The organism is Vibrio antiquarius (assembly GCF_000024825.1).
Classification (GTDB): Bacteria; Pseudomonadota; Gammaproteobacteria; order Enterobacterales; family Vibrionaceae; genus Vibrio; species Vibrio diabolicus.
In genome coordinates this window covers 344,368-459,710 of sequence record NC_013456.1, presented here as the reverse complement: position 1 = coordinate 459,710, position 115,343 = coordinate 344,368, and the positions used below count along the sequence as shown (strand labels likewise).

The following is a 115,343-nucleotide window of genomic DNA, read 5'->3' as shown; positions in this document are numbered from 1 at the left end:
TGTTGTCGATCGCTTGTTCAGTGGCACCACCATAAACATGGATAGACACATCCACACTTTGACCAGGATATAGCACGTCTTGATTTAGGATTGAGTCGACCTTAGCACTCCCAATCCCAAAACTGGCAAGTGTCTTCTTCAAAAATGACATAGGCACCTCCTTCGTCGAGATCTCATACTACTACTGCTGATCGAGGGATCAAACAAAAATTGCCTCGATCATCGCGACAAAATGACAAAATCTAAACAATTCAATTGCTCAACTATCGACCAATTATTACAAGGATGCTAATCTTATACGTGATATGCATGCATATCGGTATTCCTGATTCATTAACTGGATTGGCGAGAGCCAGAAGAGTGATTCTTCAATCTTGTTGGAGCCTAGCTCATAATGATTCAGGCCATTACATCGGCAATGGATATGCCTGACAGTTAGGTAAATTAATGCGCCCAACAACAGTCAGGTTCGCACACACTAATACTAGTGCAATGCGCCGCCGCAGTGGCTTTACTACTGCACCAAAGGCAAAGCAAGTTGCGCCAGCAATGACATTGGTTGAGAAGACAGCAATGATGTCGAGTGTTCCGGCCAAAGTTATCAAAGCAGCTTAATCAAAAGCGCGGCGCCAGCTGCGCTTTTTTCTTTGCACGCGACTCAAACCACCTCAACGACTTAGAACAAAACACAGTGAAATAGATAGTTTTTCCTATTTGGTCTTCGCAAAGCAATTTGGTACCTTTACAGCTAATTACACCTATAAATTCTGTGGAGAAAGAAATGAAGTGTCATCGCATTGAAGAGCTGCTTGAGCTACTAGAGCCTGAATGGCATAAAGACCAAGAAATGAACCTAATACAGTTCATCGTGAAGCTAGCGAAAGAAGCAGGCTACGAAGGCAAGCTAGAAGATCTGACCGACGACGTGCTGATCTACCACCTTAAAATGCGTAACAGCAGCAAAGACGAAATGATCCCAGGTCTTAAGAAAGACCAAGAAGATGATTTTAAAACTGCGATTCTGCGCGCTCGTGGCATCATCAAATAACCGGCTCAACAACCCAGTATTCTTTAAGCGACTCCCTCAAGTGAGTCGCTTTTTTATAACTAAAATTTTTAGTCCCACAATTGGTTATAACTGTTCAGCCAATTATCAGGTTAACTGTACTGACTTTTGTTGTTAAACGTTGACTGCGTTAAAGAAAAGGAATTGTTATTGATTGTATAATCGCCGTTCATCAGTATTTACTAAAATAATTATGTCCGGTCATGATTTATGATAAGGACGAAGTAGCAATGTCATCGAGCGACATCAATAGAAATGACGCCGTACATTATAAAAGCCTAAGAAGGATGAGTGCATGAGTCAGGATAAGATCGATATCAAAGATGTGACTCCTAAAACCTACAACCCCAAGACTCATAAAGGGAATGGGGATCGATTCAACCCAAGTAATCGCATCTATGTACGCGAAAGCAAAGGGACTTACCAGAAACTGCGTCGTTACGGTGGTTGGTTCTTACTGCTTCTCTTCGCTTTAATACCGTGGATCCCTTACGGTGAACGTCAAGCGATCTTGCTCGATATTGGCAACCAGCAGTTCAACTTTTTCGGTACCACGTTGTATCCGCAAGATCTTACCCTACTCGCCTTGCTATTTGTGATCGCGGCATTTGGGTTGTTCTTTATTACCACCTTCTTAGGTCGAGTTTGGTGTGGCTATCTCTGCCCACAAACCGTCTGGACCTTCATGTATATCTGGTTTGAAGAGAAGCTAGAGGGCAGCGCCAATAAGCGTCGTAAGCAGGACTCCAATAAGCTAACGGCGAATTTAGCGATGCGCAAAACCATCAAACATATCGCTTGGTTTGCCATTGCGCTCGCCACTGGTTTTACTTTTGTTGGCTACTTCGTTCCAATGAAGCAATTGGTTATCGACTTTTTCACCTTTAACGCCAACTTCTGGCCCGTCTTTTGGGTAATGTTCTTTGCCATTTGTACTTATGGTAATGCTGGTTGGATGCGTTCCATCATGTGTATTCACATGTGTCCTTACGCGCGCTTCCAGTCTGCCATGTTTGATAAAGACACCTTCATCGTTGGCTACGATGCAAAACGTGGGGAAAAGCGTGGCCCACGTCCGCGCAAAGCCGATCCAAAGCAGCTTGGTTTGGGGGATTGTATTGATTGTGACTTGTGTGTGCAGGTGTGCCCAACAGGTATCGATATTCGTGACGGCTTACAATATGAATGTATTAACTGTGGCGCCTGTATTGATGCGTGTGACAACACCATGGATCGCATGGGTTACGAGAAAGGACTAATCAGCTACACCACCGAGCACCGCTTATCGGGTAAGAGTACCAAAGTCATGCGTCCGAAGCTTCTGGGCTATGGAGCTGTGCTACTGGTCATGATTGGTCTGTTCTTTGCCCAAATCGCAGCGGTAGACCCAGCAGGCATGAGTGTTATTCGCGACCGTAACCAACTGTTCCGCGTAAATAGCTCAGGCGAAGTAGAAAACACCTACACCCTCAAAGTAATCAACAAAACCCAGCAAGTGCAAGAGTACTCGTTGGATGTTGAAGGGCTATCCGATGTAAGCTGGTATGGTAAGCAGACAATTCAGGTACAGCCAGGTGAGGTATTGAACTTACCAATGAGTCTTGGCGCCGATCCTGACAAGCTAAACTCTGCGATTACGACAATTCAGTTTATACTCACCGATAAGAGCAACGAATTCACCATTGAAGTAGAAAGCCGTTTTATTAAAAAACTATAGCGCTACTTCAGTGACTAACGGAAAAAGGCTCAGTAATGAGCCTTTTTGTTTATATGTCCCAAAGTATGTTTAACTTTGACGCCCTTACCCCAGATTTTATGTGGTACGCGTTAGAAAGCATCGGCGTTCGCGCAGAATCAGGTTTTCTTCCCCTCAATAGCTACGAAAACCGTGTTTATCAATTCACTGACGAAGAGCGTCGTCGTTATGTCGTCAAGTTTTACCGTCCTGAACGTTGGAGCAATGAACAGATCCAAGAGGAGCACGACTTCACTTTAGAACTAATTGGAAACGAAATCCCCGTCGCACCACCTGTGCGCATCAACGGTGAAACCCTGCATCACTATCAAGGCTATGCCTTTGCGCTGTTTGAGAGCGTGGGTGGTCGCCAGTACGAGGTTGACAACTTAGATCAGCTCGAAGGTGTAGGGCGTTTCCTTGGGCGCATCCACAAAGTGGGTAGCCGCCAAGCCTTCCAACATCGACCAACGATTGGCTTGCAAGAATACCTGTATCAACCAAGAGAGATTCTGCAAAACGCCAACATGATTCCAATGCACTTGGAGAACAGCTTCTTCAATGACTTGGATATGCTGATCAAATCAATTGAAAGCCACTGGCAAGAAGGCTTCAATATCATTCGTTTGCATGGCGATTGCCACCCAGGCAATATTTTGTGGCGAGATGGCCCTATGTTTGTTGATTTGGATGACGCTCGTAACGGCCCTGCAGTACAAGACTTATGGATGCTACTGAACGGTGAACGCCAAGACAAACTGATGCAGCTGGATATTGTTTTAGAAGCTTATCAAGAGTTTTGCGACTTTAACCCCGCAGAATTGAAACTAATTGAGCCACTTCGCGGTCTACGAATGGTGCACTATATGGCATGGCTAGCAAAACGTTGGCATGACCCTGCGTTTCCTCTCGCTTTTCCATGGTTTAATGAGCCAAAATACTGGGAAGGTCAGGTCCTTGCATTTAAAGAGCAGATCGCCGCTTTAGAAGAAGCACCGCTGTCTTTAATGCCTCAATGGTAAGTCAGGCCACAAATTCAAAAATGGAGATATTTCGATGAAAAAACTGTTCGCACTGTTTTCTATGCTGATGCTAAGCCTGTCGGCACATGCAGCGCAATTCAAAGAAGGTGAACATTACAAAGTATTGGATCTTGAGGCATCAAAAAAACCTCTTGTGACGGAGTTTTTCTCTTTCTACTGCCCGCACTGTAATAGCTTTGAACCTGTTATCCAGCAACTGAAAAAGCAGTTGCCAGAAGGTACTAAGCTATTAAAAAACCACGTTTCTTTCATGGGTGGCAACATGGGCCCATCAATGAGCAAAGCCTACGCGACCATGGTTGCACTAAAAGTGGAAGACAAAATGGTGCCAGTGATGTTTAACCGCATCCACAATCTAAAGAAGGCGCCACGTAACGATGAAGAGCTTCGCCAAATCTTCCTTGATGAAGGTGTAGACGCGAAAAAATTCGACTCAGCATTCAAAGGCTTTGCGGTTGATTCCATGGTTCGCCGTATGGACAAGCAATTTGAAAACAGCGGTCTAACCGGCGTTCCTGCGGTTATCGTTAACAACAAATACCTAGTTCAAGCACAAAGCATCAAAACAATGGATGAGTACTTCTCTCTGGTGAACTACTTGCTGACACTAAAATAAGCACATCGATATCAATCAAAAGGGGAGCACATCGCTCCCCTTTTGTTTATTTGTAAATCTCTTGTAGTAACCGATCTTTTTCTTGCCACACATCACCCAACCACTGCTGAAATTGTCGCTTATAGGGCTTATCGTTAAAGTAATCACCAAGCACTCGTTCATCGACGGGCAACACATTCACACGCACAACAACCTTGCCCATTCGGCCCATTAATAAATCCTTGAATGGCTTATTTGTATTTTCTGGGTACGCCAGCGTCACATCGATAATGTTCTCGAACTGCTCCCCCATTGCCGCTAACGTGTATGCGATCCCGCCCGATTTTGGTTGCAGCAAATATTGGTAGCTCGTCTTGCTCTTACGCTGTTTTTCTTCGGTAAATCGAGTGCCTTCGACATAATTAACCACTGTGGTTGGGGCATGTTTGAACTTGGCGCACGAGCGACGTGTCGTCTCTAAATCTTGACCTCGTTTGTGCGGGTTGCGGATCAGATACTCTCGCGAATAACGACGCATAAATGGCATGTCGAGCGCCCAACACGCCATCCCAATGAAAGGCACATACAACAGTTGTTGTTTGAGGAAAAACTTCGGCATAGGTATGCGGTCTTTAAACACGCAGCAAAGCACCACAATATCGGTCCAACTGAGATGATTACTGATCAGCAGATACCACCCGTCTTTTTTCAGCGCCTCACCGCCCTGAACATCCCAGTCAACACGGTTAGAAACAGCCAGAATGCCCGCATTAACGGTAGCCCATAACCACATCACCTTGTTGGCACAAGCGGTCGCTTTCGCTTTTAGCTCCACACTTGGAAGCAATACTTTAAACACAGCGATAATACAAATTGCGATTGAACACAGCGCAGAATTGAGAATCACAAAAGAAGCGTTAAAAAAAAATAACAAATATGCCAACATGATAGTCAAACAACAGTGATAATGTGTGAAGAATAAAACAGCGTGTAATTATACTGCGCCTTTGCCACATTGGAATATGCGTGGGAATGGTCAGATTTGTTACCTCAACCAATATTTGCACCACTCATTCGACAATAAGGAGATAACGAATGAAACCAAGGCTAATTCTCTTGCCTTTGGCCTTTGTCGTCAGTTCTGCTCAGGCTCAACTCGCTGAAACCGCAGGTTTTGGCGGTGAAATTTCGCTGAATGCCGGATTTGTATCATCAGAATCCAACTTCAATACGGAAAATAGTAACACCATCGATTCTCTCGATAAGCGCGCCGATAGTGACAGCTCCGTTATCGCTGCGCCGCTAGGAAGCATTACTTACACTTTTGGTAACCGACTCAATCACCAAGTGTACGCGGGTACCACACGTTCCGATGTCGCGGTTGGTACACTCGCTTTTCAGCTGGGCTATCAACACGAGTTGCCGTCCGGCACCGTGCTCGATATTTCCTATCTACCGACCGTGCTCAAAAGCGAAACTTGGCGTAACCCATATCAAGTCGGAACCGCCCGTAAAGAAACGGATGTGGACGGCAATGCCTATCGCTTTCAAATCAAAGGATTGATTGATAAAAACTTCAACCTTGATCTCGCTTATGCTGATAAAGACATTGAGCAAGAAGAAGTAACGGACCGTTCACTCGCTCGCGATGCGAGCCTTTACTACGTTAAAGGTGACTATCGGGTTTCACTTAATCAAACATCCATGTTGCAACCGGCGTTTACCTACATTAATCAAGATGCCGACGGTAATGCGGAATCATTTGATTCGTACGGGTTTGACATCAGTTGGTTTAAATTTATCAATCGCCATCGGTTGGCCCTCACCGCAGGTTATGCATGGAAAGACTATCAAGCCACTAGCCAAACTTTTGCTAAAACACGAAATGACGACACCGTCAGCCTATTTGCAGCCTATGAATATCAAAACGTATTTGACTGGCAAAACTGGTCGTTCATCTCTTTAGCCGGCTACAGCCAAACGGACTCAAATATCACGTTCTATGATGAGAAAGAGTACCTATTGTCGCTTGGTCTCAACTACACCTTCTAACGTCCTTCATCGCAACAAGGCACTTACAACACTTGTTGCGGTGATATTTGCACGTCTCTATACCGCTTGCGCCGTGAGCTGTTTCAGTAAGCGATCCATCGCTCGATACCCAAGCGCCTCGGCTAAGTGCGCTCGTTCAATCTGCTCCGCCCCATCAAGATCCGCTATCGTTCGTGCTACTTTGATAATGCGATGATACGCGCGAATCGAAAGCCCCAAACGATGCAAAGCGGTTTCAAGAAACTCCGCATCACTTTTGTGTAAGGGGCAAAACGCCTCGATTTCTCGACTACCTAATAGTGCATTTACCTTACCGCTGCGGTTCAACATATTGGTACGCGCATGATTCACACGTTCTTTAACGATAGCGGTCGGCTCACCGCGATCACCACCTTCTGCTAATGTTCCTTTGGGCAAAGCTGGGATTTCTAAAGACATATCAAAGCGATCTAACAGTGGTCCAGATAATCGACCAAGGTAACGCAAAATAGCTTGTGGATTGGTGCGAGCTTGATTGCCTTCGTAATATCCTGTCGGGCTTGGGTTCAATGCTCCAACTAATTGGAAGCGAGCCGGAAAACGTGTTTTACCTTGCGCCCGAGAGATAATGATCTCACCAGATTCGAGCGGTTCGCGTAACGAGTCCAGCACCTTTCGGTCAAATTCGGGCATTTCGTCGAGAAACAACAAGCCGTTGTGGGCTAAAGAAATCTCCCCGGGTCTGGGTACCGAGCCACCGCCAACTAATGCCGCCATTGAACTTGAATGATGCGGAGAACGAAACGGACGCGACTTCCAATTGTGCTCATTAATTTCACTCTGAGTCAACGATGCCACCGAAGCGGTTTCCATTGCTTCTTCGTCACTCATCTCCGGTAGTAAGTCACACAAACGCGAAGCCAACATGGTTTTTCCAGTACCTGGCGGGCCAAGGAAAAGTAAGTTGTGGTTTCCAGCGGCAGCTATCTCCAATGCGCGTTTACCTTGTTGTTGGCCAATAATATCTTGTAAGTCTCGACCATGTTTTTCGACTATTTTGCGCTTAGGCGTTTGAAAAAGATTCAGTCTATGTTGACCACAAAGCTCGGCACATACTTCCAGTAATGATTGGGCCGATTTATGTTGTTCCTTCCCCACCAGCGCCGCCTGATCGCCATTGACATGTGGGACGACCAAATGACGTTGAATCTTACTGGCTTCCAGCGCAGCAGGTAACACACCTTTTACTGGCCTCAGACCACCAGATAGCGCTAACTCGCCAACAAATTCGTAGTTTTTAAGCTTATCTGTCGCGATTTGCTCCGAAGCGGCCAAAATGCCCAATGCGATAGGAAGATCAAAACGCCCTCCCTCTTTGGGCAAATCTGCTGGAGCTAAATTAACGGTGATCCGCTTAGCTGGAAACTGAAAATTAGAATTAATGATCGCGCTACGAACGCGATCTTTGGACTCTTTTACCGTCGTCTCTGGCAGCCCTACCAAGGTAAACCCGGGCATACCATTGCTAATATGAACTTCTACACTAACCGATGGCGCTTGCACCCCGACGCTTGCTCGACTATGAATGATTGCCAGCCCCATACGTTCCTCAATTTATTGAACACTCTGTAAACAAATGTTTTATCTAGTTGGTTATGTTATATACCGCGTCCCAATTGAGAGTTAATGTGAAAAAAGAATGACTTTTTGCTTGTCATGCAGCGGAATTGTGTGATACCACTAATGACGCAAACAATTTCGTAGAACATTACACAACATTTTTTAACGAAAAAAGAACGACAGACAGATGAACCTTTTCGCTCATATCAACGCACTGCTAGCCCTGATTATCGTGGTCATTATTGGCACCGCGCGGGGTATTGTGGGCGAAAGGTAACCACAAATTACAAAAAACCCCCGCACTGAAAAGTCCGGGGGTTTTTTTACAACTACAAGTTGTCATCTGTCTAACCCTCGGACAGTTTAACGGGAAGAATGGGAGTGCACATGAAGTGCAATAAATATGGCAATCGCTACGAGCCACAACGTAGCAAAGGAGGTTTACGATGACTGGTGCACAACTTGTCGTAGCCGCTTTAAGACAGCAAGGCATCGAAACCGTTTTTGGCTACCCTGGCGGGGCCATCATGCCAATCTACGATGCTTTGTATGACGGAGGGGTGGAGCACATCCTATGCCGTCATGAGCAAGGGGCCGCCATGGCCGCCATCGGTATGGCTCGTTCCACACAAGACGTTGCCGTATGCATGGCAACTTCCGGCCCTGGGGCCACTAACCTTGTTACCGGCCTTGCCGACGCTTTCCTTGACTCCGTACCTCTAGTTGCCATCACAGGCCAGGTTGCTAGCTCTCATATCGGTACCGATGCATTCCAAGAAATGGATGTGATCGGAATGTCCCTAGCCTGTACTAAGCACAGCTATCTCGTGACCGAAATTGAAGACCTAGCGCCAACGCTAGCCGAAGCGTTTGAAGTGGCCAAAACGGGTCGTCCGGGTCCAGTCATTGTCGATATCGCCAAAGACGTTCAACTGGCTCAAACCCCAACAGATCTACTGCCTCCATACGTAGCGCCTGCAATCGAAGATGTCAGCGCTGAAGACATTAAGCGCGCACAAGATGTACTGGCAGCCTCAACTCGCCCAGTGTTGTATGTTGGTGGTGGCGTGCAACTCGCTAAAGCAACCGATGCAGTACGCGAATTCCTTCGCTTAAACCCAATGCCAGCAGTTAGCACACTAAAAGGCCTCGGTACCATTGAACGCCATGACCCTCACTATCTTGGTATGTTGGGCATGCACGGCACCAAAGCCGCTAACCTAGTGGTTCAAGAAGCCGATCTATTGATCGTGGTTGGCGCACGCTTTGATGACCGTGTGACGGGTAAGCTCGACACGTTTGCACCAAATGCGAAAGTGATTCACATCGACATTGATGCTGCGGAGATTCATAAACTGCGCCACGCCAACGCACCATTGCGTGGCGACATCAACACCATTCTTCCTCAGCTAGAGCTGACTCAAGATATCTCACCGTGGGTACATCACAGTGAAAGTCTGCGTAGCGGCTTTAAGTGGCGTTACGACCACCCGGGCGAGTTAATCTACGCACCGCTATTGCTTAAACAACTGTCAGACATGATGCCAGACAGCTCAATTGTCTCGACTGATGTAGGTCAGCACCAGATGTGGGCAGCGCAACATATCCAGCCACGCGAACCACAAAATTTCATCACTTCTGCTGGCCTTGGCACCATGGGCTTTGGCTTGCCAGCAGCGATGGGTGCAGCAGTCGCACGTCCTGATGATCAGTCTATCCTTATTACAGGTGACGGTTCATTTATGATGAACGTGCAGGAATTGGGCACGCTGAAGCGTCGTCAGATTCCAGTGAAGATTGTCCTTCTTAATAACCAACGTCTTGGCATGGTTCGCCAATGGCAGTCATTGTTCTTTGACGGCCGCCACAGCGAAACCATTCTTGATGACAACCCAGACTTCGTGATGCTTGCCAAAGCGTTCGATATCCCGGGCAAAACCATCACCAAGAAAGAAGAAGTCGAACCTGCTCTCAAAGAGATGCTAGCGAGTGAAACTTCTTACATGCTTCACGTTTTGATTGATGAAGAAGAAAACGTGTGGCCATTGGTGCCACCTGGCGCATCAAACAGTGATATGTTGGAAAATACATAGGAGACAATCGCATGGACAGATATTTACTCGACATCAAAGCCGATGACAAACCGGTACTGTTGGAGCGCGTTCTACGTGTGATTCGTCACCGAGGCTTCGTGATCAAACAAGTCGCTGCTACGCAAAACCATGAAAGTAAAGTAGCCAGCGTCGAGATCATCGTCGACAGCGATCGACCAATCTCGTTTTTGATCAATCAAATAGAGAAGTTGTGGGACGTTCGTAAGGTTGAGGTGCTAAAAATCCGCAACGATGAACTGCCAAATCACAACTTACAACAACACGTAAGTGCATAAGGAAGGCAACAAATGGCAACGAAAACTGCAGATTTCATTTGGTTTAATGGTGAGATGGTTCCATGGGCAGAGGCGAACGTTCACGTTCTGACTCACGCAATGCACTATGGTACATCCGTGTTTGAAGGCGTGCGCTGTTACAACACACCAAAAGGCCCAATTGTCTTCCGTCACCGTGAGCATGCACAACGTCTAAAAGATTCCGCCAAGATTTACCGCTTTCCGATACCTTTCTCTGTAGAAGAAATCATGGAAGCGACCCGCGAAACACTGCGCCAAAACAAACTCGACAGCGCTTACATTCGTCCATTGGGTTTTGTCGGTAATGTTGGCTTAGGCGTATGTCCACCAGTTGGCACTGAGATGGATCTAATCATTGCAGCATTTCCTTGGGGCTCTTACTTAGGCGAAGAAGCGCTAGAAAAAGGTGTCGATGCGATGATTTCAAGCTGGAACCGCGCTGCGCCAAACACCATCCCAACTGCGGCTAAAGCAGGCGGTAACTACCTATCTTCACTACTGGTTGGTGGTGAAGCGCGTCGTCACGGTTACGACGAAGGTATCGCACTGAGCGTTGATGGTTACCTATCAGAAGGGGCTGGCGAAAACATCTTCGTTATCAAAGATGGCGTGATCACCACACCACCAGCAACCAGCGCGATTCTGCCGGGCATTACTCGTGATTCGATAATGACGATTGCACGCGATAAAGGTTATGAAGTGCGTGAAGCCAATATTGCACGTGAAGCGCTTTACCTTGCCGATGAAGTCTTCATGACAGGTACTGCAGCTGAAATTGTGCCAGTGGCAACCATCGACAAAATTGAAGTGGGCACAGGTAAACGCGGCCCAATCACTAAAGAACTACAAGCAGCCTACTTTGGCCTATTTGACGGCACCACGGAAGATAAGTGGGGCTGGTTAGACTATGTGTACCCAGAACAGAAGTAAGAAGGATTTAAGAAATGCCAAAATATAGATCAGCAACCACAACACATGGTCGTAACATGGCGGGTGCACGAGCACTATGGCGTGCAACGGGTGTGAAAGAAGAAGACTTCGGTAAACCAATCATTGCCGTCGTAAACTCGTTTACTCAATTTGTTCCGGGTCACGTACACCTAAAAGACATGGGTCAGCTTGTCGCACGTGAAATCGAAAAAGCCGGCGGCATCGCAAAAGAATTCAACACCATCGCGGTTGATGATGGTATTGCAATGGGTCACGGCGGCATGCTGTACTCACTGCCTTCACGCGAACTAATCGCAGACTCAGTAGAATACATGGTCAACGCGCACTGTGCCGATGCCATGGTATGTATCTCTAACTGTGACAAAATCACTCCGGGAATGTTGATGGCATCGATGCGTCTTAACATCCCTGTTATCTTTGTTTCTGGTGGCCCAATGGAAGCGGGTAAAACCAAGCTTTCTGATCAGATCATCAAACTAGACCTTGTTGATGCAATGATCCAAGGCGCGGATCCAAAAGTATCTGATGAGCAAAGCGAGCAGATCGAACGCAGCGCATGTCCAACCTGTGGATCGTGTTCAGGCATGTTCACGGCAAACTCGATGAACTGTCTAACGGAAGCGCTGGGTCTTTCTCAGCCGGGCAACGGTTCTATGCTGGCGACGCACGCAGACCGTGAACAACTGTTTCTTAATGCAGGTCGTCGCATCGTTGAACTGACTCGTCGTTACTACGAGCAAGATGACGAATCCGCGTTGCCACGCAACATCGCAACTTATGATGCCTTCGAAAATGCAATGGCACTGGATATCGCCATGGGCGGCTCGACCAACACCATTTTGCACCTATTGGCTGCAGCGCAAGAAGGTGAAGTGGATTTCGATATGGAAGATATCGATCGCCTGTCTCGCCAAGTACCGCACCTATGTAAAGTTGCACCATCTACTCAGAAATATCATATGGAAGACGTACACCGCGCTGGTGGCGTAATGGCGATTCTTGGTGAATTGGATCGTGCTGGTCTACTGCACAATGATGCTCGCACCGTACTGGGTCTTTCAATGAAAGAGCAGTTGGCAAAATACGACATCATCCAAACTGAAGACGAAGAGGTACTTAAGTTCTACCGCGCAGGCCCTGCGGGTATTCGTACCACCCAAGCGTTCTCGCAAGATTGTCGTTGGGATCGCCTTGATGACGACCGTGCAGAAGGTTGTATTCGCGCGAAAGACAACGCCTTCAGCCAAGAAGGTGGCCTAGCCGTTCTATCAGGCAACATCGCATTGGATGGCTGTATCGTTAAGACAGCCGGTGTTGATGAAAGCATTCTTAAGTTCACTGGTCCGGCTGTGGTATTTGAAAGCCAAGAAGATGCGGTGGAAGGCATCTTAGGAGGTAAAGTGAAAGCCGGTGATGTGGTTGTTATCCGTTATGAAGGTCCAAAAGGTGGCCCAGGCATGCAAGAAATGCTTTACCCAACCACTTACCTAAAATCGATGGGCCTTGGTAAAGAATGTGCACTGCTGACTGACGGTCGTTTCTCTGGTGGTACATCAGGACTCTCTATCGGCCATGCTTCTCCTGAAGCCGCTAACGGCGGTGCTATTGGACTGGTGAAACCGGGCGATATGATCGCGATTGATATTCCGAACCGTTCAATTTCACTCGAAGTGTCTGAACAAGAACTTGCAGAGCGCCGTGCAAAACAAGATGAACTTGGCTGGAAACCTGTTGATCGTCAAAGAGAAGTTTCCTTTGCACTTAAAGCGTACGCGAGCATGGCCACCAGTGCTGACAAGGGTGCAGTACGAGACAAGTCGAAGCTAGAGGGCTAGCAATGATGGAATCTCAACCCGAAAAGAAAGTAAATCAAACTGGCGCAGACTATCTGCGCCAAATCCTTCGCGCACCTGTTTATGAAGTAGCAACAGTGACGCCACTGCAAGAAATGCCTCGTTTATCAGCACGTATCGGGAATAACGTACAGATCAAGCGCGAAGATCGCCAACCCGTGCACTCATTTAAATTACGCGGTGCGTACAACATGGTGGCAAGTTTATCTGAAGCGCAGAAAGCCGCTGGTGTCATCGCTGCATCGGCAGGTAACCACGCTCAAGGCATGGCACTGTCTGGCACTAAGCTGGGAATCAAAACCACTATCGTGATGCCAAAGACCACGCCGGATATCAAAGTCGACGCAGTACGCAGCTTTGGTGGCAATGTGGTACTACACGGCAGCAACTTTGATGAAGCAAAAGCAGAAGCCGAACGTTTGTCAGAGCAATATGGCTATACTTTTGTGCCCCCCTTTGATCACCCACTGGTGATCGCAGGTCAAGGCACCATCGGTATGGAAATGCTGCAACAAAATGGTCACCTTGATTACATCTTTGTTCCTGTCGGTGGCGGCGGTTTGGCCGCTGGTATTGCGGTACTAGTGAAGCAGTTAATGCCAGAAATCAAAGTCATTGCCGTAGAGCCGGAAGACTCATCTTGTCTTAAAGCCGCGCTGGATGCTGGTGAACCAGTGGTACTAGACCAAGTCAGCATGTTTGCCGATGGCGTCGCAGTAAAACGCATTGGTGAAGAGACTTTCCGCCTGTGCCAGAAGTACATTGATGGCCATATTGCGGTCTCTAGTGATGAAATCTGCGCAGCCGTAAAAGACATCTTTGAAGATACCCGTGCGATTGCTGAGCCTTCGGGTGCGCTTGCTCTGGCGGGGCTGAAGAAATTTGCTGAACAGAACAAGCTGAAAGACAAAAACCTAGGCACGGTACTGTCTGGCGCAAACACCAACTTCCACGGGTTACGTTATGTGTCAGAACGTTGCGAGCTAGGTGAAAAACGTGAAGGTTTATTGGCAGTGACGATCCCTGAACGCCAAGGAGCGTTCTTTGAGTTCTGTAACTTGATTGGCGGCCGTGCAGTTACGGAGTTTAACTATCGTTATAACGATGACGAACTCGCTAATATCTTTGTCGGTGTTCGTCTGCAAGGCGGTCAAGAAGAGTTGGAAAACATCATTCACGATCTACGTGAAGGTGGCTATCCGGTGGTTGACCTTTCTGATGATGAAATGGCGAAGCTACACGTTCGCTACATGATCGGCGGGAAGCCATCGAAGCAACTCAAAGAGCGACTCTACAGCTTTGAATTTCCAGAGTACCCAGGTGCCTTGCTGAAATTCTTAAGCACTCTTGGTACCCATTGGAATATTAGCTTGTTCAACTACCGTAACCACGGCGCAGACTACGGACGCGTTTTATGTGGTTTCGAGTTAGATGAAGGAGATTTAGCTCAGTTTTCTGCGCATTTACGCGAACTTGGCTATCAATGCAAAGACGAAACAGACAACCCGTCTTACAAGTTCTTCCTGTCATAAAACGCCACATTCCAAACATATCAAATAAAACACCTCGCTATTGCGAGGTGTTTTTTTATGACTGTAACCAATCTTGATATAGCTGATTAGGCGATCCTAGGTAATCCACCATCCATTGGATCAATTTATGATTATCATCTTTGCGCCAGACCAAGCAACAATGACTGAGCGGCTTATCATCTGGCATCACCTTCTCCACCAGCACACCATCATTGATCAGTGGCGTTGCAATATGACGTGGCATGTAACCCACGCCAACTCCATTTTTCAAACATTCAATTGCACTGTACCAGTTGGGTAGTAACAATCGGCGTTGTTGCGGGTAATGGCCAGTATGGCGCTTTGGCAGCACGTTTGAAGTATCATCAAGGCAGATCGCCGGAAATTGACTCACAAACTCTTCAGTAAGCACTTGTTGGCGAACACAGGGATGAGCGGGAGACATCACAAATGCCCAATCCAATACGCCCATATCTTTGACTTCAAAATCCCCACCAACGGGAACCGCAGATGTCGCGCCAACGACAATGTCGGCTCTACCTTGTGCTATGGCTTCCCAAGAGCCATTAAATACTTCCATATTGATCTGCAATTCAGCAAATTCAAACTCGCGATAAAAATCTTCCACCAAAGGTTTGAGCTTCTCTAACTTCACCACGTTATCTAAGGTCAGCTTTAACGTGCTCTTCCATCCTTGAGCTGCTCGGCGTGTTTGTGCTTTCACCTCTTCCATTTGACGCAGCAAAGAGCGAGCCTCAGCCATAAAAAGTTCACCTGCTGGAGTTAACTCCACTTTCCTCGGTAAGCGTCGAAACAGCACCACATCTAAATCTTGCTCGACCTGCCTTACTCCATAACTGATGGCTGAAGGGACTTTATGCAGCACCTCAGCCGCAGCGGTGAAACTGCCTAAACGGGCAACCGTATCCAGCATTTCCAGAGACGCTTTAGAGAACATGATTTAACCTTTCAAAAAATTTGATTGATAACCAACAATTTTAGCGTTTTATTTTCTTAAAATCGAAAAATAGAATAATAAGGTAAATAAATCAGGGTTGGCGCCAACTGATGTTGATTAAAAAATGATTAAATAATTTGACTGGTTGAATCATGAAAATATCAAAACTACAGCTCATTTATCTGGCAGCATTATCGATGCTTGGCTTCGTTGCTACCGATATGTATCTGCCAGCATTCAAAGCGATGGAAATCGACTTTGCAACAGGCCCTGAGCAAATAGCGCTCTCTTTAACGGTATTCCTAGTTGGTATGGCGGTTGGCCAGCTAATGTGGGGATTGGCATCCGATAAATTTGGCCACCGCAATACACTCGCAGCCGGGTTAGTGCTGTTTACTATCGCGTCATTCGGTTTGGCTTTCTGTGACCAAGTATGGCAACTACTGACACTGCGCTTTATCCAAGCTATCGGTGTATGTGCACCAGCCGTGATCTGGCAAGCCATGGTCATTAAACGCTACTCAAGCAGCAGTCAGCAAATTTTCGCAACGATCATGCCGTTAGTCGCGCTATCACCAGCACTAGCACCTCAATTAGGGGTAGTGTTGGCAGATAACTTCGGCTGGCACAGTATCTTTATTACGCTGACACTAGTTGGTGTCTTCTTGGTCTTTGCGACAATGGCCCAAAAAGACGAGAAAGCAGAAATCAAACAAACCAGTATGTCTGCCGACATCAAAGCGCTGCTGAGTTCTAAAAAATACCTTGGCAACGTGTTTATGTTTGCGACGGCTTCGGCTGCATTCTTTGCTTACCTAACTGGTATGCCAGAAATCATGGCGCAACTAGGCTATGAAGCAAAAGATATTGGTTTGAGCTTTATCCCACAAACTATCGCGTTTATGGCTGGTGGTTACTTGGGTAAAGTCGGCGTTCGTAAATTTGGTGATGAAAAAGTTCTACGTCAATTGATTGGACTATTTAGTGTCGCGGCAATAATGATATTCATTGCCTCACAATGGGAACTGTCTTCTATCTGGCCAATTCTAGCGCCTTTCTGTTTAATTGCGGTAGCCAATGGTGCGCTATACCCAATCGTAGTAAACCACGCGTTGGCAAGTGCTAAGCAAAGCCCTGCAACAGCTGCAGGCTTGCAAAACAGCTTACAAATTACTGTGAGCAGTCTATCAAGCGCATTAGTTGCTGCAATGGCAAGCCAAGCTCAAATGGTAACGGGCGTTGCAATCATCATCTGTATGGGTGGTCTTTGGATGGGTTACATCTTATCTAACCGTGAATTGTCTCAGCACTTCACGACTCCAGACAATGCTCGTGTAGTGAGTGAAGACGAACTTTAATTGTTCAGATAATAAAAAAGAGCCGCGTAATGCGGCTCTTTTTGTTTATAAGCTTTTCAACCCCCACTTCTTGGCAGTCAGCTTGAAAAAGCCTTGGGTCTTTTTCAGCTCAACCCAATGGTTGATGTAATTAATCCATACTTGATCGTCTTGCGGCAACAGCATCGCAATTGGTGTCGGTTTACGCGGAGCGGTCACTGGTACTATCGCCAGTTGTTTAAACTTGTCCACCAACGTCGCTGCTTCCACATTGGACGTCACCGATACATCGGCCCTGCGAGCTAGTAATTCTTGGAAGTCGCGCGCTGGCGCTTCAATCACAATGTGTTGAGCCAGCGGGAAAAACTCTTTCACCATTTTTTCTTGCACCGTTCCTAGTGTCGCCGCGACTTTCACATCAGGCGTATTAAAATCTGCCCAATCAGAGAATTTGGCGAGATCTTTCTTTTGCACAACGGGTACAAAGGCAAGGTAGAAATACGGTTGGCTGTATCCAGCGACTTTCGCGCGCGACATATTCAGGGACGCGCTGCCAGTAATATCGTATTTGTTGGCGGTAATGCCATTGACTAGTGTCTTCCAATCCGTGGCTACATACTCTACTTTTACACCGAGATCTTTAGCAAGCTCTGTCGTTACGTCGATATCAAAGCCACGATAACTGTTGGTTGCAGGGTCTTTCATCGTCATCGGATTCCAATCTCCCGTCGTTCCAACACGGAGTACACCACTGTCTAAAATGGATTGAAGACGGCTTTCAGCATGAGCAATTTGAGTTGCAGCAAGTAAACACATTCCTAGCGCTAGTAAAATCTTTTTCATTTTTATTCCCTTAAAAATAATGACCTTATACGGTTTAATGATTAACCTTTATTAAAGCTCTATTGATAACATAGCAGCAACAATGGAAGTTTTTTAGTTAATTCAGGGAGTAAATGTGACCTTTCGAACTCTATGGCTGATTTCGCTGCTGTTGCTCACAGGTTGCTCAGATTATCAATGGGGCTGGTATGTACTCGATCCCTCTACGGAGCAAGGACTCACCAATCTGAAGTTTTTAATCGCCGGATTTAGTGACACCATCCAAGTATCACTCCTCAGTATGTTATTTGCGATGACATTAGGTTTAATCATCGCCCTACCGGCTCTGTCGAACTCTCCCTACTTGAAGTGGATCAACCGCATTTATGTCGAGGTAGTCCGCTCAGTGCCTGTTTTAGTCTTACTACTTTGGGTGTATTACGGCATGCCAACGCTGTTGGATGTCTCACTCAATCACTTTTGGGCGGGTGTTATTGCCCTGACCATTGCTGAGAGTGCGTTTATGGCGGAGGTGTTTCGCGGCGGAATCCAAGCCATCAGTCGTGGCCAGCATGAAGCGGCTGAATCTTTGGGCTTAAGCTATTGGCAAAAGATGCACTTGGTAATTCTTCCCCAAGCGTTTCGACAAATTCTCCCACCATTGGGAAATCAATTTGTGTATATCCTGAAGATGAGTTCTTTGGTTAGTGTGATTGGTTTGAGCGATCTCACTCGCCGTGCCAATGAGCTGGTGGTGAATGAGTACTTACCCCTAGAGATTTATACCTTCCTCGTTTTGGAGTACTTGTTGCTCATTCTATTCGTATCCCAAGCTGTTCGTTGGCTCGAAAAACGCATCGCCATTCCCAGTTACTAACGATGAAGCCTTTAGCTAGAAACAACAAAGCCGCTCTTGTTGAGCGGCTTTGACAATATAGCGACAGAGTGCAGGTACTGCTTATTTCTGTTTTACAGGGCGTTGCCAGCCATTAATTTTGCGCTCTTTGACGCGAGTAATCACTAACTCGCCTTCTTCAACATCTTTTGTCAGCGTCGTGCCTGCACCGATGGTTGCGCCATCAGCGATAGTGACAGGCGCCACCAACTGGCTATCAGAACCAACAAAGACATCATTACCGATGATGGTTTTAAACTTGTTCGCACCATCGTAGTTACAAGTAATCGTACCGGCACCGATGTTCGTACGTTGACCGATTTCAGCATCACCAAGGTAAGTTAGATGGTTCGCTTTTGAGCCTTCTCCGATACGCGCATTTTTCACTTCTACGAAGTTACCCACATGGGAATCGTTACGCATCTCAGCACCAGGACGAAGACGAGTAAATGGACCAACGGTACATTCTTCACCAACCGTTGCACCTTCAATCACACTGTAAGGGCGAACGATGGTGTTGTCGTCGATTTCACAATCTTTCAGTACACAACCCGCACCGATAACCACGTTATCACCGAGTGATACTTTACCTTCGATGATAACATTCACGTCAATTTCACAGTCCATACCGCACTGCAACTCACCACGCAAATCAAAGCGTGCTGGATCGCGTAGCATCACACCTTGCTCTAGTAGCTTCTGAGCTTGCATTGATTGGAAAGCACGCTCTAAACGAGCAAGCTGTGCGCGGTCGTTGACCCCTTCCACCTCAATGGCATTGACTGGGTGTACTGCTTCAACGGCGCGACCTTCATCGTGTGCGGCTGCAATAACGTCAGTTAGGTAGTACTCGCCTTGCGCGTTGTTATTGTTTAAGCCAGACAACCAACGCTTAAGATCCCCACCAGTCGCAACCATCACGCCAGTGTTGATCTCTTTAATTTGCTTTTGTTCTTCCGTTGCGTCTTTTTGCTCAACAATCGCAACAACAGGACCATTTTTACGAATAATACGACCATAACCTGTAGGGTTATCAAGCATCACTGTAAGCAGTGCAATACCACCAGTTGGTTGAGCATCCAACAAGTTCTCGATGGTTTCGGCTGAGATTAATGGCACATCACCATAAAGCACGAGGATTTTCTCATCATCTTCAAAGCGAGGAGATGCTTGGTCAACCGCATGGCCAGTTCCCAACTGATCCGCTTGCAGCACCCAGTTTACTGGCTCTTCAGCAAGAGTGGTTTGCATTTGATCACCACCGTGACCAAATACTAAGTGAATATTTTGTGCACCAAGACCAGTACATGTATCAATCACATGTTTTGCCATTGGCTTCCCTGCCAAAGTGTGTAGCACTTTAGGCATGTTCGAATGCATACGGGTACCTTTACCCGCAGCAAGAATCACAGCACTGAATTTCATTGAGAACCTATTGACGTTTTATGTTAATTGGCCGTTATTTTAAACAGCTCTTTTAAAATAGTTAATGGAGTAAGGTAAATTTCCAACTAAAATTAATCAAAAAGGCGACCATTTGGCCGCCTTTTGTCATGCAACGTTGCTAATTGAGCTTAGCGACGCTTTTTTGTCAGCTCGATAACTCGTAGCTGAGCAATGGCTTTAGCCAGTTCACTGGCCGCTTGTGCGAAGTCCATGTCACCATGCTGATTCTGGATTTGCTCCTCAGCTCGGCGCTTGGCTTCTTCTGCCTTCGCTGCGTCTAGCTCTTCACCACGGATAGCGGTATCAGCCAGTACAGTCGCTGTACCAGGCTGAATCTCTACCATACCACCAGAAACATAAATGATTTCTTCGTGGCCGTGCTGTTTCACAATACGCACCATACCAGGCTTGATAGCGGTCAGCAGCGGTGTGTGACCATGGAAAATACCAAGTTCACCTTCGCTACCGGTCACCTGAAACGTTTCAACACGACCAGAGAAGATTTTCTTCTCAGCGCTTACTACGTCTAGGTGAAAGGTTATTGCTGCCATATCGCCTCCTAGTTAGCCTTATAGCTTCTTCGCATTCTCAATAGCATCGTCGATGCTACCGCAGTACATGAATGCCTGCTCAGGAATGTCGTCGTATTCACCAGCTAGTAGACCTTTAAAACCACGTAGAGTCTCTTTTAGAGGTACGTAAATACCAGGGTCACCTGTAAATACTTCTGCTACGTGGTAAGGCTGAGTTAGGAAACGCTCAATCTTACGTGCACGAGATACAACTTGCTTATCTTCTTCAGATAGCTCGTCCATACCTAGGATAGCAATGATGTCTTTCAGCTCTTTGTAGCGCTGAAGTGTCTGCTGAACGCCACGAGCAACTTCGTAGTGATCTTGACCAACTACTAGTGGATCAAGCATACGAGATGTTGAATCTAGTGGGTCGATCGCAGGGTATAGACCCATTGCCGCGATGTTACGGTTAAGTACAACCGTTGCATCCAAGTGCGCGAACGTTGTTGCTGGAGACGGGTCAGTCAAGTCATCCGCAGGTACGTATACCGCCTGTACAGACGTGATAGAACCTGATTTCGTTGACGTGATACGCTCCTGAAGTACACCCATCTCTTCTGCAAGAGTTGGCTGGTAACCTACCGCAGAAGGCATACGACCTAGCAGTGCCGATACCTCTGTACCTGCAAGTGTGTAACGGTAGATGTTATCAATGAACAGTAGTACGTCACGACCTTCGTCACGGAAACGTTCTGCCATTGTTAGACCAGTCAGTGCAACACGTAGACGGTTACCTGGAGGCTCGTTCATCTGACCGTAAACCATTGCTACTTTAGATTCTTCAGGCTTCTCAACGTTTACAACGCCCGCTTCCTGCATCTCGTAGTAGAAATCGTTACCTTCACGAGTACGCTCACCAACACCCGCAAATACGGATAGACCTGAGTGCTGTAGTGCGATGTTGTTGATAAGTTCCATCATGTTAACGGTCTTACCTACACCAGCACCACCGAATAGACCGATTTTACCACCCTTAGCGAATGGACAAATTAGGTCGATTACTTTAACGCCCGTTTCTAGAAGTGCGATCTCGTTTGATTGTTCTTCGTAGCTTGGTGCGCTGCGGTGGATAGAGTAAACCTCTTCCGCGCCCACTTCACCACGCTCATCAATCGCGTCACCTAGGACGTTCATGATACGACCTAGAGTTTTAGTACCGACTGGTACTGAAATTGGAGCGCCAGTGTTAACCACTTCAACTCCACGACGTAAACCATCAGAGCTACCCATTACGATACAACGAACTACGCCACCGCCTAGCTGTTGTTGAACTTCAAGAACTAGACGCTCTTTTGAGTCCGTTACGTTTAGAGCGTCATATACACTAGGTACATTGCTCTGTGGGAACTCTACGTCGACTACCGCACCGATGATCTGTACGATCTTACCTGTAGCCATCGTTAATCCTCTAAACTATTTCGTTTTACCTAAGCTTAAACCGCAGCTGCACCACCAACGATTTCCGATAGTTCTTGTGTGATCGCAGCCTGACGGGCTTTGTTGTACACAAGTTCCAAATCGTCAATCAAGTTGGTTGCGTTATCCGTTGCAGCCTTCATCGCAATCATTCGAGCCGCTTGTTCACAAGCAAGGTTCTCAACCACACCTTGGTATACCTGAGACTCTACGTAACGCACTAGTAGCGTATCCAGTAGAGGTTTTGGCTCAGGCTCATAGATGTAGTCCCATGAGTGCTCACGCTGCATCTCTTCGCTGTCCGATTTAGGCAAAGGTAGCAATTGATCGATCGTTGGTTGCTGAACCATAGTATTCACAAACTTGTTGAATACTACGTATAGACGGTCCAGTTCACCTTCATCGTATTTCTTCAGCATTACGCCAACAGAACCGATTAGGTCTTCTAAGCTTGGGTTATCACCCAGGCCAGAAACCTGTGCCGCAACTTTTGCGCCACCATGTTTAAAGAAAGCTGTTGCTTTTGAGCCAACAACGGCAAGCTCAATCTCAGCACCTTTCTCTCTCCATGCTTGCATGTCTGTAACGGCTTTTTTGAACACGTTAATGTTCAAACCACCACACAGACCACGGTCTGTCGAAACGATGATGTAACCAACACGTTTAGCTTCACGCTCTTCTAGGTACGGATGACGGTACTCTAGGTTTGCGTTAGCCACATGACCGATCACTTTACGCATTGTTTCAGCGTATGGACGAGAAGCTTCCATTGCATCTTGAGAACGACGCATTTTTGAAGCTGCTACCATTTCCATCGCTTTCGTAATTTTCTGCGTGCTTTTAACACTACCGATTTTATTACGTATCTCTTTTGCGCCGGCCATCGTTACTCTCCGTTAGTTGGTGGCAGAAACTGCCACCGACCTAATTACCAAGTTTGGGTTGCTTTGAAGTCGTCAGTCAGTTTCTTCAACTGAGCTTCGATTTCATCGTTGTAAGCGCCAGACTTGTCGATCTCAGCTGCTAGTTCAGCGTATTGACCGCGAGCGTACGATAGTAGAGCCGCCTCGAAATCTAGAACTTTGTTAAGTTCTACATCATCAAGGTAACCGCGCTCTGCCGCGAAGATAGTTAGAGCTTGGTCAAATACAGACATTGGAGCGTACTGCTTCTGCTTCATTAGTTCTGTTACTTTTTGACCATGGTCTAGCTGTTTCTTCGTTGCTTCATCAAGGTCAGAAGAGAACTGAGCAAATGCAGCTAGTTCGCGGTACGCAGCTAGTGCTGTACGGATACCACCTGATAGTTTCTTGATGATTTTCGTCTGAGCTGAACCACCTACACGAGATACTGAGATACCTGGGTCAACCGCTGGACGAACACCAGCGTTGAATAGCTCAGTTTGTAGGAAGATCTGACCATCGGTAATCGAGATTACGTTAGTCGGTACGAATGCTGAAACGTCACCGGCTTGAGTTTCGATGATAGGAAGAGCAGTCAATGAACCAGTCTTACCTTTCACTTCACCGTTAGTGAAACGTTCTACGTACTCTTCGTTTACACGAGCTGCACGCTCTAGTAGACGCGAGTGTAAGTAGAATACGTCACCTGGGAATGCCTCACGGCCTGGTGGACGTTTAAGTAGTAGAGAGATCTGACGGTAAGCTACCGCTTGCTTAGATAGATCATCGTAAACAATCAGTGCGTCTTCACCGCGATCGCGGAAGTATTCACCCATCGCACAACCTGCGTATGGCGCTAGGTATTGCAGCGCTGCAGATTCAGAAGCTGATGCAACTACAACGATCGTGTTTTGTAGTGCGCCGTGCTCTTCTAGTTTGCGAACTACGTTAGCGATAGTCGATGCTTTCTGACCAATTGCTACGTAGATAGAGAAAATACCAGAGTCTTTCTGGTTGATGATCGCGTCGATCGCCAGTGCTGTTTTACCAATCTGACGGTCACCGATAATAAGCTCACGCTGACCACGACCGATTGGGATCATTGAGTCAACTGACTTATAACCAGTTTGCACAGGTTGGTCTACCGATTTACGGTCGATTACACCTGGTGCGATCACTTCTACAGGCGAAGTCATTTTCGCTTCGATTGGACCTTTACCATCGATAGGCTCACCCAGCGTGTTTACTACGCGGCCTAGTAGTTCTGGACCAACTGGCACTTCAAGAATGCGGCCAGTACCTGTAACTTTCATGCCTTCCTTAAGGTCAGCATATGGGCCCATTACAACCGCACCAACCGAGTCACGCTCAAGGTTAAGTGCCAGTGCATAACGGCCACCCGGTAATTCAATCATTTCACCTTGCATCACGTCCGCTAGGCCGTGGATGCGGATGATACCATCGCTTACCGATACGATAGTACCCTCGTTGCGAGCTTCACTAACAACTTCGAAAGATTCGATACGTTGTTTGATTAGATCGCTAATTTCCGTGGAATTAAGTTGCATGCTCCAATCCCCATTAAGACTGCAATGCATCGCTCAGGCGGTTCAAACGACCACGCGCTGAGTCATCGATGACTAGGTCTCCGGCTCGAATAATAACCCCACCAAGTAGGGTCTCATCTACACTGCAATTCAGCTTCACTTTGCGTTCAAGACGCTTTTCAAGTTTGCTGCCAATGTTTGCAAGTTGCTCATCAGAAAGTTCTGTTGCTGAAATGACTTCAACATCAATTTCTTTCTCATGCTCTTTCTTCAGAGTGTAAAACTCTGTGCAAACATCAGGAAGGGCCGCTAAACGACCATTCTCAGCCATCACCTTCAAAAGGTTTTGACCGTGCGTATCAACTTGTTCGCCGCAAACTGCAACAAAAATCTCTGCCATTTTATCAGCAGAAACCGAACCGGTTAGAAGTTCGTTCATTTGTTCGTTTTTGGCCACTTCAGCAGCAAAAGATAACATTTGGCCCCATTGGTCCAACTGGTCTTTCTCTAAAGCAAAGTCGAAGGCTGCTTTAGCATAGGGGCGTGCGATAGTAGTCAAATCAGACATATGCGCCCCCAGACTTAAAGTTTTGCAGTAATGTTGTCGAGAATATCTTTTTGCGCATCTTTATCGATAGAACGCTCAAGGATTTTCTCAGCACCAGCTACAGCCAGAGTAGCAACTTGTTTGCGCAGGTCATCGCGCGCACGATTGCGTTCAGCTTCAAGTTCTGCTTCTGCTTGCGCTAGGATTTTCTGGCGTTCTGCCTGAGCTTCCTCGCGAGCTTCATCAAGAATTTGAGACTTGCGCTTGTTCGCTTGTTCGATGATCTCAGTTGCTGTGCGCTTCGCTTCTTTCAATTGATCAGAAGCGTTGGCTTGTGCTAGATCCAAGTCTTTCGCAGCACGTTCTGCTGCTTGAAGGCCATCAGCAATTTTCTTCTGACGCTCTTCGATCGCTTTCATCAATGGTGGCCATACATACTTCATGCAGAACCACACAAATAGTGCAAACGAGATTGCTTGACCTAGCAGAGTTGCGTTTATGTTCACAACAGCTACCCCTCTATTTGGACTTAGTGTTAATCAGTGACAAGCGCTAATCGCTCGTCCCGAGTTAAAGGTGATTAACCTAGTTGACCAACGAATGGGTTTGCGAAAGTGAATAGTAGCGCGATTACGATACCGATCATTGGAACCGCATCAAGTAGACCCGCGATGATGAACATCTTAACTTGTAGCATAGGAGCCATTTCTGGTTGACGTGCAGCACCTTCTAGGAATTTACCACCTAGCAGTGCGAAACCAATCGCTGTACCAAGAGAAGCAAGACCGACGATAATACCTACGGCGATTGCAGAAAAGCTCAGTAAAGTTTCCATTACTATCTCCAATTTATAGTTGTTGGCTTAGTGCCCAAATAAAAAGCTTTAAAAAAATTAATGATCAGGATCTTCGTGTGCCATTGACAGATAAACAATTGTCAACATCATGAATACGAAGGCTTGAATCGTAATAACCAAGATATGGAAGATTGCCCACGGTAGTGAACCCATCCATTGTAAGTACCATGGTAGCATTGCCGCACAAAGAATGAATACAACCTCACCCGCGAACATGTTACCGAATAGACGCATACCAAGTGATAGAGGTTTCGCCAATAGCGATACCACTTCAATCAGTAGGTTAAACGGAATCATAAGTGGGTGATTGAATGGATGTAGTGCAAGTTCTTTTGCGAATCCACCTAGACCTTTCACTTTGATGCTGTAGTAAATCATCAATGCAAAAACGCCTAGAGCCATAGCCATGGTGATATTCACATCAGCAGACGGTACAACCTTAAGGTAAGGGATACCTAGCCAATGTTCTGCTGGGTACGGTAAGAAGTCGATAGGAACTAAGTCCATCACGTTCATCAAAAATACCCAACAAAAGATAGTCAGTGCTAAAGGCGCGATCAGTGGGTTGCGTCCATGGAACGTGTCTTTGACGTTATCGGCGACAAATTCAACGATCATTTCTACAGCACACTGAAGCTTACCCGGTACACCCGCTGTTGTTCTCTTCGCTACTTTGTAAAAAATTCCGAGGAAGATTAAACCAGTAAACCAAGAAAAAAACAGGCTATCGATATGTACGTTCCAGAAACTTGTCTCCGACCCTACTAAACCCAACTTATACAGCGATAGGTTAGAAAGGTGGTGGGCAATGTAACCGGACGATGTTAGCGCTTCACCTGGCGCAGCCATAACTCATCCTATTTTTTGTTGTTAATGAATAGCACTGGTGCACAGATATTAATACCTAGTACCAGCAAATAGGTTAGTTTGAGGGGAACAAGTTCCACCTGCATATACATGTAGGCAACATAGAACAGTGCAACCGTGATGAGAATTTTCAGTACTTCACCCGTATAGAAGGAAGCCGCGATGCGCTTGGCAGCGCGAGCCCCACTAAACATGAAAGCACACAGCGCGAATACTGCATTGGCAACAACAAAAATGCCTCCGCCAATCAGCGCTGAAAATCCCCAGTCAGGATTTATGGCTACCGCCATTCCTGCTGCCACAAAAATAACCGCGCCAGACTGGATCATTAACAATTGCCTTGCGAGCTCTCGTCCTGGTCTAGCTAACGCAGCTACCATGTATTCGTACCTCTAGTAATATCCACTTCGCACTAAACTCTCTGTGCTGGGAAATTGGCGAAAATTATACGTTCAGTTCAACGTAAAGCAATTCGATTGCATCAAAAACTTACAGTTTTGTTTACAAAACGACAACTTTCGCACAAAATTCGATTAATTAGATTAATTGACCTAAATCAATTATCTCATCTAGGCCTCAAGCTTGGCAATTAGTTGGTCCAATTTGTGAGGCTCATCAAGACTTATCGTCAATTTCGCTTTTCCGTTTGCAGAACGGGTCAAAGAAACTTTTGCATCAAGCAGCTGACTCAATTTATGCGACATTTGCTCAGCTTCGGTATCTTCTTGTTGCCCTTTTTGCTCATTTTGTGGGGCTAAGCACTTTTTTACTAACTGTTCGGTTTGGCGAACAGTCATTTGCTTTTTCGCGACTTGTTGAGCAACCTCAACCTGCTTCTCACCCTGCAAGGCCAATAGCGCTCGCGCATGACCCATTTCTAGCAATTTATCCGCAACCAAGCTTTTCACATCGGACTCAAGCTGGTTTAAACGTAACAAGTTACTGACTGTCGTTCTCGACTTACCAATCACTTCTGCGACTTGTTGATGCGTAAGCGTAAATTCGTCTTGTAAGCGCTCAAGCGCTTGTGCTTCTTCAATCACATTCAAGTCTTCACGTTGAATGTTCTCAATCAGCGCCATCGCAATTGCAGCGCGGTCTTCGACTTTCTTCACCAAACACGGCACGCGTTTTAAACCAGCCTGCCTTGCCGCACGCCAGCGGCGCTCACCTGCGATGATCTCAAACTGACCACTTTCAACCTGGCGAACCACGATTGGCTGAATAATGCCTTGTGACTGAATCGAAGCCGCTAATTCTTCTAGCGCTTCAGGCGCCATATCTTTACGCGGTTGGTATACGCCCGGTTGCAATTGACCAATCGCTAAGTCGGTTAACTCACCGTCTGCCGATAATTCTTGGCTATGCGATGCAATATGCTGTTTTTCACGAGCAAACGAACTGGTCGACAATAACGCATCCAGTCCTTTTCCGAGACCACGCTTAGACATGGGGTTGAATTCCTTAGGTTAGAGTTAAACTGGGATTTCTTCGCGGCGGAGCATTTCGCCCGCTAGAGCAAGATACGCTTTGGCCCCTGCAGAGTACTTATCGTAGTACATCGCTGGTTTACCGTGACTTGGCGCTTCGGCCAAACGCACATTACGCGGAATGACGGTACGGTAAACTTTATTGCCAAAGTGTTTTTTAAGTTGATCGGACACTTCATTCGATAGGCGATTGCGCGGGTCGTACATAGTACGCAGTAAACCTTCGATTTTGAGGTTTTCATTAACCACAGCCGCTAACTTGCTGATTGTGTCCATAAGAGCAGTTAAACCTTCTAACGCAAAGTATTCACATTGCATCGGCACCAGCACAGAATCAGCTGCCGCCATCGCATTGATTGTAAGAAGGTTTAGAGAAGGAGGACAATCAATAAAGATGAAATCATAGTTATCGCGAACTGACGACAATGCATTTTTTAAACGCACTTCGCGAGCGAACACTTCCATCAATTTGATCTCTGCCGCGGTTACGTCACCGTTCGCCGCGATCAAATCATACTTCCCTGTGGTTTGGGTACAAACGACTTGATCGAACGGTGTATCTTCGACCAAAAGATCGTATGCGGTGGCATCGACCATATACTTATCCACGCCACTGGCCATCGTAGCATTGCCTTGCGGGTCGAGATCGATCACCAAAACCTTGCGCTTTGTTGCCGCCATCGAAGCCGCTAAGTTAATGCACGTTGTTGTTTTGCCGACCCCACCTTTCTGGTTGGCGATTGCTACAATTTTACCCACGATTACCTCGCTAATTTTCCTTGCGCGATAAGATTACTAGATGACGATCACCTTCCAACTCAGGAACAGCTAAAGATATGATCTCTGTCACACTGCACCATTCAGGAAGCTGATCCATTTCATCTTTAGGGTGCTGTCCTTTCAGCGCTAGAAACACCCCATGCTCTTGTTTCGGCAAATGGTGGCACCATTCCACCATGTCTGTCATTGAAGCAAAAGCTCGACTCAAAACGCCATCAAATTTTTCTTCAGGTTGGAATTCTTCGACGCGACTTTGAATTGGTGTCACGTTTTTCAGCCCTAATGTGTGCACGACTTGCTTGATAAAACGGATGCGTTTGCCAAGACTGTCGAGCAAGAAGAAGGTCTTCTCAGGGTTCATGATTGCCAAAGGTATGCCCGGTAAGCCCGGACCAGTACCAACATCAATAAAGCGCTCACCGGGCAGGTGTGTGCTCACCACGATGCTATCAAGAATATGTTTCACTAACATATCAAGCGGATCGCGCACCGACGTTAAGTTGTACGCTTTGTTCCACTTATCGAGCAGTTCGACGTAACCGACCAATTGCTCTCTTTGTTGCTCTGACACTTCTAAATCGGTTTTCGCGATCAGTGAATCCAGCTTTGTTCGCAATGCGCTCATTATTCTTCCTCACCTTTCTTCAGCAAACCATGCTTTTTCAAGTGAACAAGTAGAATAGAAATTGCAGCAGGCGTAATACCAGAAATGCGCGATGCAATACCGATGCTCTCTGGTTTGGCTTCACTCAGTTTAGCAACGACTTCGTTTGATAAACCTTTTACATCGCGGTAATCCAAATCTGCGGGTAGCTTGGTATTTTCGTGACGCAATGATTTTTCGATCTCTTCCTGCTGACGCTTGATGTAACCATCGTATTTTACTTGAATTTCAACTTGCTCCGCCGCTTGCTGATCTTCAAGTGCAGGAGCAAACGCTTCAAGTTGCGTCAGTTGCGAATAAGTGATCTCTGGACGACGCAGAAGATCCTCACCACTCGCTTCACGTGCCATTGGGGTTTTCAGCAGCTTGTTCAGCTCATCAACGCCTTCTGATTTCGGATTCATCCACGTTGATTTCAAACGCTGACGTTCCGTTTCCATGTTATTGAGTTTCTCGTTAAAGCGAGCCCAACGAACATTGTCAATCAAGCCTAACTCGCGTGCTTTTTCCGTTAAACGTAAATCGGCGTTATCTTCACGTAGCAACAAGCGGTATTCCGCACGAGAAGTGAACATGCGGTACGGTTCTTTGGTACCCATGGTCGATAAATCATCAATCAATACGCCCATGTAAGCTTGGTCACGACGTGGGCTCCAGCCTTCTTTGTCTTGGCTGTACAAGCTTGCGTTTAGACCGGCCATCAAGCCTTGCGCTGCGGCTTCTTCGTAGCCAGTCGTACCATTAATCTGACCAGCAAAGAACAGACCATGAATAAACTTGGTTTCGTACGTTTGCTTCAAATCACGTGGATCGAAGAAATCGTATTCAATCGCATAACCAGGACGAACGATATGCGCATTTTCAAAACCTTTCATTGAGCGAACGATTTGTACTTGCACATCAAATGGCAAGCTAGTCGAGATACCGTTAGGGTATAGCTCGTGCGTCGTTAATCCTTCTGGCTCAATGAAGATTTGGTGGCTATTTTTATCCGCAAAACGCATCACTTTGTCTTCAATCGACGGGCAGTAACGCGGACCAATGCCTTCAATCACACCCGCGTACATCGGACTGCGATCCAAGTTGCTACGGATCACGTCGTGCGTTTGCTCATTGGTGTGCGTAATAAAACATGGGATCTGACGCGGGTGTTGTTCGCGTTTACCCATGAATGAAAATACAGGGGTAGGGTTATCACCGTGCTGAGCTTCAAGCACTGAAAAATCAACAGTGCGAGCATCAATGCGCGGTGGGGTACCCGTTTTTAAACGATCCACACGGAATGGCAGCTCACGTAATCGATCCGCTAATGCGATCGACGGTGGATCCCCTGCACGTCCGCCTGAAGAGCTCTCCATGCCAATGTGGATCTTACCACCAAGGAACGTACCTACCGTTAGTACGACGGCTTTCGCATGGAAGCGAAGTCCCATTTGAGTCACCACGCCAACCGCGCGGTCTTGCTCAACAATCAGATCATCCACTGACTGCTGGAACAGCGTTAAGTTAGGTGCATTTTCTAATGCGTTACGGACGTACGCTTTGTACAGAGCACGATCCGCTTGAGCTCGAGTCGCCCGAACTGCAGGACCTTTGGAGGCATTTAGTGTACGGAATTGAATACCTGCATGGTCGATGGCTTCAGCCATCAAACCGCCCATAGCATCCACTTCTTTTACTAGGTGACCTTTACCAATACCACCAATCGCCGGGTTACAAGACATCTGGCCTAATGTATCGATGTTATGGGTAAGGAGAAGCGTTTTTTGTCCTGTGCGTGCAGATGCGAGCGCGGCTTCCGTTCCTGCGTGTCCGCCACCGACAACAATGACGTCAAAGTTTTCGTGATAAAGCATGAACTGACCTCAGGTATTCAAAGGGATTTAATGGACAGATAAAGGAGCCGTATTTTACCTGCTTTATGCCACAGAGAAAAACGTTTTCTCGTTTTATCCGTTTTAAGCTTCAAGATAAATATATATAAGATCTATATATATGATCTTTTATTAGATCTACTATTAGGATCGACCGTTTCTGTGGATAACCTAAAAATGATCAACAAGATCATGGATCTTCTTTGGATCATATCTTGTGATCATGATTGGATCAGATCGAGGATTACCTGGGATCAAAAGTGGTAGTTATACACAGAGGGTAAAATTGATCAAAGTTGTTATTGGGATAACTAAAGGAAAATCACTGGATCTTATCGTAGTTATCCACAGCTCGTTTGGTTGGTTTTTGAGCAGTTAAACAAAATAATTTGACGGGAGTTATTCACATTGGGGAAAACAGAGCCGAATTTCGACTCTGTTGAAGGGAAAGCGGGGAGCTTAAAAGCGTTCGATATTCTCTTTTAACCATGCCTCAGCGGCGTCTTCGGGTACTGCATGGCTCAGTACATCAATCTTAAGACAATCAGCGAGCGGTGTGGCACCAATGTCCTCTAGTAAATCATAAGCGTGTTGACCAGCGGCGCAGAACGTATCATAGCTTGAATCACCAATCGCAATCACTGCGAACTTTACGTCGGTCATTTTCGGCGGGGTATTTTGTAATGCCGCGATAAAAGGTTGAATATTATCAGGGTACTCACCAGCCCCATGGGTTGAGGTGATCACCAACCACGTTCCTTGATTTTCGATCTCATCAAGGGATGGCTGGTTGTGGATCGTTGTTTCAAATCCATTCTCGTTGAGTAGATCACTCAGGTGATCCCCTACGTATTCTGCGCCACCTAGCGTGCTGCCTGTAATAATGTGGATCATACTTCTTCCTTATTGAATGCGACGGCTAAAGCTCATGGATGGCTTGCCGTACAAAAAGAAACGCGGTGTGAGTTAAGCTCAGCACCGCGCGTTCGATTATTTACTTCCCGATACAGAATGAAGAGAAGATTCGGCCCAGTAAGTCGTCAGAACTGAACTCGCCGGTAATCTCGTTGAGATGCTGTTGGGTGATGCGCAGCTCTTCTGCCAGTATCTCACCAGCCATATAGCCTTCAAGCTGTTCTTGGCCTATTTGAAGGTGCTGTGCGGCGCGCTCCAACGCATCGAGGTGACGGCGACGAGCCATAAAGCCACCTTCACTGTTGCCTGAGAATCCCATGCATTCTTTGAGGTGTTCACGCAGAGCTTCAACCCCTGCACCAGTTTTCGCTGACAAGCGGATGAGGGTAGGGTTATTGACGTGGCAGATCCCCATCTCTTCACCCGTTTGATCCGCTTTGTTTCGGATCACGGTTATGCCGATGTTGTCTGGTAGGCGATCCACAAAGTCTGGCCAGATATCTTTCGGATCGGTGGCATCGGTTGTGGTGCCATCCACCATGAACAAGACGCGGTCTGCTTGAGCGATTTCATCCCACGCGCGCTCGATACCGATTTTCTCGACTTCGTCGGAGGCATCACGCAGACCTGCTGTATCAATGATGTGCAGTGGCATACCATCAATGTGGATATGCTCACGCAGGACGTCACGCGTGGTACCTGCGATGTCGGTTACGATTGCAGACTCTTTGCCTGATAACGCGTTCAGTAGGCTTGATTTGCCCGCATTTGGACGACCAGCAATCACGACTTTCATCCCTTCACGCATGATTGCGCCTTGGTTGGCTTCTTTGCGCACCGCATCTAGGTTGTCGATGATGGCTTGTAGGTCACCAGCCACTTTGCCGTCGGCCAGAAAGTCGATCTCTTCTTCTGGGAAGTCGATGGCTGCCTCAACATAGATACGCAAATGAATCAGCGACTCAACTAAGGTATTAATGCGCCCTGAAAAGGCGCCCTGTAAGGATTGCAGCGCCGATTTTGCTGCTTCTTCAGAACTTGCATCAATGAGGTCTGCAATTGCTTCTGCTTGAGCGAGGTCGAGTTTATCGTTCAGGAACGCGCGTTCAGAGAACTCACCAGGGCGAGCTGCTCGAATACCATCAATACCTAGAATGCGTTTTATCAGCATATCCATCACGACGGGGCCGCCATGGCCTTGCAGCTCAAGTACGTCTTCACCTGTAAATGAGTGCGGGTTAGGGAAGTACAGAGCGATGCCCTGATCAAGCACAGTGCCATCTTCTGACTTAAACGGCAGGTACTCTGCATAGCGGGGCTTTAGTGTCTTACCCGTGACTTCTAACGCCACTTGGTTGGCTTTAGGGCCTGATACTCGAATAATACCGACACCGCCACGACCAGGCGCGGTCGCTTGAGCGACAATCGTATCTGTAGTCATAATTTTGCCTTTTGAGCTGGGCTCAAATTGAGCCATAACTTTAGTTAGCTGAATTGTAATCAGCCAAAAACAAAAAGGCGACCTTTTGGCCGCCTTTCTCAATCATTTCCTAAAAGGTTACTTGCTGTGTAAGCCTTTTTTCTCTAACCCTTTGTAGATCAGAGTTTGCTGGATAAGCGTTACGATGTTCGACACCAACCAGTACAGAACGAGACCTGATGGGAAGAACAAGAAGAAGAAGGTAAACATAACCGGCATAAAGGTCATGATCTTCTGCTGCATTGGATCCGTTACCGTTGTCGGGCTCATCTTCTGGATTAGGAACATAGACGCACCCATCAATAGCGGCAGGATGTAGTAAGGGTCCTGCGCTGACAAGTCGTGAATCCAACCAAAGAATGGTGAGTGACGAAGCTCTACCGATTCCATTAGCGCCCAGTATAGTGCGATGAAGATAGGCATCTGTAGGATAAGAGGTAAACAGCCACCTAGTGGGTTCACTTTCTCTTTCTTGTACAGTTCCATCATTTCTTGGCTCATGCGCTGACGGTCATCACCGATGCGCTCACGCATAGCTTGCAGCTTAGGCTGAAGCATACGCATTTTCGCCATAGACGTGTATTGCGCTTTTGTTAGTGGGTACATTGCACCACGAACGATGAAGGTCAGACAGATGATTGCCACACCCCAGTTACCAACAAAGCTCTGGATGAATGAAAGCAACATATGAAGAGGCTTCGCAATGAACCATAACCAGCCGTAGTCCACTACTAGGTCTAGGTTAGGTGCCACTTCTGCCATTTCATCTTGCAGTTTTGGACCAACCCAAAGTGTTGCTTCAAACTTAGCCTGATCGCCTGTTGCGATAGTTTTGTTCGGCATACGAACGCCGATGTCGCCTAGGTTGCCAATTACACGAGTGTATAGGTTAGTACCTGGTTCGTTACGTGGGATCCAAGCTGCGGCAAAGTAATGCTGAATCATTGCTGCCCAACCTTGGCCATCGGCTAGGTTTAGAGACAGGTTGCGATCCTGCATATCATCAAAGCTGTACTTCTTGTAACGCGTATCTTCTGTTGAGTATGCGCCACCACGGTAAGTAGGCATTGTGATGCTACCACCATCGTCCATTAGGTTTTGACGTAGGTGTGCGTACATACCAAATGTTGCGTTGTTGCCTGAGTTGTTCACTACATCGTATTCAACATTAAGCGCGTAGCTGCCGCGTTTAAAGATGTAAGTTTTGGTGTATTCGATGCCGTTTGTAGTGAATGTCATCGGAACGCGAAGTTCATCTTGACCGTCAGCCATTGTGAAGCTGTCTGCACTTACGTTGTAGTGAGGGCGATTTGTGCTGCTCAAGTCGATACCTTGAGGACCCACTAGACCGCTTTGAGCGATAAATTGGTGACCTTGATCGTCTTTAAGCAGAACAAAGGAATCTGATGAATCTAACTCAGCAGAGTATTCGTTAAGGTTGGCATGTACCACATCGCCACCAACGGTGTCGATCGACAGAGTTAAAACATCAGTCGTTACTGTGATAGTTTTTGCAGAAGCTTGCTGTTGACCAGGAACTGGGTCAAGTTCATCAGCAAAAGATGGTGCAGGTAGAGTGCTGCTTGATTGAGCCTGTTCAACTGCTTGAGGTTCTGGATTCTTTGCAACTTGCCATTGTTGAAACAGCAAAAAAGAAACCAGGGCCAAACCGATGAGCAGGATATTACGTTGAGAATCCATCGTTAGTTATCTCTGTCTTGTTTTTGGACTGGTGGAACGGGGTCGTACCCCCCTTCATTCAAAGGGTGGCATTTTAATAGACGTTTGCCTGATAACCAACATCCTTTTACAAAACCGTGAGCTCTCAAAGCTTCTAGCGCGTAAGTGGAACAAGTTGGTGTGAACCGGCAACGAGGACCAATCAAAGGGCTGATAAACCAGCGATACAGATAAACGAGCCCAATGGCTATCCACGTGAAGGGCGAGACAGGCGTTGCCATAGCTTATCAAACAACTTAAAAATTTCCTCATTGCTTAAATCTTGCGCGCTTTTCTTCGCAATCACAACAAAATCTTTGTTTGGAAGCTGATGTTGATTGTTACGAAAGCTTTCACGAGCCAAACGCTTAAATCGGTTACGACCGACAGCCGTTTTGATTTGCTTTTTTGGAACCGCTAAACCTAATCGTGGATGAGAAAGTTTGTTCTTGCGAGCAATGATGGTGAAATGAGGCGAGCCAGCTCGATGAGCTTGCTGGAAGACGTTTTGATAATGCTCGGGAGTTAACAAACGTAACTCCCGATTAAACGCGTACGTGTTCAAAATAAACTAGCGATTATTTTGATAGGCGCGCACGGCCTTTTGCACGACGTGCGTTGATAACTTTACGACCGTTCTTAGTTGCCATGCGAGCACGGAAGCCGTGAGTACGCTTGCGCTTTAGAACTGTAGGTTGAAAAGTGCGTTTCATGATAATTACCTTTACTGATCAGTAGTTTTAGGTTCTTGTTAAACCCGGCGTGGGTATTTGCTTTCTTATATAAAGAAGCTCTTTATATAGAGAAGGACAACCGACGCCTCTCAACAAAGAGGCGGAATTGTAATCACACTCACATAATGTGTCAATGACTCAATGAGTACGAAATTCCGGCCGGGCGATTATACGTAGTGTGAGTAAAATCTCAAGGATCAATCGATCCTGATGCTTGATCGTTACTCTATTCCTACTTGGTTAAGGAATTTTTTCAAACGAGGATCTTGTGGATTATCGAAGATATCCTGTGGAGAACCTTGCTCTACGATATTGCCTTCCGCCATGAAGATCACTCTATCAGCGACTTCTTTCGCGAATTGCATCTCGTGCGTCACCACCAGCATGGTTTGATGCTGATTAGCTAACTTCTTCATTAATGAGAGAACTTCTCCAACCCATTCCGGATCCAACGCAGAAGTTGGTTCGTCAAATAACAGCAGTTCTGGTTGCAGCGCCATCGCTCGGCCGATACCCACACGTTGTTGTTGGCCGCCAGACAATGCCGCTGGATAACTATCGCCTTTATCCCCAAGGCCTATGTCATCCAGAATTTGTTGCGCTCGTTTGAGAGCATCGGCTTTTTTCCATCCTCGAACGGTCACTAGACCTTCGGCAATATTCTGGCGCGCATTCATATGGGCAAACAGGGCATAGTTTTGGAACACAAAGCCAGTTCGACGACGCAGCGCTAATACTTCGGCTTTTGTGTGTTTTTGAGTATCAACAGAGACGTCATCTATCGTGATACGACCTTCATCTGCTTGTTCTAGAAAGTTCACCGTACGCAGCAAGGTTGATTTACCCGTACCACTTGAGCCGATAATCACGATGATCTCACCTTGCTTAATATCGAGGTCGATGCCTTTCAGCACTTCAGTCTCACCAAAACGTTTGTGAATATTTTCTAACTTAATCATCGTACGTACGCCTTATTCAGTTTTGCTTCTGCCCAGATTTGTACGCGAGTCAGAATCACCACCACGCCCCAGTAAATAAGAGCAACCGCAAGGAAAGCTTCAAAGAAACGGAAACTTGATGAGGCTTCCATCTGTGCTTTCGCCATGATTTCGGCCACACCAAGCGTGAAGGCGAGAGACGTTGACTTGATCATATCGATGAAATAGTTCATCAATGAAGGCAGTGCGACACGCGTTGCTTGAGGTAAAATGACGCGGCGCATCGCCTGAGATGTTGTCATGCCCACCGACAAGCTCGCTTCCATCTGGCTACGATCAATACCAATAATGGCGGCACGAATACTTTCCGCCATATAAGCGGCAAAGTGCAGCGTTAAACCGATCACCGCTGCTGAGAAGGCATCAATACCCACCATCAATGGGAAAATTTGTGGTAAGCCGTAATAAAGCAGGAAAAGCTGAACTAAGAGAGGGGTGCCACGGAAGAAGCTGATGTACAGTTGGCTTAATTGATCCAGAACTGGCAGTTTAAATACGCGAATATTGGCTAAAATGACGGATAAAATCAGTGAAAACACCAATCCCCATGTCGCCATTTCCATGGTAGTGCCAAGATATTTCAGCAATATCGGCAGCAGTTCCAACATGTAATTAAAGTCAAATCCCATACGGCTTACCTAAAGGCTAGAGAAAAGAAAAGGTGGAAAACAAGTTCCACCTTTACGTAAGTTTATTTTAGTCCGAGAGTGATACCACTTTGCGGCCTAAAGTACAAAGAGTTCTTATTTCGTGATGTCAGCGCCAAACCACTTCACGGAAATTTTCTCTACTGTACCATCTGCGCGCATCTCAGCCAGTGCTTTGTTTACTTCTTCTTGCAGCTTACGACCTTTCTCGTTGTCCACGAAAGGCCATGCGTTTTGAATTGTTTCAAACGGTTCGCCCGCCAATTCCAAAGGAAGACCGGTTTTCTTAATCAGCTCTAACGCAGAAAGACGATCCATTACAAATGCATCTGCACGACCGAGCGCCACGTCATGTTCGATACCTGTGTCGTACGTTTTAATGTTGATCTTGCCGTCTTTGTCGTACTGACGAAGCAGTTGCTCGAAGTTAGATCCTAGATTCACAGCAACGGTTTTGCCCGCAAGATCGTCAACACCTTTGATGCTGTCGTTGCCTTTACGCACGGTAATTTGTGCGCCATCTACAACGTAAGGGTCAGCAAATAGGTATTTGGCTTTACGCTCATCAGTCATGGTGATTTGGTTGGAGATCGTATCGATGCGACCGGTTTCTAGCAGACCAAATAAACCAGAGAAGTTAGCGGTTACGTATTCGATTTTGTAATCGTTGCGTTTGCCGATTTCTTCCCACATGTCGACTTCAAAGCCTTGTAGCTTATCTTGCTTTACAAAAGTAAACGGGAAGTAGCGACCTGACATACCAACTTTGACTTCAGTAGCGGCTTGTACGGTTGCTGCCGACAGTGCAATGGCTGCAACGGCAACCTTAATCCAGTTTTTCATAATACATCTCCATAATTTTATGGTTGGAAATACTACTGTTAGTTAGCTCAATTAAATAAATAACCAAGAGCAATAACCTAGACCTGTGAGTTATTAGATAATAGAAGAAGAATGTTAAATGTGACGAAAATGCGAACTGAACCAGGGGAAATGATCGACAAAATCAGCATTGGGAATAAAATAATACACAGACTTATCACCAATCACTCGATCTTGTGAATTTTGCCCAATTGTGGATCGTTGTGTGGGCAAATTTGGGGCAAGGTGTGTTGATCTCATCAAGTTTGCAGAAATAATTGTGAATAACTTGGATCTTATTCACTGGATCGTCGATCAATCGCTGGCGATCTTGGTTATCAACAGGTAAAATTGCCAGTCTTTTCCGATAATTCAATTACTCAGTGGGGGCACCGTGTCATCTTCGCTTTGGCTGCAATGTTTGCAGCAGCTTCAAGAAGAGCTACCAGCTACAGAATTCAGCATGTGGGTTCGTCCGCTACAAGCGGAGCTCAATGACAATACTCTCACTCTATTCGCGCCAAACCGCTTTGTGTTGGACTGGGTGCGTGATAAGTATCTGAACAATATTACTCGCTTACTGCAGGAATACTGTGGTGGCGACATTCCTAACTTACGCTTTGAAGTGGGGAGTCGACCTGTCTCTGCTCCAAAACCAGCGCCGACACGTACGCCTGCAGATGTGGCTGCGGAGTCATCTGCACCTGCGCAATTACAGGCGCGTAAGCCAGTACACAAAACCTGGGATGACGACGCTCAAGCGATTGCGGCGATCAATCACCGCTCAAACATGAACCCAAAACACAAGTTTGACAACTTTGTTGAAGGTAAGTCGAACCAACTGGGTTTGGCTGCGGCGCGTCAGGTATCGGATAACCCAGGTGCAGCTTACAACCCACTATTCCTATACGGCGGCACGGGTTTGGGTAAAACCCACTTATTGCATGCGGTGGGTAACGCGATTGTGGATAACAACCCGAACGCGAAAGTGGTCTACATGCACTCAGAACGTTTTGTGCAAGACATGGTGAAAGCGCTGCAAAACAATGCGATTGAAGAATTCAAACGCTACTACCGCAGTGTGGATGCACTCCTTATCGATGACATCCAATTCTTTGCTAATAAAGAACGTTCGCAAGAAGAATTCTTCCATACCTTCAACGCACTATTGGAAGGTAACCAGCAGATCATCTTAACGTCTGACCGTTATCCTAAAGAGATTAATGGCGTTGAAGATCGTCTTAAATCTCGCTTTGGTTGGGGTCTTACTGTTGCGATCGAGCCGCCTGAGCTTGAAACGCGTGTGGCGATCTTGATGAAAAAAGCCGAAGATCACCAAATCCACCTTGCTGATGAAGTGGCATTCTTTATTGCCAAGCGTCTGCGTTCGAACGTTCGTGAGCTAGAAGGTGCACTGAACCGCGTTATCGCTAACGCGAACTTTACTGGCCGCCCAATTACGATTGATTTTGTTCGTGAAGCGCTGCGCGATCTGCTTGCTCTACAAGAGAAGCTGGTGACGATCGATAACATTCAAAAGACCGTGGCGGAATACTACAAGATTAAAGTGGCGGACTTGCTGTCTAAACGTCGCTCTCGTTCTGTAGCGCGTCCTCGTCAGCTGGCCATGGCGTTAGCAAAAGAGCTAACCAACCACAGCTTGCCTGAAATTGGCGATGCGTTTGGGGGCCGCGATCATACGACCGTACTTCATGCGTGTCGCAAGATTGAGCAGCTGCGTGAAGAGAGCCACGATATTAAAGAAGATTACTCTAACTTGATTCGCACCCTGTCCTCGTAATCGGTTAGAATAACGGTATTCTAAGCAAATCATTTATTGAGCTGACAGCGTAAAGAGCCAAGCATGAAATTTACCATTGAACGTAGTCATTTAATCAAACCGCTACAGCAGGTTTCGGGCGCTTTAGGTGGCCGACCAACTCTGCCAATCCTGGGTAACCTACTTCTTAAAGTAGAAGAGAACGTATTGTCGATGACGGCGACCGATCTTGAAGTAGAGTTAGTAAGCAAAGTGACGCTAGAAGGTGATTTTGAAGCGGGCAGCATTACCGTTCCTTCGCGTAAGTTTCTCGATATCTGCCGTGGTTTACCAGACGATGCGATCATCACATTTGTATTAGAAGGTGATCGCGTACAAGTTCGCTCTGGTCGCAGCCGTTTCTCATTGGCAACGCTTCCTGCGAACGATTTCCCTAATATTGAAGACTGGCAAAGCGAAGTGGAAGTATCACTGAGCCAAGCCGATCTACGTACGCTGATCGACAAAACTCAGTTCTCGATGGCGAATCAAGACGTTCGTTACTACCTCAACGGTATGTTGTTTGAAATTGACGGTACCACGCTACGCAGCGTGGCGACGGACGGCCACCGTATGGCGGTATCGCAAACTCAGCTGGGTGCGGATTTTGCGCAGAAGCAAATCATCGTGCCACGTAAAGGTGTGCAAGAATTAGTGAAGTTGATGGACGCGCCAGAGCAACCTGTAGTACTTCAGATCGGTAGCTCCAATGTTCGTGCTGAGGTGAATAACTTTACTTTTACCTCTAAGTTGGTTGATGGTCGTTTCCCTGACTACCGCCGCGTATTGCCTCAGAGCACCAATAAGACCCTAATAGCAAGTTGTGACGAGTTGCGCCAAGCCTTCTCTCGTGCTGCGATTCTTTCCAACGAAAAATTCCGTGGCGTGCGTGTGAATCTGGCTGATACTGAAATGCGCATAACCGCGAATAACCCAGAACAAGAAGAAGCGGAAGAGATGCTAGATGTGACCTTTGAAGGTGACGCCATCGAAATCGGCTTTAACGTAAGCTATGTGCTTGATGTTCTGAACACGTTGCGTTGTGAAAATGTACGTGTGTCGATGTCGGATGCTAACGCTAGCGCATTGATTGAAAATGCCGACGATGACAGTGCCATGTACGTGGTGATGCCAATTCGTCTATAAGCCAACTGAATGCCTCTTTCTCGTCTCATCATTCAGCAGTTTCGAAACATTAAAGCCTGTGATATTGAGTTATCAGCAGGCTTTAACTTTCTTATCGGGCCGAACGGCAGCGGTAAAACCAGTGTCTTAGAAGCGGTTTACCTGCTCGGGCATGGCCGCTCATTCAAGAGTTCTCTCACCGGACGAGTGATACAAAATGAGTGTGACGAACTGTTTGTTCATGGTCGTTTTTTGAACTCGGATCAATTTGAGCTACCTATCGGCATTAATAAGCAGCGTGATGGCTCAACAGAGGTTAAAATAGGCGGTCAATCTGGACAAAAATTAGCGCAGTTGGCACAAGTTCTGCCTCTGCAGTTGATACACCCAGAAGGGTTTGATTTACTGACAGATGGCCCTAAACATCGTCGTGCGTTTATTGACTGGGGCGTGTTTCATACCGAGCCCGCTTTTTATCAAGCATGGGGAAGGTTCAAGCGCCTGAACAAGCAGCGCAACGCGTTGTTGAAAACCGCCAATAGTTATCGTGAACTCAGTTATTGGGATCAGGAAATGGCAGGGTTGGCTGAAAACATCAGCCAATGGCGAGCAAGTTACATCGAACAGATGAAAACCGTCGCAGAAACTATCTGTCAGACATTTTTGCCAGAATTTGAGATCCAATTGAAGTATTATCGTGGCTGGGATAAAGACACCCCATACCACGAGATACTAGAAAAGAATTTTGAGCGTGATCAGGCATTGGGATACACCTTTAGTGGCCCAAACAAAGCTGATTTGCGCATTAAAGTGAACGGAACGCCCGTTGAAGATGTTCTGTCACGCGGTCAATTAAAACTCATGGTGTGTGCATTGCGTGTCGCGCAAGGGCAACACCTGACAGAGATGACCGGTAAACAATGCATTTACCTAATTGACGACTTTGCGTCGGAATTAGATAGCCAACGTCGCAAGCGTCTTGCTGACTGCTTAAAAGAGACGGGCGCACAAGTATTTGTAAGCTCTATCACTGAAAGCCAAATCGCCGATATGTTGGACGATAACGGTAAATTGTTTCATGTGGAACATGGCAGGATAGAGTCAAACTAGAAGAGAGAAACTCATGTCTGAAAATTACGATTCATCGAGTATTAAGGTACTGAAGGGTCTGGATGCGGTACGTAAGCGTCCAGGAATGTACATCGGCGATACGGACGACGGCACCGGCCTTCACCACATGGTTTTCGAGGTGGTGGATAACTCAATTGATGAAGCGTTGGCAGGTCACTGTAAAGACATCGTTGTGACAATTCATGAGGATAACTCGGTTTCCGTTAGCGATGATGGTCGTGGCATTCCAACAGAAATCCACTCAGAGGAAAATGTCTCTGCAGCAGAAGTAATCATGACGGTACTTCACGCGGGTGGTAAGTTCGACGATAACTCATACAAAGTATCGGGTGGTCTTCACGGGGTAGGTGTTTCAGTGGTAAACGCTCTATCTGAGAAAGTTGAGCTGACGATTCATCGTGGTGGCCATATCCATACGCAAACCTACCGCCATGGTGAGCCTCAAGCGCCACTAGCCGTTGTGGGTGATACGGATAAAACCGGTACACAAATTCGTTTCTGGCCAAGTGCCGAGACGTTCTCTAACACTGAGTTTCACTATGACATTCTGGCGAAACGCCTGCGTGAACTGTCATTCCTGAACTCTGGTGTGTCGATCAAATTGGTTGATGAACGTGAAGCGGACAAACATGATCACTTCATGTATGAAGGTGGTATTCAAGCGTTCGTTGATCACCTAAACACCAACAAAACGCCAATCATCGAAAAAATCTTCCACTTTAACTCTGAGCGTGAAGACGGCATTTCAGTTGAAGTGGCGATGCAATGGAACGATGGTTTCCAAGAGAATATCTTCTGTTTTACCAACAATATCCCACAGCGTGATGGTGGTACTCACCTTGCTGGTTTCCGTGCTGCGTTAACACGTACATTGAACAGCTTTATGGATAAAGAAGGTTTCTCTAAGAAAGCAAAAACAGCGACTTCAGGCGACGATGCGCGTGAAGGTCTAACTGCGGTTGTTTCGGTGAAAGTGCCTGATCCTAAGTTCTCAAGCCAAACAAAAGACAAACTGGTTTCTTCTGAAGTGAAATCAGCTGTTGAGTCTGCAATGGGTGAAAAACTGTCTGAGTTCCTGATTGAGAACCCGACAGAAGCGAAGATGGTTTGTTCGAAAATCATCGATGCAGCACGTGCTCGTGAAGCAGCGCGTAAAGCTCGTGAAATGACGCGCCGTAAAGGTGCACTAGACCTAGCTGGCCTTCCAGGTAAACTTGCAGACTGTCAGGAAAAAGATCCGGCACTCTCTGAACTATACATAGTGGAGGGTGATTCGGCAGGCGGCTCCGCAAAACAAGGCCGTAATCGTAAGAACCAAGCAATCCTACCGCTAAAAGGTAAGATTCTTAACGTAGAAAAAGCACGTTTCGACAAGATGCTATCTTCCCAAGAAGTAGCAACACTGATCACCGCACTAGGTTGTGGTATCGGTCGTGACGAGTACAACCCGGACAAGCTTCGTTACCACAACATCATCATCATGACCGATGCCGATGTCGATGGTTCGCACATCCGTACGCTACTATTGACCTTCTTCTACCGTCAAATGCCAGAGCTTATCGAGCGTGGTTACGTGTACATCGCTCAGCCACCACTTTACAAAGTGAAAAAAGGCAAACAAGAGCAGTACATCAAAGACGAAGAAGCGATGAACCAATACCAAGTATCATTGGCTCTGGATAATGCATCGCTACACGTAAACGCAGAAGCACCAGCATTGGCAGGTGAAGCACTAGAGAAGCTTGTTCAACAGTACAATGCGGGTATTAAACTGGCGGAACGTATGAGCCGTCGTTACCCAAGTGCTTTGGTAAACGAGTTGATCTACACTCCTCGTCTAACGCCTGAGCAATGCCATGACGCATCAGTTGTTGAAGCGTGGACGAAGCAGCTTATTGAGCAGCTGAATGCGAAAGAAGTGGGCGCTAGCCAATACAGCTACGAAGTTGAACAGCACGAAGAACTAGGCTTAAACTTGCCTAAGATCGTGGTTCGTACTCACGGCGTGACGCACGAACATGCAATTAGCATCGATTTCCTAAACTCGAAAGAGTACGGCAAATTGGCTGATCTATCAGAAGCACTGGATGGGCTTCTGGAAGAAGGCGCGTACATCAAACGTGGTGAGCGTACGATGCCAGTAGCAAGCTTTGCAGAAGCGCTTGATTGGTTGGTTAAAGAGTCAATGCGTGGTCTGAGCCGTCAGCGTTACAAAGGTCTAGGTGAGATGAACCCAGATCAGCTGTGGGAAACGACTATGGACCCAGAAACGCGTCGCATGATGCAAGTAACGATTGAGGATGCGGTAGGCGCAGACCAATTGTTCACAACACTGATGGGTGACCAAGTAGAACCTCGTCGTAACTTCATCGAAGAGAACGCACTGAAAGTAGCGAACCTAGACGTATAACGACACTGTTCGTGATAGTAAAAAGCAGCGAGAAATCGCTGCTTTTTTTGTTTTAACCACCAATGAAAATCGCCACTTTCTGCCAAGACTTTGGTTTTTCTGGTGCTAACTGCCAATAACTTGATCAAGCTTGCCATTTTATTTCTGTTTTCTTTTTTTCTCGCCATTTTGTTCGCTTGGGCGCTTTTGCTTTCTTTTTTCTGCTCGCTATAGTGCTGAAGAGCTGATGAATAAGGAGGTTGAGAAAATGGTGATGACTTTCCTGAACTAAGCCGGAGGTGATGCACTTCCGGTTCAATGCACTGAATTTATTTGTAAGACAAGGCATTAAGAAGGAAATAATCATGTTTGAACGCTGGTTCTCGGCGTACTGTTTGGCGCTGCGAACTTGGTGGTTAACCAGTCGCTTTTTAACCTATCAATCACCACTAAGGTTGTTGTCACTCTTTGAAACTTACGAGCAACAAGCCCATTGCCGTAACCGAGCTCGTATTGCGGTTGGGGATACGGTTCGCTTAGTGGATGTTGAGCGTGCTTATCAATATCGCATGACGTTAGTCAACTCGCACAAGAGCCAACCGATGACAGGTATGCTCGCGGTCGATTCTTATTTGGGATCCCGTTTATTAGGGCGAGCTAAAAATGATGCGTTCGAAATAGAAATTTTTAATCAGCGACGCTGCTTTGTGATTACTGAAATTGTTCATCAATCGCAGCCACCAGCGCAGAAAATGCTGTGTGGCTGTCTGTTGTGTCAATAAATAGAGGTGAAGTCATGAGTAAGAAAGACAAGAAACAACCACAGTTGAGTCTGAAAGAAAAGCGTAAGTTAAAACAGGAAAAAGCGGCAGAAAAGAGCGTTGTAAAAGCGCGTAAATCCTCCCGCAAGTAGAGTGCAGATTGAGCCCACCAGAAAGGTGGGCTTTTTAATACCGATTGCAAAGCGAGGGTAAACTGACCTTTCTGGGGAGATAGCGAGCGCACTTAAAATTTTTTATTTTTTCCCTTGAAAGTCATTTTTGACGACCTTATATCTAGTTGTGAAGAGGATGACTGGCTTGCTAGAGACTAGAAGACCGTCCCTCTGGAATCGCTAAAACGAGATCGCTCAGAAGAGGATCTGGCGTTTTAGCACACAACCTAAACCTTTAGATTCAATATCATGTCTCCGAGCCAAACCAAGGCCAGTGGAATGATAAGAATCTCTTAGTTCGGCGTCGGTTTTTGCATAAACACGCCAGTAGGATGAAGTTCATCCGAACTAAGACTATTGCTTAATTAAGAGGATAGATTTATGCGTAACGTAGATTTCTCACCACTATACCGTAATGCAATTGGCTTTGATCGTCTGCTAAACCTGATGGAAGCGAATACAGCGAAAAATACTTCTGGCGGTTACCCTCCGTACAACATTGAGCAAAAAGACGAGCATAACTACCGTATTACTATGGCAGTTGCTGGCTTCTCTGAAGACCAACTCGATCTGACTCAAAACGAAAACATGTTAATTGTGAAGGGCGAACGCAAAGCAGAAGAAGGCAAAAACTACGTGTACCAAGGCATTGCTGAGCGCGATTTTGAACGTAAGTTCCAACTAGCGGATTACGTCAAAGTGACTGGCGCATCAATGGAAAACGGCTTATTACATATTGATTTGGTTCGTGAAATCCCAGAAGCAATGCAACCACGTAAAATTGCTATCGGTGGCAACAACCTGCTAGAAAGCAACTAATCAGCAAGTTATTTGCCTTATAGAGTGAGAAAGAGCGCCAGTTGGCGCTCTTTTTAATTTGTGTCTTTGATGTGGGAGTTTGCTTTACTGACCTTGTTGGTAAGCCTTTTCAACTTCTTCCGCGATAATCGCAATGCCTTTTTGCATCATCTCATCGTCTTGAACGTAGTTCATACGCAGGCATTGGTGCGCGTGATCCCACTCGTCTTGCTGACCAATAAAGAAATATTCACCAGGGACAATCAATACGCCACGCGCTTTCAAGCGTTGGTACAGTTCCATTGTTGTTATTGGCAGTTCATCAAACCACAACCACAAGAAGATAGCGCCTTCCGGTTTGTGAATACGGAAGCGCTCATCGGTAATCGCTTCTTGCAGCAGTTCAACCGCACGTTGCGACTTCTGCTTGTAAAACGGCTTAATCACCTCTGAACTCAGTTTAAGCAGGTCGCCTTTAGCGATGATGTGGTTTGCCAGCGCTGGCCCCACACTGCCTGGTGCTAGGCTGATGATGCCGTTCATATTGGTTAACGCTTGAGTGATTTCTTCACTCGCAATCACAATGCCACAACGCACACCCGGTAAGCCAAGTTTAGATAAGCTCATGCATAGGATGGTGTTTTCATTCCAGAATGGTTCGACATCTTCAAAGATGATGTTCGGGAACGGCAAGCCGTAGGCGTTATCGATGATCAGTGGGATGTTGTTTTCACGTGCGAGTTTGTCCAGTTTACGCACTTCTTCGTCTGTCAGTACGTTACCCGTTGGGTTGGTTGGGCGAGATGCGCAGATTGCCGTAACAGAATCGTCGACGGTTAGCTGTTCAAAATCGACATGGTATTTAAACAATCCGTTATCTAACAGCTCGATTTCTGGGTGGTAAGAGACAAAGATATCTTCATCAATGCCAGCATCACCATAGCCGATGTACTCAGGCGCGATAGGCAGTAGCACCTTCTTATGCGAACCGTCTGGCTGTTTACCTGCGAGTAAGTTGAACAAGTAGAAGAAGCCACTTTGGCTGCCGTTAGTTAGGCTGATGTTCTTCTCTGAAATGTCCCAACCGTAAGTTTCACGGAATAACTGAGCCAGCGCTTTCACGAACGCGTCTTTACCCTGTGGCCCATCGTAGTTGGCTAGGGCGGCGACGAGCTCTCCACTGGCGAGCATTTCCTCACTGGCTTGGTGAAAATAATCGAGCATGGCAGGAATGGCGGCTGGGTTACCTCCACCGAGCATGATGGCACCTGGTGTGCGTAGACCATCATTCAAATCGTCCATTAACTGCGTGATACCTGAATACTGATTAAATTTTTCACCAAACTTTGAGAACTGCATGCTGACTGATACCTAATTCATTGTGATTGCTTATGTGTATTGAATGCTGATGAAACATCAGCTTATAGAGTAATACTTGACCTTACCCTAATGTTATTACGACGCAAAGTGTGAATTTACTCGAAGAAGAAAAAAGTTTGTCATCAGACCAGATGATGGGGATATGAGCAGTGAACAGAAAAGGGAAGCGAAATGCTTCCCTTGCTGGTGGAGTGAATCGGCTATTCGCCAGTGTAGACGATCAGCACTTTGTCGTCGTGGTATTGGCGTTCGAATGCGTAATACCCTTCTTGATTGCGAGTGATATGTTTGCCTTGCGCAACCGCTGGGTGGCGTTGACGGAACTCGCCGAGTTTTTGCCAATGTTGCAGCAAGTCTTCACGTTCGCCATGAATCTTATCCCATGGCATATCAGAGCGAGTACCTTGAGTAGGATCGGAGCCAGTCACGCCAAAGTCACGAGCAATCTCATCGCCGTAGTAGATTTGCACTGCACCCGGAGCCAGCATCAGTGCATTTGCGGCACGTGCTTGGTCATCGAAGCTGCGGCTGCGCGCTGACCAAAACAGTTGAGTATCGTGCGAAGACAGGTAACTCAACACGTTGAACTCAGGATCGGAGTTAATACGTTCCGCGTAGCGGCGATAATCGCTATCGAGTTGAGCGAAGCATTTCAGCGCTTTTGGTGCTACGTCAGATTGGAACTCGAAGTTGATGATGGAATCGAAGCCGTTATCGAAATACGGGCTCTTCACCACGCTGTGTGCCCACACTTCACCTGTCATCCAGAAAGGTAAATCATCCAAGGCTTTGTCTGGGTTGTTTTGCTTCCACTGGGCAAGCGCTTGGGTGGTGCTGGCTTTCAACTCTGCCCACGCTTCCATTTCAACGTGTTTGGCCGTGTCGACGCGGAAGCCATCAATGCCGTAGTCGCGCACCCAATCGGATAACCAGGTAATCAGGTGTTCACGTGGGGTTTGCAGCTCATCTTGCGCATTGGTGTCTTTATTGCGGAAGAAGTTTGGTAATCCGGTTTTCTGAGTCGATTCGGTTTTGAGATCCGGTAGGTAGTTCAAAGACATGGTGATGTCGTTGTAGCCTGGTGCATCATAGTCACCAATGTCGGTGCGGATCCAACCTTTGCCCCACCATTTATCCCACGCTTCGCTATCACTGTATTTGATGTAGTCGTTGAAGCTGTGCCAGCTTTGTCCTGATTTTGGCTGCCAGTCGGTCCATTTTTCACCAAGGACTTCTTTGGCTTCTTGGTCATCAAGGTAAAGCTGACCAAATCCGAATTCCTGCATGTCTGCTAATGTTGCGTAGCCAGTGTGGTTCATGACCACATCCCAAATCACGCGGATGCCTTTCTTGTGGGCAGTATCGACGAAGGTTCTGAGTTCATCTTCGGAACCCATGTTGGCATCAAGCTTGGTCCAATCTTGATGGTAGTAGCCGTGGTAGCCGTAGTGTTTAAAGTCACCTTTGTCACCGCCGCCAACCCAGCCATGGATTTGTTCCAGTGGTGAGGTTATCCAGATAGCATTCACACCAAGCGATTCGATGTAATCGAGTTTTTTCGTCAGACCCGCTAAGTCACCACCATGGAAGGTACCAATCTCGTATTTCCCGTCTTTGCTGCGACCGTAGCTGTTGTCGTTGTCTGGGTTGCCGTTATAGAAGCGGTCAGTCATGACGAAGTACACCGTCGCGTTGTCCCAACTGAAAGGTTTTTCTGCTTGTTGCTCAACCTCTTCTAGTAACAACAGACCTTGGCTCATTGGGCCCGGCTGCATGGTTACGCTGCCATTGGCGACTGTAGCTTGTTGTCCGGTTAAGGCATCGCGAACGACAGTGCCATCATTAAAGGTTTGCTCAACGTTGATGGTTTTTGGCGCGTCAGTTGCGACAGGGCAAGAGTAGGTGATGTCTTGGTTCTGTTTGGGTTTGAGCCTAACAGTTAGCTCGTTAGTGGTTGGGTTGAGCGTAAACTGATAGGTGTTGGCTTTGAAGATGCGCAGCGGCATTTGGGCATCTGTGGCGCAATTATCCATTTTTAATGGACGATTGAATTTGATGCGATCTTCTTCTGCTAGAGCAAAGCTGCTGCCGCAGGTTTGGTTGCTGTCGGCAATGGTAAAGGTGTAGCTGCCTTTTTCGAGTTTTTGCTCGGCGACAAGTAAGCCGTTAGAGTTTGCTTCGAAGACGGCTGTATCGTCTCCGACGCTCAGTACGATAGCATTTTCTGGAATCTGGCTGCAGGCGCTCAGTAGTCCAATAGAGAGTGCGAGAATTGTTTTTTTCATTGTGTCCTTCCCCCGAATAAACAACCCAGTTATAGCAAAACTGTGCCTCTACAATCCGAGCTCTGCACCAACAAGTTCAACGCGTCTCACCCTACAAATTTTTGCCTTGTTCACAAAATGAATAATAAGAACCGATTATCTCCGTTTAAAGACAACAAAAAAGGGAAGCCGACGCTTCCCTTTACTTATTTCTTAATCACTTCGAAGAGTAATGAATTACTTTTGAAGGACAGAGATATCTGCGACCTGTAAGAACAGGTTACGCAGGTTGTTCAGCAATGTCAGACGGTTCTTCTTAAGTGCTTCGTCGTCTGCCATTACCATTACGTTATCGAAGAACGCATCCACTGGCTCACGTAGATCTGCTAGCTTGCTTAGGGCTTCTTGGTAGTTACCGGTCGCAAATGCAGGCTCTAGTGCTTCCGTCATTACTTCAACGCTTTCTGCTAGTGCTTTCTCTGCGTCTTCTTGTAGAAGTGCTAGGTCGATGTCTGCTGCTAATTCGCCGTCGAATTTCGCTAGGATGTTACCTACACGTTTGTTCGCTGCTGCTAGAGACTCTGCTGCTTCTAGTTCACGGAAGTGAGAAACCGCTTTAACTCGTTGGTCGAAGTCTGCTGGTTTCGTCGGGCGACGCGCTAGAACTGCTTGAATGATGTCTACGCTGAAGCCTTCGTCTTGGTACCAAGCACGGAAACGACCAAGCATGAACTCGATAACGTCTTGTTCAACGTTGTCGTTGGTTAGGCGGTCGACAAACAGTGACTTCGCTTTCGCTACTAGGTCAACAAGATCTAGGTTGTAGCCGTATTCAACGATGATACGTAGTACACCTAGAGATGCGCGGCGTAGTGCGAATGGATCGCTGCCTTTAGGCGCTTGACCAATACCGAAGATACCTACGATAGTGTCTAGCTTGTCTGCCATTGCAACTGCTGTTGAAACGCCGTTTGATGGCAGTTCATCACCTGCGAAACGAGGCATGTATTGCTCATTCAGTGCTACTGCAACTTCTTCTGCTTCACCGTCGTGGCGAGCGTAGTGCATACCCATAACACCTTGAGTATCCGTGAATTCGAATACCATTGAGGTCATTAGATCACATTTTGCTAGTAGACCAGCACGCTTTGATTTCTCAACGTCAGCACCGATTTGCTCTGCAATGTAGCCAGCAAGTTCTGTGATGCGGTCTGTTTTGTCTTTGATCGTACCCAGTTGCTTTTGGAAGATCGCTTGCTCTAGTTCAGGCAGACGGTCGATAAGCGGACGCTTACGGTCTGTGTTGAAGAAGAACTCTGCGTCAGCAAGACGAGGACGAACCACTTTCTCGTTACCTTCGATTACGTAACGAGGTTCTTTTGATTCGATGTTCGATACGAAGATGAAGTTAGGTAGTAGTTTCTTGTTTTCGTCATAAACAGGGAAGTACTTCTGGTCACCTTTCATGGTGTAAACCAACGCTTCAGAAGGCACTTTTAGGAACTCTTCTTCGAACTTCGCTGTAAGTACTACTGGCCATTCAACCAGAGACGTGACTTCTTCTACTAGGTCATCTTCTAGGTCAGCGATACCGCCAACCGCTGCTGCCGCTTTTTGTGCGTCAGCTAGGATGATTGCTTTACGCGCTTCGTAATCTGCCATTACTTTACCGCGCTCTTCTAGGATCGCAGGGTATTGCTCAGCAGAATCGATAGTGAACTCTTGTTCACCCATGAAGCGGTGACCACGGATAGTGCGGTCAGAAGCGACACCAAGGATCTCGCCTTCGATTAGGTCGCTGCCCATCAGCATGGTTAGCGTCTTAACTGGACGGATGAACTGAGTTGTTTTGTTACCCCAGCGCATTGGTTTTGCGATAGGTAGGTTTGCTAGTGCTTTCGCTGCAAGTTCAACAACGATCTCAGACGTTGGCTGACCTTTCACTTCTTGTTTGAACAGTAGCCATTCACCTTTATCTGTAACCATGCGCTCTGCTTGGTCAACAGAAATACCACAACCGCGTGCCCAGCCTTGAGCCGCTTTGGTTGGGTTGCCTTCCGCGTCAAACGCTGCAGAAACCGCAGGGCCACGTTTTTCAACGATTTTGTCTGATTGGCTTTCTGCTAGTGCCGCGACTTTAAGTGCAAGACGACGAGGAGCCGCAAACCATTTCACGCCTTCGTGAGCAAGCTCAGCGCTTTTTAGTTCTGCTTCGAAGTTTGCTGCGAATGCTTCAGCTAGCGTACGAAGTTGCGTTGGTGGTAGCTCTTCTGTACCTAGCTCGATTAGAAATTCTTTTGCCATGTTCTCTACCCCTTACGCTTGTTCTTTCTTACACATTGGGAAGCCAAGAGCTTCACGCGATGCGTAGTATGCTTCTGCTACTGACTTAGTCAGATCGCGAATGCGCAGGATGTAACGCTGACGCTCAGTTACTGAGATCGCTTTACGCGCGTCTAGTAGGTTGAATGCGTGACCTGCTTTTAGGATGCGCTCGTAAGCAGGTAATGGCAGCGGCTTTTCAAGCTCAAGCAACTCTTTACACTCTTTCTCACACTGCTCGAAGAAACCAAATAGGAATTCAACGTCTGCGTGCTCGAAGTTGTAAGTCGATTGCTCTACTTCGTTTTGGTGGAAGATATCACCGTAAGTCACTTTGCTGCCGTCTGGCGCGATGTTCCAAGTTAGGTCGTAAACCGAGTCTACTTCTTGGATGTACATTGCTAGACGTTCGATACCGTAAGTGATCTCACCAGTGACTGGTTTACACTCAAGGCCGCCAACTTGTTGGAAGTAAGTAAACTGAGTCACTTCCATGCCGTTTAGCCAAACTTCCCAGCCTAGACCCCATGCGCCTAGTGTTGGGTTTTCCCAGTTGTCTTCTACGAAACGGATGTCGTGTACAAGAGGGTCAATACCAAGAACTTCAAGGGAGCCAAGGTACAACTCTTGAATATTGTCAGGCGATGGTTTTAGCGCTACTTGGAATTGGTAGTAGTGCTGAAGACGGTTAGGGTTTTCACCGTAACGGCCATCAGTAGGACGACGTGAAGGTTGTACGTAAGCTGTCGACATTGGCTCTGGGCCAAGCGCTCGTAGACAGGTCATTGGGTGAGAGGTACCCGCACCCACTTCCATATCTAGCGGTTGAACAATGGTACAACCATTTTGAGCCCAATAATCCTGCAGCGCGAGGATCATTCCCTGGAAGGTTTTGATATCGTATTTTTGCATAAGTCAGGTTCGCGCGATTCTCTTGTTACTCGTTAATTCGTCATCTATGCCGAGTTTTTCAACTCTAACAACGGCGATAAAGAGTAATTACGGTTGAATAAATTAACAATCTAGTATAACCAGATATTGAGCATGGGAGTAGAGCTAATCTTGATTAATTCGTGGGCGATTTTCTCCTTTAATGAATTTTTACCGCGTTATCTGCTGTATTTTTCTTAAAAGGGAGTTTTTGCCTGCTTTGGCTCTTGAGAAGCGCAACAAAGGTGGCTAGAATTGCGCCTGTCTTTGGGGAGTAGCTTACCTGATGAAGTTTCTGTTTCATCTGGTTCGTCCGTCAACATAATTGGTGCAAAATCACCATGGCGTTCGAGACTTGAAGCCTTTCAAGTTTAGCAAGACCTTAGACAAATCATCACGAACCGGGGTAGGGGCGTGAGGTTTGTCTTCGGTTAAAAATAATAATCCCTGCCCCAATGAGCATGTCGTGAGCGTTTTAGCTATTTCAATTACTACTGTAGCGTTAGCAGAAATTGGCGATAAGACCCAATTGCTATCTCTATTACTCGCAAGTCGTTACCGCAAACCAATACCAATTATTGCAGCAATCTTTTTGGCAACCATTGCCAACCACGCTTTGGCTGCATGGTTAGGTGTGGTTGTCGCTGACTATTTATCACCTGATATTTTAAAGTGGGTGCTGGTGGTCAGTTTTGTCGCGATGGCGGCTTGGGTGTTGATTCCTGATAAGTTGGATGATGACGAACAGATTTCAAACCGAGGTCCTTTCATTGCCAGCTTTATTGCTTTCTTTGTGGCTGAGATTGGTGATAAAACTCAGATCGCCACTTCTATCCTAGGCGCGCAATACGCGGATGCGCTGAGTTGGGTCATACTTGGCACGACCATTGGTATGTTGTTGGCTAACGTGCCTGTGGTGTTAATTGGTAAGCTTTCAGCAGACAAGATGCCCCTGGGGTTGATTCGTAAAGTCACCGCTATTTTGTTCGTGTTGTTGGCGATTGGTGCGGCCTTCTTTTAATGTTTTTAGGCGGATAACGCAGCCTGAAAATGGAAAATGTTATCCGCGAACAATCGTTAAAATGATGCAAATAATCAATAACTAGCGAATTAGTGGCGTAGCTCAAACTCTGACTTAAAATCGCTCCGTAGCGTGACGGATGACATATTAGTGTCATACTTGTCATGGTAGTTTAATGGTGTGAATGATAGCGAGAGGGCAAGTTTATGCTTACACGTTACATGGGGATGACCCCAAAGAGTCAGAGTTATTTATTCACCTTTGGTTTGGCGCTGTGCTTGTTAGCGATGGTACTGACTGATATGTGGTTGCCGATTGTGGCAGGATCGTTCGTTCTTACTGGATTAACAGTAGAGGCGTGGATTCGCGTAGCCCACATCATTCCTATGCATGAAGAGATGCGGGCAATGAAAAAACAACTCAACAAGCTCCAATCAGAAGTTCGCACACTCGAATACGATGAATAAACAAACGGCAGCCAATCGGCTGCCGTTTTTAATTCGACCAGATTACTCCAATCCTTTCTTGATCAGGTACTGATACGGAACTTGCTCCGTTTGTGCTGCAATTAATTGGTGATCCATAAAACGGCAGAAACTCGGAATGTCTCGAGTCGTGGATGGGTCATCTGCTTTGACCAGCAAAATCTCACCATCTTGCATGTTGCGAATTGTCTTCCTGACCATCATCACTGGCTCTGGGCAGCGCAGTCCTTCCGCCTCTAATGTCTTTGTTGCCAGTTCAGGATTAAAGCTCATAGTGTGATTCTCGTAACTAACTTAGCGGTGAATTCTACGTTCGTTGAAAAAATATTCAATAACCACTTGGCAAACGGAATTTTTTGTTTTACCTTAAATTAACAATTTGGTAACAACTGGCAAGGGAGAGGCAATGTTAACAGCGTTAGACAGACTTACGATTTACTCCGTACTTTGTTTTATCTCGTTTTGTGCTTTGGTACTCAGAACGCCAGCTGACACCTCTTTGATGCCTCTTGTAGGCATGGTTGCCACTATTATTGGGATTTGGATCGAGATGCGCAAATGGTCAGGTGCATCTGAGCAAGAAAATTAGCGCTTTTTGCTTCGATCAGAATACTTTAATAACGCTCACCTATTTTTACCGACACTTCATTCCGACACTATCCCCATTTTTCTTGGGCTTCCCCGCTGAAAGGCGGGATTTTTTTTGCCTGAAGAGTACAATTTACCCAAACACATACAAAATAAGTGGCTAACTCGTGGAACTGGAAGACATCTATCGCCGAGATTTAAATTTACTGGTTGCGTTGCGAGTACTGATAGAAGAAAACAGTGTCAGTAAGGCGGCAACACGTCTGAATTTGAGTCAATCGGCAATGAGTCGTGTGCTTGGTCGTCTGCGTGACTTATTGGGAGACCCGCTGTTTACTCGTCAGGGGCAGCATTTGATCCCAACTCAGAAAGCGTTAGAGATCGATCGCTCATTAGGCGAGCCATTAGAGTCTTTACGTCAGTTGTTATCTCCGGTTGAGTTTGACCCATTGCAATGCGTACAGACTTTCAACATCGTGACCACCGACTATGCCATGCAAACCATTCTGCCGTTTGCTTTGCCGAGAATTTACCAAGAAGCGCCAAACGTGTCTTTTAACTTCTTACCACTGCAACACGACCGTTTATCAGATCAGCTCACTTATGAAGGTGCAGACTTAGCGATTTGTCGCCCGACAGGTCCGGTGGAGCCGCTACGCAGTGAAGTGTTGGGGCGAGTGGGGGTGCTGTGTATGCTTTCAAAACAGCATCCATTAGCGGATAAAGAAATGAGCTTGGATGATTATCTGAGTCATCCACATGCCATGATCGCCATCAGTGATGGTGTTAAGGCACTGATCGAACAAGCTTTGATGGAGAAACCTAAGCGTAAAATGGTTCTGCGGGCTTATCATTTAGAAGCCGCATTGGCGATCATGGATACCTTGCCAATTATCATCACAGTGCCAGCGGACTTGGCGTATCTGGTTGCCGAGCGTTATGACTTGGTGGTGAAACCATTACCATTCCAATTTACTCCATTTGAATACTCGATGATTTGGCATGTGCGTTGCGAGCATTCTCCTGCTCAAGAATGGTTAAGAACGATTGTGCGTGAAGAATGTAGCCGTCTAATAGCTAAGCGTATCGAAGATATGGGACTAAACTGCTAACAAAAAGAGCCAGCAATGCCGGCTCTTCGTCTGTTTACGCTGAGTCAGTGTTTATAGCTTGATAACCACACGACCCGTTACTTGACCGTTGGTGATGTCTTCTGCGTATTTTGGTGCTTCTGCTAGTTCTACTTCAGTACACGCTTGCTCGAAATAGCTGTCTGGTAGTAGTTCAACCAGTTTTTCCCATGCTGCGATGCGTTTCTCTGTTGGACACATTACTGAGTCCACACCTTGTAGACGAACGTTACGTAGGATGAACGGCATCACTGTAGTTGGTAGTTCAAAACCACCTGCAAGACCACAAGCGGCGACCGCACTGTTGTAATCCATTTGCGCCAATACTTTTGCTAGTACTTTGCTGCCGACGGTATCTACCGCACCTGCCCATACTTGCTTTTCAAGTGGACGTGCTGGTTCTTCAAATTCAGTGCGGTCGATGATGCGGCTAGCACCTAGTTTTTCAAGTAGCGGGCCGTTTGTCTCTACACGACCTGTCACTGCAGCAACTTTGTAGCCAAGCTGTGCTAGGAGCGTTACGGCTACCGAGCCTACGCCGCCACTTGCGCCCGTTACTAGGATTTCACCAGCTTCAGGTTTGATGCCTGCATCAAGCAGTGCTTGAACACATAGCATACCAGTGAAGCCAGCAGTACCAACCATCATTGCTTTCTTGCTGTCTAGACCTTTTGGTAGTGGCACGAGCCAATCCGCTTTTAGACGAGCACGTTGAGCCATGCCACCCCAATGGTTTTCACCCACGCCCCAGCCAGTTAAGACCACTTTATCACCAGCTTGATAACGCGAATCTTCAGAACTTACAACCGTACCTGCTAGATCAATGCCAGGTACCATCGGGAAGTTACGGATGATTTTACCTTTACCTGTGATCGCCAAACCATCTTTGTAATTCAACGATGAGTAATCGACCTCAACCAGAACGTCGCCTTCCGGCAGTTGTGTTTCATCGATTTGCTCGATACTAGCGATAGTGCGTTTGTCTTCTTGGTTTAGAACTAGAGCATTAAACATAAGGTTCTCCGAAATTGCGTTAGCGTGACTCAGTTGCCACATACAGCAAGATATTAACTGTCTATAAGTCTATGTCTTCTCTATCTATGAATAAAATGAAAGTTACTCATTTCATGTATGCTTCGTATGCATATTTACTGTGTTTGGCGTAAAACAAAGGGCGACATCTGATGTCGCCCTTAAGTGTAATACTAAATTATTTTAGTATTTATTCATTTCATGCTGGTTGTTGAGTAGATCACTACGACCATCGTCGTTTTGAGCCTACTTCACCCCAAGCGTTAAGGCCTCTCAAATACGGTCGCTATACCCTGACCCAAACCGATACACATAGTGGCTAGACCATATTTCGCATCTTTCGCTTCCATTAGGTTGATCAACGTTGTTGAGATGCGTGAACCAGAACAGCCTAGTGGATGACCCAATGCTATCGCACCACCGTTAAGGTTGACCTTCTCATCCATCACATCAAGCAGGCCTAAGTCTTTAGCACACGGCAGAGACTGCGCTGCAAATGCTTCGTTTAGCTCAACCACATCCATGTCTTCAATTGAAAGACCGGCACGCTTGAGCGCTTTTTTCGTCGCCGGTACAGGACCGTAACCCATAATAGAAGGATCGCAGCCCGCAATGGCCATGCCTTTAATACGTGCACGAATCTTCAAGCCAAGCTCATTGGCTTTCTCTTCACTCATGATCAACATCGCTGATGCACCATCGGACAGCGCCGATGAAGTACCGGCTGTTACTGTACCGTTTGCAGGGTCGAACACTGGGCGAAGTTGAGATAGACCTTCAACGGATGTTTCAGGGCGAATCACTTCATCATAGTCGAGAGTAAACAGTGTACCGTCAGCCGCATGGCCTTCAATTGGTAGGATTTCGTTTTTAAAGCGACCCTCTACGGTTGCTGCGTGCGCACGAGCGTGAGAGCGCGCGGCAAACTCGTCTTGTTGCTCACGGCTAATGCCATGTAATTTACCAAGCATTTCAGCCGTTAAGCCCATCATGCCCGCAGCTTTTGCTACGTTCTTTGACATACCTGGGTGGAAGTCCACGCCGTGGTTCATTGGTACGTGTCCCATGTGTTCAACACCACCAATTAGGCAGATTTCAGCATCGCCAGTCATGATGGCACGTGTACCGTCATGCAGCGCTTGCATGGATGAGCCACACAAACGGTTAACCGTCACAGCGCCAATTTCAATCGGCAGGCCCGCGAGTAGCGCGGCATTACGTGCAACGTTAAAGCCTTGCTCTAGTGTTTGCTGTACACAGCCCCAGTAGATGTCTTCAATCTCGCTTGGGTTCACTTGTGGGTTACGTGCAAGAATGCCTTTCATTAGACGCGCAGATAGATCTTCTGCTCGTGTATGACGGAAAGCACCACCTTTAGAGCGACCCATTGGAGTACGTAGACAATCGACTACGACAACATTTCTTGTTTGATTAGTCATTTTAGAATCCCTCCTTAGATAGAACCTTGCTGTTGTGCACCGTAAAAGCTTTCTCCTTTCGCCGCCATATCAATCAGCATTTGCGGTACTTGGTACATCGCACCTAGCTCGGCGTGTTGTTTTGCCATTTCAACGTATTCAGCAATACCCACGCTGTCTAGATAGCGGAATACGCCACCGCGGAATGGAGGGAAACCAAGACCATAAACCAATGCCATGTCTGCTTCCTGCGGAGTAGCGATGATGCCTTCTTGAAGGCACAGCACAACTTCGTTGATCATTGGAATCATCATACGTTGAATGATGGTCTCATCGTCAAAGTCATGCTTATCAGCACAAACGTCGGCAAGTACTGGTAAGATCGCTTCTGAGAAGGTTTTCTTCGGCTTACCTTTTTTATCTATGGTGTAGCTGTAGAAGCCATTACCATTTTTCTGACCATATTTGTCTGCTTCGAATAGTGCATCAATCGCATCACGACCTTGTTTACCCATACGCTCAGGGAAACCCTCTGCCATCACAGCTTGTGCGTGGTGCGCGGTATCAATGCCGACTACATCAAGCAAGTACGCCGGTCCCATCGGCCAGCCAAACTTACGCTCCATGACTTTGTCGATTTTCGTAAAGTCAGCACCATCACGAAGTAGCATGCTGAAGCCGCCAAAGTATGGGAACAATACGCGGTTAACGAAGAACCCCGGGCAGTCATTAACGACAATTGGTGATTTGCCCATTTTCGCAGCATACGCCACAACACGATTGATGGTTTCATCAGAGGTGTGCTCACCACGGATGATCTCAACAAGAGGCATACGATGCACTGGGTTGAAGAAGTGCATACCACAGAAGTTTTCTGGGCGTTTTAGTGATTTTGCCAATAGGTTGATAGGAATCGTCGAGGTGTTTGAGGTGATAACGGTGTCGTCACCGACATGGGACTCAACTTCACTCAAAACTGCTGCTTTTACTTTCGGGTTTTCAACGACAGCTTCAACAATCACATCAGAGTTTTCAATACCTGCGTAATGTAGGCTCGGTGTGATTGACGCTAAAATACCTGCCATCTTAAAGCCGTCAATGCGACCGCGAGATAAGCGTTTATTCAGCAGCTTAGATGCTTCAGTCATGCCTAGGTCGAGCGACGCTTGTGCGATGTCTTTCATCAAGACTGGCACACCTTTTAGCGCTGATTGGTAAGCAATGCCGCCACCCATGATACCTGCACCTAATACGGCTGCACGTTGCGTGTCTTTACTTGCTGACTTCGCTGCTTTTTTCGCAATGCCTTTGATGTATTGATCATTAAGGAATAGGCCAACCAGTGATTTTGCTTCTTCCGATTTAGCCAATTTCACGAAGTGCTTACGTTCAATGTCTAACGCTTCATTACGTGCAAAGCGAGCACCTTCTTCAATCGTGATAACGGCTGTCATTGGGGCAGGGTAATGAGGACCTGCTTTTTGTGCCACCAGACCCTTCGCCATGGTGAAGCTCATCATTGATTCAAGCTTACTCAGCGTTAGCGGAGATGTTTTCTGTGCTCGGCGTGCTTGCCAGTCAAGTTTCTCGTTAATTGCAGAGTTCAGCGTTTGTAGTGCCGATTCGTATAAAGCATCAGTCTCTACAACAGCATCGAGTAAGCCAATTTTCAATGCTTCATCAGCTCGGCATGCTTTACCTTGGGTGATGATTTCCATTGCGCTGTCTGCGCCAATAACGCGAGGTAAGCGTACACAACCACCAAAGCCTGGCATGATTCCCAGTTTCGTTTCTGGTAGGCCGATGCTGGTGGTTTTGTCACCAATACGCATGTCTGTTGCTAGTACACATTCACAACCGCCACCAAGAGCGTGGCCTTTGATCACTGAGATGGTCGGAACGGGTAAGTCTTCTAATTTGTTAAAGATGCTATTAGCAAATTGCAGCCATTGGTCGAGCTCGGCATCCGTTTTAGCAAACAGACCTAAAAACTCGGTAATGTCTGCGCCTACAATGAATGCGTCTTTATCTGAAGTGAGCAACAACCCCTTGAGGCCTTGATGGGCAATGAGCGCATCAAGAGCTTTATCTAGCGATTCCAATGTCGCTAGGTCGAGTTTGTTGACGGATTTTGGAGAGCAGAAGCTTAGCTCTGCAATACCATCTTGTATTTCCTTTACCTGTAGGGTTTCGGCTTGGTAAATCATTGTCTATCTCCATGACATACAATCGTGGATTGTCTGTATACCTATTTCAACGACGCCGTGTACCTCGGCAAATAGGTATCGAGGAAGTCGTTTTATTTTTGTTCTGGTTTGACCAGTAAAGTTAGTTTGGATCGTGGATTGTCTAATTTCAATACATTTTTTAAACAAGTGTTTAACATTGTGCGCTGTGGCAGATCTTATGCGACGGGTAAATCACACTCGTGATAGACTTCAGGCAAATAGACCTGAATCCATAATCCTATGAATGACAAGCCTTATCTGATTCCAGCAGAGCCCGCTCAATTTGAAGAAGAAATTAAAAAGAGCGTCTTCATTACTTATTTGGCACACACGCCAAGTATCGAAGCAGCAAAAGCATTTGTTGATCAAATCAAAGCTAAACACGCTGATGCCAGACATAACTGTTGGGGCTTTGTTGCTGGCCACCCGGAAGATTCAATGAAATGGGGCTTTAGTGATGATGGGGAGCCATCCGGAACTGCAGGCAAACCGATCCTTGCTCAGCTGTCTGGATCTGGTGTGGGGGAGATCACGGCTGTGGTCACGCGATACTCTGGTGGAATCAAGTTAGGTACAGGCGGCTTGGTTAAAGCGTATGGGGGTGGGGTACAACAAGCGCTCAAGCTGCTTCAAACTATTGAGAAAAAAATAACCACAAAGCTCAGACTAACGTTAGACTATGGGTTTATGCCGATCGCACAGTCAATCATGCCGCAATTTGGTGCGATAGAAGTCGAGGCTGAATACAGCGATCAGGTCGTATTAGTGGTGGAAATTGAGCTTCGAGAAGTGAGCGCGTTTACCCAAGCAATCATCAATAAAAGCGGGGCAAAGGCAATTGTCACTCCGCTAGACGGACAATAATGAAAAACAGGAAGCAACAGGGACAGCTTCGCTAGTCAATTTATCCATGCAATTTCGTTCAATTATTCGAATCGTCGGGCTACTGCTCGCACTCTTTAGTGTCACTATGCTTGCGCCAGCACTCGTTGCGCTGATCTATCGAGATGGTGCAGGTGTGCCTTTTGTTACGACATTTTTTGTTCTGCTGTTTTGTGGGGCCGTTTGTTGGTACCCAAACCGCAGGTATAAGCACGAGCTTAAAGCTCGAGATGGCTTTCTTATTGTCGTTCTGTTCTGGACAGTACTTGGCAGCGCAGGCTCGATCCCCTTTCTAATAGCTGACAACCCGAACGTCTCAGTCACGGATGCGTTTTTTGAATCGTTTTCTGCTCTCACTACGACTGGGGCGACCGTTATTGTTGGTTTGGATGAGTTACCTAAAGCGATTCTATTCTATCGACAGTTACTGCAGTGGTTCGGCGGTATGGGAATCATCGTATTAGCGGTGGCGATTTTGCCAGTACTTGGCATTGGTGGTATGCAGCTTTACCGCGCCGAGATCCCTGGTCCAGTCAAGGACACTAAAGTGACGCCGCGCATAGCAGAAACTGCTAAGGCGCTTTGGTACATCTATTTGAGCCTGACTATCGCCTGTGCTTCGGCTTTTTGGTTAGCTGGTATGACGCCATTTGACGCCATCAGTCACAGCTTTTCCACCATTGCCATTGGTGGCTTCTCTACCCACGATGCCAGCATTGGATACTTTGATAGTTACGCGATTAACCTAATTACCGTGGTTTTTCTGCTTATATCTGCATGTAACTACACGCTGCACTTTGCTGCATTTGCATCAGGTGGTGTACATCCCAAGTATTACTGGAAAGATCCTGAGTTTCGCGCCTTCTTGTTTATTCAAGTGCTGCTATTTGTCATTTGCTTTCTATTATTACTGAAACATCACTCTTACACATCGACATACGATGCTTTCGATCAGGCTCTGTTCCAAACCGTATCAATATCCACAACAGCGGGCTTTACGACAACAGGTTTTGCGGATTGGCCGCTCTTCTTACCTGTGCTGTTATTGTTCTCTTCCTTTATAGGTGGTTGTGCTGGTTCAACAGGCGGCGGCATGAAAGTGATCCGTATCCTGCTTCTTACCTTACAAGGTGCGCGTGAACTAAAACGTTTAGTCCATCCACGCGCGGTTTACACCATCAAAGTAGGTGGCAGTGCCCTACCGCAACGTGTTGTTGATGCGGTTTGGGGCTTCTTCTCCGCATACGCATTGGTATTTGTGGTTTGTATGTTGGGCTTGATTGCTACAGGGATGGACGAGTTAAGTGCGTTCTCGGCGGTGGCTGCGACTCTGAACAACCTCGGTCCTGGCTTGGGAGAAGTGGCGCTTCACTTTGGTGATGTTAACGACAAAGCAAAATGGGTATTGATTGTTTCTATGTTGTTTGGTCGTTTGGAAATCTTTACCTTACTTATTCTACTTACGCCGACGTTTTGGCGTAGCTAAGGGGAAATCGTGGCAAAAGCATTATTTCTATACTCTTCCCGCGAAGGGCAGACTAAAAAAATTCTCCACTATATAGATGAACAACTTCCAGACTTCGAGTGTGAGCTGGTGGATTTACATAATGTCGAGACGATTGACTTCAGTCAATACGACAGAGTATTGATAGGCGCCTCTATTCGTTATGGTCATCTTAATAAAAAGCTATACCAGTTTATTGAGCGAAATCTCAATCAATTGGAGCAAAATAAAGTGGCATTTTTCTGCGTAAACCTAACCGCTCGTAAAGAGGACCAAGGAAAGGATACACCTGAAGGTAGTGCTTACATTCGCAAGTTTCTAATTAAGTCGCCTTGGAAACCAACGCTAATCGGTGTTTTTGCTGGTGCACTTTATTACCCACGTTACAGCTGGTTCGACAGAACTATGATTAGGTTCATTATGTCGATGACAGGTGGCGAAACCGATACAACCAAAGAAGTGGAATACACCAATTGGGAAAAAGTGGCTCTTTTCGCAGATAAATTCAGAGAACTGTAGAAATAACGTGCTCTTTTGACCGCTTTTGATGCAAATTTATCCGAACGATAAAAAAATCAAAAAAAATGTTAAAAAGGGCTTGCCAATGTGATCGCAATCTCTATAATGCCACCTCGCTGACACGGCAACGCTTCGAAAAAAACGAAGTCGAGGTTAGCAAGCCAAATTAGCCAAGCGGAAACGCTTGAAGAAAGTTTGAAAAAGTGATTGACACTAAACTTTAACTCGCTAAAATGGCCGTCCTGTTTTGAGCAAAGCTCAACAGGAAAAGCTCTTTAACAATATAGACCTATCAATCTGTGTGGGCACTCGTTGATGATAATCCAATTAGAAACTTCGGTTTCAAATTAGGTTTCAATGATACGAAGTGACCATTGAATCTTCGGATTCAGCACAGTCAATTCAAACATTACTTTATGTAATGTTCAGTATTCATTGAGCCGAACAAAATCTTAAATTGAAGAGTTTGATCATGGCTCAGATTGAACGCTGGCGGCAGGCCTAACACATGCAAGTCGAGCGGAAACGAGTTATCTGAACCTTCGGGGAAGGATAACGGCGTCGAGCGGCGGACGGGTGAGTAATGCCTAGGAAATTGCCCTGATGTGGGGGATAACCATTGGAAACGATGGCTAATACCGCATGATGCCTACGGGCCAAAGAGGGGGACCTTCGGGCCTCTCGCGTCAGGATATGCCTAGGTGGGATTAGCTAGTTGGTGAGGTAAGGGCTCACCAAGGCGACGATCCCTAGCTGGTCTGAGAGGATGATCAGCCACACTGGAACTGAGACACGGTCCAGACTCCTACGGGAGGCAGCAGTGGGGAATATTGCACAATGGGCGCAAGCCTGATGCAGCCATGCCGCGTGTATGAAGAAGGCCTTCGGGTTGTAAAGTACTTTCAGCAGTGAGGAAGGCGGGTACGTTAATAGCGTGCTCGTTTGACGTTAGCTGCAGAAGAAGCACCGGCTAACTCCGTGCCAGCAGCCGCGGTAATACGGAGGGTGCGAGCGTTAATCGGAATTACTGGGCGTAAAGCGCATGCAGGTGGTTTGTTAAGTCAGATGTGAAAGCCCGGGGCTCAACCTCGGAATAGCATTTGAAACTGGCAGACTAGAGTACTGTAGAGGGGGGTAGAATTTCAGGTGTAGCGGTGAAATGCGTAGAGATCTGAAGGAATACCGGTGGCGAAGGCGGCCCCCTGGACAGATACTGACACTCAGATGCGAAAGCGTGGGGAGCAAACAGGATTAGATACCCTGGTAGTCCACGCCGTAAACGATGTCTACTTGGAGGTTGTGGCCTTGAGCCGTGGCTTTCGGAGCTAACGCGTTAAGTAGACCGCCTGGGGAGTACGGTCGCAAGATTAAAACTCAAATGAATTGACGGGGGCCCGCACAAGCGGTGGAGCATGTGGTTTAATTCGATGCAACGCGAAGAACCTTACCTACTCTTGACATCCAGAGAACTTTCCAGAGATGGATTGGTGCCTTCGGGAACTCTGAGACAGGTGCTGCATGGCTGTCGTCAGCTCGTGTTGTGAAATGTTGGGTTAAGTCCCGCAACGAGCGCAACCCTTATCCTTGTTTGCCAGCGAGTAATGTCGGGAACTCCAGGGAGACTGCCGGTGATAAACCGGAGGAAGGTGGGGACGACGTCAAGTCATCATGGCCCTTACGAGTAGGGCTACACACGTGCTACAATGGCGCATACAGAGGGCAGCCAACTTGCGAAAGTGAGCGAATCCCAAAAAGTGCGTCGTAGTCCGGATTGGAGTCTGCAACTCGACTCCATGAAGTCGGAATCGCTAGTAATCGTGGATCAGAATGCCACGGTGAATACGTTCCCGGGCCTTGTACACACCGCCCGTCACACCATGGGAGTGGGCTGCAAAAGAAGTAGGTAGTTTAACCTTCGGGGGGACGCTTACCACTTTGTGGTTCATGACTGGGGTGAAGTCGTAACAAGGTAGCGCTAGGGGAACCTGGCGCTGGATCACCTCCTTATACGATGATTATTGCGATGAGTGTTCACACAGATTGATACGGTTTATGAAGTTTAAGAGATAGAACATCCCCCAAGATGTTCAACTTAGTGTCCCGTTCGTCTAGAGGCCTAGGACACCGCCCTTTCACGGCGGTAACAGGGGTTCGACTCCCCTACGGGATACCATTGGGTCGTTAGCTCAGTTGGTAGAGCAGTTGACTTTTAATCAATTGGTCGCAGGTTCGAATCCTGCACGACCCACCATTTCCTTCCACGGAAATCAAAATAATGTGGGCGATTAGCTCAGTTGGGAGAGCACCTGCCTTACAAGCAGGGGGTCACTGGTTCGAGCCCGGTATCGCCCACCATTCTCTAAGTATTTTTGGAATAAAACGTCCAAACCAGAACAAGAAATTGATACTGGTTGGCATTTTTGACTCTGAAAGTCTTTAGAAAATGTAACTTCCTTGTGAAGAAACATAGCTCTTTAACAATTTGGAAAGCTGACAAAACAATCTTTAAGATTGTTTGTAAAGTTCTCAATGTTTATCGAAAGATAAACACCAAAAAACACATTCAAGTGTTCTTGGAATTTGAGTCCGGCAAAATCGATATGTCTCTCGCTCATTCAAATAATGAGAGACAACTTTGGTTGTTTAACATCAATTCGAAACTCCTTCGGGTTGTATGGTTAAGTGACTAAGCGTACACGGTGGATGCCTTGGCAGTCAGAGGCGATGAAGGACGTATTAACTTGCGATAAGCCCAGATTAGGTAGTAAAAACCACTTGAGTCTGGGATTTCCGAATGGGGAAACCCACTTACATAAGTAAGTATCGTTATGTGAATACATAGCATAACGAGGCGAACCGGGGGAACTGAAACATCTAAGTACCCCGAGGAAAAGAAATCAACCGAGATTCCGAAAGTAGCGGCGAGCGAAATTGGACTAGCCCTTAAGCTTTATAGGCGTTAGGTGAACAAGCTGGAAAGCTTGGCGATACAGGGTGATAGCCCCGTAACTGACGACGCATATTCAGTGAAATCGAGTAGGGCGGGACACGTGATATCCTGTCTGAATATGGGGGGACCATCCTCCAAGGCTAAATACTACTGACTGACCGATAGTGAACCAGTACCGTGAGGGAAAGGCGAAAAGAACCCCTGTGAGGGGAGTGAAATAGAACCTGAAACCGTGTACGTACAAGCAGTAGGAGCAGGCTTTGTCCTGTGACTGCGTACCTTTTGTATAATGGGTCAGCGACTTATATTCAGTGGCAAGGTTAACCATCTAGGGGAGCCGTAGGGAAACCGAGTCTTAACTGGGCGTTCAGTCTCTGGATATAGACCCGAAACCAGGTGATCTAGCCATGGGCAGGTTGAAGGTTGAGTAACATCAACTGGAGGACCGAACCGACTAATGTTGAAAAATTAGCGGATGACTTGTGGCTAGGGGTGAAAGGCCAATCAAACCTGGAGATAGCTGGTTCTCCCCGAAAGCTATTTAGGTAGCGCCTCGGACGAATACTACTGGGGGTAGAGCACTGTTAAGGCTAGGGGGTCATCCCGACTTACCAACCCTTTGCAAACTCCGAATACCAGTAAGTACTATCCGGGAGACACACGGCGGGTGCTAACGTCCGTCGTGGAGAGGGAAACAACCCAGACCGCCAGCTAAGGTCCCAAATTACTACTAAGTGGGAAACGATGTGGGAAGGCTCAGACAGCCAGGATGTTGGCTTAGAAGCAGCCATCATTTAAAGAAAGCGTAATAGCTCACTGGTCGAGTCGGCCTGCGCGGAAGATGTAACGGGGCTAAGTAGTAAACCGAAGCTGCGGCAATACTCTTTGAGTATTGGGTAGGGGAGCGTTCTGTAAGCGGTTGAAGGTGTGTGGTAACGCATGCTGGACGTATCAGAAGTGCGAATGCTGACATGAGTAACGATAAAGGGGGTGAAAAACCTCCTCGCCGGAAGACCAAGGGTTCCTGTCCAACGTTAATCGGGGCAGGGTAAGTCGACCCCTAAGGCGAGGCCGAAAGGCGTAGTCGATGGGAAACGGGTTAATATTCCCGTACTTCTTACAATTGCGATGGGGGGACGGAGAAGGCTAGGTGGGCCTGGCGACGGTTGTCCAGGTTCAAGTGCGTAGGCTGAAGAGTTAGGTAAATCCGGCTCTTTCTAAGGCTGAGACACGACGTCGAGCATCTACGGATGTGAAGTCATTGATGCCATGCTTCCAGGAAAAGCCTCTAAGCTTCAGATTGTAAGGAATCGTACCCCAAACCGACACAGGTGGTCGGGTAGAGAATACCAAGGCGCTTGAGAGAACTCGGGTGAAGGAACTAGGCAAAATGGTACCGTAACTTCGGGAGAAGGTACGCTCTCGACGGTGAAGTCCCTCGCGGATGGAGCTATTGAGAGTCGCAGATACCAGGTGGCTGCAACTGTTTATTAAAAACACAGCACTGTGCAAAATCGCAAGATGACGTATACGGTGTGACGCCTGCCCGGTGCCGGAAGGTTAATTGATGGGGTTAGACTTCGGTCGAAGCTCTTGATCGAAGCCCCGGTAAACGGCGGCCGTAACTATAACGGTCCTAAGGTAGCGAAATTCCTTGTCGGGTAAGTTCCGACCTGCACGAATGGCGTAATGATGGCCACGCTGTCTCCACCCGAGACTCAGTGAAATTGAAATCGCTGTGAAGATGCAGTGTACCCGCGGCTAGACGGAAAGACCCCGTGAACCTTTACTACAGCTTGGCACTGAACATTGACCCTACATGTGTAGGATAGGTGGGAGGCTTTGAAGCGCAGTCGCTAGATTGCGTGGAGCCGTCCTTGAAATACCACCCTTGTAGTGTTGATGTTCTAACGTCGACCCCTTATCGGGGTTGCGGACAGTGCCTGGTGGGTAGTTTGACTGGGGCGGTCTCCTCCCAAAGCGTAACGGAGGAGCACGAAGGTGGGCTAATCACGGTTGGACATCGTGAGGTTAGTGCAATGGCATAAGCCCGCTTGACTGCGAGAATGACAATTCGAGCAGGTGCGAAAGCAGGTCATAGTGATCCGGTGGTTCTGAATGGAAGGGCCATCGCTCAACGGATAAAAGGTACTCCGGGGATAACAGGCTGATACCGCCCAAGAGTTCATATCGACGGCGGTGTTTGGCACCTCGATGTCGGCTCATCACATCCTGGGGCTGAAGTCGGTCCCAAGGGTATGGCTGTTCGCCATTTAAAGTGGTACGCGAGCTGGGTTTAGAACGTCGTGAGACAGTTCGGTCCCTATCTGCCGTGGGCGTTGGAGAATTGAAAGGGGCTGCTCCTAGTACGAGAGGACCGGAGTGGACGAACCTCTGGTGTTCGGGTTGTGTCGCCAGACGCATTGCCCGGTAGCTAAGTTCGGGATCGATAACCGCTGAAAGCATCTAAGCGGGAAGCGAGCCTTGAGATGAGTTCTCCCTGATACTTTAAGTATCCTAAAGGGTTGTCGTAGACTACGACGTTGATAGGCAGGGTGTGTAAGCGTTGTGAGGCGTTGAGCTAACCTGTACTAATTGCCCGTGAGGCTTAACCATACAACACCCAAGGGGTTTTGATGGACTCAACTAAGAACGTTGAATGTGTAAGAACGAGAATTAAAAACAGCTTTCCGAATTAAAGAATTTGCTTGGCGACCATAGCGTTTTGGACCCACCTGATTTCCATGCCGAACTCAGAAGTGAAACGAAATAGCGCCGATGGTAGTGTGGGGCTTCCCCATGTGAGAGTAGGACATCGCCAGGCTTTAAATTTAAGAAGCCCGCTCGAAAGAGCGGGCTTTTTTGCATCTATAGAGTTTTAAAATTAGCTCACTTTATACCTAAAAAGTGTTCATCTAAGGTGCGATATACTTGCTCTCTGCAACCTTCCAAAAGGCTTTAACAAGCGGATTTTCCAGCTGAGTTTTGTTGCAGCAAACACCAAGTTTAAAAGGTTTAATTGGTAAGACTTTTAAACGATTTATCTTTTCTCTTACCGGACTGTTGTTGATTACAACATCAGGTGCGATACCTACTCCACATCCCAATGCAACCATACTTACGATGGCTTCATGTCCGGAGGTTTGTGCGTAGATCTTTGGCTTTATTTTCATTTGTTTGAGCCAAGTATTGGCCCTGTCCCTTGCCGTTCCTGCTTCTGGGAGTATGAATGGAATGACCGACCAGTCTGGTTTTTCTTTTTGTAGCTCTTCAGCAAACGCACTAACCCCAACAGGTACGATGACAGAAAGTGGGATTTCACTGATCGTTTCAAATGCGATTTTATTTGGCATCTGTTCTGACTTGGCTGATATGGCAATATCGGCTTCATCTGCTAGTATTTTGTCGATCGCTTGAGCTGGATCGCCGGTTGATAGTTTGAACTCAATGAAAGGGTTCTGAATACGAAAGTCAGAGATTAGCTCCGGAAGATGGCTGTAGCTTGCAGTAACAGAACAAAAGAGACGGATTTCTCCTTTCAATTCATCCTCGGTTCCCTTCAGGTGACTCTGATACTGCTGCCATTCGCCAAGAATCTTTAAGGCAACTGGGACTAGCTTTTTACCTTGGATAGTTAAATCAACGCTACGGTTGTCGCGTAAAAACAATTGTTGGCTGGTTTCCTCCTCTAATTTTTGTATCTGTCGGCTTAAGGCTGAAGGGCTAATATGCATTGCCGCTGCGGTCTTGGCGAAACTTTTACTCTCACAGAGATGAATGAAAAGTTGCAGGCTTTTGATATTCATTAAATTTTCATTTCCATGTTGCATAAATTGCAATAACTAATTGTGAATATATCACTTTAAGCAATCTCATGTCTGTTTTAGTATGAAGTTATTCGGTAAGGCAATTACTGACCTCAATGGAAGAATCTCAAAGGAGCACCCAGATGGCTAATTATTTCAATACCCTAAACTTGCGCGAGCAGTTGGACCAATTAGGTCGTTGTCGTTTTATGGATCGCAGTGAGTTCGCTTCAGAAGCGGATTATCTGAAAGGTAAGAAAGTAGTCATTGTAGGTTGTGGTGCTCAAGGTCTTAACCAAGGTCTGAACATGCGCGACTCTGGTCTAGACGTTGCTTATGCGCTTCGCCAAGCCGCGATTGATGAGCAACGCCAGTCATTCAAAAACGCAAAAGACAACGGTTTTGAGGTAGGTAGCTACGAAACGCTAATTCCACAAGCTGATCTAGTAGTAAACCTTACTCCAGATAAGCAGCACACAAACGTTGTTGAGACGGTAATGCCGTTAATGAAAGAAGGCGCAGCACTAGGTTACTCTCACGGTTTCAACGTTGTTGAAGAAGGAATGCAAATCCGTAAAGACCTAACGGTAGTAATGGTTGCACCTAAATGTCCAGGTACGGAAGTTCGTGAAGAATACAAGCGCGGTTTCGGTGTACCGACTCTTATCGCTGTTCACCCAGAGAACGACCCAAAAGGTGAAGGTTGGGATATCGCGAAAGCTTGGGCTGCAGCAACAGGTGGTCACCGTGCAGGCTGTCTAGAGTCTTCTTTTGTTGCTGAGGTGAAATCTGACCTAATGGGTGAGCAAACTATCCTTTGTGGCATGTTGCAGGCTGGCTCTATCGTATGTTACGAGAAGATGATTGCTGATGGTATCGATCCTGGCTACGCAGGCAAGCTTCTTCAATACGGTTGGGAAACCATCACTGAAGCACTGAAGTTTGGTGGTATCACTCACATGATGGATCGCCTAACGAACCCTGCAAAAGTGAAAGCATTTGAACTTTCTGAAGAGCTAAAAGAGCTGATGCGTCCGCTATACAACAAGCACATGGATGACATTATCACAGGTCACTTCTCTAGCACTATGATGGCTGACTGGGCAAACGACGATGCGAACCTACTAGGCTGGCGTGCAGAAACGGGTGAAACTGCTTTCGAAAACTACCCAGAAACTGACGTAGAAATCTCTGAGCAAGAGTACTTCGATAACGGTATCCTGATGGTTGCTATGGTTCGTGCGGGTGTTGAGCTAGCATTCGAAGCAATGACGGCATCTGGCATCATCGATGAGTCTGCTTACTACGAGTCTCTACACGAGCTGCCACTTATCGCAAACACTATCGCACGTAAGCGTTTATACGAGATGAACGTGGTTATCTCTGATACGGCTGAATATGGTAACTACCTATTTGCTAATGTAGCAACGCCGCTACTGCGTGAAAAATTCATGCCTTCTGTTAGTACAGACGTCATTGGTAAAGGTCTAGGTGAAACGTCTAACCAAGTGGATAACGCGACTCTTATCGCTGTGAATGAAACAATCCGCAACCACCCTGTAGAATACATCGGTGAAGAACTACGTGGTTATATGACAGATATGAAGCGCATCGCGGTTGGTGGCTAATTTTCTTTGCTGCAAAGCGGAGAAAATATTAAATGAACTCCAGGCAGACTGGAGTGGTAAATACAAAATAAAACACAACATCTAATCAAAAGGCTTGGTCGCCGTTGACCAAGCCTTTTTGTTTTTAGCCGATTTATCTGCGCGCCGATAAGAAAAACGCTCCTTTGTGAGGAGCGTTTTAACACTTATTTTTCTGCAAGCTTCTCTTCAAGCTCCGCCAATTTCTGTTCCATTTCTGTCAGTTTTTGACGCGTGCGCAGTAAAACTTGAGTTTGAACATCAAACTCTTCGCGGCTTACTACATCTAGCTTATTCAGTTGGCCTTGGATTACTTGGCGAATCTTCTGATCAACATCAGAGCCCAACTCTTTTACAGGTTGAGGCATCGAGTCGTGAATCTGTTTAGCAATTTGCTCTAATTTCTTTGGGTCAAACATAGTGGCTAAAACTCCTTTTGATTTGTCCTCATTTTAAGTAAATGATACGTGAAAGTCGCCATTTAGATGGCAAAAAAGAGAGCGGCAATAAAAAAGGTCACCGAAGTGACCTTTTTGAATGCCTTAAAAGCTTATCTGTTATCCGCTAATTCACGGTGGGCTGCTTTCGCTTCGTCAACTCGTGCTAACTTCTCCAAGTCTTTGTCTTCAACAAATACTGGCAGTGGTTTGTGTTTTTCAGCTAAGTAGCTGTAAATCACAGGTAGTACGAATAGTGTGAACAATGTACCAATTGCTAGACCAGCAACGATGACGATACCGATACTGAAACGTTGTGCGGCGCCTGCACCTGTTGCGTACATCAGCGGGATCAGACCTGCGATCATTGCTGCGGTTGTCATTAGGATAGGGCGAAGACGCACTTTCGCAGCCTCCATCACCGCATCAATACGAGACAGTTTATTATGTAACTGCTCTTCTTTGGCTACTTCACAGATCAAGATACCGTGCTTGGTGATCAGGCCGACCAGCGTGATCAAACCAACCTGTGAGTAGATGTTCATTGAGGCCGTACCCCACGCCAACGCGATCAAGGCACCACATATTGCTAGCGGTACAGATACCATGATGACAATAGGGTCGCGGAGTGATTCAAATTGAATCGCCAGAACGAGGAAGATGATCGCAAGTGCAAGGCCAAAGGTTGCATACAAGGCACTACCTTCTGTCACAAACTGACGAGATTCGCCCATGTAATCGTGGTTATAGCCTGCAGGCAGTTTGGTTTGTGCGATATTTTCAAACCAATTAACTGCATCTCCCATCGAGACACCAGGGCCAGTAACTGCACCTACAGTCGCTGAGTTTAACTGGTTGAAGTGTGGCAAAGAGCGAGGCTCGGCCACCACATCGATGGTAATCAGACTACCTAATGGAACCGCTTTACCATCTACAGAGCGTACATAGTAGTTCTTCATCGATTCTGGGTTTAGACGCCATTTACGCTCAACCTGAGGAATTACCTCATAAGAACGGCCATTTAGGTCGATACGGTTTACATAGCCATCTGCCATCATCGTACTGAGGGTGATACCAATGTCTTGCATAGTCACACCGTAGGCACCCGCTTTGTCTTTATCGATCTTTATCTTCATCGTTGCAGAATCATATTTCAGATCCAGATCGGAATAGACAAACATTGGACTGCTTGCTACTTCTGACAGAATGTCATTTGCAACGGTAAACAAACTTTCAAAGTTGTTTGGTGTTGTAATTACGAACTGTACAGGAAGGCCTGAACCAGCACCTGGTAGCTCCGGCATTTCGTAGGCAGCAATAGACATTCCCGGAATGCTCGAAACAAGCCCACCAACACGCTGTTTGATTTCTGCTTGGCTCGCTTCTCGTTCGCCCCATGGTTTGAGTGTAGCTAAACCAAACGCTTGATTAGAATCCGGAACACCGTTAAATACCTGAGCGTATTCTACTTCTGGTTGATCAGAGAGAATCTTATTCACGTCATCCATGGTGTTTTGGATGTAGTCCAAATTCGAATTCGATGGTGCGGTCCCTATGAGCACAACAACACCTTTATCTTCAGAAGGAGCTAGTTCACTAGGAATAAACTTGAATAAAACAGGTAGGCTTGCAAATACAATAATGGCAAATACGATCACCACTGGTCGGCTCGCCATTACTGCTTTTAACATATTTGCGTAACGATTAGTCATGCCATCAAGGATATGGTGAACTTTTTGCTCAAACTTGCTCGGCTTTTCGTTCGCCTTCAGCATCTTTGAACACATCATAGGTGATAGCGTTAAAGCGATGATACCGGACACAAATACCGAACCTGCTAGCGTTAAAGCGAACTCTTTGAACAACGAGCCCGTAATACCGCCCATCAACGCGATTGGTGCGTATACCGCACCTAGCGTTAATGTCATCGCAATAACTGGCACAGCAATTTCGCGCGTACCAATGATTGCTGCACGGAATGGTGACTCGCCTTCTTTGATATGACGGTCCACGTTTTCTAGCACCACGATCGCGTCATCCACCACCAGGCCGATGGCAAGTACCATCGCTAGTAGTGTCATTAAGTTCCAAGAGAAGCCCATTGCCTGCATAACCATCGCCACACCAATCAAAGAGAGTGGAATAGTGACGATAGGAATGATGACCGCACGGAACGAACCTAGGAACAGTGTAATCACTACAAGTACGATAATTGCCGCTTCAAGAATCGTTTTCACTACTTCGTGAATTGACTCGTTGATCGCAATGGTAGAGTCGTACATCACGTTCATTTTGATGTTACTTGGTAAGTTGCGCTCAAGTTGAGGTAATAATTCAAGCACATCAGCAGCGATGTTGATTGGGTTGGCACTTGGCGCGGCGTTGATTGCAGCAACCACGGCTTCTTGGCCGTTTGCACTTGCACGGTAAACGTCGTGACTCTTCTCAAGTGTTACCTTCGCGATATCACCTAAGCGAATAACGTCCCCTTCACCCGTTTTTACGACCAACGCTTCAAGTTCAGCAACGTTTGATACCTGAGTATCCGCGCTACCGTTATAAAGCACGAACTCACCCGTCGCTTGACCCGTCGCAGATTGGTAGTTGTTGGCGTTAAGAACGCTCATCACATCCGTTGCAGTCAGCTTTAATGCGCCCATTTTGGCTGGATCTAGCCATACGCGCAGCGCGTATTTCATACCACCGTAAAGGTCGACTTTTGATACACCATTTACAGTGAATAGCTGTGGGTTGATTACACGCTCAAGGTAGTCGGTGATCTGGCTGGAAGACAACTCGTCACTGGTAAAACCAATATACAATACCGCGGTAGTAGAACCGGTCGACATCGTTACGGTCGGGTCTTCGGCTTCTTTTGGAAGCTGGGAACGTACCGAGTTAGTTTTCGCTAAGATGTCAGCCAATGCCGCGTTTGGGTCGGTATTCAACTTCATGTTGACAGTAATGGTTGATTTACCTAACACCGATTGCGAGGTCATATAATCAATATTATCGGCTTGCGCCACCGCTTGCTCCAATGGCTGAGTAATAAAGCCCTGGATCAAGTTGGCACTTGCACCGTAGTAACTGGTGGTCACGGTGACCACTGTATTCGTCATTTCAGGGTATTCACGAACTTGCATTTTGAACACGGCTTGCAAACCAAGCAATGCAATCAAAAAACTGATCGATACCGCTAAAACTGGACGTTTTATAAAAACATCTGTAAAGCGCATGATGCCTCCAACTTAAAGCATTGGTGTTTCAGCAGGTGGGGTAGTTGCATCGCTTTCGACAATGCTTACTTTTGCGTGGTTACTTAAACGGACTTGACCCGATGTCACCACTACATCACCTGGCTTCACGCCTTCTAGAATGTGTGCGATATCTTTAGAGCGTTCGCCAACTTTTACCACATGCTGCTTAACGCGTTTCTCGCCATCTTCTTCCGTTACGATGTAAACATTGTCGCCGTATAGCGTAAACGTGATCGCAGTTTGAGGCAGAGTGACCTGATTTTCTAATTTAGGCAGAATGATGTTTGCACGTGCGAACATACCACTACGCAGTTTGCCATCACTGTTAGGGATATCTGCTTGAACCTGAATCAAGCCACTTTGTACGTTAACCGCAGGCTCAATCGCAGAAATTGAACCTTTGAAAGGCTGTTCTGGGTAGGCATCCACGAAGATATCCACTTCTTGGTCGATGTTGATACGTGAAATATCGGTTTGCGGCACGGTAAAGCGTAAGCGCATCACGCTGGTGTCTTCCAGGCGAACAATATCAGTACCCGCTTGTAGGTACTGACCTAGGTACACGTTACGAATACCTACCACACCATCAAATGGCGCTTTGATTTCGCGTCGGTCGATGGTCGCTTTCAAGCTTTCAATGTCCGCTTTTAAGGAGAAGTAGTTCGCTTCTGCTTCGTCATACGCTTCTTTAGAAATAGAGCCTTTTTTAAATAGCCCTTGGTAGCGTTTGTATTTCGCTTCTGCTGCTGGCAACTTGGCTTGCGAGCTCTTTAAATTCGCTTTCTCAACGTCAGAGTCAAGCAGTACTAATGGCTGGCCTGCTTTGACTTGAGTACCGGAATCAAATGCGATTTTGTCGATAACACCGCTAGTTTCATTAGCAACGGTAACCCCTTGGTTTGGTTCAATAAAGCCAATTGCCTCTATAGCAGGAACCCAATCAACCGCTTGTACTTCAGTTACGGTTACTGGGAATGCTGGTTCAGGGCGATTGGCAAACTGTTCCATTTTGTCTTTGATATCAATTAGTCTGTATGTCACAACACTACCAAAAAGCAATAAAACAATTGATAGCATCAAAATCCACTTTTTCATTCTATTAAGAACTCCAAGTTAGTGTTTAATAATTGCATCCCAACTGGCTTCAATAGCAGCTTCTAATGCCGCCTTATCCAGTTGATAAAATCCCAAAGCGTGTTTCCTAGCAAGTGCAACACTTGCCTCAAAACTCAATCCAGAAAGCACTTCGTTATCGAGAGGCTTGAATACGCCCTCTTCTTTCCCCTGATTAAAAAGAAGATCTACTTGGGCAAACATTTGTCTTTCAAGTTCCCGAGTTTTGCTACTATTTGAACAGGGTAGAGATTCATATTGAACTCGATTGCTGAGCGCATTTAAATTCGAGCTCGCTAGATTCCAAATATTGAGCCACATGGTTCGATATCGCTGTTTTAAAGGCATCTCTTCACTCACGCCCAGTTGCACAGCCGTAGCGACACGCTTTGCAACGTTAAGGCGTAATTCCTCCAAAAGATGTTCTTTATCTGAGAAATAACGATAAATCGTTCCTGCTGCGACACCTGCTTCATTGGCGAGCTTTTGCATGGAAAGCCCTTGAAAGCCCGATTCAGCAATGAGTTGCTCTGCAGCGACTAAGATTTGTTCTCGCTTATCTACAGCAGGGTTATCCTTCATAATCCTACCACTAGTGAATGAACGTTCATTCATTATAGCTCAAATACCCGCCTTTTATGCAACAGAATGTTGCGCTTGTTGGTATGAAAATTACAAGAAATCAGCGTAGCTTTCACGAGGCCACCCCTTTATCATAGGCGCCACATTTATCACCCGCAGAGAATTTCTATGAAGCTGAACCCTAGTCAAGATGAAGCCGTGAAATACGTGTCTGGTCCATGCCTAGTGCTAGCTGGTGCTGGCTCGGGCAAAACTCGTGTTATTACCAATAAAATCGCTTATCTGGTTCAGCAATGTGGCTACAAAGCGCGTAATATTGCAGCGGTGACGTTTACCAACAAAGCGGCGCGTGAAATGAAAGAACGTGTCGGCCAAACGTTGGGGAAAGCTGAGTCTAAAGGTTTGATGGTATCAACGTTCCACACCTTGGGATTAAACATCATCAAACGCGAATACAAGCATTTAGGATTGAAAGCGGGCTTTTCACTGTTTGATGACCAAGACCAACTGGCGCTACTCAAGGAACTTACCGAAAAGCAGCTTGATGGTGATAAAGACCTGCTACGTCAGCTTCTGAGTTGTATTTCCAATTGGAAAAACGACATGTTGACGCCAGAGCAAGCCAAAGCGCGTGCGCAAGGTGAGCAGCAACAATTGTTTGCGTTCTGCTTTGATATGTACCAAAAGCAAATGAAAGCCTATAACGCGCTCGATTTTGATGACCTAATTTTGATGCCCGTCTTACTCTTGCGCAATCATGAAGACGTTCGTCAACGTTGGCAGAACCGTATCCGCTATCTGTTGGTCGATGAGTACCAAGATACCAACACGAGCCAATATGAGTTGGTGAAATTAATCGTCGGTGAACGTGGGCGATTGACGGTCGTAGGAGATGATGACCAGTCCATTTATTCATGGCGTGGTGCGAAGCCTCAGAACCTAGTCTTGCTGGGTGAAGATTACCCGAATTTGCGATTGATTAAGTTGGAGCAAAACTACCGCTCTACGAGTCGAATCCTGCGTGCGGCCAACATTTTGATAGCCAACAACCCTCACGTCTATGAGAAGTCCTTATTTTCAGAAATTCCTGACGGTGAAAAACTCAAAGTGTTGTTGGCTAAAAATGAAGAGCACGAGGCTGAGCGTGTCACGGGGGAGTTGATTGCACACAAATTCTTGAATCGAACCGACTATCGTGATTACGCAATTTTGTACCGTGGTAACCACCAATCGCGCTTAATTGAAAAGTCTCTGATGCAAAACCGTGTGCCTTATAAAATTTCTGGCGGCACCTCGTTTTTTGCACGCGTAGAAATTAAAGACATCATGGCGTATTTGCGTGTTTTGGTTAATCCAGATGACGACAATGCATTCTTACGTATTGTGAATACACCACGACGTGAAATTGGCCCAGTAACGTTAGAAAAGCTAGGCAGTTATGCCAATATGCGTGGGAAGAGCCTGTTTGAGTCGAGTTTTGAAATGGGGCTCGAACAGCACTTAACGGGACGCGGCCTGGAAAACTTACGTCGTTTCACTCAATGGTTAGTGGCGATTGCTGACCAAGCTGAGCGTGGCGATACCGTCGAAGCGGTTCGCTCCTTGGTTCGCGATATCCATTACGAAGATTGGTTATACGAAACTTCAGCAAGCCCGAAAGCCGCTGAAATGCGAATGAAGAACGTTTCTGATCTTTACTCCTGGATAGTGGCGGACCTAGAAGGTGACAACTACGATCAAGAAGAGAAAACGTTAAAAGAAGTCGTTCAACGTTTGACCTTGCGTGACATGATGGAACGTGGCGAAGAAGATGAAGACAGCGATGCAGTACAACTGATGACGCTGCATGCATCAAAAGGCCTTGAGTTCCCATATGTATACTTAATTGGGTCTGAAGAAGGTATTTTACCGCACCAAACCAGTATTGATGAAGACAACGTCGAAGAAGAGCGTCGTCTGATGTATGTTGGCATTACCCGTGCGCAGCGTGAACTGACTTTCACTATGTGCAAAGAGCGTCGACAGTTCGGCGAGTTGATCAAACCGACGCAAAGCCGCTTTTTGGATGAGTTGCCATTTGATGACGTTGAATGGGAAGTAAACAAAAAGCCAGTATCAGCAGAAGAGCGTATGGCGAAAGGTCAGGCACACATTGCCAATATTCGAGCAATGTTTAAGAAGTAGAGTAACCTTGTTCTCACTGACTGAAAACAAAAAGGCTTGCCAGTTGGCAAGCCTTTTTCGTTGATGTCTTTACTTATAGACCTTCAATCATGTGGTCGATTGCTGCGATGATTTCATCGTCAGAACAGTCCATACAGGTTCCTTTGGCAGGCATCGCATTGAAGCCTTCTAACGCGTGCTTCACTAACGTCTCTTTGCCTTGTGCAATACGCGGTGCCCAGTCATCGGCATTACCTGTTTTAGGTGCGCCGTTTACGCCAGATGCGTGACAAGCAATACAAAAAGTACCATAAACTGTGGCGCCATCACGTGGACCGGTTGGTTCTTCTTTCACTGGCTCAGAACCCGCTAGATAAACATCACCGACAGGTTGGATGCGTTCTGCGATCGCATCGTATTCAGTTTGGCTGATGTCAGAAGCTAAAGCTGCCGTAGAAAACGTTAAGGCAGCGAACAAAACGCTAATCATTTGTCGAGACATATCCATTAAACCCACTTCACATTCCCGAGGTAAGTGACTTACCTATTTATATAGTTAGAGTATTAATGCCGAGCAGAGAAATCACTAAATTCCACTGAATGGCATAGAATGATTAGACAACTTGGTTGCAGCTGTTAAATCAATGTAAATAATGGGTGATTATATCCCGATAACTTGTTGCAATAAACAACAAGTTATCCATGACAGGGCGTGAATCACATCAAAAATTCAGTTTAAAGGAAGATAACTGTCGAAAAAGAGACCAAACGATAAAAAAAGTAAAAAAAGTACTAGACGGCATAGTGTGATATCCGTATTATTCCACTCCGCCGATAGGGCATGCGCCCGTAGCTCAGTTGGATAGAGCGTTGGCCTCCGGAGCCAAAGGTCGAAGGTTCGAATCCTTTCGGGCGTACCATTGCCTCGGAGGATACATCGGTAAAAATCAGTGGTGGCTATAGCTCAGTTGGTAGAGCCCCGGATTGTGATTCCGGTTGTCGCGAGTTCAAGTCTCGTTAGCCACCCCATTCTTTCTTTTTTAGATTGAATGCGGTAGCATTGCTCCCAATCTTGATTAAATCAAGATAAAACATCGTCGGTGAATAGCGCAGTTTGGTAGCGCATCTGGTTTGGGACCAGAGGGTCGGGGGTTCGAATCCCTCTTCACCGACCACTATTTAGTTTATGGCTGAGATAGCGGTAAACATGACAATTTGATGGTGGCTATAGCTCAGTTGGTAGAGCCCCGGATTGTGATTCCGGTTGTCGCGAGTTCAAGTCTCGTTAGCCACCCCATTCTTTATTTAAAGAATACATGCTCGGTGAATAGCGCAGTTTGGTAGCGCATCTGGTTTGGGACCAGAGGGTCGGGGGTTCGAATCCCTCTTCACCGACCACTATTAGAAAGCCTGCTTTTTAGCAGGCTTTCGTCGTTTTAGAGTTTATTACATCGCTTGGGCGACTATTAGTCGACAGTATTTCAAAGGATTTGAACCCAAGTGGGGTTCGCCTGAAGTTAGAATTCGGCTCTTCACCGACCGCTATTTAGAGCCCCAGTCGAAAGACTGGGGCTTTTTTTGCATCTATCCTCTTAAAAGCATCTGCATTCGATTTCAATTTCACCAAAAGTGTACAGCTCTAGGGGCTTTTGACCACCTATGATCCAAATGCTTTTCGAGCTGACAAAATAAACCCCAGAACGACGTCTGGGGTTTTGTGTTTTTCTAATCCGCTACTTTTATTGGGCGAGTGTTTTAAGGATTTCTCTCAGCTCTACCGTTTCTTGGATTTCAAAATTTGGCGTTATATCTGTTGAGTTACTTGCGCCTGTCGCATTTACCCACACACTCAAAATGCCCATATTGTTAGCGCCTGCTATATCTGCTGGTAAAGAGTCGCCAATGTGTAGGGCTTCTTCTGGTTTTACTTCGACCAAGTCGAGCGCTTTTTGAAAAATACTCGCAGCAGGCTTTTCCTCAGGCTCTTCTCCCCCCACAATAATATGGTCCACCCAGTCGCTCATCTGTGTCGCGTTGAGTTTTGGGTGTTGAGAAAAAATCGGGCCGTTAGTGATCACGACGAGTTTATAATGCTGACGAAGATCGCTGAGCATTTCTTTTACACCAGGGAAGAAAGTGAACGCGCCCATACGTGCAGAGTCAAAGTAGTCTTGAGCTTGTTGAGCCTCTTCGGCATTAATGCTGACTCCGTGCTCCGCCAATATGTTTTGGATCAGGCCACAACGGAACGCGTTTTCATCAGGTAGCAGAGCCACAAGGTGAGGGAATTCCGCATTCAGCTTCTTGTACACACCCTGTAAGTAGCGCTGTAAAAAAGCTTGTGGTTCGGTAACTTGCGGGTAGGTCTTATGAATCCAAGTCGTAAACTTTTGTCCTGCAACTTTATCGGCTTGTGACGTCGCACATAAAGTCTCGTCCATATCAAAAAAAATCGCTTTAAGCACAGGGGCTCCTTTCATTTACAGCTTGGCTCTAACATTGATTATCTATTATCCCACTCTGAATTGTGCCGTAAAGGGTTAAAACCGACGTGTTTCACCTACAATGGGAGAATGATGGTAACCGCACTTTCTTTTGTTTAGTCAACAAACCGCTTAAGCGGCGCATAATCGTCGTCGACAGAGGATTTGTGTGGTTTTGCTGTTGTGTTCACGTTTTAGCCTATCCTTTCTCTTTCTAAGTTTGGCTTTTTATATTTGCCGACTATTTTATTAATAGTTTTTTATGTTGAAAAATTGCTTTTCGCATACGATATTGTTTGTTAAATGTTAATAATTACACATGAATAGTGTGGTTAATGGTGCTGGTTGGCTCGTGCTTGTTTTTAGAGCATTTTTCTAGTTTTATTGGTGCATGGCGCACAAAAATAGTGTGATATGAAAATGGTTAAATACTTGTTAATGCATTTTTATTCGCTCATTGTGCGTTTATTTAATGTTTTCTCGGCGGAATATACTTTAATTGTTGCTTTTTTGTGTGATTTTTGCCAAATTGTTTCCGCATTAAGATTTCAGAGTATTATTCTGAATTTGAACGGATTCATTCAGGTGATGAATGGTGCCTTTGGCGCGATTCGATACCACAGACAAGGCAGTAGAGGTCTGAAATGTCACTATTAGAAGTGAAAAACCTTCGTATTGAATACCCATCCCGACACGGCGTTCACGCTGCCGTGAAGTCACTTTCTTTTCATATTGAACGTGGTGAAATCGTGGGTGTTGTTGGCGAATCAGGTGCGGGTAAATCCACCGTTGGTAACGCCGTTATTGATTTGCTTAGCCCTCCAGGTCGCGTTGCTAGCGGCGATGTTTTCTTGGATGGAGAAAAAATTTCTGGTTTATCACCAGAAGCGATGCGTAAGGTTCGCGGATCGAAGATTGGTTTTATTTTCCAAGATCCAATGACCTCACTTAACCCACTTTTTACGGTTGAGCAGCAGCTGAAAGAGACGATCCACGCCAACATGAAAGTCTCTGATGAAGAGGCGTATCAGCGTGCACTTTCTCTGATGCAGCAAGTTGGCATCCCGCAGCCAGAAAACCGCTTGAAACAATACCCACACCAATTCTCTGGTGGTATGCGTCAGCGTGTCGTCATTGCGATTGCTTTGGCTGGTGAGCCAGATCTGATCATCGCCGATGAGCCAACAACGGCACTGGACGTATCAATCCAAGACCAAATCCTCAACTTGATCCGAGAATTGTGTATCAAGAATAATGTCGGCTGTATGCTGGTTACGCACGATATGGGTGTGGTCTCCAACGTCACTGACCGCGTCGCGGTAATGTATCGTGGTGACTTGGTGGAGTTTGGACCAACAGCCAAAGTGTTGGGCGATCCTGATCACTCCTATACTCGCAGCCTAATTTCAGCCGTTCCACGTTCAGACAGAAAGCTCGATCGCTTCCCTTTGGTCAGCTACATCGAAGAAGCGGCAGAAATGGAGCCACTCGACATCAAGAATCACTGGCTAGGACAAAGCCAGGATGAGCGCGAGTACACAGGCCCGCTTTTGGACGTGAAGAACGTTAATCTGCGCTTTGTCACCAAAGACTCTTTATTTGAAAGCCGTCGCGAATACGTGCAGGCATCCAATAATGTGAGCTTTGAAGTGCATGAAGGCGAAACCTTTGGTTTGGTGGGTGAGTCTGGCTCTGGTAAATCAACCATTGCGCGAGTTATTGCTGGTTTATACCAACCTAACTCTGGTCAGGTGAAGTTTGAGGGTATTGACCTGACAGCTTTAACCTCTGAGAAAGAACGCCGCCCAATGCGTCGTCAAATGCAGATGGTGTTCCAAAACCCGTATACCTCAATGAACCCTCGTATGAAGGTATTCGATATTATTGCTGAGCCAATCCGTTTTCATAAACTGACGAAAAACGAGTCGGAAACTCGCCAAATCGTGAATGACCTTCTCGATCATGTTGGTTTGGGTCGCATGGCTGGGCTTAAGTACCCTCATGAATTCTCCGGTGGTCAGCGTCAGCGTATTTCTATTGCGCGTGCGTTGGCGACTCGTCCTCGACTTTTGATTTGTGATGAACCGACATCGGCACTGGACGTATCGGTACAGGCACAAATTTTAAACTTGCTGAAAGATCTGCAAAGTGAGCTGAACTTGACTATGTTGTTTATCAGCCACGATTTACCTGTTATTCGCCAGATGTGTGACCGAGTAGGTGTGATGCAAATGGGTACACTGTTAGAAGTGGCACCAACAGAACAGTTATTCACGGCACCTCAACACGAATACAGCAAAAAATTGATTTCTCTGATGCCTGAATTTACAGGCTTGCGAGAAGAGATCGAAACGGCATAAACCAAGCGCCTCGCTTGGCTAACCTTTAGTCATAACAAAGACGCAAACACAACAACAAGGGATCCGTATCCCCGCATGAAGGAGTTATGCAAATGAAAACCATGAAAAGCAAATTAGCAGTGGCGCTAATGGCGGCGGGCCTAAGCTTTAATGCACTGGCAGCAGATATCAAAGTTGGCTACGCAGCTGACCCAGTATCGCTTGACCCACATGAGCAGCTATCAGGTGGCACACTGCAAATGTCACACATGGTATTTGATCCGTTAGTTCGCTTTACTCAAAAAATGGATTTCGAACCTCGTCTAGCAGAGAGCTGGGAGCGCATTAACGACACTACCGTTCGTTTTAAATTGCGTGAAGGTGTGAAATTCCACTCTGGTAATACCCTAACGGCTGACGACGTTGTATGGACGTTTGAGCGTCTACAAAGTTCTCCTGATTTTAAAAACATTTTCGACCCGTACGAGAAAATCGTCAAAGTGGACGACAACACGTTCGATCTTGTAACCAAAGGTCCTTACCCACTAGTGCTGCAAACTGCAACGTACATTTTCCCTATGGACAGCAAGTTTTACACGGGTAAAACAGCAGACGGCAAAGACAAGTCTGAACTAGTGAAGCACGGTAACTCATTCGCATCGACTAACGTTTCTGGCACGGGTCCGTTCATCGTGACATCACGTGAGCAGGGCGTAAAAGTGGAATTTGAACGCTTTAAAGATTACTGGGACAAAGAGTCGAAAGGTAACGTTGATAAGCTAACGCTTGTTCCAATCAAAGAAGATGCGACTCGTGTAGCTGCGCTACTTTCTGGCGGCGTTGACATGATTCACCCGGTAGCACCAAACGATCACAAACGTGTGAAAGACGCAGACGGCATCGAGCTAGTCACGCTACCAGGTACTCGTATCATCACGTTCCAACTAAACCAAAACAGCAACGAAGCACTGAAAGATGTTCGCGTTCGCCAAGCGATTGTTCACGCAATCAACAACGAAGGCATCGTTAAGAAAATCATGAAAGGCTTCGCTACTGCAGCTGGTCAGCAGAGTCCAACTGGCTACGTTGGTCACGATGACAAGCTAGTACCTCGCTACGATCTGAAGAAAGCAAAACAACTGATGAAAGAAGCGGGTTACGAAGACGGCCTGACGCTAACTATGATTGCGCCAAACAACCGCTACGTAAACGATGCGAAAGTAGCGCAAGCGGCAGCGGCAATGTTGTCTAAGATTGGCATCAAGGTTGATCTGAAAACTATGCCAAAAGCGCAATACTGGCCTGAGTTTGATAAGTGTGCGGCAGACATGCTGATGATCGGTTGGCACTCGGATACAGAGGACTCGGCAAACTTCAACGAGTTCCTAACTATGACTCGTAACGAAGAAACCGGTCGTGGTCAGTACAACTGTGGTCACTACTCAAACCCAGAAATGGACAAAGTGGTTGAAGCTGCAAACGTAGAGACGGACCCTGCGAAACGTGCAGCAATGCTGAAAGGTGTCGAAGCGACGCTATACAACGATGCCGCATTCGTACCGCTACACTGGCAAAGTGAAGCGTGGGGCGCGAAGTCTAACGTGAAAGCTGCAGACATCGTGAACCCAATGGTAATGCCTTACTTTGGTGACCTAGTTGTCGAGTAATCATACTTAGTCATGACAGAGAGGGGCGCCAGTCCTTCTCTGTTTTCGACACTTGGCTCGGTTTTATTTCAGTCGGATTGAGCCAGTTTTACAGACTGAATTTTCTCTCTAAGTTTAGAGATCTATGGATAGTTAAGGGGCAAGGAATGTTTTCGTTTCTGGTCAAGCGCCTGTTTCAGGCACTGATAGTGATGTTTGTGATCAGTTTGGTGGCGTTTGCCATTCAGGACAACCTGGGTGATCCGCTGCGTGAGCTTGTAGGTCAGTCGGTTTCGGAATCGGAGCGCCAAGCGCTACGCGACGAATTGGGCCTGAACGATCCCTTTATCACAAAGTACACGCGCTTTGTGGGTAATGCACTGCAAGGTGATTTGGGTACATCATACTTTTTCAAGCGACCTGCGGTTGAGGTGATCCTCGATAAGCTGGTGGCAACATTAGAGCTCGTGTTTGGCGCGACGCTCATCATTATCGTTTTCTCTATACCGCTCGGGGTGTATTCCGCGATTCACCCGAAGAGTGTCTTTACCAAATTTGTTATGGCGATGAGTAGTGTCGGCATCTCGATTCCGGTGTTCCTAACCGCAATCATGCTAATGTACGTCTTCTCCATCGAACTCGGCTGGCTGCCTTCCTACGGGCGAGGTGAAACCGCTAACGTGCTCGGTTGGGAATCTGGCTTCTTTACCATCGATGGTATTAAGCACCTTATCCTGCCGTGTATTGCGCTAGCGTCTATCATGCTGCCGTTGTTCATCCGTCTGGTACGTTCAGAAATGCTGGAAGTACTGAGCTCGGAATACATTAAGTTCGCCAAAGCAAAAGGTTTGAACTTACAAAAGATTTACTACCAACATGCACTTAAGAACACCATGCTGCCAGTACTGACGGTAGGTGGCGTGCAGATTGGTACCATGGTGGCTTACACCATCCTAACCGAAACCGTATTCCAGTGGCCGGGTACAGGCTTTCTTTTCCTAGAGGCAATCAACCGTGTCGATACACCGTTGATCACAGCTTACGTTATCTTTGTTGGTCTGATTTTCGTGGTAACCAATACCATCGTTGATTTGCTGTACGGCATCATCAACCCAACTGTGAACTTAACTGGAAAAGGAGCTTAATCATGAGCCAATCAAATGTAACACCAGCTCCTGAAGCCGCTCCATCTGCATGGCAGCGTTTTAAAGAGTCGGACTTCTTGTATTACTTCAAGCGCGACAAAGTGGCGATGGCAAGTTTTACGGTCTTTATGATGTTCTTAGTGTTGGCATTAGCTGCGCCAATTCTAGCTCCGACTGACCCGTATGATCTGACGTCTATCGACATCATGGATTCAGAGCTACCACCGTCTTGGATGGAAGAGGGCGATGAGCGTTTTGTTCTTGGTACTGATGAGCAAGGCCGTGATATTTTATCGACCATTCTTTACGGTTCTCGTTTGTCTTTGACGATCGGCTTTTTAGCCGTCGGTCTTCAGTTGATTTTGGGTATCATCATTGGTTTGTCGGCGGGTTACTTCGGTGGTCGTATCGATAGCTTCTTGATGCGCTTTGCGGATGTTCAACTATCGTTCTCAACCATGATGGTGGCGATCATCGTATCGGCCATTTTCAAAGCCAGCTTTGGCAGCGATTTTTACAGCCAATATGCGGTGGTCATGCTGGTGGTGATCATCGGTGTGGCTGAATGGCCGCAATACGCACGTACCATTCGTGCTTCAGTACTGGCTGAGAAGAAGAAAGAATACGTAGAAGCGGCACGCGTGATGGGCTTTAAAGCGCCACGCATCATGTTCCGTCACATCCTGCCGAACTGTTTATCACCAATCTTGGTTATCTCGACGGTACAGGTAGCGAATGCGATCATGTCGGAAGCGGCACTGTCATTCCTAGGTTTGGGTCTTCCTGTTGATCAGCCGTCACTAGGTGCGCTGATCAGCATCGGCTTTAACTACATCTTCTCAGGTGCGTGGTGGATTACTGCCTTCCCAGGCATCGTGTTGGTTACACTGGTTCTGGTTATCAACTTATTGGGTGACTGGTTACGAGATGTATTCAACCCGAAACTGTACAAAGGTTAAGAATTTTCCCGCCAAGCGTTGTAAATTCGCTTAATTCCTTCCTAAACTGAGAGCCGGATGCAAATTCCGGCTCTTTTTTTGCTAGTTATTCTTTGTTCACATTTTTTTGGCGCTTTGCCGCCATAATGACCTTACCCACTAATTTAGAGTGAAGTGTATGGAAATGAAGAAGGCACAACACCCATCTCGTATCTTCCAAGCAAGCCTAGCTTTCGGCTTGTTGCTGGTATGCGCCCAGTTTTCTAGCCCAGTATCGGCGGAGGAGTTCCTTTGTCAAGCTACTCAAGCGAGCGAGAAAGAACTGCCGATGCTTGAGAAAACGTGCCCAATTGGTAACGGAGTATGGGGAAAGAAAGTGCCGCAAGGAGGCAACTACCTCTACTGGATTCAATGCGGATTACTACCAAAGCCAATGTCACTCGCGAAAGCAAAGCCGCTTTACAGCAAGATTACGACCGACGTGTGGATGAAGCCGGAGTCCAAAGGTTATCGCTGTTTGATTGGGCCTTATAAAGATCTGTCTGATGCGAGGGGAGATTTGCGGGGAGTCAAAACCTTGTCGAATTACAAAGAGGCTTTCATCCGCGTGGTTGGAAAAGAGAATAAACAGTCTACGACACCATCTAAACCCTCTGTGCCGTCGAAATCAGCCGCATCTTCGGTTAAGCCAACACCGACGGTGACCCCGAAATCCGCGCCAGTTCCTGCCGTGCGAGCTGATACCGACGCCTTTACAGCGCCGGCAGAGAAGTCAAAGACCAAGGCAAAAAATAAGCGTGATAATTCTTCCTCCAAGCCTGTTGCTAAGACCAAAGCGAAGCCGGTTGTGAGCGGGAATGATGACATTGAAGTTCGGTTGAGAACCTCCTTACAAGGCAAAACGTACGTGGTGCCATATTTACTCGATCACCACAATCAGTTTTACATGGAATACGGCAAGCCGTGGAATCGTCTCAACTACGAAAACTCGCAAAAAGTATGTCAGCAACTGGGTATGAGCTTAGCCAGCCCTGCAGAATTCAAAGTGTTGAGGGCGTCTGGTGTGATGGAAAAAAATCAATGGCCACTGCAACTGCCGTATTGGGGCAAAGATAAGAAAGGTTTGTTCGCAGATCGTGAGCCAAACCAGCTCACCGGAACCTCATTATTGAACGTAGTGTGCGTGAAATAACGACTCAAATATTGCGGTCAAAAGATAGAAGAAAGCCCCGAGTTCGGGGCTTTTTTGCGGTCTCAAATATTATCGCTATTTGAGTGGCGTTTCTTTGTGACAGTTGGAGCAGATATACACTTCTTTGATGCCGACCAAGCGTTCCCAAAGCGTTCTGCGTCTTCTACGCAAATGCACGCTATCACAGCAAGGGTTAACGATGGTTGCTTTAGTCATCATCGCCAGGCTCCAAAATCGGGAGTGAACTCGCGATGCTTGTCATGGCTTCTTTGTTGTGAGAGTACAGACCATATTCCGGCGCGGATTCATGACCGTTTTGCTCTTTACTCCAACGAATACCGATGTAGAAGTCACCAAAATCACGGTTGATGTAACGATGACGAGTTTTGTAATCTGACTCTGAGCCTGTTTCTTTTAGAATCAGCAGCTCACGGCCTTCATCATTCTGGATTTCCCAATTACCTGGAGTTTGGAATCCTGTTGGCATGAACGACGTGTAGTTGTAAGTATAAGCGTCGTACTCGTACGTACCTGACGAGTATTTCAGGACTTTGTCGTCGCCCGAGCCTTTACTTTCTACCATCAAGTCATGCTCTACCGTGCCGTGTTTGATGTGTTCTGCAACCGAAAGTGATTCTGCGAATGGTGTATTGCTTGAATCCATCCAGAACAGCTCATCATCTGAGATTTTAACGATCATTTGAGTGCCGTTATGCTCGGTTATGTGCTGGTACAGCATTTCATGCTCTTCGCCGTAGCTGTTGTATAGCTTGCCGTCTTTCAGCTCGACGTCTTCACAGTCTTTATTGTGGTATTCCGCGTAACCAGTTTGTTGGTCCAGATCGGAAAGAATAGCGTAGGCATCGTGTTCCCATGTGTTTTCTAGGAAGTCGCTGATGCTCGCTTTGTACTCTTGATTCATCTCATCATGGTTTGAGCCCCAGCAGAATAGTAGGCCTTCAGAGTCTTGCATCAACATGGCATAGCCAATTTCACCGTCTTTTTGTGCAAAGCTACCCATTTTCCACTCTTGACCGTTGAAGTGCTCGTGAGTGAAGCCCAAAGTCGGCACTACTGGTGGTGGCGTGACGCCTTCGATAACCGTTGGCATGCTGAGCGCAATCTGTACCGCGGTATGGCCATCTGTTGCGCTAATCGCAAGTGCTGCACCAGCTTCGCTCGCTTTTGTCGGTGTGCCTTTAATGGTGACAATCGCATTGTCATCCTCAGATACTGTTAGACCTTCAATGTCCACATAGTCCGCTGAGTAGTCGGTGATATGACCGTCTTTATCTTGGAACAAGCTAGAAATATCGAGCGTTTGTTCAAATACTTCACCTTGTTGTAGGTACCAACCATCAACGATGGACTGTAGACGCGCTTGTTCTGTTTCCACAACCGTTGGTGGTAAGTTTGCCGATTCGATTTCGAACTTAAATACGGTGCTTACCGTACCCAAAACCTTACCTGAAGAATCAATGTCTTGCGCCGTTAGGACTATCTCAAAATCACCAGCTTTTTCTACGATAGCAGTCGGATATAGAACAATCAGATTTCCAGTTTGCGCAACTTCAATGCCTGTGCCTGCTAAGTTGTGCGTCAGTTTGGTTGTCACAAGGTTTTGGTCTTTGTCTGTGAAAAGACCTTCAATGTTTAGTTCAACGCCATCAAAGCCTGCGCCTTGTACGATTTTTGGTAATTTGCCAAGCTTATCTTCAGCCGATTCTTCGATGGTTTCGTTTACGGTTAGCTTGTTATTGATTGCCGTTTCAGGTGCTAAGTTGTCGCTATTTGGGGTCGCGTCAGTGATGATTGGGCGTAGGCTTGCATCATTGATGTTTTCGCCGGATGCGATAAGACGATCGACTTCTTGGTTTGCCGCTTGAGCAAATTCAGTGGCCTTTTTCTCGTAGTTAGCTGGGTTTTGCGCTTTTGAGTCGGTCAGAATCTGAGCGGTTTTATGTAGTTCGGCGTTTTTTGTCGCACCTTCAACAAAATCACTGTACAGATCAATTGGTGCTTCTTCTGAGCCTCCTAGCGCTTGGTTTACCTTGGCTTTTGCGTCTTCTTCACTAATGGATGGATCTTTTGCCATTTCAATCGCAACAAGGTCTGTGATAGGTGAAATCACGTTTGACGATGTTGGTGCACGGAACACGATTTCGTGGGCCATGGCTTGGCCTGGATGATCCATATCAACCGTGTATTTGCCAGCGTACTCTTTAGCATCCAAAGCGATAAGCTGTTTCTGCTTTGCACCGTTTGGTGTAATGGTCTGCAGTGCTAGAGTGTTTTCTGGTTTTGCATCCAATTTAAGCTGACCTTTCTCATCGGTCAGACCAAGGAATGTTTCTTGAGTGTCCCATTGGCCGTTGTTGTTCGTATCTTCAAAAACAACTGCATGTTTGAAGTAGCCGTCAAAGCCTGTGATCACAACACCGTTGTTAGCACTGTTTGAGCCACCATCTGAACCGCCACAGCCAGTAAGAGCGATAGCCACTGACGCTGCTAATAAACTCACCTTATTCATTATTCATTTGTCCTTGTTTCGTTTCCGAATGAGAAAGTCGCTTTTTTATTGTTTTTATCTTTCAATCTCACTAGTGAGATTGAAGAGAGTGGTGTCTTTTTAATGACTATTGAGCCTAGGTTCAAGACACGAAAAACCGCACAAAACCCGTAAAATTTATTTCTATTTTTTGTCTATGATGGAAAATTGATAATTTGATCACGGTTCCAGTTTTATTTTGGGGATGATTGTTTTGTCAAAATAACCACCTGTAAAGAAAGGTTTATTGGGTGTCGCTAAGGACAGGGGCGTGATAAATCATGTTGATCTTAAATTCCTCAACGCGATCAGCGAGCTCAGGTTTCGGACGTAAAATGTAGCTATACACCTCGCCATCAAGTAGTTCATCGTAAGGGAAATAGTTAAGATCAAACGATAACGATTGTTGTCCAGTAGCGGGGGCGCTGATGAACTCGTGGCAATCAATTTGGTAAGTCGTATCGTCTGGGTTAGGGTCTGATATGATGTCTATTTGATAGTCTCCTTGACCAGCAATGACATGGCTGTGATACCAAATGGCGACATCGCTACAATACAGGTTAGGACCATAAGTTCGTAAATTGAGATCGGATTCGAGACTTTCACCATGCGGACCCACGACTTTAGTACCATAGTGATAAATATAATTGCCAGCTTCAGCAACCAGATACCCCCCGCTTGGGAGAGGTAACAAATAGTCAAAAAAGGATATCTGGCGTAAATATCGCCCTGTCGGTGCGTTGATGCGCTTTTCCATCGATTGCTTGTTTTTTTGCATGGTGTAGCTTTCGAATTGTTTGCCATCAAATACGGTGGTGAAATAGTTCAGAGTCTCTTTATGAACCTGAGATGCGTATACCTTTTTGGTGGTCCAAATTTGGCGTACGCCGTGGACATAAACAATCAACGAGTCATCACTGATTTTGTACTCACCCACCTTTTTTAAGTCTCCCTTTTCAGGACACTGGTGTTTGTTGTTTGAGGCGGCATAACGTACCTCGTCATCCTCAAACTGAAACGCTTCGCAATACACCACTTCATACGCGTACGCGGTACCGCCAAGGTTTTGCGTCGTCTCCAAGCGATAGACAGTGTCGCCAATTAACGGGTGTTCCGTGTCATTGTGACCTGGAGTGACAACAGGCAACTCAAAACGTGTTGTGACCCACGCATGGTCGCTGTCGCCGTGGTAATCATCACGCGCCGCTACCGCCAGGTATGTGGTGGTTTTAATGTTCTCTGGTGCACCTAGCACCATCATTTGTCCTTGGTTTAGCACCCTTAATCCATTGGCGTTTTCGAGCCAAATCCGAGTGGTGAGGAGATCGCCATCCGGGTCTTCAAACAGTTGGTTAAGATTGAGCGAATAGCTAATCGGAGAGTTTTGGTTGAGCTCCCAAGCATAAATAATGGTTTGTAGCTGTTGTTCCACCGTGAGGTTGATGATGGGTTTATTGTTCTCTGATGGGTCCTCTTTTGAGCGGCTGTCTTCATAACCCACAGACGAGTCGTAAAAAGAGCCGTCTTCTGTAGTATGAAATGGATTCGTAACTGGCCCTGGTTGTCCTAAAATGGCAGAATTGAAGGCGTCATCACCGTCTTTTGTGTGGGCGTTCTCCAACGCAGAACCTGTCAACGCTTGCTTTACTTCAACTAAAGATGTGCGCTCATATTGACGATGTGTTCGCGTGGTTGATTGGCTTGTGCTGTCTGATGAGTCCGCCGCGGATGCCAAGCCGGATTCGTCTGACGTGAAGTATACGCCGAGCAAACCGACGCAGATTGCGCCGATTATCCAAAACTTTTTGCTTCTCATTACGCGTGCGCCATTCGTGATTGCAACCAGCTGCGAGAGAATTTTAGGTCTTTCTCTATTAAGCTTGCGCTGCACTCGAGCAGTTCACTGATTTCTTGGTTTTTCATTCCCATTAAATACTTGAGTTTGAGTGCACTTGATTGGCGTGGGTAACGGCTACTGAAGTTATCCAGAGCTTTATCCATGATGATCAATTGTTCGAAGCGATCTTCTTCATCTCTCATCAATGTGATGTGTTGACGCTTTTGTGCTTGGTGCGAGCGTGCGTTATCGATCAAGATTTGACGCATCACTTTGGTGGCCATCAAAAAGAAATCACGTTTTGTTTCAATTTCACTCATGTCGCAGTTGGACATCTTCAGGTAAGCATCGTGAATTAATGCCGTGGTGCTGTTGACGCTATCGGCCAATACCTTGTTGTCGGTGCCGTACTTTTCCGCGTTTCGTTCACGCTCGTGTTGGGCGATCTTACGTAACTGCAAATACGCAAATTGGTAAAGCTCACTCTCAGCTTGTTTATCACCAGATTGCCATTGTTGAATGATTTGTGTCAGTGCTACTGCTGTTGCCATGGTTATACATCCTCGTTCACTTTGACAAATTCAGAAATGGTGTGGGTTTCAATGCGATCAGAGCCGTCTCGGTTGCGGAGAACATCTTGTTGATAGCGATATAAAATGCCTTGTTCCCAAGTTGCGCCAGCGGGCAAATATTCCCAAGTGGTGTAATTGATTTCGGCTGGGGTCGTTGACCAACGTACCATGACATTCATTTGCGCAAGCTCGGCTTTGGGTTCGTCATTGTTGACCCACCACATGTCCGCATACTCTTGGGTGACATCTTGGGTGTATAGGCTTGCGTCGGTTGGACAGGTGTCTGCATTGTGCGGCAGTCGCATGACTTGTTGGTGGCGCATCAATAGGCACGATTGTGTCATGGACTGCTGGTGGTATTGGGTCTGCTGCCATACCCCGAGGTAGTCGATGTCGTGTTCGTTCGTGTTGGGGTAGGTAAACCACAGCATTTCTGTACGATTGTGGTGGTGGATGTTTTTTTTACGCCCAAGGCCTTGTACTTTTTCCATCAGTAGCTCAGTACTTGGATCAAAGTTGAGTGCAACGGAGCGGTATTTCCAGTCGCCTTCATCATCAAAGTCTTCGAGAGAGAAACCATTCAAGTCGTTGCGAGTGCACCCAGTGATTGAGCAACCGACGATATTAAACCAATCCGCAAATTTGCTTATCGGCTCGACAATATCTTCCGTGATAGGGCGCTTCATCGAGAGGAAACAGCCTTGAAAATGGTCGCCAACGCTTGGGTGCTCAATCAATGAATCTTTGGTGATGGTGAATCGAGTTTCACCAAACGGAGGGCGATATTTAGGATGATGTTGATAACGTAAGTCGTAAGCACAAGCTCGGCCTTGCCAATCTTTCTTTTTGATCACGATGTTTTTGAACGTCATGCCGCGAGGTTCAAAGATGATCTCATCTGAGGCAAAGTTTTTTTCAATGTACTGCTGGCTTTCGTTTAGGTGCTCGATTGCCTCATCGACAGATACCCAGTCGAGATTGAGGTGACGTTTGGCGTCATCCAGATAATTGAGGTCAAGGCCCTTGAGCTGGTTTTGAAAGCGAGCATCAGACAACACGCGGTTGGCTAAGACAATTTCCTTACGATTCTCAGGCGTGCTGTCGAGAGAGAGCAGCAGGCGCGTCATATTGATGCTACGACTGGGTTTGGTTGTTGCCATCGTCGGTGTAAGCACTTCTTGGCTCGATAAGGTTGTCAGCAGATAACCTTTATCATCGTTGCCAAGGAAGAAGCTAATCACATCACCAGGTTGGTAGTGAAATGCCCCTTGTTGGGTAACGCCAGTGATATTGGAACTGGTTTTGTAATACAAGCCAGTCACTGGCGCATCGATAAAGTAGCCTTGCCTCAAGGTTGAAGTGGGCGGGTGTGAAGTAGCAGCAGAAGTGTCTGCTGCTAACGTGGAGGTAGCCGTCAGCGCAGACAGCCAAAATACCACTGAACGTGTATACATCTTGTTTTAAGCCTTATTGGTTGGTGCTGTCCTCAGACGCACAATTTGGCTGACAACTCATTGGAGTAGTTAGGTGCTTCTTTGGCACCGGTGTCATCATCGCCAACAACATTTTTTGTTTTATATGTTTGGGGATATCTGGATTAGAGAGTATCCGCCTTCGTGTTAACTCCATCATGGAGCTCACCGAGAGGTGTTTGACATTTTGCCCCTTCGCGTGGAAGATAAGGCGGGTCATTTCGTACATCATATCTTCTGCAATCTTCTTCTCTTGTTGCAGTTGGATATTCTTTTGCATCATGGCGCTGCCAAATAGCACACCTGAGAGCACGATGATGCCTGACAATGCAGAAGCAAGAGGGCGCCGTTGCACCAAGCGAAAGGCGCTATACAACGGCCAGTGTTTTTTCTGCTCGATAGGGCGACGTTCGATAATTCGCTCGATATCAATGCGTAGCGCTCGCACATCTGGGTATCGCACTTGGGTGGCTGGACGCGTCGCCCGTCTTATCACCCAATACACATCAGACCAAACCGCTGGTGACGGAAACATCAAAGCGAGGATTTTGCCCAATGAATAAACATCGCTTTGCTCTGTCAGTACTTGTCCTGCCTGCTGCTCAGGGCTGGCAAAATTTTGGCTAAACGCAATCAGTGCCGAGGGTGAGCCCTCTCGGGTGGAGTGCGCTTTTTGAGTCAAGTTGAAGTCGAGCAGTTTGGGTCGTTTGCTACGATCGATCAGTATATTTTCTGGTTTTAGATCGGCATGCAAAACATGATGCTGGTGGGCGTGCTCCATCGCCTGACAAATCTGCTTAAACAGCAGCAGTTTTTCTGTCTTTTCCAGCTTATTTTCTGACAGGTATTCATCTAAGGTTTGACCAAATACCCGCTCCATCACGATGTAAACTGAATCTTGATGAAGGCCGCCATCAAACACTTTCGCTATGTACGGATGGTTTAGGCGCGCGAGCAGTTGTGCCTCATCGAAGAGTGCACGTTGTCCCAGCACATTACTCAAATTGCTTTGAATAAACTTGATGGCCAGATCTTGTTCGAACGTTTCATCTGCCCGTAGGGCGGCGTAAACGACACCCATGCCACCGCGACCCAACTCATGAGTTAGGCGATACTTACTGATGACTTCTCCGCTTAGATCGACGTCTCGGTTCGTAGCCTGGTGAGCACCAAAGTAAAGTAACTGCGTTAGTTGTTCTTCTGGTGTCTCATTGGCTAAAAGAGGAACGAGTTGTTGATACAGCTCAGGTTGACTTTGTTGCAATGCTTGGAGGTATTGCTGCTTTTGGGAGTCGTCCAGATCAAGCAAGTGATAGTAAATCTGGGTTTCGCTAGAGCCTAACTGCACTGTGCCTAATGTCTTATTCTTTTAGGTACGGCATTTTATAAGAACTTTGATATAAATGTCATTTATTTATTCGGCTTTGACTCACAATGTATGAAACGCAATTTGGTGGCTAATAGAATAATAACGTCATGATTTTGCGAATTATTTTCACTGAGCTTGTCGACAGAGAGTCTATTCGTCATAATGTTACTTGTAACATTACTGATAAATCACATATTTATGGCTCAACAGAATAAGAAAACTCGCACGACATTGCAGGATGTCGCAGACCAAGTTGGCGTCACGAAGATGACGGTTTCACGTTATATGCGTAACCCTGAATCGGTGGCAGAAAAGACTCGGGCCAAGATTGCGACTGCGATTGAAGAGATGGGATACATCGAAAACCGCGCCCCCGCTATGTTGTCAAAGTCGTCCAGTAAAGCCATTGGTATTTTACTGCCCTCATTGTCCAACCAAATTTTTGCTTCCTTTGTTCAGGGCATCGAGATGGTGACCAAAGCCAATGGCTATGAGACGCTTTTAGCGCATTTTAGCTACGATGAGCTTGAAGAAGAACGCAAGATCGCGTCATTACTCTCTTATCAGGTCGATGGACTTATTCTAACTGAAAGCCATCACACGCCGCGTACATTGCAAATGATAAAAAATGCAGGGATCCCTGTGGTGGAAACCATGGAACTACCACCAGAGCCGATTGATATGGCGGTTGGGCTAGATCATGAAGATGCCTCGTACACGGCGGTTAAGCAGATGCTAGATTCAGGTAAGCGTACAATCGTTTATTTTGGGGCGCGTTTGGATACGCGAACCAAGCTGCGTATGCAAGGTTATGATCGCGCGATGACGGAAGCAGGGCTAGAACCTAAGCACGTATTAACGGGTGACCACTCTAGCTTTTCTTTAGCGCATGATTTGCTTGAACGCGCGCTAGAAACTCACCCAACGCTTGATGGCGTATTCTGTACCAACGACGACATCGCGATAGGGACCATGCTGAGCGCGCAACAACGTGGCATTCAAGTCCCGCAGCAATTAGCGGTGGTGGGTTATAACGCCTTGGATATCGGTCAGACCATCAGTCCGAAGCTGACTAGCGTCGATACACCGCGTTTCAAAATCGGTGAAAAGAGCGCAGAGCTTTTGATCGCGCGTCTGAAAGGTGAAGCGCAAGAAGAAAAAGTGGTTGATATGGGGTATCAAATTACCTCCGGAGAGAGTGTTTAACTCGCAGTTATCCGCTCTTCGTATTCGCTCATCAATGGTATTAGCAGGTTAGGGTATGGCACATCAGCTGGATGCATTGGATCTCAACTTAATGCGTTTATTAAAGGCCGTGGTGGAAAACCGCAGCATCAAGCTGGCCGCGATGCAGTTGGGCATTTCTCAACCGAGCGCCAGCCGCGGCGTGATGAAGCTCAAGCAAGTGTTTGATGACCCGCTGTTTGTGCGTAAAGCGCATGGGGTTGAGCCGTCACCGATGGCGATACGTCTCGCCGCCGAGTTCGACAACATGATTGCACCACTGGAAAAAGTGGTGCAAGAGTTTGAAGTGTTCGACCCACTGCAATACCAAGGGCAGATCGCGATTGTGACCGACCCTTATTTGATGGATGAGCAAGGGCAGCGATTGCTAACTGGCTGCCATCGAGCCTTTCCCAAAGCGCACTTTGCCTTTTCCAGTTGGAACAGTTACTCGCACGATGAAATGCTAGAGGGCGAGCACGATTACTGCATTCTTGACCAAGAGACCGAGCTGTCGAAAGACATTTATATGCGTCCGTTGTTTGTTGAAAAACGGGTGATTTTGGCACGTAAAAACCACCCGACGTTATCGAAAGTCAGTAATGATTGGGACACGGTGTCCAAACTGCCTCTGGTGTCTCTGCCTGCGCCCGCCTCGTATAAACCACTTTGTACCGTGGAGTCCGAATATCGTCGTATGGGCTATGAGCCTGTGGTGTTACTTAAATCCTATAATTTGCGTGTGGCGTGCCAAATGTTGCAAGAAACCGACGCGATTATGTATGCCAGCCAAAGCTCAGCAGTATTGATGCCGGAGCTGGACTCTTACGCGATGCCTTTGGTCAACCGTGAGTTTAGCCAGTTTGTCGTCTCTGGCGGTTTCTTACAAACCAATCGCAACCATCCTTTGCACCGACACTTACATAAAGTGGTACGCCAAACTCTGAAGATGCCATTAATTTTCGCACAGTGACGACGGATTATTGTCTCGCGTCACCGAGATTCTCTACATAAGATAACCATGAAGAAAGTGTGTGATTACATAGACAACTCGATCCTATAGATATTCAAAAATGAATATCTCAATTACCTGTCTCTTTTTCCTGCTCAGAGCTAACCTTAGCTCAAATAGTCAGGAGAAGTGGCTCATTTTTATCTTTTTAACTTTTTGAATGTCGATACAGATGCGTGACATTCACCATTCTCCGTTATGCAGTTTTTTAATTTCTGATGGAGGATTAATCATGCTAGTTGCACGTCTATTTTTATTGCTCGCCATCGTTGCCGAAGTAGCAGGCACCAGCACCATGTCTTTTATCGGACAAGGTCATGGATGGTTGGGCTACATCGTGATGTACGTATTGATTGCGGTGTCGTACTACTTCCTCTCGATTGCAGCGAAAAAGATTTCTATCGGCGTGGCATACGCTGTTTGGGAAGGGTTGGGTATCTCATTGATCACGGTCGTTTCGATCGTGTTGTTTGATTCTGACTTAAATACCCAAGAGCTGCTTGGTTTGATGTTAGCTGTCATCGGCATCGTTTGTGTGACTTTAGGTGAGTCACACGGGCAATCTAACACCAAGAAAAACGCCGATAAACTGGCAAAAGAACGTTCATTTTCTACAAGTGTAAGGTGTGAATCATGAGTCAATTTTTTACGATGTCATTTGGATTTGTCGTGATGGCTGCCTTGGTCGATATCGTGGCGAACATGGCGCTCACACGTTCTCACGGCTTTAAATACAAAGGCTGGGGCATTACCGCGATTGTGTTGGTACTGACAGCATTCACGCTGTTGGCACAAGCGGTTAAAGAGATCGACTTAGCCATTGCTTACGCCTCTTGGGGCGCGATCGGTATCTTGGGTACCGCAGTGGGTGGAGCCTTGCTGTTTAAACAGAAACTCAAGCCAATCGGCTGGTTTGGTATCTTTGTGGTGATTGCTGCGGTCGTGGTGATGAAGACGGCTTGATGTAATTTACTGAATCCTACATATCGTCATTCTGAACAGCAAGAGACGAGCAAGATTCAGAATCTACCAACAAAAAAGTGCTATGGTAGAGGTATTTTCTCAGGCTTCACAGCACGTTGATATTAGAGTCCTGATCTCGCCTAGGCTCGTCGGAATGACGGATTCATTCGTTTATTTAAAAAGAGAAATGACCAATCCCAAAGCTCGTCATTCTGAACAGCGAGGGACGAGCGTGATTCAGAACCTACCAACAAAAAGTGCTGTGACAGAGTTGTTTTCTCTAGCTTTACAGCACCTTGATAGTAGATTCCTGATCTCGCCTAGGCTCGTTGGAATGACGGACTAATTCGTTTATTGAAAAAGAAAAATGACCAATCCCACATCTCGTCATTCTGAACCGCGAGGGACGAGCGTGATTCAGAATCTACCAACAAAAAGTGCTGTGGCAGAGGGGGTTTCTCTGGCTTCACAGCATTTTGCTATTAGATTCCTGATCTCGCTTAGGCTCGTCGGAATGACGGACTAATTCGTTTATTAAAAAAGAAAAATGACCAATCCCACATCTCGTCATTCTGAACCGCGAGGGACGAGCGTGATTCAGAATCTACCAACAAAAAGTGCTGTGGCAGAGGTGTTTTCTCTGGCTTCACAGCATTTTGCTATTAGATTCCTGATCTCGCTTAGGCTCGTCGGAATGACGGACTAATTCGTTTATTGAAAAAGAAAAATGACCAATCCCACATCTCGTCATTCTGAACCGCGAGGGACGAGCAAGGTTCAGAACCTACCAACAAAAAGTGCTGTGGCAGAGGTGTTTTCTCTGGCTTCACAGCACGTTGATAGTAGATTCCTGATCTCGCTTAGGCTTGTCGAAATGACGGATTCATTCATTTTTAAAAAGAACAGTGACCAACCCTAAAGTTCGTCATTCTGAACAGCGAGGGACGAGCGTGATTCAGAATCTACCGACAACAAAGTGCTGTGGTAGAGGTGTTTTCTCTGGTTTCACAGCACGTTGATATTAAATTCCTGATCTTGCTTAGGCTCGTCGAAATGACGAGTCTTTCTTCTCGCCTTAAACAATGAAGCTTGCGCCTTCTTCTGCGCTAGAGACGTTTTGGCGGATCACGCTAAACAAGCCTCGTCCCCATGCTTGTTGGGTAGATTCGGTGTCGAAATGAATCAACTCGCGACCAGTGGTATCGCTTAAGTTGTTCAGTTCGCCCGTTTGGCAATCAAGGCGAATCAAATCACCGTTGCGCACCAAACCAATCGCGCCACCACGAATGGCTTCTGGAGAAACATGAATCGCAGACGGAATTTTACCTGACGCGCCAGATAAACGACCGTCAGTAACCAGCGCCACTTTAAAGCCCGCTTTTTGCACGTTACCTAAAATTGGCATCAGCTTGTGCAGTTCAGGCATGCCGTTTGCCGCTGGGCCGTTGTGTGTGACCACAACGATGCAATCTTTGTTCAGCTCACCACGTTTGTACGCGGCTTCCACTTCGTGTTGGCATTGGAATACGATCGCTGGTGCAACAATCACGCGTTGCTCTTCTTTCACCGCAGACACTTTCACCACGGCTTTGCCCAAGTTGCCAGTCAGCACGCGAGTGCCGCCAGTGTTTTGGAACGTGGCGTCTGGTTTGGCGATCACGTCACCGTCTTGGCTACCTTGGCACGGTGTCCAAGTCAGTTGTCCATCGACAAGACTCGGTAGCGTCATTTGGTCTTCAAATTCACCAAACACGGGTTTCACATCGCGATGCAAAAGCTCGGATTCGTTCAAGCGGTACAATAACGCTGGCACGCCACCCGCATCTTGGAACGCGTTCATATCGGCTGGGCCGTTCGGGTAAACGCGAGCTAACAAAGGAACTACATCCGACAGATCGCTGATGTCTTGCCACGTGAGCAAGATGCCAGCAGCACGCGCCACGGCGATCATATGAATGGTGTGATTGGTACTGCCGCCAGATGCGAGTAGAGCGATGATGCCGTTGACCAAGCTCTTTTCTGTGACCACTTCTGCCAACGGACGGAAGTGTGCAGAACCCGCCGTCATTGAGGCGATTTTCAGAGCCGCGTGATCGGTTAACGCTTTACGCAGTTGGGTATGGGGATGAATGAATGCCGAACCTGGCAGCATCAAGCCCATGGCTTCGAACACCAACTGGTTGGTGTTGGCGGTGCCGTAAAACGTACACGTACCCGCAGAGTGGTAAGCCCGACACTCCATATCCAGCAGAGCGTCTTTGCCGACTTCTCCCGCTGCGTATTTTTGGCGCACGTCGACTTTCTCTTCGTTGCTGATGCCTGTTGCCATCAGACCCGCTGGTACAAACGCAGTCGGCAGGTGCGCGTAAGACAGCGCGCCCATCAGTTGCCCCGGGGCGATTTTGTCACAGATGCCAAGCAGTAATGTGGCATCAAAGACATTGTGGCTCAAAGACAACGCTGTTGATTGCGCAATTAAGTCTCGCGAAAACAGCGACATATCCATGCCTGCTTGACCTTGAGTCACCCCATCGCACATCGCTGGCACACAACCTGCGACTTGCGCTGTATGTCCGTAGTCCGCCAGCACTTGTTTGATTTGCGCTGGGTAGTCTTGGTACGGCTGGTGGGCGCTCAACATGTCGTTGTAGGCGCTGATCAGCGCGACATTGGCATGAGTAAAATCGAGAATATTTTTCTTTTCAGAAGAGCAAGAAGCGGCGACTGCATGGGCTAAGTTACCACAAGATAAACCAACACGGCCTTTGCCAGCTTCGGCTTGCACTTCGGTGCGAGCAAGAAACGCAGCGCGCGCTTCACGGCTGCGCTCGGTCAAACGTTGTGTGACCTCAAGAACAACAGAGTGAGTCATTACGCCACCTCGATCGCTTGCATTTTGATTAGCTCAGCGGCAGAGCGTTCCACCACGTCGCTGATGTCTCCGTCGATACTGACGATCAGAGTTTGAGGCTCGTTGTCTGGGCGCTCTAGCGTCTCGAATTGGCTCTTCACCATGTTTTCTTTCATGAAGTGGCCTTTGCGCATACGCATGCGATTCAGGATCAACTCCATATCACCATCAAGGAACAGGAAGGTCACGTTGTCGTTGCCTTCGCGGATCTGATCGCGGTAAATCTTTTTCAGTGCTGAACAGACAATAATGCCGTGTTCGTTTTTGCTTTCTAGGCTGTACGCCGCATCACGAATGCGTTCTAGCCATGGCTTGCGATCATCATCGTTCAGAGGCTGGCCCGATGCCATTTTCTGAATGTTCGCTCGTGGATGAAGATCATCACCATCAATGAATTTACGCCCTAGCTTTTTCGCTAGATGCTCACCAATTGTGCTTTTACCACTAGCACAAACGCCCATAACGATGACACTACTACCAGCCATAACTTATCCTCATAACCAAATTTGCGCGTGATCTCAATTTTTGAATTCACTTTAAAATATGGGTTTATCTTATTCATGTTATCGGTAACATGTTACCGGTAACTGAAATAAATGTGAACCATAACACAAACAATAATTCTTAAAGGTGAACCTATGGAGCAATTAACCCAAGCCCCAGATCCTACGTTCCTACTGACGATTGCAGGCCTTGCCATAGCAGCGTTACTCGTTCTGATCATTAAACTGAAAGTCCATGCTTTTGCTTCCCTTACGATGGTGAGTTTAGGCACAGCAATCGCCACTGGCGTTCCTTCTGAGAAAGTCGTATCGACCATGATGGGCGGCTTCGGCGGCACACTGGCTTCCGTGGCATTGCTGGTTGGTCTTGGTGCGATGATCGGTAAAATTCTTGAAGTGACTGGCGGTGCGAAAGTGCTGGCAGACACTTTGATTGGTCGCTTTGGTAAAGAGCGCGCACCATTTGCTTTGGGCGTCGCTTCATTACTGTTTGGCTTCCCAATCTTCTTCGATGCTGGCCTTGTTGTGATGATGCCAATCATCCTAAGTGTGGCGGCTCGTTTTGGTGGCTCACCAATTAAATACGCGTTGCCTGCTGCCGGTGCTTTTGCGGTTATGCACGCGTTTGTTCCACCACACCCAGGTCCGGTTGCAGCGGCAGAATTCCTTGGCGCAAACATCGGTCTGCTATTGGTGGTGGGTATTTTGGTTGCTATTCCCACTTGGTACCTTGGCGCTTACCTATTTGGCTTGTACGCGGGCAAAAAATTCGATATTCCACTATCTAAAGCCTTCTTTAATGGCGAAGCGATGGTGGATGAGCGCAACGCACCAAAATTTGGCACGGTTATGACCATCCTTGTGCTGCCAGTCCTGCTAATCTGTTTGGATACGGTATTGAACACACTGGCGGTTGCGGGTGTGATTGATGGCAAAACGGCACTGGTTGAGTTTCTACGTATGCTAGGTAAAACCCCAGTTGCGTTGCTGATCACTTTGATTGTCTGTCTGGCTGTGTTTGCCAAAGACTACGGCATGGCAAAACTAGAAAAATTGTGTGGTGAGTCATTGGCTCCTATCTGTGGTGTTATCCTAGTCACGGGTGCAGGTGGCATGTTTGGCGGCGTACTGCGCTCAAGCGGTATCGGTGATGCACTGGCTGACGTTCTTACAGACACAGGTATGCCTGTGATTGTGGCGGCGTTTGTGATTTCAACCTGTCTGCGTGTTGCTCAAGGCTCGGCAACTGTAGCGCTAACCACTACGGCGGCTCTTATCGCGCCAGTTGTGGCTGCATCAACAGGTTTGAGTGAACTAGACCTTTGCTTTATCGTAATCGCGATTGCGGGTGGTGCAACGGTACTGTCTCACTTCAATGACTCTGGTTTCTGGTTGGTCTCTCGTCTGCTTGAGATGGATGAGAAAACCACATTAAAAACTTGGACGGTAATGGAAACGTTACTTGGCGGTATCGCGTTTATTATCGTCGCAACATTAAGCTTTATTCTTTAGAGGTTCCCCATGACAACACTTGAACAACGATTAAGAGAAATCAAAATCGTCCCAGTTATCGCAATCAACGACGTAGCACACGCTCTGCCACTGGCAAAAGTGTTGGTAGAAAACGGTTTACCATGTGCTGAAGTAACATTCCGCACCGAAGCGGCGGCGGAGTCTATTCGCATCATGCGTGAAGCGTACCCAGAACTGTTGATTGGCGCGGGCACCGTTCTGACCACAGAACAAGTCGACATCGCAATCGAAGCGGGCGTGGACTTTATCGTTAGCCCAGGCTTCAACCCAACCACAGTGAAATACTGTCAGCAACGTGGCGTGACTATCGTACCGGGTGTAAACAACCCAAGCTTGGTTGAGCAAGCGATGGAAATGGGTCTGCGTACGTTGAAGTTCTTCCCTGCTGAGCCATCAGGCGGCGTAAACATGCTGAAAGCACTCACGGCGGTTTACCCAGTTGAATTCATGCCAACAGGTGGCGTAAGCCCATCCAACGTTGAAGATTACCTAGCGCTGAAATCGGTTGTAGCTTGTGGCGGTACTTGGATGGTGCCAACCGCAATGATGGACAACGGCGATTGGGAAGGCATTGCTGAATTGGTTCGCGCAGTTAAATAAAACGCACAAACGGCTCCGAAATACCCCCGAACGTTAGAAAACGTGATACGAAAAAGGGTCATCAAGTTACTTGATGACCCTTTTGCTTTTTGGAATGAAACAGCTTTAGAAGTGATGCTTCATAAAGCGCTTAATAAAGCGAATGAAATCTGCTTCGGCTAGCTTCGCGCACTTCAATGTTTGGGCGTGAGACAATTCTACATCTCCCAAGCCTTCTGCCATGTTGGTGATCGCACACACTGCCAATACGGGTAAGCCGCAATGCGCCGCAGAAATCACCTCTGGCACGACCGACATGCCCACTACATCACCACCGATGATTTGCATCATGCGGATTTCGGCTGCGGTCTCAAAGTTGGGGCCTGTGTAAGAGACAAACACACCTTCATTCAGGTGAATGCCATTGGCTTTGCCAACTTCAAACGCTTCTGCGCGCAGGTCTTTGTCGTACGCATTGGCGAGGCTGAAGAACCTCGGGCCGTACTCTTCATCATTCGGACCGATCATTGGCGACTCAGGCATGGTATTGATGTGGTCATGAAATACCACCAGAGAACCGACGTCGATGCGTTCAGGGCGAAGTGAGCCTGCCGCGTTGGTGACGAGCAGAAACTCACAGCCCAGCTTTTTAAAGGTGCGCACGGGCGTTATCATGACCTTCATTGAGCCGTGTTCGTAGTAGTGACCGCGACCTTTCATGCACACTACGTCTACGCCGCCCATGGTACCAAGTACCAACTCACCAGAGTGGCCTTGCACGGTGCTAACCGGAAAGCCTTCGAGCTCTTCGTATGGAATGACCACTTTGTCTTGTAGTTCGTCTGCCAATACGCCTAAGCCAGAGCCTAAAATAAACGCCGCTTTAGGTTGGAAGTTTGGTTTGCGTTCGCGAATGGTTTGTAGCGCGCCGATTACTGGATCGTGATTCATGTTAGTCACCTTCTGGTTGTGTGTTGATTCCATTGTGTGACTTTCTGCGCTGGTTATCTTTGCTTTATTCGCTACTATCATCCTTAAAAAGAGGATGATGAAACTCGCTAGGACCTAATGCATGAAGTCAGAACCATTTGAGCGCGTGACGCTGAAGATGCTGCGTTACTTTTACGAGGTCGCACAAACCAAGCATTTCACTAAGGCGGCCGAGAACCTCAATATCACCAATTCGCCGTTGAGCAACCGCATCAAAGAGTTGGAAGAGGTGCTTAACGTCAAACTGTTTGAGCGTGATTCAAGAAACGTCATGCTGACGGAGGCCGGGCGATTGTTGGAGTCCAAATGCCAACTGATTTTTCAGACCTTGGATGTCTCGCTCAATCAAGTGCAGCAAGTGGGGTTGAACCAGAGAAACATCTTGCGAGTTGGTGTGGTAAGTAGCGCATTTTGGGGCGGATTTGATCGTCTGTTACAGCGCTTCCATGCTGAGCATGACACTTATCACGCCGACATTTTTGACCTCAACCCAGAGACGCAAAAGAAGCATCTGAGTGAGAAGAAAATCGACGTGGGTATTGTGCGCTTTGCCGATGCACTCAACATTTATCCGTATCAGTCGGTATCTTTGGGCAAAGATGTGTTTGTGGTGGCGGTGTCGGAGCAACATGAGTTCGCCAGCAAATCTTTGCTGCGGCTCCAAGATTTAAAGGCGTGTGAGTTTGCGTTTATGAGTTTGGCGAATTCGGCCTCGGCAAACTTCATCATCAATGCCTGTCTGCAAGAAGGCTTTTCACCCCATATTGGCAAACAAGTGGTGGAGCCAAGCACCTTGATGGCGTATGTGGCAAACAGCAATACCGTGACGTTGGTGCCGTCGACGTTTTCTCAGCATCATTGGCATGGAATTCGTTTTATTAAACTGAAAGAGTCACTGCGTGCAGACTTGTGTCTGATTCATGACGGTAAGCAGGAGAGTGCCATCAAAGCCGAGTTTGTTCGCACGTTATTGGAGAATGCGAGTTAAGCATGGGCAAACAAAAAAGGTCATCCTAAGATGACCTTTTCAAATGATTCGCTGAAATCAGCAATGCGATTAGCGCGCAATTAACGCATCGTTACGAACTCTTCTGAGCCCGTCGGGTGGATAGCCACAACAGAGTCGAAGTCTGCTTTGGTTGCGCCCATCTTCATTGCTACGCCGAAGCCTTGGATCATTTCATCTACCGTGAAACCGATGCCGTGTAGACCAACAACCGTTTCTTCTTCGCCCGCACATACAAGCTTCATCTTACATGGTTGACGGTGCTTAGTAACGGCGGTGTACATTGCAGTAAAGCCAGATGTGTAGACTTTGATGTTGTCTTTGCCGTACTTCTCTTCCGCTTCTTGCGTTGTAAGACCGATAGTGCCGATTGGTGGGTGGCTAAATACCACAGTTGGTACCAAATCGTAGTCCATCTTCGCGTTTGGTTTGTTATTGAACAAACGCTCAGAAAGTTGACGACCCGCTTTCACTGCTACTGGTGTTAGCTCGATACCGCCTTCCATGATGTCACCCACACAGTAGATGCCTTTCACGTTGGTTTCTTGGTATTCGTCTACCTTAATGTAGCCTTTTTCGTTCGTTGCAACGCCAGTTGACGCTAGGTTGATTGCGTCAGTTGCTGGGTGACGACCGATTGCCCAAATCAGTTGGTCAACGTTTTGGCTCTCACCGTTTTCTAGGTGCAGAGTTAGGCTGCCATCGGCTTCTTTTACCACTTCTTTTGGTACAGAATGGGTGTGCAGTGTTGGGCCTTCTGCTTCCATTACTTCAACCAACGTATCGATGATCATTGGGTCGAAGCTACGCAGTGGTGACTCTTTACGTACGAACAGGTGCGTTTCTGTACCTAGTGCGTGCAGTACGCCAGCAATTTCAACTGCGATGTAGCCAGCGCCGACAACCGCAACGCGTTTTGGTTGCTCTGCTAGGTCGAAGAAGCCGTTTGAATCGATGCCGTATTCAGCGCCTGGAATGTTTGGAATAGTAGGACGACCACCAACCGCGATTAGGATGTGATCCGCAGTATAATGTTCACCGTTTACTTCTACGGTTTTCTCGTCAACAAACTTAGCAAAGCCTTTAATTACGTTTACTTTGTTGTTGCCAAGAACGCGATCGTAAGATTGGTGAATACGACCAATGTACGCCTGACGGCTCTCAACCAGTTTGCTCCAGTCGAAACCTTTCACGTCGACATCAAAACCGTAATCTTCTGCGTACAGGTTCATTGCTTCTGCGATTTGTGCGCCGTGCCACATCACTTTTTTCGGTACACAACCTACGTTTACACAGGTACCACCGAGATCTTGAGCTTCGATTAGCGCAACTTTCGCGCCGTACATCGCCGCACGGTTTGCAGATGCGATGCCGCCACTGCCGCCACCGATACAGATATAGTCAAAATGAGTCGCCATTACTTTCTCCAAGAGCTTATAAATTTTATCTGGTACATAGATAGATTGGGATGACCTTGCTCGAACTCAATGCCACCGTTATCCCACTATCATAAATCGAATTCGACTAATTCCTAAATGGGAAAAAGCGACAATACTTATGACAAATAGCGATGAGAGGCACAAAAAGAAGAATAAGCACGATTGGAGGGAGAAGGTGAGAGCATAAAAAAGCGCAACGAGAATATCGTTGCGCTTGAAGATATCAGTACTGAAGTGCTTACTCTGGCACAATCCAGTCCACTTTCCAGTGGCCAGTTGCTGGTGCGATCGCGTCTTGCAGGAATGGCAGAATCTCTTTCATCTGGCTTTCCAGTTTCCATGGCGGGTTAATCACAATCATGCCGGATGCCGTCATGCCGCGCTCGTTGGTATCTGGTGCAACACCTAACTCGATTTGCAGAATTTTACGAATGCCCAGTGCTTCCAGGCCTTCGATCATATCTTCGATGTCGTGACGGTTTACCACTGGGTACCAAATCGCGTAGATACCGGTTGCCCAACGCTTATGGCTCTGATGAATCGCGCGCACTACATCGCGGTACTCTTTCGCGAGTTCGTATGGTGGGTCAATTAGCACCAAACCACGACGCTCTTGTGGCGGTAAGCTGGCTTTTAGACGCTGGAACCCGTCCTCTTTGAAGATGCTCACTTGGCGATCGCGATGGAATTCTTGCTCCAACAATGGATGATCGGCTGGGTGCAGCTCCGTCAGCACCATGCGATCTTGTGGGCGGACTTGCGCGCGCGCTACACGTGGTGAGCCTGGGTAGTAACGCAGCTTCTCGCCGTTGTTGAGTACTTTGATGGCATCGATGTAGCTTTTGATATCTTCAGGAATGTTTGGGTTATCCCAAATACGAGCGATGCCTTGCTTGTATTCGCCCGTTTTTTCAGACCATTCGTGAGTCAGATCGTAACGGCCCACACCCGAGTGGGTATCGTGATAAACGAATGGCTTATCTTTTTGTTTCAGCGCATCAAGAATGAGGCTTTGAACGATGTGTTTGACCACGTCGGCATGGTTGCCGGCGTGGAAGCTGTGGCGGTAACTTAACAAATTAAACTCTCGAAACACTCTTTGGTTGAGTGTGGTCTGTGATTTTCACTCTATGGCGGTATTATACTCAAGTAACTTAAAGATGTAGAACTTCCAATCAAATCCGTTCCTCTAATAGGGGCTCACTATTGAAATTTCTTTAAGTCACCCACACTTACTATTGGTAATCGAATTGAACTAGGTGAGTTTCTCGTGCTCAAAGAGTGTGAAATCTCATTTAGGTATAACAAGACTCAAGGACAGAGTAGCGCTCGTTGACTATATGGTCATCGCAGCATAGAGAAAGGGAACGGAGCTCCCCCAATCCATGTTGCTGGCTCGTCTGTACATTGAGTTGGCCTATCTACACAAAATAGACAGGCAATCACAGAGTCAAAACACAAAAGGAATTATTCATGTCTAATCCTCTTCTGACGTTTACGGACTTACCTCCGTTTTCTCAAATTAAACCAGAACACATCAAGCCTGCTGTTGAACAAGCGATTGCTGACTGCCGAGCGAAAATCGATGAAGTTCTAAAAGATAATGCTCACCCAACTTGGGACAGTGTGATTGCGCCAATTGAAGAAGCGGATGACCGCTTAAGCCGCATTTGGTCGCCAGTGGGTCACATGAACTCCGTGGTGAACAGCGAAGATCTGCGTGAGGCGTACGAAAGTTGTTTGCCAATTTTGTCAGAGTACGGAACTTGGGTTGGTCAGCACAAAGGCCTGTACGAAGCGTACAAAGCGATTAAAGCCAGTGATGCATTCGCAACGCTGACTCGCGCTCAACAAAAAACCATCACCGATGCGTTACGAGACTTTGAGCTATCGGGTATTGGTTTACCATCCGATGAGCAGCACCGTTACGGCGAAATCAGCAAGCGCATGTCTGAGCTCAGCTCTAAATTCTCTAACAATGTACTGGATGCCACCATGGGTTGGACCAAGCACATCACGGATGAGAAAGACCTTGCTGGCATGCCAGAATCGGCGCTGGCAGCAGCGAAAGCCGCGGCAGAAGCAAAAGAGTTAGATGGTTACCTCATTACGCTGGATATCCCATCTTACCTACCTGTCATGACGTACTGCGACAACCAAGAGTTGCGTAAAGAAGTGTACGAAGCGTATGTGACGCGCGCCTCTGATCGCGGTCCAAATGCTGGTAAGTGGGACAACTCAGAAATCATTACTGAGCAACTGAGACTGCGTCACGAAATTTCACGCATGTTGGGTTTCAATACTTACAGCGAGAAATCGTTAGCAACGAAAATGGCCGAAACGCCAGATCAAGTGTTGGGCTTCTTGAATGACCTAGCGACACGTGCGAAACCGCAAGGTGAACGTGAAGTCGAAGAGTTGCGTCAGTTTGCGAAAAGTGAGTTTGGCGTTGAAGAATTGAATGTGTGGGATATCGCTTACTATAGCGAGAAACAAAAGCAGCACTTGTTCCAAATCTCGGATGAAGAACTGCGCCCGTACTTCCCAGAGTCAAAGGTTGTCAGTGGTCTGTTTGAAGTGCTAAACCGCGTGTTTGGCATGACAGTTACTGAGCGCGAAGGCGTGGACACTTGGCACGAATCTGTGCGTTTCTTCGATATCTTTGACGCTGAAGGCGCACTGCGTGGCAGTTTCTACTTAGATCTCTACGCACGTGAGCACAAACGTGGTGGCGCGTGGATGGATGACTGTCGTGGTCGTCGTATTACGCTCTCTGGCGAACTGCAAACGCCGGTGGCGTACCTAACGTGTAACTTCAACCGTCCAGTGGGCGACAAGCCAGCACTGTTTACGCACGATGAAGTTGTGACACTTTTCCATGAATTTGGTCACGGTATCCACCACATGCTGACGCAAGTAGAAACTGGCGCGGTATCAGGGATTAATGGCGTACCTTGGGATGCGGTTGAGCTACCAAGTCAGTTCCTAGAAAACTGGTGTTGGGAAGAAGACGCACTGGCGTTCATTTCTGGTCATTATGAGACAGGCGAGCCGTTGCCAAAAGCGATGCTAGATAAGATGCTCGCGGCGAAGAACTTCCAGTCGGCGATGGGCATTTTGCGTCAGCTAGAATTCGGTTTGTTCGACTTTACTCTGCACACCGAATACGACCCAGAAGTGGGCGCGCGTGTGCTGGAAACGCTAGCGAAAGTGAAAGAGAAAGTCGCGGTGGTTCCAGCCGTTGAGTGGGCGCGCTTCTCGCACAGCTTTGGTCACATCTTCGCTGGTGGTTACAGCGCGGGTTACTACAGCTATCTGTGGGCGGAAGTGCTGTCGTCAGACGCGTATTCTCGCTTTGAAGAAGAAGGTATCTTCAACAAAGAAACGGGTCAAAGCTTCCTGAACAACATCTTAGAAATGGGTGGCAGTGAAGAGCCAATGGAGCTGTTTAAGCGCTTCCGTGGTCGTGAACCACAAATTGATGCGCTATTGCGCCATTCTGGTATTGCAGCGTAAGCGCACGCTGTCTTTTCAAAAATACTAGGGCCAACCATTCGGTTGGCCTTTTTTTGTCCATTTTTTATAAAAAATTCACGGATTCACACTGCGGTTAATTGGGTTCTGCAGCGATATCAATGTCTCCGTAGACTGAACCTCATCAATGGCTTGCAGCTTATCAATCAGCACAAATTGCAGTTCTTCAATCGATTTGCACATCAATTTGACGAATATGTTATACGCGCCCGTGGTGTAGTAAGCTTCAACGACCTCGTCGAGCGCGTTGAGTTTTTCTAGCGCGGAATGGTAATCGCGAGCTGCGTTTAGGTTAATACCAATGAAGCAGCACACATCGTAGCCGAGCTTTTTGGTATTTACGATCACCTCCGTTCCTTCGATGATGTCAGCCGATTTCATCTTCTCAATACGCACATGGATAGTGGCAGGGCTGACATCGAACTGCTTTGCCATTTCTGCGTAGGGCGTTCTGGCGTCAGCCATCAGTGTTTTTAATATTGCGCGGTCAAGGTCGTCGAGTTTCGGCAGGCTCGCATTCATACTATTATTTCCGTTAGGGATAGAGTTTTACCTCCCTTTTATACTCATAGCGGATAGGATTCACAAGGTTTGGCAGGAGTAACTGCGGGTTAACTCCGAGCTATGGAGATAATGTGCAGCGTTTTCTGGTTATTGTCGCGCTATGTTGGAGCGCGTTTGCCGCGGCCTCAGATCCGAAAGTTTTGGTCGTGCACTCCTATCATCAAGGTTTTTTCTGGACGGATTCCATACAGCGAGGTATCGAGCAGCAATTGGGTGATCGATCGCTGGATATGCGCGTGCTTTATTTAGACTCGAAACGTAACCAGAGTGAGCAGTTTTTCGCTCAGCTTGAATCCTTATATCGTACGAAATTAAGCAAAGAACGATTCGATGCTATTTTAGTGAGTGATAACAACGCGCTTGAACTGATGCAGCGTTTGGCGCCAATCATCAAAGACACCCCGGTTATATTTAACGGCATCAATAATTATCATCCTTCTTTGCACCAATCTCTGAACGCAACAGGAGTAACAGAAGATGTCGATTTGGAGGCAAATTTAGCCCTCATAGAGCGCCTACACCCTG

At 46.9% G+C, this 115,343-nt stretch carries 98 protein-coding genes, 8 tRNA genes and 3 rRNA genes (2 of these 109 only partly in view); 53 read left to right on the top strand and 56 right to left on the bottom strand.

Annotated features, from left to right (window positions below; translation table 11 throughout):
• A protein-coding gene (locus VEA_RS02190; RefSeq protein WP_006742923.1) for a sporulation protein crosses the window boundary here: on the bottom strand, positions 1-151 show its beginning. Its footprint begins 656 nt before the window's first position; 151 of the gene's 807 nt are visible here — the first part of the coding sequence; it begins with the start codon at positions 149-151; its stop codon lies beyond the left edge, outside the window.
• Positions 152-447: 296 nt separating this feature from the next.
• On the opposite strand from VEA_RS02190, the gene VEA_RS23750 reads away from it, so the two are divergent.
• From VEA_RS23750 to VEA_RS02170, 5 genes are all read left to right on the top strand, one after another.
• On the top strand, positions 448-615 hold the full coding sequence (locus tag VEA_RS23750) for a hypothetical protein (protein WP_005379043.1): 168 nt from the start codon (positions 448-450) through the stop codon (positions 613-615).
• A 166-nt stretch (positions 616-781) separates the two neighbouring features.
• Complete coding sequence (locus VEA_RS02185) at positions 782-1,048, top strand: YihD family protein (protein WP_005394048.1); 267 nt, start codon at positions 782-784, stop codon at positions 1,046-1,048.
• A 313-nt stretch (positions 1,049-1,361) separates the two neighbouring features.
• Positions 1,362-2,783: a cytochrome c oxidase accessory protein CcoG gene (ccoG, locus tag VEA_RS02180; protein ID WP_006742922.1), complete on the top strand. Its 1,422-nt coding sequence runs from the start codon at positions 1,362-1,364 to the stop codon at positions 2,781-2,783.
• A 53-nt stretch (positions 2,784-2,836) separates the two neighbouring features.
• Positions 2,837-3,823: a serine/threonine protein kinase gene (locus VEA_RS02175; protein ID WP_041853008.1), complete on the top strand. Its 987-nt coding sequence runs from the start codon at positions 2,837-2,839 to the stop codon at positions 3,821-3,823.
• Between the two features lie 34 nt (positions 3,824-3,857).
• Positions 3,858-4,460, top strand: coding sequence for a thiol:disulfide interchange protein DsbA/DsbL (locus VEA_RS02170; RefSeq protein ID WP_005379036.1), 603 nt, complete (start codon positions 3,858-3,860; stop codon positions 4,458-4,460).
• 46 nt (positions 4,461-4,506) lie between these two features.
• On the opposite strand, the gene VEA_RS02165 is transcribed toward VEA_RS02170, so the two are convergent.
• Positions 4,507-5,385, bottom strand: a complete 879-nt coding sequence (locus VEA_RS02165) for an acyltransferase (RefSeq protein ID WP_006742920.1) — start codon at positions 5,383-5,385, stop codon at positions 4,507-4,509.
• A gap of 149 nt (positions 5,386-5,534) precedes the next feature.
• Between VEA_RS02165 and VEA_RS02160 the strand changes: the two genes are divergently transcribed.
• Positions 5,535-6,491 (top strand): DUF2860 domain-containing protein, encoded by a 957-nt coding sequence (locus VEA_RS02160; RefSeq protein WP_006742919.1) that lies wholly within the window; start codon positions 5,535-5,537, stop codon positions 6,489-6,491.
• A 57-nt stretch (positions 6,492-6,548) separates the two neighbouring features.
• Here the strand turns inward: VEA_RS02160 and VEA_RS02155 are convergent, their stop codons facing one another.
• On the bottom strand, positions 6,549-8,072 hold the full coding sequence (locus VEA_RS02155) for a YifB family Mg chelatase-like AAA ATPase (RefSeq protein ID WP_006742918.1): 1,524 nt from the start codon (positions 8,070-8,072) through the stop codon (positions 6,549-6,551).
• A 464-nt stretch (positions 8,073-8,536) separates the two neighbouring features.
• On the opposite strand from VEA_RS02155, the gene ilvG reads away from it, so the two are divergent.
• The 5 genes from ilvG to ilvA are packed head-to-tail and all read left to right on the top strand — an operon-like array spanning position 8,537 to position 14,836.
• On the top strand, positions 8,537-10,183 hold the full coding sequence (gene ilvG, locus VEA_RS02150) for an acetolactate synthase 2 catalytic subunit (RefSeq protein WP_005394061.1): 1,647 nt from the start codon (positions 8,537-8,539) through the stop codon (positions 10,181-10,183).
• Positions 10,184-10,194: 11 nt separating this feature from the next.
• Entirely contained in the window at positions 10,195-10,479 is a 285-nt protein-coding gene (gene ilvM, locus VEA_RS02145) for an acetolactate synthase 2 small subunit (RefSeq protein ID WP_005378958.1), read from the top strand.
• Positions 10,480-10,491: 12 nt separating this feature from the next.
• Entirely contained in the window at positions 10,492-11,430 is a 939-nt protein-coding gene (gene ilvE / locus VEA_RS02140; RefSeq protein ID WP_005378953.1) for a branched-chain-amino-acid transaminase, read from the top strand.
• Positions 11,431-11,444: 14 nt separating this feature from the next.
• Positions 11,445-13,286, top strand: a complete 1,842-nt coding sequence (gene ilvD / locus VEA_RS02135; RefSeq protein WP_005394064.1) for a dihydroxy-acid dehydratase — start codon at positions 11,445-11,447, stop codon at positions 13,284-13,286.
• 2 nt (positions 13,287-13,288) lie between these two features.
• The gene (ilvA, locus tag VEA_RS02130) at positions 13,289-14,836 is read left to right on the top strand and encodes a threonine ammonia-lyase, biosynthetic (protein WP_006742916.1); all 1,548 of its coding nucleotides are present in this window, start codon (positions 13,289-13,291) and stop codon (positions 14,834-14,836) included.
• Between the two features lie 55 nt (positions 14,837-14,891).
• Here the strand turns inward: ilvA and punR are convergent, their stop codons facing one another.
• Positions 14,892-15,794: a DNA-binding transcriptional activator PunR gene (gene punR, locus VEA_RS02125; RefSeq protein ID WP_006742915.1), complete on the bottom strand. Its 903-nt coding sequence runs from the start codon at positions 15,792-15,794 to the stop codon at positions 14,892-14,894.
• A 152-nt stretch (positions 15,795-15,946) separates the two neighbouring features.
• Here punR and punC point away from each other — a divergent pair, with 152 nt between their 5' ends.
• Positions 15,947-17,152, top strand: a complete 1,206-nt coding sequence (punC, locus tag VEA_RS02120) for a purine nucleoside transporter PunC (protein ID WP_006742914.1) — start codon at positions 15,947-15,949, stop codon at positions 17,150-17,152.
• Between the two features lie 45 nt (positions 17,153-17,197).
• Here the strand turns inward: punC and VEA_RS02115 are convergent, their stop codons facing one another.
• Positions 17,198-17,974 carry a transporter substrate-binding domain-containing protein gene (locus tag VEA_RS02115; protein ID WP_005394073.1) on the bottom strand — a complete coding sequence of 259 codons (777 nt, stop codon included), beginning with the start codon at positions 17,972-17,974 and terminating at the stop codon, positions 17,198-17,200.
• A 115-nt stretch (positions 17,975-18,089) separates the two neighbouring features.
• Here VEA_RS02115 and VEA_RS02110 point away from each other — a divergent pair, with 115 nt between their 5' ends.
• Positions 18,090-18,830, top strand: a complete 741-nt coding sequence (locus VEA_RS02110) for an amino acid ABC transporter permease (RefSeq protein ID WP_006742913.1) — start codon at positions 18,090-18,092, stop codon at positions 18,828-18,830.
• Between the two features lie 81 nt (positions 18,831-18,911).
• Here the strand turns inward: VEA_RS02110 and glmU are convergent, their stop codons facing one another.
• The 23 genes from glmU to VEA_RS02000 all read right to left on the bottom strand — a co-directional run bounded on the left by glmU (position 18,912) and on the right by VEA_RS02000 (position 39,148).
• Positions 18,912-20,273 (bottom strand): bifunctional UDP-N-acetylglucosamine diphosphorylase/glucosamine-1-phosphate N-acetyltransferase GlmU, encoded by a 1,362-nt coding sequence (glmU, locus tag VEA_RS02105; RefSeq protein ID WP_005394079.1) that lies wholly within the window; start codon positions 20,271-20,273, stop codon positions 18,912-18,914.
• Positions 20,274-20,422: 149 nt separating this feature from the next.
• Positions 20,423-20,845, bottom strand: coding sequence for a F0F1 ATP synthase subunit epsilon (locus VEA_RS02100; protein WP_005378937.1), 423 nt, complete (start codon positions 20,843-20,845; stop codon positions 20,423-20,425).
• Between the two features lie 18 nt (positions 20,846-20,863).
• The gene (gene atpD / locus VEA_RS02095; protein WP_005383849.1) at positions 20,864-22,267 is read right to left on the bottom strand and encodes a F0F1 ATP synthase subunit beta; all 1,404 of its coding nucleotides are present in this window, start codon (positions 22,265-22,267) and stop codon (positions 20,864-20,866) included.
• A gap of 35 nt (positions 22,268-22,302) precedes the next feature.
• Positions 22,303-23,169 (bottom strand): F0F1 ATP synthase subunit gamma, encoded by an 867-nt coding sequence (gene atpG / locus VEA_RS02090; RefSeq protein WP_005394082.1) that lies wholly within the window; start codon positions 23,167-23,169, stop codon positions 22,303-22,305.
• Between the two features lie 44 nt (positions 23,170-23,213).
• The gene (gene atpA, locus VEA_RS02085) at positions 23,214-24,755 is read right to left on the bottom strand and encodes a F0F1 ATP synthase subunit alpha (protein WP_005394084.1); all 1,542 of its coding nucleotides are present in this window, start codon (positions 24,753-24,755) and stop codon (positions 23,214-23,216) included.
• Between the two features lie 13 nt (positions 24,756-24,768).
• A complete protein-coding gene (gene atpH / locus VEA_RS02080) occupies positions 24,769-25,302 on the bottom strand; it encodes a F0F1 ATP synthase subunit delta (RefSeq protein ID WP_005394085.1) in 534 nt (177 codons plus the stop codon).
• 14 nt (positions 25,303-25,316) lie between these two features.
• The gene (atpF, locus tag VEA_RS02075) at positions 25,317-25,787 is read right to left on the bottom strand and encodes a F0F1 ATP synthase subunit B (RefSeq protein ID WP_031780375.1); all 471 of its coding nucleotides are present in this window, start codon (positions 25,785-25,787) and stop codon (positions 25,317-25,319) included.
• A 74-nt stretch (positions 25,788-25,861) separates the two neighbouring features.
• Positions 25,862-26,116 (bottom strand): F0F1 ATP synthase subunit C, encoded by a 255-nt coding sequence (gene atpE, locus VEA_RS02070; protein WP_002540812.1) that lies wholly within the window; start codon positions 26,114-26,116, stop codon positions 25,862-25,864.
• Positions 26,117-26,173: 57 nt separating this feature from the next.
• Positions 26,174-26,986, bottom strand: coding sequence for a F0F1 ATP synthase subunit A (atpB, locus tag VEA_RS02065; RefSeq protein ID WP_005378922.1), 813 nt, complete (start codon positions 26,984-26,986; stop codon positions 26,174-26,176).
• A gap of 8 nt (positions 26,987-26,994) precedes the next feature.
• Positions 26,995-27,384 (bottom strand): F0F1 ATP synthase subunit I, encoded by a 390-nt coding sequence (locus VEA_RS02060; protein WP_005378921.1) that lies wholly within the window; start codon positions 27,382-27,384, stop codon positions 26,995-26,997.
• A 189-nt stretch (positions 27,385-27,573) separates the two neighbouring features.
• On the bottom strand, positions 27,574-28,455 hold the full coding sequence (locus VEA_RS02055) for a ParB/RepB/Spo0J family partition protein (protein ID WP_012841266.1): 882 nt from the start codon (positions 28,453-28,455) through the stop codon (positions 27,574-27,576).
• 24 nt (positions 28,456-28,479) lie between these two features.
• Positions 28,480-29,253, bottom strand: a complete 774-nt coding sequence (locus VEA_RS02050; protein ID WP_005383838.1) for a ParA family protein — start codon at positions 29,251-29,253, stop codon at positions 28,480-28,482.
• A 10-nt stretch (positions 29,254-29,263) separates the two neighbouring features.
• A complete protein-coding gene (gene rsmG / locus VEA_RS02045) occupies positions 29,264-29,899 on the bottom strand; it encodes a 16S rRNA (guanine(527)-N(7))-methyltransferase RsmG (protein WP_005394093.1) in 636 nt (211 codons plus the stop codon).
• The gene (gene mnmG / locus VEA_RS02040; RefSeq protein WP_012841265.1) at positions 29,899-31,794 is read right to left on the bottom strand and encodes a tRNA uridine-5-carboxymethylaminomethyl(34) synthesis enzyme MnmG; all 1,896 of its coding nucleotides are present in this window, start codon (positions 31,792-31,794) and stop codon (positions 29,899-29,901) included. The genes rsmG and mnmG overlap by 1 nt, the downstream gene beginning before the upstream one ends.
• Before the next feature lie 477 nt (positions 31,795-32,271).
• Positions 32,272-32,706, bottom strand: coding sequence for an FMN-binding protein MioC (gene mioC, locus VEA_RS02035; RefSeq protein WP_005394096.1), 435 nt, complete (start codon positions 32,704-32,706; stop codon positions 32,272-32,274).
• 100 nt (positions 32,707-32,806) lie between these two features.
• Positions 32,807-34,168: a tRNA uridine-5-carboxymethylaminomethyl(34) synthesis GTPase MnmE gene (gene mnmE / locus VEA_RS02030; protein ID WP_012841264.1), complete on the bottom strand. Its 1,362-nt coding sequence runs from the start codon at positions 34,166-34,168 to the stop codon at positions 32,807-32,809.
• A 117-nt stretch (positions 34,169-34,285) separates the two neighbouring features.
• Positions 34,286-35,908: a membrane protein insertase YidC gene (yidC, locus tag VEA_RS02025; RefSeq protein WP_006743367.1), complete on the bottom strand. Its 1,623-nt coding sequence runs from the start codon at positions 35,906-35,908 to the stop codon at positions 34,286-34,288.
• Positions 35,909-35,910: 2 nt separating this feature from the next.
• The gene (gene yidD / locus VEA_RS23060; protein ID WP_005378822.1) at positions 35,911-36,168 is read right to left on the bottom strand and encodes a membrane protein insertion efficiency factor YidD; all 258 of its coding nucleotides are present in this window, start codon (positions 36,166-36,168) and stop codon (positions 35,911-35,913) included.
• On the bottom strand, positions 36,135-36,458 hold the full coding sequence (gene rnpA / locus VEA_RS02020; RefSeq protein WP_012841263.1) for a ribonuclease P protein component: 324 nt from the start codon (positions 36,456-36,458) through the stop codon (positions 36,135-36,137). The genes yidD and rnpA overlap by 34 nt, the downstream gene beginning before the upstream one ends.
• A 46-nt stretch (positions 36,459-36,504) precedes the next feature.
• Positions 36,505-36,639, bottom strand: coding sequence for a 50S ribosomal protein L34 (gene rpmH / locus VEA_RS02015; RefSeq protein WP_005378825.1), 135 nt, complete (start codon positions 36,637-36,639; stop codon positions 36,505-36,507).
• A gap of 242 nt (positions 36,640-36,881) precedes the next feature.
• The gene (locus tag VEA_RS02010) at positions 36,882-37,619 is read right to left on the bottom strand and encodes an amino acid ABC transporter ATP-binding protein (protein ID WP_012841262.1); all 738 of its coding nucleotides are present in this window, start codon (positions 37,617-37,619) and stop codon (positions 36,882-36,884) included.
• On the bottom strand, positions 37,616-38,287 hold the full coding sequence (locus VEA_RS02005) for an amino acid ABC transporter permease (protein ID WP_005378829.1): 672 nt from the start codon (positions 38,285-38,287) through the stop codon (positions 37,616-37,618). Before VEA_RS02005 ends, VEA_RS02010 begins: the two co-directional genes overlap by 4 nt.
• A gap of 114 nt (positions 38,288-38,401) precedes the next feature.
• On the bottom strand, positions 38,402-39,148 hold the full coding sequence (locus tag VEA_RS02000) for an amino acid ABC transporter substrate-binding protein (RefSeq protein WP_012841261.1): 747 nt from the start codon (positions 39,146-39,148) through the stop codon (positions 38,402-38,404).
• A gap of 412 nt (positions 39,149-39,560) precedes the next feature.
• Between VEA_RS02000 and dnaA the strand changes: the two genes are divergently transcribed.
• The 6 genes from dnaA to VEA_RS01965 all read left to right on the top strand — a co-directional run bounded on the left by dnaA (position 39,561) and on the right by VEA_RS01965 (position 47,383).
• Positions 39,561-40,967: a chromosomal replication initiator protein DnaA gene (gene dnaA, locus VEA_RS01995; protein WP_005378835.1), complete on the top strand. Its 1,407-nt coding sequence runs from the start codon at positions 39,561-39,563 to the stop codon at positions 40,965-40,967.
• A 63-nt stretch (positions 40,968-41,030) separates the two neighbouring features.
• A complete protein-coding gene (dnaN, locus tag VEA_RS01990) occupies positions 41,031-42,131 on the top strand; it encodes a DNA polymerase III subunit beta (RefSeq protein WP_005394106.1) in 1,101 nt (366 codons plus the stop codon).
• Positions 42,132-42,140: 9 nt separating this feature from the next.
• Positions 42,141-43,220 carry a DNA replication/repair protein RecF gene (gene recF / locus VEA_RS01985; protein WP_005394107.1) on the top strand — a complete coding sequence of 360 codons (1,080 nt, stop codon included), beginning with the start codon at positions 42,141-42,143 and terminating at the stop codon, positions 43,218-43,220.
• A gap of 13 nt (positions 43,221-43,233) precedes the next feature.
• Positions 43,234-45,651, top strand: a complete 2,418-nt coding sequence (gyrB, locus tag VEA_RS01980) for a DNA topoisomerase (ATP-hydrolyzing) subunit B (protein WP_005394109.1) — start codon at positions 43,234-43,236, stop codon at positions 45,649-45,651.
• A 344-nt stretch (positions 45,652-45,995) separates the two neighbouring features.
• The gene (locus VEA_RS01970; protein ID WP_012841260.1) at positions 45,996-46,412 is read left to right on the top strand and encodes a GreA/GreB family elongation factor; all 417 of its coding nucleotides are present in this window, start codon (positions 45,996-45,998) and stop codon (positions 46,410-46,412) included.
• 533 nt (positions 46,413-46,945) lie between these two features.
• On the top strand, positions 46,946-47,383 hold the full coding sequence (locus tag VEA_RS01965; protein ID WP_005458680.1) for an Hsp20 family protein: 438 nt from the start codon (positions 46,946-46,948) through the stop codon (positions 47,381-47,383).
• An 84-nt stretch (positions 47,384-47,467) separates the two neighbouring features.
• On the opposite strand, the gene VEA_RS01960 is transcribed toward VEA_RS01965, so the two are convergent.
• From VEA_RS01960 to VEA_RS24425, 5 genes are all read right to left on the bottom strand, one after another.
• The gene (locus VEA_RS01960; RefSeq protein WP_006743181.1) at positions 47,468-48,721 is read right to left on the bottom strand and encodes a valine--pyruvate transaminase; all 1,254 of its coding nucleotides are present in this window, start codon (positions 48,719-48,721) and stop codon (positions 47,468-47,470) included.
• Positions 48,722-48,942: 221 nt separating this feature from the next.
• Positions 48,943-51,027 (bottom strand): alpha-amylase, encoded by a 2,085-nt coding sequence (locus VEA_RS01955; RefSeq protein WP_012841259.1) that lies wholly within the window; start codon positions 51,025-51,027, stop codon positions 48,943-48,945.
• A 216-nt stretch (positions 51,028-51,243) separates the two neighbouring features.
• Positions 51,244-53,310 carry a glycine--tRNA ligase subunit beta gene (gene glyS / locus VEA_RS01950; protein WP_006743180.1) on the bottom strand — a complete coding sequence of 689 codons (2,067 nt, stop codon included), beginning with the start codon at positions 53,308-53,310 and terminating at the stop codon, positions 51,244-51,246.
• A gap of 12 nt (positions 53,311-53,322) precedes the next feature.
• Complete coding sequence (gene glyQ, locus VEA_RS01945; protein WP_006743179.1) at positions 53,323-54,240, bottom strand: glycine--tRNA ligase subunit alpha; 918 nt, start codon at positions 54,238-54,240, stop codon at positions 53,323-53,325.
• Positions 54,241-54,418: 178 nt separating this feature from the next.
• Positions 54,419-54,562 carry a hypothetical protein gene (locus VEA_RS24425; RefSeq protein ID WP_012841258.1) on the bottom strand — a complete coding sequence of 48 codons (144 nt, stop codon included), beginning with the start codon at positions 54,560-54,562 and terminating at the stop codon, positions 54,419-54,421.
• A 162-nt stretch (positions 54,563-54,724) separates the two neighbouring features.
• Between VEA_RS24425 and VEA_RS01940 the strand changes: the two genes are divergently transcribed.
• Positions 54,725-55,279 carry a TMEM165/GDT1 family protein gene (locus VEA_RS01940; RefSeq protein ID WP_012841256.1) on the top strand — a complete coding sequence of 185 codons (555 nt, stop codon included), beginning with the start codon at positions 54,725-54,727 and terminating at the stop codon, positions 55,277-55,279.
• Positions 55,280-55,485: 206 nt separating this feature from the next.
• Entirely contained in the window at positions 55,486-55,746 is a 261-nt protein-coding gene (locus tag VEA_RS01935) for a hypothetical protein (RefSeq protein ID WP_031780377.1), read from the top strand.
• A 42-nt stretch (positions 55,747-55,788) separates the two neighbouring features.
• Here the strand turns inward: VEA_RS01935 and tusA are convergent, their stop codons facing one another.
• Positions 55,789-56,037, bottom strand: a complete 249-nt coding sequence (tusA, locus tag VEA_RS01930; RefSeq protein WP_005394130.1) for a sulfurtransferase TusA — start codon at positions 56,035-56,037, stop codon at positions 55,789-55,791.
• Between the two features lie 133 nt (positions 56,038-56,170).
• On the opposite strand from tusA, the gene VEA_RS01925 reads away from it, so the two are divergent.
• Both VEA_RS01925 and VEA_RS01920 read left to right on the top strand, forming a co-directional pair.
• Positions 56,171-56,353 (top strand): hypothetical protein, encoded by a 183-nt coding sequence (locus tag VEA_RS01925; RefSeq protein WP_005394131.1) that lies wholly within the window; start codon positions 56,171-56,173, stop codon positions 56,351-56,353.
• Between the two features lie 166 nt (positions 56,354-56,519).
• Entirely contained in the window at positions 56,520-57,464 is a 945-nt protein-coding gene (locus tag VEA_RS01920) for a LysR family transcriptional regulator (protein ID WP_006743178.1), read from the top strand.
• 51 nt (positions 57,465-57,515) lie between these two features.
• Here VEA_RS01920 and acuI read toward each other — a convergent pair whose 3' ends face one another.
• The 3 genes from acuI to fadB all read right to left on the bottom strand — a co-directional run bounded on the left by acuI (position 57,516) and on the right by fadB (position 62,139).
• On the bottom strand, positions 57,516-58,496 hold the full coding sequence (acuI, locus tag VEA_RS01915) for an acrylyl-CoA reductase (NADPH) (RefSeq protein WP_012841255.1): 981 nt from the start codon (positions 58,494-58,496) through the stop codon (positions 57,516-57,518).
• A gap of 281 nt (positions 58,497-58,777) precedes the next feature.
• Positions 58,778-59,953: an acetyl-CoA C-acyltransferase FadA gene (gene fadA, locus VEA_RS01910; RefSeq protein WP_006743176.1), complete on the bottom strand. Its 1,176-nt coding sequence runs from the start codon at positions 59,951-59,953 to the stop codon at positions 58,778-58,780.
• 14 nt (positions 59,954-59,967) lie between these two features.
• Positions 59,968-62,139: a fatty acid oxidation complex subunit alpha FadB gene (gene fadB, locus VEA_RS01905; protein ID WP_005394137.1), complete on the bottom strand. Its 2,172-nt coding sequence runs from the start codon at positions 62,137-62,139 to the stop codon at positions 59,968-59,970.
• Between the two features lie 261 nt (positions 62,140-62,400).
• Here fadB and VEA_RS01900 point away from each other — a divergent pair, with 261 nt between their 5' ends.
• The 9 genes from VEA_RS01900 (at position 62,401) to rrf (ending at position 70,839) form a co-directional block, all read left to right on the top strand.
• Positions 62,401-63,024, top strand: a complete 624-nt coding sequence (locus VEA_RS01900) for a YigZ family protein (RefSeq protein ID WP_012841254.1) — start codon at positions 62,401-62,403, stop codon at positions 63,022-63,024.
• 46 nt (positions 63,025-63,070) lie between these two features.
• Complete coding sequence (locus VEA_RS01895) at positions 63,071-64,528, top strand: TrkH family potassium uptake protein (RefSeq protein WP_006743175.1); 1,458 nt, start codon at positions 63,071-63,073, stop codon at positions 64,526-64,528.
• 9 nt (positions 64,529-64,537) lie between these two features.
• Positions 64,538-65,065 (top strand): menaquinone-dependent protoporphyrinogen IX dehydrogenase, encoded by a 528-nt coding sequence (hemG, locus tag VEA_RS01890; RefSeq protein ID WP_012841253.1) that lies wholly within the window; start codon positions 64,538-64,540, stop codon positions 65,063-65,065.
• Positions 65,066-65,519: 454 nt separating this feature from the next.
• Positions 65,520-67,072: ribosomal RNA gene (locus VEA_RS01885) — 16S ribosomal RNA — on the top strand.
• Between the two features lie 90 nt (positions 67,073-67,162).
• Positions 67,163-67,238 (top strand) — tRNA-Glu (locus VEA_RS01880).
• A 2-nt stretch (positions 67,239-67,240) separates the two neighbouring features.
• Positions 67,241-67,316, top strand: a tRNA-Lys gene (locus VEA_RS01875).
• Positions 67,317-67,344: 28 nt separating this feature from the next.
• Positions 67,345-67,420 (top strand) — tRNA-Val (locus VEA_RS01870).
• Positions 67,421-67,741: 321 nt separating this feature from the next.
• Positions 67,742-70,631 (top strand): 23S ribosomal RNA (locus tag VEA_RS01865).
• A gap of 91 nt (positions 70,632-70,722) precedes the next feature.
• Positions 70,723-70,839, top strand: a 5S ribosomal RNA gene (gene rrf / locus VEA_RS01860).
• The 16S, 23S and 5S rRNA genes sit together here with 3 tRNA genes alongside, the layout of an rRNA operon.
• Before the next feature lie 91 nt (positions 70,840-70,930).
• Here rrf and ilvY read toward each other — a convergent pair.
• Positions 70,931-71,821 (bottom strand): HTH-type transcriptional activator IlvY, encoded by an 891-nt coding sequence (gene ilvY / locus VEA_RS01855; RefSeq protein WP_005379097.1) that lies wholly within the window; start codon positions 71,819-71,821, stop codon positions 70,931-70,933.
• A gap of 143 nt (positions 71,822-71,964) precedes the next feature.
• Between ilvY and ilvC the strand changes: the two genes are divergently transcribed.
• Entirely contained in the window at positions 71,965-73,449 is a 1,485-nt protein-coding gene (ilvC, locus tag VEA_RS01850; RefSeq protein WP_012841252.1) for a ketol-acid reductoisomerase, read from the top strand.
• Between the two features lie 185 nt (positions 73,450-73,634).
• Here ilvC and ubiK read toward each other — a convergent pair whose 3' ends face one another.
• The 4 genes from ubiK to VEA_RS01830 all read right to left on the bottom strand — a co-directional run bounded on the left by ubiK (position 73,635) and on the right by VEA_RS01830 (position 78,856).
• Positions 73,635-73,886: a ubiquinone biosynthesis accessory factor UbiK gene (gene ubiK / locus VEA_RS01845; RefSeq protein ID WP_012841251.1), complete on the bottom strand. Its 252-nt coding sequence runs from the start codon at positions 73,884-73,886 to the stop codon at positions 73,635-73,637.
• A 131-nt stretch (positions 73,887-74,017) separates the two neighbouring features.
• Positions 74,018-77,140, bottom strand: coding sequence for a multidrug efflux RND transporter permease subunit VmeD (gene vmeD / locus VEA_RS01840; protein ID WP_006743289.1), 3,123 nt, complete (start codon positions 77,138-77,140; stop codon positions 74,018-74,020).
• 12 nt (positions 77,141-77,152) lie between these two features.
• A complete protein-coding gene (locus tag VEA_RS01835) occupies positions 77,153-78,256 on the bottom strand; it encodes an efflux RND transporter periplasmic adaptor subunit (RefSeq protein ID WP_012841250.1) in 1,104 nt (367 codons plus the stop codon).
• 18 nt (positions 78,257-78,274) lie between these two features.
• Positions 78,275-78,856: a TetR/AcrR family transcriptional regulator gene (locus tag VEA_RS01830; protein ID WP_012841249.1), complete on the bottom strand. Its 582-nt coding sequence runs from the start codon at positions 78,854-78,856 to the stop codon at positions 78,275-78,277.
• A 168-nt stretch (positions 78,857-79,024) separates the two neighbouring features.
• Between VEA_RS01830 and rep the strand changes: the two genes are divergently transcribed.
• Positions 79,025-81,040: a DNA helicase Rep gene (rep, locus tag VEA_RS01825; RefSeq protein WP_006743291.1), complete on the top strand. Its 2,016-nt coding sequence runs from the start codon at positions 79,025-79,027 to the stop codon at positions 81,038-81,040.
• 73 nt (positions 81,041-81,113) lie between these two features.
• Here rep and VEA_RS01820 read toward each other — a convergent pair whose 3' ends face one another.
• Positions 81,114-81,527, bottom strand: a complete 414-nt coding sequence (locus VEA_RS01820; protein ID WP_012841248.1) for a c-type cytochrome — start codon at positions 81,525-81,527, stop codon at positions 81,114-81,116.
• A gap of 335 nt (positions 81,528-81,862) precedes the next feature.
• On the opposite strand from VEA_RS01820, the gene VEA_RS01815 reads away from it, so the two are divergent.
• From VEA_RS01815 to VEA_RS01795, 5 genes are all read left to right on the top strand, one after another.
• Positions 81,863-81,939, top strand: a tRNA-Arg gene (locus VEA_RS01815).
• 33 nt (positions 81,940-81,972) lie between these two features.
• Positions 81,973-82,048: transfer RNA gene (locus VEA_RS01810), tRNA-His, on the top strand.
• A 69-nt stretch (positions 82,049-82,117) separates the two neighbouring features.
• A tRNA-Pro gene (locus tag VEA_RS01805) sits at positions 82,118-82,194 on the top strand.
• 46 nt (positions 82,195-82,240) lie between these two features.
• Positions 82,241-82,316, top strand: a tRNA-His gene (locus VEA_RS01800).
• A gap of 24 nt (positions 82,317-82,340) precedes the next feature.
• Positions 82,341-82,417 (top strand) — tRNA-Pro (locus VEA_RS01795).
• 341 nt (positions 82,418-82,758) lie between these two features.
• Here VEA_RS01795 and VEA_RS01790 read toward each other — a convergent pair.
• A complete protein-coding gene (locus tag VEA_RS01790; protein ID WP_012841247.1) occupies positions 82,759-83,484 on the bottom strand; it encodes an HAD family hydrolase in 726 nt (241 codons plus the stop codon).
• Positions 83,485-84,146: 662 nt separating this feature from the next.
• Between VEA_RS01790 and VEA_RS01785 the strand changes: the two genes are divergently transcribed.
• The 5 genes from VEA_RS01785 (at position 84,147) to VEA_RS01765 (ending at position 90,762) form a co-directional block, all read left to right on the top strand.
• A complete protein-coding gene (locus VEA_RS01785; protein WP_005379108.1) occupies positions 84,147-85,862 on the top strand; it encodes a dipeptide ABC transporter ATP-binding protein in 1,716 nt (571 codons plus the stop codon).
• 92 nt (positions 85,863-85,954) lie between these two features.
• Positions 85,955-87,508 (top strand): ABC transporter substrate-binding protein, encoded by a 1,554-nt coding sequence (locus VEA_RS01780; RefSeq protein WP_012841246.1) that lies wholly within the window; start codon positions 85,955-85,957, stop codon positions 87,506-87,508.
• Positions 87,509-87,654: 146 nt separating this feature from the next.
• Positions 87,655-88,632, top strand: a complete 978-nt coding sequence (locus VEA_RS01775; RefSeq protein ID WP_031780394.1) for an ABC transporter permease — start codon at positions 87,655-87,657, stop codon at positions 88,630-88,632.
• Between the two features lie 2 nt (positions 88,633-88,634).
• Positions 88,635-89,591, top strand: a complete 957-nt coding sequence (locus VEA_RS01770) for an ABC transporter permease (protein ID WP_005394358.1) — start codon at positions 88,635-88,637, stop codon at positions 89,589-89,591.
• 157 nt (positions 89,592-89,748) lie between these two features.
• The gene (locus VEA_RS01765) at positions 89,749-90,762 is read left to right on the top strand and encodes an SPOR domain-containing protein (RefSeq protein WP_006741749.1); all 1,014 of its coding nucleotides are present in this window, start codon (positions 89,749-89,751) and stop codon (positions 90,760-90,762) included.
• Positions 90,763-90,837: 75 nt separating this feature from the next.
• Here VEA_RS01765 and VEA_RS24175 read toward each other — a convergent pair whose 3' ends face one another.
• From VEA_RS24175 to VEA_RS01740, 6 genes are all read right to left on the bottom strand, one after another.
• Positions 90,838-90,981, bottom strand: a complete 144-nt coding sequence (locus tag VEA_RS24175) for a hypothetical protein (RefSeq protein ID WP_012841245.1) — start codon at positions 90,979-90,981, stop codon at positions 90,838-90,840.
• The gene (locus VEA_RS01760; RefSeq protein WP_006741750.1) at positions 90,971-93,292 is read right to left on the bottom strand and encodes a hypothetical protein; all 2,322 of its coding nucleotides are present in this window, start codon (positions 93,290-93,292) and stop codon (positions 90,971-90,973) included. The genes VEA_RS24175 and VEA_RS01760 overlap by 11 nt, the downstream gene beginning before the upstream one ends.
• Positions 93,293-93,554: 262 nt before the next feature.
• Positions 93,555-95,126 carry a hypothetical protein gene (locus VEA_RS01755; protein WP_012841244.1) on the bottom strand — a complete coding sequence of 524 codons (1,572 nt, stop codon included), beginning with the start codon at positions 95,124-95,126 and terminating at the stop codon, positions 93,555-93,557.
• A complete protein-coding gene (locus tag VEA_RS01750) occupies positions 95,126-95,698 on the bottom strand; it encodes a sigma-70 family RNA polymerase sigma factor (RefSeq protein WP_012841243.1) in 573 nt (190 codons plus the stop codon). The genes VEA_RS01755 and VEA_RS01750 overlap by 1 nt, the downstream gene beginning before the upstream one ends.
• Positions 95,699-95,700: 2 nt before the next feature.
• Complete coding sequence (locus VEA_RS01745) at positions 95,701-97,173, bottom strand: hypothetical protein (protein WP_006741752.1); 1,473 nt, start codon at positions 97,171-97,173, stop codon at positions 95,701-95,703.
• Positions 97,174-97,186: 13 nt separating this feature from the next.
• A complete protein-coding gene (locus tag VEA_RS01740) occupies positions 97,187-98,539 on the bottom strand; it encodes a serine/threonine-protein kinase (RefSeq protein ID WP_006741753.1) in 1,353 nt (450 codons plus the stop codon).
• A gap of 219 nt (positions 98,540-98,758) precedes the next feature.
• Between VEA_RS01740 and VEA_RS01735 the strand changes: the two genes are divergently transcribed.
• From VEA_RS01735 to VEA_RS01720, 4 genes are all read left to right on the top strand, one after another.
• On the top strand, positions 98,759-99,766 hold the full coding sequence (locus VEA_RS01735) for a LacI family DNA-binding transcriptional regulator (RefSeq protein ID WP_012841242.1): 1,008 nt from the start codon (positions 98,759-98,761) through the stop codon (positions 99,764-99,766).
• A 55-nt stretch (positions 99,767-99,821) separates the two neighbouring features.
• Positions 99,822-100,757, top strand: a complete 936-nt coding sequence (locus VEA_RS01730) for a LysR family transcriptional regulator (protein ID WP_006741755.1) — start codon at positions 99,822-99,824, stop codon at positions 100,755-100,757.
• 271 nt (positions 100,758-101,028) lie between these two features.
• The gene (locus tag VEA_RS01725) at positions 101,029-101,433 is read left to right on the top strand and encodes an SMR family transporter (protein WP_012841241.1); all 405 of its coding nucleotides are present in this window, start codon (positions 101,029-101,031) and stop codon (positions 101,431-101,433) included.
• The gene (locus tag VEA_RS01720) at positions 101,430-101,759 is read left to right on the top strand and encodes an SMR family transporter (RefSeq protein WP_005394379.1); all 330 of its coding nucleotides are present in this window, start codon (positions 101,430-101,432) and stop codon (positions 101,757-101,759) included. The genes VEA_RS01725 and VEA_RS01720 overlap by 4 nt, the downstream gene beginning before the upstream one ends.
• 1,075 nt (positions 101,760-102,834) lie before the next feature.
• Here VEA_RS01720 and edd read toward each other — a convergent pair.
• Positions 102,835-104,631 (bottom strand): phosphogluconate dehydratase, encoded by a 1,797-nt coding sequence (edd, locus tag VEA_RS01715; protein WP_006741757.1) that lies wholly within the window; start codon positions 104,629-104,631, stop codon positions 102,835-102,837.
• The gene (locus VEA_RS01710; RefSeq protein WP_005467756.1) at positions 104,631-105,155 is read right to left on the bottom strand and encodes a gluconokinase; all 525 of its coding nucleotides are present in this window, start codon (positions 105,153-105,155) and stop codon (positions 104,631-104,633) included. Before VEA_RS01710 ends, edd begins: the two co-directional genes overlap by 1 nt.
• Positions 105,156-105,308: 153 nt before the next feature.
• On the opposite strand from VEA_RS01710, the gene VEA_RS01705 reads away from it, so the two are divergent.
• Positions 105,309-106,685 carry a GntP family permease gene (locus VEA_RS01705; protein ID WP_012841240.1) on the top strand — a complete coding sequence of 459 codons (1,377 nt, stop codon included), beginning with the start codon at positions 105,309-105,311 and terminating at the stop codon, positions 106,683-106,685.
• A gap of 9 nt (positions 106,686-106,694) precedes the next feature.
• Positions 106,695-107,306, top strand: coding sequence for a bifunctional 4-hydroxy-2-oxoglutarate aldolase/2-dehydro-3-deoxy-phosphogluconate aldolase (locus tag VEA_RS01700; RefSeq protein ID WP_005394384.1), 612 nt, complete (start codon positions 106,695-106,697; stop codon positions 107,304-107,306).
• A 105-nt stretch (positions 107,307-107,411) separates the two neighbouring features.
• On the opposite strand, the gene xapA is transcribed toward VEA_RS01700, so the two are convergent.
• Positions 107,412-108,236 (bottom strand): xanthosine phosphorylase, encoded by an 825-nt coding sequence (gene xapA / locus VEA_RS01695; RefSeq protein WP_012841239.1) that lies wholly within the window; start codon positions 108,234-108,236, stop codon positions 107,412-107,414.
• 121 nt (positions 108,237-108,357) lie between these two features.
• Between xapA and VEA_RS01690 the strand changes: the two genes are divergently transcribed.
• Complete coding sequence (locus tag VEA_RS01690) at positions 108,358-109,263, top strand: LysR family transcriptional regulator (RefSeq protein ID WP_006741759.1); 906 nt, start codon at positions 108,358-108,360, stop codon at positions 109,261-109,263.
• Positions 109,264-109,343: 80 nt separating this feature from the next.
• On the opposite strand, the gene gorA is transcribed toward VEA_RS01690, so the two are convergent.
• Together gorA and VEA_RS01680 are read right to left on the bottom strand one after the other, a co-directional pair.
• A complete protein-coding gene (gorA, locus tag VEA_RS01685; RefSeq protein ID WP_005478739.1) occupies positions 109,344-110,699 on the bottom strand; it encodes a glutathione-disulfide reductase in 1,356 nt (451 codons plus the stop codon).
• Positions 110,700-110,958: 259 nt separating this feature from the next.
• A complete protein-coding gene (locus VEA_RS01680) occupies positions 110,959-111,798 on the bottom strand; it encodes a 23S rRNA (adenine(2030)-N(6))-methyltransferase RlmJ (protein WP_012841238.1) in 840 nt (279 codons plus the stop codon).
• Positions 111,799-112,193: 395 nt separating this feature from the next.
• On the opposite strand from VEA_RS01680, the gene prlC reads away from it, so the two are divergent.
• Positions 112,194-114,236 carry an oligopeptidase A gene (gene prlC, locus VEA_RS01675; protein ID WP_006741761.1) on the top strand — a complete coding sequence of 681 codons (2,043 nt, stop codon included), beginning with the start codon at positions 112,194-112,196 and terminating at the stop codon, positions 114,234-114,236.
• Between the two features lie 75 nt (positions 114,237-114,311).
• Here the strand turns inward: prlC and asnC are convergent, their stop codons facing one another.
• On the bottom strand, positions 114,312-114,776 hold the full coding sequence (asnC, locus tag VEA_RS01670; protein ID WP_005394393.1) for a transcriptional regulator AsnC: 465 nt from the start codon (positions 114,774-114,776) through the stop codon (positions 114,312-114,314).
• Positions 114,777-114,889: 113 nt separating this feature from the next.
• Between asnC and VEA_RS01665 the strand changes: the two genes are divergently transcribed.
• On the top strand, positions 114,890-115,343 hold the beginning of the coding sequence (locus tag VEA_RS01665) for an EAL domain-containing protein (RefSeq protein WP_006741762.1). Its footprint extends 2,672 nt past the window's final position; only the first 454 of its 3,126 coding nucleotides appear in the window; it begins with the start codon at positions 114,890-114,892; its stop codon lies beyond the right edge, outside the window.

Excerpts from the sequence above, each read along its gene's own strand:
- VEA_RS23750 (WP_005379043.1), top strand. The coding sequence starts at position 448 with ATGCGCCCAACAACAGTCAGGTTCGCACACACTAATACTAGTGCAATG.
- VEA_RS02185 (WP_005394048.1), top strand. The coding sequence starts at position 782 with ATGAAGTGTCATCGCATTGAAGAGCTGCTTGAGCTACTAGAGCCTGAA.
- ccoG (WP_006742922.1), top strand. The coding sequence starts at position 1,362 with ATGAGTCAGGATAAGATCGATATCAAAGATGTGACTCCTAAAACCTAC.
- VEA_RS02175 (WP_041853008.1), top strand. The coding sequence starts at position 2,837 with ATGTCCCAAAGTATGTTTAACTTTGACGCCCTTACCCCAGATTTTATG.
- VEA_RS02170 (WP_005379036.1), top strand. The coding sequence starts at position 3,858 with ATGAAAAAACTGTTCGCACTGTTTTCTATGCTGATGCTAAGCCTGTCG.
- VEA_RS02165 (WP_006742920.1), bottom strand. The coding sequence starts at position 5,385 with ATGTTGGCATATTTGTTATTTTTTTTTAACGCTTCTTTTGTGATTCTC.
- VEA_RS02160 (WP_006742919.1), top strand. The coding sequence starts at position 5,535 with ATGAAACCAAGGCTAATTCTCTTGCCTTTGGCCTTTGTCGTCAGTTCT.
- VEA_RS02155 (WP_006742918.1), bottom strand. The coding sequence starts at position 8,072 with ATGGGGCTGGCAATCATTCATAGTCGAGCAAGCGTCGGGGTGCAAGCG.
- ilvG (WP_005394061.1), top strand. The coding sequence starts at position 8,537 with ATGACTGGTGCACAACTTGTCGTAGCCGCTTTAAGACAGCAAGGCATC.
- ilvM (WP_005378958.1), top strand. The coding sequence starts at position 10,195 with ATGGACAGATATTTACTCGACATCAAAGCCGATGACAAACCGGTACTG.
- ilvE (WP_005378953.1), top strand. The coding sequence starts at position 10,492 with ATGGCAACGAAAACTGCAGATTTCATTTGGTTTAATGGTGAGATGGTT.
- ilvD (WP_005394064.1), top strand. The coding sequence starts at position 11,445 with ATGCCAAAATATAGATCAGCAACCACAACACATGGTCGTAACATGGCG.
- ilvA (WP_006742916.1), top strand. The coding sequence starts at position 13,289 with ATGATGGAATCTCAACCCGAAAAGAAAGTAAATCAAACTGGCGCAGAC.
- punR (WP_006742915.1), bottom strand. The coding sequence starts at position 15,794 with ATGTTCTCTAAAGCGTCTCTGGAAATGCTGGATACGGTTGCCCGTTTA.
- punC (WP_006742914.1), top strand. The coding sequence starts at position 15,947 with ATGAAAATATCAAAACTACAGCTCATTTATCTGGCAGCATTATCGATG.
- VEA_RS02115 (WP_005394073.1), bottom strand. The coding sequence starts at position 17,974 with ATGAAAAAGATTTTACTAGCGCTAGGAATGTGTTTACTTGCTGCAACT.
- glmU (WP_005394079.1), bottom strand. The coding sequence starts at position 20,273 with ATGAAATTCAGTGCTGTGATTCTTGCTGCGGGTAAAGGTACCCGTATG.
- VEA_RS02100 (WP_005378937.1), bottom strand. The coding sequence starts at position 20,845 with ATGGCAGCAATAACCTTTCACCTAGACGTAGTAAGCGCTGAGAAGAAA.
- atpD (WP_005383849.1), bottom strand. The coding sequence starts at position 22,267 with ATGGCTACAGGTAAGATCGTACAGATCATCGGTGCGGTAGTCGACGTA.
- atpG (WP_005394082.1), bottom strand. The coding sequence starts at position 23,169 with ATGGCCGGCGCAAAAGAGATACGTAATAAAATCGGTAGTGTTAAAAGC.
- atpA (WP_005394084.1), bottom strand. The coding sequence starts at position 24,755 with ATGCAACTTAATTCCACGGAAATTAGCGATCTAATCAAACAACGTATC.
- atpH (WP_005394085.1), bottom strand. The coding sequence starts at position 25,302 with ATGTCTGATTTGACTACTATCGCACGCCCCTATGCTAAAGCAGCCTTC.
- atpE (WP_002540812.1), bottom strand. The coding sequence starts at position 26,116 with ATGGAAACTTTACTGAGCTTTTCTGCAATCGCCGTAGGTATTATCGTC.
- atpB (WP_005378922.1), bottom strand. The coding sequence starts at position 26,986 with ATGGCTGCGCCAGGTGAAGCGCTAACATCGTCCGGTTACATTGCCCAC.
- VEA_RS02060 (WP_005378921.1), bottom strand. The coding sequence starts at position 27,384 with ATGGTAGCTGCGTTAGCTAGACCAGGACGAGAGCTCGCAAGGCAATTG.
- VEA_RS02055 (WP_012841266.1), bottom strand. The coding sequence starts at position 28,455 with ATGTCTAAGCGTGGTCTCGGAAAAGGACTGGATGCGTTATTGTCGACC.
- rsmG (WP_005394093.1), bottom strand. The coding sequence starts at position 29,899 with ATGAGCGCATTGCGAACAAAGCTGGATTCACTGATCGCGAAAACCGAT.
- mnmG (WP_012841265.1), bottom strand. The coding sequence starts at position 31,794 with ATGCTTTATCACGAAAACTTTGACGTCATTGTTGTCGGTGGCGGACAC.
- mioC (WP_005394096.1), bottom strand. The coding sequence starts at position 32,706 with ATGATCCACATTATTACAGGCAGCACGCTAGGTGGCGCAGAATACGTA.
- mnmE (WP_012841264.1), bottom strand. The coding sequence starts at position 34,168 with ATGACTACAGATACGATTGTCGCTCAAGCGACCGCGCCTGGTCGTGGC.
- yidC (WP_006743367.1), bottom strand. The coding sequence starts at position 35,908 with ATGGATTCTCAACGTAATATCCTGCTCATCGGTTTGGCCCTGGTTTCT.
- yidD (WP_005378822.1), bottom strand. The coding sequence starts at position 36,168 with ATGGCAACGCCTGTCTCGCCCTTCACGTGGATAGCCATTGGGCTCGTT.
- rpmH (WP_005378825.1), bottom strand. The coding sequence starts at position 36,639 with ATGAAACGCACTTTTCAACCTACAGTTCTAAAGCGCAAGCGTACTCAC.
- VEA_RS02010 (WP_012841262.1), bottom strand. The coding sequence starts at position 37,619 with ATGATTAAGTTAGAAAATATTCACAAACGTTTTGGTGAGACTGAAGTG.
- VEA_RS02005 (WP_005378829.1), bottom strand. The coding sequence starts at position 38,287 with ATGGGATTTGACTTTAATTACATGTTGGAACTGCTGCCGATATTGCTG.
- VEA_RS02000 (WP_012841261.1), bottom strand. The coding sequence starts at position 39,148 with ATGAAAAACTGGATTAAGGTTGCCGTTGCAGCCATTGCACTGTCGGCA.
- dnaN (WP_005394106.1), top strand. The coding sequence starts at position 41,031 with ATGAAATTTACCATTGAACGTAGTCATTTAATCAAACCGCTACAGCAG.
- recF (WP_005394107.1), top strand. The coding sequence starts at position 42,141 with ATGCCTCTTTCTCGTCTCATCATTCAGCAGTTTCGAAACATTAAAGCC.
- gyrB (WP_005394109.1), top strand. The coding sequence starts at position 43,234 with ATGTCTGAAAATTACGATTCATCGAGTATTAAGGTACTGAAGGGTCTG.
- VEA_RS01970 (WP_012841260.1), top strand. The coding sequence starts at position 45,996 with ATGTTTGAACGCTGGTTCTCGGCGTACTGTTTGGCGCTGCGAACTTGG.
- VEA_RS01965 (WP_005458680.1), top strand. The coding sequence starts at position 46,946 with ATGCGTAACGTAGATTTCTCACCACTATACCGTAATGCAATTGGCTTT.
- VEA_RS01960 (WP_006743181.1), bottom strand. The coding sequence starts at position 48,721 with ATGCAGTTCTCAAAGTTTGGTGAAAAATTTAATCAGTATTCAGGTATC.
- VEA_RS01955 (WP_012841259.1), bottom strand. The coding sequence starts at position 51,027 with ATGAAAAAAACAATTCTCGCACTCTCTATTGGACTACTGAGCGCCTGC.
- glyS (WP_006743180.1), bottom strand. The coding sequence starts at position 53,310 with ATGGCAAAAGAATTTCTAATCGAGCTAGGTACAGAAGAGCTACCACCA.
- glyQ (WP_006743179.1), bottom strand. The coding sequence starts at position 54,240 with ATGCAAAAATACGATATCAAAACCTTCCAGGGAATGATCCTCGCGCTG.
- VEA_RS24425 (WP_012841258.1), bottom strand. The coding sequence starts at position 54,562 with ATGAAACAGAAACTTCATCAGGTAAGCTACTCCCCAAAGACAGGCGCA.
- VEA_RS01935 (WP_031780377.1), top strand. The coding sequence starts at position 55,486 with ATGCTTACACGTTACATGGGGATGACCCCAAAGAGTCAGAGTTATTTA.
- tusA (WP_005394130.1), bottom strand. The coding sequence starts at position 56,037 with ATGAGCTTTAATCCTGAACTGGCAACAAAGACATTAGAGGCGGAAGGA.
- VEA_RS01925 (WP_005394131.1), top strand. The coding sequence starts at position 56,171 with ATGTTAACAGCGTTAGACAGACTTACGATTTACTCCGTACTTTGTTTT.
- acuI (WP_012841255.1), bottom strand. The coding sequence starts at position 58,496 with ATGTTTAATGCTCTAGTTCTAAACCAAGAAGACAAACGCACTATCGCT.
- fadA (WP_006743176.1), bottom strand. The coding sequence starts at position 59,953 with ATGACTAATCAAACAAGAAATGTTGTCGTAGTCGATTGTCTACGTACT.
- fadB (WP_005394137.1), bottom strand. The coding sequence starts at position 62,139 with ATGATTTACCAAGCCGAAACCCTACAGGTAAAGGAAATACAAGATGGT.
- VEA_RS01900 (WP_012841254.1), top strand. The coding sequence starts at position 62,401 with ATGAATGACAAGCCTTATCTGATTCCAGCAGAGCCCGCTCAATTTGAA.
- VEA_RS01895 (WP_006743175.1), top strand. The coding sequence starts at position 63,071 with ATGCAATTTCGTTCAATTATTCGAATCGTCGGGCTACTGCTCGCACTC.
- ilvY (WP_005379097.1), bottom strand. The coding sequence starts at position 71,821 with ATGAATATCAAAAGCCTGCAACTTTTCATTCATCTCTGTGAGAGTAAA.
- ilvC (WP_012841252.1), top strand. The coding sequence starts at position 71,965 with ATGGCTAATTATTTCAATACCCTAAACTTGCGCGAGCAGTTGGACCAA.
- ubiK (WP_012841251.1), bottom strand. The coding sequence starts at position 73,886 with ATGTTTGACCCAAAGAAATTAGAGCAAATTGCTAAACAGATTCACGAC.
- vmeD (WP_006743289.1), bottom strand. The coding sequence starts at position 77,140 with ATGCGCTTTACAGATGTTTTTATAAAACGTCCAGTTTTAGCGGTATCG.
- VEA_RS01835 (WP_012841250.1), bottom strand. The coding sequence starts at position 78,256 with ATGAAAAAGTGGATTTTGATGCTATCAATTGTTTTATTGCTTTTTGGT.
- VEA_RS01830 (WP_012841249.1), bottom strand. The coding sequence starts at position 78,856 with ATGAAGGATAACCCTGCTGTAGATAAGCGAGAACAAATCTTAGTCGCT.
- rep (WP_006743291.1), top strand. The coding sequence starts at position 79,025 with ATGAAGCTGAACCCTAGTCAAGATGAAGCCGTGAAATACGTGTCTGGT.
- VEA_RS01820 (WP_012841248.1), bottom strand. The coding sequence starts at position 81,527 with ATGGATATGTCTCGACAAATGATTAGCGTTTTGTTCGCTGCCTTAACG.
- VEA_RS01785 (WP_005379108.1), top strand. The coding sequence starts at position 84,147 with ATGTCACTATTAGAAGTGAAAAACCTTCGTATTGAATACCCATCCCGA.
- VEA_RS01780 (WP_012841246.1), top strand. The coding sequence starts at position 85,955 with ATGAAAACCATGAAAAGCAAATTAGCAGTGGCGCTAATGGCGGCGGGC.
- VEA_RS01775 (WP_031780394.1), top strand. The coding sequence starts at position 87,655 with ATGTTTTCGTTTCTGGTCAAGCGCCTGTTTCAGGCACTGATAGTGATG.
- VEA_RS01770 (WP_005394358.1), top strand. The coding sequence starts at position 88,635 with ATGAGCCAATCAAATGTAACACCAGCTCCTGAAGCCGCTCCATCTGCA.
- VEA_RS01765 (WP_006741749.1), top strand. The coding sequence starts at position 89,749 with ATGGAAATGAAGAAGGCACAACACCCATCTCGTATCTTCCAAGCAAGC.
- VEA_RS24175 (WP_012841245.1), bottom strand. The coding sequence starts at position 90,981 with ATGATGACTAAAGCAACCATCGTTAACCCTTGCTGTGATAGCGTGCAT.
- VEA_RS01760 (WP_006741750.1), bottom strand. The coding sequence starts at position 93,292 with ATGAATAAGGTGAGTTTATTAGCAGCGTCAGTGGCTATCGCTCTTACT.
- VEA_RS01755 (WP_012841244.1), bottom strand. The coding sequence starts at position 95,126 with ATGAGAAGCAAAAAGTTTTGGATAATCGGCGCAATCTGCGTCGGTTTG.
- VEA_RS01750 (WP_012841243.1), bottom strand. The coding sequence starts at position 95,698 with ATGGCAACAGCAGTAGCACTGACACAAATCATTCAACAATGGCAATCT.
- VEA_RS01745 (WP_006741752.1), bottom strand. The coding sequence starts at position 97,173 with ATGTATACACGTTCAGTGGTATTTTGGCTGTCTGCGCTGACGGCTACC.
- VEA_RS01735 (WP_012841242.1), top strand. The coding sequence starts at position 98,759 with ATGGCTCAACAGAATAAGAAAACTCGCACGACATTGCAGGATGTCGCA.
- VEA_RS01730 (WP_006741755.1), top strand. The coding sequence starts at position 99,822 with ATGGCACATCAGCTGGATGCATTGGATCTCAACTTAATGCGTTTATTA.
- VEA_RS01725 (WP_012841241.1), top strand. The coding sequence starts at position 101,029 with ATGCTAGTTGCACGTCTATTTTTATTGCTCGCCATCGTTGCCGAAGTA.
- VEA_RS01720 (WP_005394379.1), top strand. The coding sequence starts at position 101,430 with ATGAGTCAATTTTTTACGATGTCATTTGGATTTGTCGTGATGGCTGCC.
- edd (WP_006741757.1), bottom strand. The coding sequence starts at position 104,631 with ATGACTCACTCTGTTGTTCTTGAGGTCACACAACGTTTGACCGAGCGC.
- VEA_RS01710 (WP_005467756.1), bottom strand. The coding sequence starts at position 105,155 with ATGGCTGGTAGTAGTGTCATCGTTATGGGCGTTTGTGCTAGTGGTAAA.
- VEA_RS01705 (WP_012841240.1), top strand. The coding sequence starts at position 105,309 with ATGGAGCAATTAACCCAAGCCCCAGATCCTACGTTCCTACTGACGATT.
- VEA_RS01700 (WP_005394384.1), top strand. The coding sequence starts at position 106,695 with ATGACAACACTTGAACAACGATTAAGAGAAATCAAAATCGTCCCAGTT.
- xapA (WP_012841239.1), bottom strand. The coding sequence starts at position 108,236 with ATGAATCACGATCCAGTAATCGGCGCGCTACAAACCATTCGCGAACGC.
- VEA_RS01690 (WP_006741759.1), top strand. The coding sequence starts at position 108,358 with ATGAAGTCAGAACCATTTGAGCGCGTGACGCTGAAGATGCTGCGTTAC.
- gorA (WP_005478739.1), bottom strand. The coding sequence starts at position 110,699 with ATGGCGACTCATTTTGACTATATCTGTATCGGTGGCGGCAGTGGCGGC.
- prlC (WP_006741761.1), top strand. The coding sequence starts at position 112,194 with ATGTCTAATCCTCTTCTGACGTTTACGGACTTACCTCCGTTTTCTCAA.
- asnC (WP_005394393.1), bottom strand. The coding sequence starts at position 114,776 with ATGAATGCGAGCCTGCCGAAACTCGACGACCTTGACCGCGCAATATTA.